General features: G+C 70.5%; 110 protein-coding genes, 2 tRNA genes, 1 pseudogene and 1 riboswitch. Of the genes and pseudogenes, 68 read left to right on the forward strand and 45 right to left on the reverse strand.

The genetic code is table 11. The annotated features are described in order from the left end of the window. Positions 1 to 305: 305 nt before the first annotated feature. From DI269_RS07490 to DI269_RS07520, 9 genes are all read left to right on the forward strand, one after another. A complete protein-coding gene (locus DI269_RS07490; RefSeq protein ID WP_112134478.1) occupies positions 306 to 656 on the forward strand; it encodes a hypothetical protein in 351 nt (116 codons plus the stop codon). A gap of 91 nt (positions 657 to 747) precedes the next feature. Continuing rightward, on the forward strand, positions 748 to 2,874 hold the full coding sequence (locus DI269_RS07495; RefSeq protein ID WP_112134479.1) for a hypothetical protein: 2,127 nt from the start codon (positions 748 to 750) through the stop codon (positions 2,872 to 2,874). A 215-nt stretch (positions 2,875 to 3,089) separates the two neighbouring features. Next, positions 3,090 to 3,299, forward strand: a complete 210-nt coding sequence (locus DI269_RS07500; RefSeq protein WP_157974820.1) for a hypothetical protein — start codon at positions 3,090 to 3,092, stop codon at positions 3,297 to 3,299. Between the two features lie 29 nt (positions 3,300 to 3,328). Continuing rightward, the gene (locus tag DI269_RS26870; RefSeq protein ID WP_157974821.1) at positions 3,329 to 3,556 is read left to right on the forward strand and encodes a hypothetical protein; all 228 of its coding nucleotides are present in this window, start codon (positions 3,329 to 3,331) and stop codon (positions 3,554 to 3,556) included. Positions 3,557 to 3,614: 58 nt separating this feature from the next. Beyond that, a complete protein-coding gene (locus DI269_RS26875) occupies positions 3,615 to 3,851 on the forward strand; it encodes a hypothetical protein (protein WP_157974822.1) in 237 nt (78 codons plus the stop codon). Positions 3,852 to 3,887: 36 nt separating this feature from the next. Continuing rightward, entirely contained in the window at positions 3,888 to 4,334 is a 447-nt protein-coding gene (locus tag DI269_RS07505; protein ID WP_112134480.1) for an NUDIX domain-containing protein, read from the forward strand. Between the two features lie 58 nt (positions 4,335 to 4,392). Next, positions 4,393 to 6,315 (forward strand): YfjI family protein, encoded by a 1,923-nt coding sequence (locus DI269_RS07510; protein ID WP_112134481.1) that lies wholly within the window; start codon positions 4,393 to 4,395, stop codon positions 6,313 to 6,315. A gap of 54 nt (positions 6,316 to 6,369) precedes the next feature. Then, positions 6,370 to 6,594, forward strand: coding sequence for a helix-turn-helix transcriptional regulator (locus tag DI269_RS07515; protein WP_198667237.1), 225 nt, complete (start codon positions 6,370 to 6,372; stop codon positions 6,592 to 6,594). After that, positions 6,594 to 8,087, forward strand: a complete 1,494-nt coding sequence (locus tag DI269_RS07520) for a tyrosine-type recombinase/integrase (protein ID WP_112134483.1) — start codon at positions 6,594 to 6,596, stop codon at positions 8,085 to 8,087. Before DI269_RS07515 ends, DI269_RS07520 begins: the two co-directional genes overlap by 1 nt. Positions 8,088 to 8,203: 116 nt before the next feature. On the opposite strand, the gene DI269_RS07525 is transcribed toward DI269_RS07520, so the two are convergent. Then, positions 8,204 to 8,292 (reverse strand) — tRNA-Ser (locus tag DI269_RS07525). 56 nt (positions 8,293 to 8,348) lie between these two features. Next, positions 8,349 to 9,188 (reverse strand): hypothetical protein, encoded by an 840-nt coding sequence (locus tag DI269_RS07530; protein WP_112134484.1) that lies wholly within the window; start codon positions 9,186 to 9,188, stop codon positions 8,349 to 8,351. A 260-nt stretch (positions 9,189 to 9,448) separates the two neighbouring features. Between DI269_RS07530 and DI269_RS07535 the strand changes: the two genes are divergently transcribed. Both DI269_RS07535 and DI269_RS07540 read left to right on the forward strand, forming a co-directional pair. Continuing rightward, complete coding sequence (locus DI269_RS07535; protein ID WP_112134485.1) at positions 9,449 to 10,225, forward strand: CPBP family intramembrane glutamic endopeptidase; 777 nt, start codon at positions 9,449 to 9,451, stop codon at positions 10,223 to 10,225. A gap of 75 nt (positions 10,226 to 10,300) precedes the next feature. Next, positions 10,301 to 10,391, forward strand: a tRNA-Ser gene (locus tag DI269_RS07540). 1 nt (position 10,392) lies between these two features. Here DI269_RS07540 and DI269_RS07545 read toward each other — a convergent pair. Further along, positions 10,393 to 11,298 (reverse strand): CPBP family intramembrane glutamic endopeptidase, encoded by a 906-nt coding sequence (locus DI269_RS07545; protein WP_112134486.1) that lies wholly within the window; start codon positions 11,296 to 11,298, stop codon positions 10,393 to 10,395. A gap of 183 nt (positions 11,299 to 11,481) precedes the next feature. Here DI269_RS07545 and DI269_RS07550 point away from each other — a divergent pair, with 183 nt between their 5' ends. From DI269_RS07550 to DI269_RS07575, 6 genes are all read left to right on the forward strand, one after another. Continuing rightward, positions 11,482 to 12,465 carry a zinc-binding alcohol dehydrogenase family protein gene (locus DI269_RS07550; protein ID WP_112134487.1) on the forward strand — a complete coding sequence of 328 codons (984 nt, stop codon included), beginning with the start codon at positions 11,482 to 11,484 and terminating at the stop codon, positions 12,463 to 12,465. Positions 12,466 to 12,534: 69 nt separating this feature from the next. Next, a complete protein-coding gene (locus tag DI269_RS07555; protein ID WP_112134488.1) occupies positions 12,535 to 13,275 on the forward strand; it encodes an ABC transporter ATP-binding protein in 741 nt (246 codons plus the stop codon). Further along, positions 13,275 to 15,197, forward strand: coding sequence for an FtsX-like permease family protein (locus tag DI269_RS07560; protein WP_112134489.1), 1,923 nt, complete (start codon positions 13,275 to 13,277; stop codon positions 15,195 to 15,197). The genes DI269_RS07555 and DI269_RS07560 overlap by 1 nt, the downstream gene beginning before the upstream one ends. 44 nt (positions 15,198 to 15,241) lie before the next feature. Further along, complete coding sequence (locus tag DI269_RS07565) at positions 15,242 to 15,583, forward strand: ArsR/SmtB family transcription factor (protein ID WP_112134490.1); 342 nt, start codon at positions 15,242 to 15,244, stop codon at positions 15,581 to 15,583. After that, positions 15,573 to 16,058 (forward strand): SRPBCC family protein, encoded by a 486-nt coding sequence (locus DI269_RS07570; RefSeq protein WP_112134491.1) that lies wholly within the window; start codon positions 15,573 to 15,575, stop codon positions 16,056 to 16,058. The genes DI269_RS07565 and DI269_RS07570 overlap by 11 nt, the downstream gene beginning before the upstream one ends. Further along, positions 16,058 to 16,723 (forward strand): dihydrofolate reductase family protein, encoded by a 666-nt coding sequence (locus tag DI269_RS07575; RefSeq protein WP_112134492.1) that lies wholly within the window; start codon positions 16,058 to 16,060, stop codon positions 16,721 to 16,723. The genes DI269_RS07570 and DI269_RS07575 overlap by 1 nt, the downstream gene beginning before the upstream one ends. Here DI269_RS07575 and DI269_RS07580 read toward each other — a convergent pair. Next, the gene (locus DI269_RS07580; protein ID WP_112134493.1) at positions 16,720 to 17,898 is read right to left on the reverse strand and encodes an FAD-dependent monooxygenase; all 1,179 of its coding nucleotides are present in this window, start codon (positions 17,896 to 17,898) and stop codon (positions 16,720 to 16,722) included. The two genes, DI269_RS07575 and DI269_RS07580, sit on opposite strands and share 4 nt — an antisense overlap. Next, complete coding sequence (locus DI269_RS07585) at positions 17,895 to 18,482, reverse strand: acyl-CoA-like ligand-binding transcription factor (RefSeq protein ID WP_112134494.1); 588 nt, start codon at positions 18,480 to 18,482, stop codon at positions 17,895 to 17,897. The genes DI269_RS07580 and DI269_RS07585 overlap by 4 nt, the downstream gene beginning before the upstream one ends. A 105-nt stretch (positions 18,483 to 18,587) precedes the next feature. Between DI269_RS07585 and DI269_RS07590 the strand changes: the two genes are divergently transcribed. Beyond that, positions 18,588 to 19,211 carry a TetR/AcrR family transcriptional regulator gene (locus DI269_RS07590; protein WP_112134572.1) on the forward strand — a complete coding sequence of 208 codons (624 nt, stop codon included), beginning with the start codon at positions 18,588 to 18,590 and terminating at the stop codon, positions 19,209 to 19,211. Next, positions 19,208 to 20,014, forward strand: coding sequence for an NAD(P)H-binding protein (locus DI269_RS07595; protein WP_112134495.1), 807 nt, complete (start codon positions 19,208 to 19,210; stop codon positions 20,012 to 20,014). Before DI269_RS07590 ends, DI269_RS07595 begins: the two co-directional genes overlap by 4 nt. 3 nt (positions 20,015 to 20,017) lie before the next feature. Here DI269_RS07595 and DI269_RS07600 read toward each other — a convergent pair whose 3' ends face one another. Together DI269_RS07600 and DI269_RS07605 are read right to left on the reverse strand one after the other, a co-directional pair. Next, positions 20,018 to 21,202 carry an RNA polymerase sigma factor gene (locus DI269_RS07600; RefSeq protein WP_112134496.1) on the reverse strand — a complete coding sequence of 395 codons (1,185 nt, stop codon included), beginning with the start codon at positions 21,200 to 21,202 and terminating at the stop codon, positions 20,018 to 20,020. A 4-nt stretch (positions 21,203 to 21,206) separates the two neighbouring features. Next, positions 21,207 to 21,617 carry a YciI family protein gene (locus DI269_RS07605; protein ID WP_112134497.1) on the reverse strand — a complete coding sequence of 137 codons (411 nt, stop codon included), beginning with the start codon at positions 21,615 to 21,617 and terminating at the stop codon, positions 21,207 to 21,209. A 221-nt stretch (positions 21,618 to 21,838) separates the two neighbouring features. Here DI269_RS07605 and DI269_RS07610 point away from each other — a divergent pair, with 221 nt between their 5' ends. Beyond that, entirely contained in the window at positions 21,839 to 22,246 is a 408-nt protein-coding gene (locus DI269_RS07610; protein ID WP_112134498.1) for a hypothetical protein, read from the forward strand. 49 nt (positions 22,247 to 22,295) lie between these two features. On the opposite strand, the gene DI269_RS07615 is transcribed toward DI269_RS07610, so the two are convergent. Further along, on the reverse strand, positions 22,296 to 22,499 hold the full coding sequence (locus tag DI269_RS07615) for a cold-shock protein (protein ID WP_091051883.1): 204 nt from the start codon (positions 22,497 to 22,499) through the stop codon (positions 22,296 to 22,298). Between DI269_RS07615 and DI269_RS07620 the strand changes: the two genes are divergently transcribed. Next, a complete protein-coding gene (locus DI269_RS07620; RefSeq protein WP_112134499.1) occupies positions 22,500 to 22,724 on the forward strand; it encodes a hypothetical protein in 225 nt (74 codons plus the stop codon). 67 nt (positions 22,725 to 22,791) lie between these two features. Here DI269_RS07620 and DI269_RS07625 read toward each other — a convergent pair whose 3' ends face one another. Beyond that, positions 22,792 to 23,166, reverse strand: a complete 375-nt coding sequence (locus DI269_RS07625; protein WP_112134500.1) for a hypothetical protein — start codon at positions 23,164 to 23,166, stop codon at positions 22,792 to 22,794. Between the two features lie 129 nt (positions 23,167 to 23,295). Between DI269_RS07625 and DI269_RS07630 the strand changes: the two genes are divergently transcribed. Genes DI269_RS07630 through DI269_RS07640 form a run of 3 tightly spaced genes read left to right on the forward strand, consistent with a single transcriptional unit; the run spans position 23,296 to position 26,236 of the window. Continuing rightward, positions 23,296 to 24,360 (forward strand): TetR/AcrR family transcriptional regulator, encoded by a 1,065-nt coding sequence (locus tag DI269_RS07630; RefSeq protein WP_112134573.1) that lies wholly within the window; start codon positions 23,296 to 23,298, stop codon positions 24,358 to 24,360. Continuing rightward, on the forward strand, positions 24,357 to 24,941 hold the full coding sequence (locus DI269_RS07635) for a DprA-like winged helix domain-containing protein (RefSeq protein WP_112134501.1): 585 nt from the start codon (positions 24,357 to 24,359) through the stop codon (positions 24,939 to 24,941). The genes DI269_RS07630 and DI269_RS07635 overlap by 4 nt, the downstream gene beginning before the upstream one ends. After that, a complete protein-coding gene (locus tag DI269_RS07640; protein ID WP_198667238.1) occupies positions 24,938 to 26,236 on the forward strand; it encodes a PEP/pyruvate-binding domain-containing protein in 1,299 nt (432 codons plus the stop codon). The genes DI269_RS07635 and DI269_RS07640 overlap by 4 nt, the downstream gene beginning before the upstream one ends. Positions 26,237 to 26,328: 92 nt before the next feature. On the opposite strand, the gene DI269_RS07645 is transcribed toward DI269_RS07640, so the two are convergent. Continuing rightward, positions 26,329 to 26,913 (reverse strand): histidine phosphatase family protein, encoded by a 585-nt coding sequence (locus tag DI269_RS07645; RefSeq protein ID WP_112134575.1) that lies wholly within the window; start codon positions 26,911 to 26,913, stop codon positions 26,329 to 26,331. 411 nt (positions 26,914 to 27,324) lie between these two features. Here DI269_RS07645 and DI269_RS07650 point away from each other — a divergent pair, with 411 nt between their 5' ends. Next, a complete protein-coding gene (locus tag DI269_RS07650; RefSeq protein ID WP_112134502.1) occupies positions 27,325 to 27,732 on the forward strand; it encodes a hypothetical protein in 408 nt (135 codons plus the stop codon). A 102-nt stretch (positions 27,733 to 27,834) separates the two neighbouring features. Here the strand turns inward: DI269_RS07650 and DI269_RS07655 are convergent, their stop codons facing one another. From DI269_RS07655 to DI269_RS07675, 6 genes are all read right to left on the reverse strand, one after another. Then, the gene (locus tag DI269_RS07655) at positions 27,835 to 28,104 is read right to left on the reverse strand and encodes a hypothetical protein (protein WP_198667239.1); all 270 of its coding nucleotides are present in this window, start codon (positions 28,102 to 28,104) and stop codon (positions 27,835 to 27,837) included. Further along, on the reverse strand, positions 28,101 to 29,144 hold the full coding sequence (locus tag DI269_RS07660) for a protein kinase family protein (protein WP_112134504.1): 1,044 nt from the start codon (positions 29,142 to 29,144) through the stop codon (positions 28,101 to 28,103). Before DI269_RS07660 ends, DI269_RS07655 begins: the two co-directional genes overlap by 4 nt. A gap of 11 nt (positions 29,145 to 29,155) precedes the next feature. Then, positions 29,156 to 29,863, reverse strand: a complete 708-nt coding sequence (locus DI269_RS07665; RefSeq protein ID WP_157974823.1) for a hypothetical protein — start codon at positions 29,861 to 29,863, stop codon at positions 29,156 to 29,158. A gap of 14 nt (positions 29,864 to 29,877) precedes the next feature. Continuing rightward, positions 29,878 to 30,192: a type VII secretion target gene (locus DI269_RS26880; protein ID WP_157974824.1), complete on the reverse strand. Its 315-nt coding sequence runs from the start codon at positions 30,190 to 30,192 to the stop codon at positions 29,878 to 29,880. Next, entirely contained in the window at positions 30,189 to 30,578 is a 390-nt protein-coding gene (locus tag DI269_RS26885) for a hypothetical protein (protein WP_157974825.1), read from the reverse strand. The genes DI269_RS26880 and DI269_RS26885 overlap by 4 nt, the downstream gene beginning before the upstream one ends. A gap of 149 nt (positions 30,579 to 30,727) precedes the next feature. Continuing rightward, positions 30,728 to 31,792, reverse strand: a complete 1,065-nt coding sequence (locus tag DI269_RS07675; RefSeq protein ID WP_112134507.1) for an LLM class flavin-dependent oxidoreductase — start codon at positions 31,790 to 31,792, stop codon at positions 30,728 to 30,730. Positions 31,793 to 32,019: 227 nt separating this feature from the next. Here DI269_RS07675 and DI269_RS07680 point away from each other — a divergent pair, with 227 nt between their 5' ends. The 14 genes from DI269_RS07680 (at position 32,020) to DI269_RS07745 (ending at position 47,360) form a co-directional block, all read left to right on the forward strand. Continuing rightward, entirely contained in the window at positions 32,020 to 33,738 is a 1,719-nt protein-coding gene (locus DI269_RS07680; protein WP_112134508.1) for an ABC transporter substrate-binding protein, read from the forward strand. Between the two features lie 54 nt (positions 33,739 to 33,792). Next, positions 33,793 to 34,743 (forward strand): ABC transporter permease, encoded by a 951-nt coding sequence (locus tag DI269_RS07685; protein WP_112134509.1) that lies wholly within the window; start codon positions 33,793 to 33,795, stop codon positions 34,741 to 34,743. 9 nt (positions 34,744 to 34,752) lie between these two features. Continuing rightward, positions 34,753 to 35,592 carry an ABC transporter permease gene (locus tag DI269_RS07690; protein WP_112134510.1) on the forward strand — a complete coding sequence of 280 codons (840 nt, stop codon included), beginning with the start codon at positions 34,753 to 34,755 and terminating at the stop codon, positions 35,590 to 35,592. Next, positions 35,589 to 37,238: a dipeptide ABC transporter ATP-binding protein gene (locus DI269_RS07695; RefSeq protein ID WP_112134511.1), complete on the forward strand. Its 1,650-nt coding sequence runs from the start codon at positions 35,589 to 35,591 to the stop codon at positions 37,236 to 37,238. Before DI269_RS07690 ends, DI269_RS07695 begins: the two co-directional genes overlap by 4 nt. Beyond that, entirely contained in the window at positions 37,231 to 38,487 is a 1,257-nt protein-coding gene (locus tag DI269_RS07700) for an LLM class flavin-dependent oxidoreductase (RefSeq protein WP_112134512.1), read from the forward strand. Before DI269_RS07695 ends, DI269_RS07700 begins: the two co-directional genes overlap by 8 nt. Next, complete coding sequence (locus tag DI269_RS07705) at positions 38,484 to 39,425, forward strand: LLM class flavin-dependent oxidoreductase (RefSeq protein WP_112134513.1); 942 nt, start codon at positions 38,484 to 38,486, stop codon at positions 39,423 to 39,425. Before DI269_RS07700 ends, DI269_RS07705 begins: the two co-directional genes overlap by 4 nt. Positions 39,426 to 39,519: 94 nt before the next feature. Continuing rightward, a complete protein-coding gene (locus DI269_RS07710) occupies positions 39,520 to 40,704 on the forward strand; it encodes an acyl-CoA dehydrogenase family protein (RefSeq protein WP_198667240.1) in 1,185 nt (394 codons plus the stop codon). 22 nt (positions 40,705 to 40,726) lie between these two features. Further along, complete coding sequence (locus DI269_RS07715; RefSeq protein ID WP_112134514.1) at positions 40,727 to 41,752, forward strand: aldo/keto reductase; 1,026 nt, start codon at positions 40,727 to 40,729, stop codon at positions 41,750 to 41,752. Between the two features lie 21 nt (positions 41,753 to 41,773). Next, a complete protein-coding gene (locus DI269_RS07720) occupies positions 41,774 to 42,805 on the forward strand; it encodes an aldo/keto reductase (RefSeq protein WP_112134515.1) in 1,032 nt (343 codons plus the stop codon). Positions 42,806 to 42,807: 2 nt separating this feature from the next. Continuing rightward, positions 42,808 to 43,851 (forward strand): LLM class flavin-dependent oxidoreductase, encoded by a 1,044-nt coding sequence (locus tag DI269_RS07725; RefSeq protein ID WP_112134516.1) that lies wholly within the window; start codon positions 42,808 to 42,810, stop codon positions 43,849 to 43,851. Continuing rightward, complete coding sequence (locus DI269_RS07730) at positions 43,851 to 44,645, forward strand: NADPH-dependent oxidoreductase (protein WP_112134517.1); 795 nt, start codon at positions 43,851 to 43,853, stop codon at positions 44,643 to 44,645. Before DI269_RS07725 ends, DI269_RS07730 begins: the two co-directional genes overlap by 1 nt. A 130-nt stretch (positions 44,646 to 44,775) precedes the next feature. Beyond that, positions 44,776 to 45,978, forward strand: coding sequence for a sulfotransferase family protein (locus tag DI269_RS07735; RefSeq protein ID WP_157974826.1), 1,203 nt, complete (start codon positions 44,776 to 44,778; stop codon positions 45,976 to 45,978). 51 nt (positions 45,979 to 46,029) lie between these two features. Next, positions 46,030 to 46,632: a molybdopterin-dependent oxidoreductase gene (locus tag DI269_RS07740; protein ID WP_112134519.1), complete on the forward strand. Its 603-nt coding sequence runs from the start codon at positions 46,030 to 46,032 to the stop codon at positions 46,630 to 46,632. Positions 46,633 to 46,637: 5 nt separating this feature from the next. Then, on the forward strand, positions 46,638 to 47,360 hold the full coding sequence (locus tag DI269_RS07745; RefSeq protein WP_112134520.1) for a ferredoxin reductase: 723 nt from the start codon (positions 46,638 to 46,640) through the stop codon (positions 47,358 to 47,360). Between the two features lie 15 nt (positions 47,361 to 47,375). Here the strand turns inward: DI269_RS07745 and DI269_RS07750 are convergent, their stop codons facing one another. The 4 genes from DI269_RS07750 to DI269_RS07765 are packed head-to-tail and all read right to left on the reverse strand — an operon-like array spanning position 47,376 to position 49,795. Next, entirely contained in the window at positions 47,376 to 47,909 is a 534-nt protein-coding gene (locus DI269_RS07750; protein WP_112134521.1) for an SMI1/KNR4 family protein, read from the reverse strand. An 8-nt stretch (positions 47,910 to 47,917) separates the two neighbouring features. Beyond that, positions 47,918 to 48,745 carry a DNA/RNA non-specific endonuclease gene (locus DI269_RS07755; RefSeq protein WP_232822668.1) on the reverse strand — a complete coding sequence of 276 codons (828 nt, stop codon included), beginning with the start codon at positions 48,743 to 48,745 and terminating at the stop codon, positions 47,918 to 47,920. Positions 48,746 to 48,750: 5 nt separating this feature from the next. Continuing rightward, positions 48,751 to 49,464: a hypothetical protein gene (locus tag DI269_RS07760; RefSeq protein ID WP_112134523.1), complete on the reverse strand. Its 714-nt coding sequence runs from the start codon at positions 49,462 to 49,464 to the stop codon at positions 48,751 to 48,753. 16 nt (positions 49,465 to 49,480) lie between these two features. Then, a complete protein-coding gene (locus DI269_RS07765; protein ID WP_112134524.1) occupies positions 49,481 to 49,795 on the reverse strand; it encodes a type VII secretion target in 315 nt (104 codons plus the stop codon). 303 nt (positions 49,796 to 50,098) lie between these two features. Here DI269_RS07765 and DI269_RS07770 point away from each other — a divergent pair, with 303 nt between their 5' ends. Further along, on the forward strand, positions 50,099 to 50,965 hold the full coding sequence (locus DI269_RS07770; protein ID WP_112134525.1) for a transglutaminase domain-containing protein: 867 nt from the start codon (positions 50,099 to 50,101) through the stop codon (positions 50,963 to 50,965). A 6-nt stretch (positions 50,966 to 50,971) separates the two neighbouring features. Here the strand turns inward: DI269_RS07770 and DI269_RS07775 are convergent, their stop codons facing one another. From DI269_RS07775 to DI269_RS27680, 3 genes are all read right to left on the reverse strand, one after another. Then, positions 50,972 to 51,202 (reverse strand): DUF4287 domain-containing protein, encoded by a 231-nt coding sequence (locus DI269_RS07775; protein WP_112134526.1) that lies wholly within the window; start codon positions 51,200 to 51,202, stop codon positions 50,972 to 50,974. A gap of 101 nt (positions 51,203 to 51,303) precedes the next feature. Beyond that, positions 51,304 to 51,687 carry an HXXEE domain-containing protein gene (locus DI269_RS07780; RefSeq protein ID WP_112134577.1) on the reverse strand — a complete coding sequence of 128 codons (384 nt, stop codon included), beginning with the start codon at positions 51,685 to 51,687 and terminating at the stop codon, positions 51,304 to 51,306. 124 nt (positions 51,688 to 51,811) lie between these two features. After that, a complete protein-coding gene (locus tag DI269_RS27680) occupies positions 51,812 to 52,141 on the reverse strand; it encodes a hypothetical protein (RefSeq protein WP_198667241.1) in 330 nt (109 codons plus the stop codon). A 267-nt stretch (positions 52,142 to 52,408) separates the two neighbouring features. On the opposite strand from DI269_RS27680, the gene DI269_RS07785 reads away from it, so the two are divergent. After that, on the forward strand, positions 52,409 to 55,117 hold the full coding sequence (locus DI269_RS07785; RefSeq protein WP_198667242.1) for a glycosyltransferase: 2,709 nt from the start codon (positions 52,409 to 52,411) through the stop codon (positions 55,115 to 55,117). Further along, positions 55,114 to 56,607 carry a glycosyltransferase gene (locus tag DI269_RS07790; RefSeq protein WP_112134528.1) on the forward strand — a complete coding sequence of 498 codons (1,494 nt, stop codon included), beginning with the start codon at positions 55,114 to 55,116 and terminating at the stop codon, positions 56,605 to 56,607. Before DI269_RS07785 ends, DI269_RS07790 begins: the two co-directional genes overlap by 4 nt. Here DI269_RS07790 and DI269_RS07795 read toward each other — a convergent pair. Beyond that, positions 56,560 to 57,438 carry an FG-GAP repeat domain-containing protein gene (locus DI269_RS07795; protein ID WP_198667243.1) on the reverse strand — a complete coding sequence of 293 codons (879 nt, stop codon included), beginning with the start codon at positions 57,436 to 57,438 and terminating at the stop codon, positions 56,560 to 56,562. The two genes, DI269_RS07790 and DI269_RS07795, sit on opposite strands and share 48 nt — an antisense overlap. 177 nt (positions 57,439 to 57,615) lie before the next feature. Between DI269_RS07795 and DI269_RS07800 the strand changes: the two genes are divergently transcribed. Both DI269_RS07800 and DI269_RS07805 read left to right on the forward strand, forming a co-directional pair. Further along, positions 57,616 to 58,254 carry a hypothetical protein gene (locus tag DI269_RS07800; protein WP_112134530.1) on the forward strand — a complete coding sequence of 213 codons (639 nt, stop codon included), beginning with the start codon at positions 57,616 to 57,618 and terminating at the stop codon, positions 58,252 to 58,254. Positions 58,255 to 58,273: 19 nt separating this feature from the next. Beyond that, entirely contained in the window at positions 58,274 to 59,659 is a 1,386-nt protein-coding gene (locus tag DI269_RS07805; RefSeq protein WP_157974830.1) for a hypothetical protein, read from the forward strand. Between the two features lie 50 nt (positions 59,660 to 59,709). Here DI269_RS07805 and DI269_RS07810 read toward each other — a convergent pair whose 3' ends face one another. The 7 genes from DI269_RS07810 to DI269_RS07840 form a co-directional block, all read right to left on the reverse strand. After that, positions 59,710 to 60,285, reverse strand: coding sequence for a hypothetical protein (locus tag DI269_RS07810; RefSeq protein WP_157974831.1), 576 nt, complete (start codon positions 60,283 to 60,285; stop codon positions 59,710 to 59,712). 67 nt (positions 60,286 to 60,352) lie between these two features. Then, positions 60,353 to 61,294 carry a hypothetical protein gene (locus tag DI269_RS07815; protein ID WP_112134533.1) on the reverse strand — a complete coding sequence of 314 codons (942 nt, stop codon included), beginning with the start codon at positions 61,292 to 61,294 and terminating at the stop codon, positions 60,353 to 60,355. Between the two features lie 29 nt (positions 61,295 to 61,323). Next, on the reverse strand, positions 61,324 to 61,770 hold the full coding sequence (locus DI269_RS07820; RefSeq protein WP_112134534.1) for a hypothetical protein: 447 nt from the start codon (positions 61,768 to 61,770) through the stop codon (positions 61,324 to 61,326). Positions 61,771 to 61,910: 140 nt separating this feature from the next. Further along, positions 61,911 to 62,807, reverse strand: a complete 897-nt coding sequence (locus tag DI269_RS07825) for a carbohydrate ABC transporter permease (RefSeq protein ID WP_112134535.1) — start codon at positions 62,805 to 62,807, stop codon at positions 61,911 to 61,913. After that, positions 62,807 to 63,784, reverse strand: a complete 978-nt coding sequence (locus tag DI269_RS07830) for an ABC transporter permease (protein WP_112134536.1) — start codon at positions 63,782 to 63,784, stop codon at positions 62,807 to 62,809. The genes DI269_RS07825 and DI269_RS07830 overlap by 1 nt, the downstream gene beginning before the upstream one ends. Further along, positions 63,781 to 65,442 carry a Vmc-like lipoprotein signal peptide domain-containing protein gene (locus tag DI269_RS07835; RefSeq protein WP_112134537.1) on the reverse strand — a complete coding sequence of 554 codons (1,662 nt, stop codon included), beginning with the start codon at positions 65,440 to 65,442 and terminating at the stop codon, positions 63,781 to 63,783. Before DI269_RS07835 ends, DI269_RS07830 begins: the two co-directional genes overlap by 4 nt. Positions 65,443 to 65,585: 143 nt before the next feature. Next, positions 65,586 to 66,593: a hydroxyacid dehydrogenase gene (locus DI269_RS07840; RefSeq protein ID WP_112134538.1), complete on the reverse strand. Its 1,008-nt coding sequence runs from the start codon at positions 66,591 to 66,593 to the stop codon at positions 65,586 to 65,588. A 299-nt stretch (positions 66,594 to 66,892) separates the two neighbouring features. Here DI269_RS07840 and DI269_RS07845 point away from each other — a divergent pair, with 299 nt between their 5' ends. From DI269_RS07845 to DI269_RS07860, 4 genes are all read left to right on the forward strand, one after another. Then, the gene (locus DI269_RS07845; protein ID WP_112134539.1) at positions 66,893 to 71,161 is read left to right on the forward strand and encodes a putative Ig domain-containing protein; all 4,269 of its coding nucleotides are present in this window, start codon (positions 66,893 to 66,895) and stop codon (positions 71,159 to 71,161) included. Between the two features lie 195 nt (positions 71,162 to 71,356). Beyond that, positions 71,357 to 71,764 (forward strand): hypothetical protein, encoded by a 408-nt coding sequence (locus DI269_RS07850; RefSeq protein WP_112134540.1) that lies wholly within the window; start codon positions 71,357 to 71,359, stop codon positions 71,762 to 71,764. A gap of 63 nt (positions 71,765 to 71,827) precedes the next feature. Then, entirely contained in the window at positions 71,828 to 71,965 is a 138-nt protein-coding gene (locus tag DI269_RS27685) for a hypothetical protein (protein WP_198667244.1), read from the forward strand. Between the two features lie 78 nt (positions 71,966 to 72,043). After that, positions 72,044 to 74,005 (forward strand): tetratricopeptide repeat protein, encoded by a 1,962-nt coding sequence (locus tag DI269_RS07860; protein WP_112134541.1) that lies wholly within the window; start codon positions 72,044 to 72,046, stop codon positions 74,003 to 74,005. On the opposite strand, the gene DI269_RS26890 is transcribed toward DI269_RS07860, so the two are convergent. After that, the gene (locus DI269_RS26890; RefSeq protein ID WP_157974832.1) at positions 73,892 to 75,535 is read right to left on the reverse strand and encodes a hypothetical protein; all 1,644 of its coding nucleotides are present in this window, start codon (positions 75,533 to 75,535) and stop codon (positions 73,892 to 73,894) included. The genes DI269_RS07860 and DI269_RS26890 overlap by 114 nt on opposite strands. A 121-nt stretch (positions 75,536 to 75,656) precedes the next feature. On the opposite strand from DI269_RS26890, the gene DI269_RS07865 reads away from it, so the two are divergent. Both DI269_RS07865 and DI269_RS07870 read left to right on the forward strand, forming a co-directional pair. Continuing rightward, positions 75,657 to 76,148: a low temperature requirement protein A gene (locus DI269_RS07865; RefSeq protein ID WP_112134542.1), complete on the forward strand. Its 492-nt coding sequence runs from the start codon at positions 75,657 to 75,659 to the stop codon at positions 76,146 to 76,148. A 4-nt stretch (positions 76,149 to 76,152) separates the two neighbouring features. Continuing rightward, entirely contained in the window at positions 76,153 to 76,452 is a 300-nt protein-coding gene (locus tag DI269_RS07870) for a hypothetical protein (protein ID WP_112134543.1), read from the forward strand. Here the strand turns inward: DI269_RS07870 and DI269_RS07875 are convergent. Beyond that, on the reverse strand, positions 76,412 to 76,879 hold the full coding sequence (locus tag DI269_RS07875; protein WP_112134544.1) for a GNAT family N-acetyltransferase: 468 nt from the start codon (positions 76,877 to 76,879) through the stop codon (positions 76,412 to 76,414). The genes DI269_RS07870 and DI269_RS07875 overlap by 41 nt on opposite strands. Before the next feature lie 66 nt (positions 76,880 to 76,945). Between DI269_RS07875 and DI269_RS07880 the strand changes: the two genes are divergently transcribed. Further along, positions 76,946 to 78,634 (forward strand): metallophosphoesterase family protein, encoded by a 1,689-nt coding sequence (locus tag DI269_RS07880; RefSeq protein WP_112134545.1) that lies wholly within the window; start codon positions 76,946 to 76,948, stop codon positions 78,632 to 78,634. Position 78,635: 1 nt separating this feature from the next. Here DI269_RS07880 and DI269_RS07885 read toward each other — a convergent pair whose 3' ends face one another. Next, positions 78,636 to 80,174 carry a peptide MFS transporter gene (locus tag DI269_RS07885; protein WP_112134546.1) on the reverse strand — a complete coding sequence of 513 codons (1,539 nt, stop codon included), beginning with the start codon at positions 80,172 to 80,174 and terminating at the stop codon, positions 78,636 to 78,638. A 182-nt stretch (positions 80,175 to 80,356) separates the two neighbouring features. Between DI269_RS07885 and DI269_RS07890 the strand changes: the two genes are divergently transcribed. The 7 genes from DI269_RS07890 (at position 80,357) to DI269_RS07920 (ending at position 91,018) form a co-directional block, all read left to right on the forward strand. Next, positions 80,357 to 81,310, forward strand: a complete 954-nt coding sequence (locus tag DI269_RS07890; protein ID WP_112134547.1) for a hypothetical protein — start codon at positions 80,357 to 80,359, stop codon at positions 81,308 to 81,310. A 233-nt stretch (positions 81,311 to 81,543) separates the two neighbouring features. Continuing rightward, positions 81,544 to 83,172 (forward strand): chaperonin GroEL, encoded by a 1,629-nt coding sequence (gene groL, locus DI269_RS07895; protein ID WP_112134548.1) that lies wholly within the window; start codon positions 81,544 to 81,546, stop codon positions 83,170 to 83,172. A gap of 245 nt (positions 83,173 to 83,417) precedes the next feature. Continuing rightward, the gene (locus DI269_RS07900) at positions 83,418 to 85,412 is read left to right on the forward strand and encodes a right-handed parallel beta-helix repeat-containing protein (RefSeq protein WP_157974833.1); all 1,995 of its coding nucleotides are present in this window, start codon (positions 83,418 to 83,420) and stop codon (positions 85,410 to 85,412) included. Between the two features lie 4 nt (positions 85,413 to 85,416). Beyond that, positions 85,417 to 85,617, forward strand: coding sequence for a hypothetical protein (locus DI269_RS07905; protein ID WP_112134550.1), 201 nt, complete (start codon positions 85,417 to 85,419; stop codon positions 85,615 to 85,617). Between the two features lie 470 nt (positions 85,618 to 86,087). Then, the gene (locus DI269_RS07910) at positions 86,088 to 88,382 is read left to right on the forward strand and encodes an AAA family ATPase (protein WP_112134551.1); all 2,295 of its coding nucleotides are present in this window, start codon (positions 86,088 to 86,090) and stop codon (positions 88,380 to 88,382) included. 583 nt (positions 88,383 to 88,965) lie between these two features. Then, positions 88,966 to 89,904, forward strand: a complete 939-nt coding sequence (locus DI269_RS07915; protein WP_112134552.1) for an NAD-dependent epimerase/dehydratase family protein — start codon at positions 88,966 to 88,968, stop codon at positions 89,902 to 89,904. Between the two features lie 103 nt (positions 89,905 to 90,007). Further along, complete coding sequence (locus DI269_RS07920) at positions 90,008 to 91,018, forward strand: glycosyltransferase (protein WP_112134553.1); 1,011 nt, start codon at positions 90,008 to 90,010, stop codon at positions 91,016 to 91,018. Here the strand turns inward: DI269_RS07920 and DI269_RS07925 are convergent. The 7 genes from DI269_RS07925 to DI269_RS07955 form a co-directional block, all read right to left on the reverse strand. After that, positions 91,015 to 92,055, reverse strand: coding sequence for a GNAT family N-acetyltransferase (locus DI269_RS07925; RefSeq protein ID WP_112134554.1), 1,041 nt, complete (start codon positions 92,053 to 92,055; stop codon positions 91,015 to 91,017). The genes DI269_RS07920 and DI269_RS07925 overlap by 4 nt on opposite strands. 378 nt (positions 92,056 to 92,433) lie before the next feature. Next, a complete protein-coding gene (gene thrC, locus DI269_RS07930; protein ID WP_112134555.1) occupies positions 92,434 to 93,696 on the reverse strand; it encodes a threonine synthase in 1,263 nt (420 codons plus the stop codon). A 12-nt stretch (positions 93,697 to 93,708) separates the two neighbouring features. Then, a riboswitch (SAM riboswitch) is annotated at positions 93,709 to 93,815 on the reverse strand. A 65-nt stretch (positions 93,816 to 93,880) separates the two neighbouring features. Then, positions 93,881 to 94,678, reverse strand: coding sequence for a dihydropteroate synthase (gene folP, locus DI269_RS07935; RefSeq protein WP_112134556.1), 798 nt, complete (start codon positions 94,676 to 94,678; stop codon positions 93,881 to 93,883). 92 nt (positions 94,679 to 94,770) lie between these two features. Continuing rightward, positions 94,771 to 95,850: a hypothetical protein gene (locus DI269_RS07940; protein WP_112134557.1), complete on the reverse strand. Its 1,080-nt coding sequence runs from the start codon at positions 95,848 to 95,850 to the stop codon at positions 94,771 to 94,773. A gap of 6 nt (positions 95,851 to 95,856) precedes the next feature. Further along, positions 95,857 to 96,762: an HAD family hydrolase gene (locus DI269_RS07945; RefSeq protein WP_198667246.1), complete on the reverse strand. Its 906-nt coding sequence runs from the start codon at positions 96,760 to 96,762 to the stop codon at positions 95,857 to 95,859. A 237-nt stretch (positions 96,763 to 96,999) separates the two neighbouring features. Next, positions 97,000 to 98,154 carry a DUF5667 domain-containing protein gene (locus DI269_RS07950; RefSeq protein ID WP_112134558.1) on the reverse strand — a complete coding sequence of 385 codons (1,155 nt, stop codon included), beginning with the start codon at positions 98,152 to 98,154 and terminating at the stop codon, positions 97,000 to 97,002. A 307-nt stretch (positions 98,155 to 98,461) separates the two neighbouring features. Further along, positions 98,462 to 99,268, reverse strand: coding sequence for an ECF subfamily RNA polymerase sigma factor, BldN family (locus tag DI269_RS07955; RefSeq protein ID WP_112134559.1), 807 nt, complete (start codon positions 99,266 to 99,268; stop codon positions 98,462 to 98,464). A 387-nt stretch (positions 99,269 to 99,655) separates the two neighbouring features. Here DI269_RS07955 and DI269_RS07960 point away from each other — a divergent pair, with 387 nt between their 5' ends. From DI269_RS07960 to hemB, 6 genes and pseudogenes are all read left to right on the forward strand, one after another. After that, complete coding sequence (locus DI269_RS07960) at positions 99,656 to 99,901, forward strand: glutaredoxin family protein (protein WP_198667247.1); 246 nt, start codon at positions 99,656 to 99,658, stop codon at positions 99,899 to 99,901. Between the two features lie 312 nt (positions 99,902 to 100,213). After that, positions 100,214 to 100,936 (forward strand): redox-sensing transcriptional repressor Rex, encoded by a 723-nt coding sequence (locus DI269_RS07965; RefSeq protein WP_112134561.1) that lies wholly within the window; start codon positions 100,214 to 100,216, stop codon positions 100,934 to 100,936. After that, positions 100,933 to 102,159, forward strand: a pseudogene (locus tag DI269_RS07970) (glutamyl-tRNA reductase); the annotation flags it as partial. The gene DI269_RS07965 and the pseudogene DI269_RS07970, both read left to right, overlap by 4 nt. 199 nt (positions 102,160 to 102,358) lie before the next feature. After that, entirely contained in the window at positions 102,359 to 103,291 is a 933-nt protein-coding gene (hemC, locus tag DI269_RS07975; RefSeq protein ID WP_198667248.1) for a hydroxymethylbilane synthase, read from the forward strand. A 31-nt stretch (positions 103,292 to 103,322) separates the two neighbouring features. After that, the gene (locus DI269_RS07980; protein ID WP_112134563.1) at positions 103,323 to 104,903 is read left to right on the forward strand and encodes a bifunctional uroporphyrinogen-III C-methyltransferase/uroporphyrinogen-III synthase; all 1,581 of its coding nucleotides are present in this window, start codon (positions 103,323 to 103,325) and stop codon (positions 104,901 to 104,903) included. A gap of 29 nt (positions 104,904 to 104,932) precedes the next feature. Continuing rightward, a complete protein-coding gene (hemB, locus tag DI269_RS07985) occupies positions 104,933 to 105,919 on the forward strand; it encodes a porphobilinogen synthase (protein ID WP_198667249.1) in 987 nt (328 codons plus the stop codon). On the opposite strand, the gene DI269_RS07990 is transcribed toward hemB, so the two are convergent. From DI269_RS07990 to DI269_RS08005, 4 genes are all read right to left on the reverse strand, one after another. Continuing rightward, a complete protein-coding gene (locus DI269_RS07990) occupies positions 105,916 to 106,128 on the reverse strand; it encodes a type II toxin-antitoxin system VapB family antitoxin (protein WP_157974834.1) in 213 nt (70 codons plus the stop codon). The two genes, hemB and DI269_RS07990, sit on opposite strands and share 4 nt — an antisense overlap. Beyond that, on the reverse strand, positions 106,121 to 106,516 hold the full coding sequence (locus DI269_RS07995) for a type II toxin-antitoxin system VapC family toxin (RefSeq protein WP_112134566.1): 396 nt from the start codon (positions 106,514 to 106,516) through the stop codon (positions 106,121 to 106,123). Before DI269_RS07995 ends, DI269_RS07990 begins: the two co-directional genes overlap by 8 nt. Continuing rightward, the gene (locus DI269_RS08000) at positions 106,513 to 106,749 is read right to left on the reverse strand and encodes a FitA-like ribbon-helix-helix domain-containing protein (RefSeq protein ID WP_112134567.1); all 237 of its coding nucleotides are present in this window, start codon (positions 106,747 to 106,749) and stop codon (positions 106,513 to 106,515) included. Before DI269_RS08000 ends, DI269_RS07995 begins: the two co-directional genes overlap by 4 nt. 61 nt (positions 106,750 to 106,810) lie before the next feature. After that, positions 106,811 to 107,851 carry a UDP-N-acetylmuramate dehydrogenase gene (locus DI269_RS08005; RefSeq protein WP_112134568.1) on the reverse strand — a complete coding sequence of 347 codons (1,041 nt, stop codon included), beginning with the start codon at positions 107,849 to 107,851 and terminating at the stop codon, positions 106,811 to 106,813. 47 nt (positions 107,852 to 107,898) lie between these two features. Here DI269_RS08005 and DI269_RS08010 point away from each other — a divergent pair, with 47 nt between their 5' ends. The 4 genes from DI269_RS08010 to amrB all read left to right on the forward strand — a co-directional run. Then, the gene (locus tag DI269_RS08010; protein ID WP_112134569.1) at positions 107,899 to 108,645 is read left to right on the forward strand and encodes a hypothetical protein; all 747 of its coding nucleotides are present in this window, start codon (positions 107,899 to 107,901) and stop codon (positions 108,643 to 108,645) included. A 216-nt stretch (positions 108,646 to 108,861) separates the two neighbouring features. Continuing rightward, positions 108,862 to 109,956 (forward strand): ABC transporter ATP-binding protein, encoded by a 1,095-nt coding sequence (locus DI269_RS08015; RefSeq protein ID WP_112134579.1) that lies wholly within the window; start codon positions 108,862 to 108,864, stop codon positions 109,954 to 109,956. Positions 109,957 to 110,067: 111 nt separating this feature from the next. Next, positions 110,068 to 111,198 carry an AmmeMemoRadiSam system radical SAM enzyme gene (amrS, locus tag DI269_RS08020; RefSeq protein WP_112134570.1) on the forward strand — a complete coding sequence of 377 codons (1,131 nt, stop codon included), beginning with the start codon at positions 110,068 to 110,070 and terminating at the stop codon, positions 111,196 to 111,198. A gap of 56 nt (positions 111,199 to 111,254) precedes the next feature. Further along, the coding region (amrB, locus tag DI269_RS08025) for an AmmeMemoRadiSam system protein B (protein WP_112134571.1) at positions 111,255 to 112,001 on the forward strand (747 nt) is incomplete at its 3' end.

Here is a 112,001-nt window from a genome sequence, read left to right on the forward strand (position 1 = left end):
TCGACAAGGGCCGCAACGCTACTGAGGAGCCGGTCGTGCAGACCGCGACCGAGTCCCCGCGCGAGCCGGTGTTCGCCCCCGCCCCTCCGCGGTCGCCCCGCCCAGCGGCGCCGGGACCGATTCTCGACGCCGCTCCCCGCCCCCGGCCCGTCTTCGCGGCCTCGGCGGGACTGGGGACTGCCCCGCGGCCGGCGCCGCGGCCGGGTCCGTCCCTGGGGCCGATCGCCCCGCCGCTGCCGTCGCCGCGACCGATCCCCGCCACCTCTTCGAATGTCCAACCCGCACAACGAGAAAGGCACCACAAGATGAGCCAGTACCACCCTGTCGTCCAAGGCGCGTCCGAGTCGGTCGCGAGTCTGGGCGGCCACCAGTTCCGCAACTACCTCGACATCAAGGGCATGGTCAACGCCACGCCCGGCATGTTCGCGAACTTCGCGTCCTCGTTCAACTCCCTCGCCGACCAGCTGGAGCAGACTCCGGCCGGGGCGGAGACCGCGGCGAACTACCGGTCCATGGCCGCGCAGCTCCAGTCGATGAGCCACGGCGCCGAGACCAACGCCGCCATGTTCGCCGCCCTCCACACCGAGGACGACAAGCGCCTGAACAACCCGCGCCCCAACGAGCACATGGCCGACTACTCCGCCAACCAGGACTGACCCACCGGCCCGGCCGCCGCAGCGGCGGCCGGGCCCCGCCACCCGGCACGGCGAACCCGAACCCCACTACTTCGCAAGGGAGACAACGGCTATGAGCACCACGAACGGCACCGGCAACACCCGTGAATGGGACGTCGCGGCATGGTCCAACCCGGTCACGGGGGTCCTGGTCCTGTACATCGTCGGCATCATCCTCTACGTCGCCGGCCTCCCCTGGAGCCTGGTGCTCGCCATCGGCATCGTCGCCGGTGCCACCCTCACCTGGACCGTGAAGCAAGCCGGATTCCGGCCGCTGGGCGTGGTCTACGCCGCCGCGTGCGCCGCGGTCGCCGCCGCCTGGTCGGCCTACGCCTCGACCGTGCTCACTTTCAACATCCTGGAGATCCACCAGACCCTCACCCACCTGGGCATCCTGGGCGGAGCCTGCCTGCCGCTGGCGATCGTCTACGCCCTGCTCCTGGCGGGGGAGGCCCGCTCGCACCAGGCCCGCTACCTCGCGCAGCAGACCGTGAACGACCGGCGATCGTCCACCGCGGTCGCCGTCGCCAAGGCCGGGATCAAGGCGTGGGTCATGGTCTCCGAGGACGCGGACGCCGACCGCATGGTCGCCGATTTCGAGATCGCCCCCGGCGGCACCACCTTCCGACAGGCCCTGGGCTTGATCGAAGCCCTGGAGATCGCCCTGCGCGCCCCGTTCCGCGGCGCGGTCCGCCTGGAGCAGCCCAAGGGCTACCACGTCGGGCGCGTCCGCCTGACCTGCTCACGACGCTCCATCCTCGCCGACGTCCTCCCCATGCCCCCGGCCCCAGCCGACCCGCGCTCGATCCTCGACCCCCTCGCCGTAGGCCGCTTCGAGGACGGCGAGGTCGCCGCCGAGGTGTACGCCTACCAGACCACGTCCTCGATCGGACAGCGCGACGCCGGCAAGAGCGGCTTGCAGAACGTCATGATCGACAACTACGCCTCCTGCGCCGACTGCCTGATCTGGACCGTCGACTTCAAGGAAGGCTCCGTCGCCCGCCACTGGCTGACCCCGTTCGCCAAGGGCCACAGGCCCACGCCCGTGTTCGACTGGGTGGGGTTCACTCCCGCCGACGTGCTCGCCATGGTGTTCGAGCTCGACCGCATCGCCGGTATCCGCGCGCGCTCCCGCCGCGGCGACAAGATCCGTCCCACCCCGGACCTGCCCGCGATCCGCCTCATGATCGATGAGGTCGCCGACCTCCTTGCCGGGGCCATCAACGACCCCGTCAAGCGCAAAGCCGTTGAGCTGCTGGTCAAGGTCGTGCGCAAGCACCGCTCCGAGGGCCTGGACATCGACATCTTCTCCCAGCGGGCCACCATGTCGTTCCTCGGCGAGCACGCCCGCGACCTGCTCTCCCAGACCACCCACAAGAACATCCTGCGCGTCGACTCACCCACCGAGGTGTTCAACACCCTCTCGATCGCCAACGCCCAGCTCGGCGGCGTCGACCCCTCCGAGTTCGCCGAGCCCGGCTCGCTCATGACCGTCCGCCCCGGCTCACGGCGCGCCGCCCGCCGCACCTACTACCTGCCCACCGAGGACATCCCCGCCCGCGCCGCGCACTACGCCCTGTTCCGGCCCGGCCTTGAGGACGCCGCCGCCGCGGGCGCCTCCCGCGCCTACCGCGACCGCTGGTCGAACCCGCGCATGAGCGCGTTCCTCGACTCCATCCGCGACGACACCGCCTTCACCCTCGACCACACCGACACCGACACCGAAGCGCCGGTGCCGCAGACGGCGCCGGACGCCGCACCGGCGGGCACCGCGGTCGCCGGAACCGGGACCGGGCCCGCGAACGACCTGCTGCGCCTGCGGGCGATCTTCCACACCCGCTTCGGCACCGACGACGGCGAGGCCCGCTACTCGATCGCGTGCGGGAAGGTCGCGCTGCGCGCCATGACCAACCACATCCGGGCCACCGGCAAAGACGCCGCCCCCACCCGCGACCTCCTCGCCGTCCTCGAAGCCACCGACACCGCCTACACCAGCCTCGACCCCCGCGGCCTCGCCGCGCTGTGTGCGCCCTACGGCGTCGAACCCGTCCAACTCGGACGCGCCTGGGACGGCAACCCCCGCGGCTACCGCCTCGCCGACACCGCCGCCGGCCTCGACCGGGAACCCGCCACCGACACCCAACCCACCGACCCGAACACCACCGACCCGGCGCCGCGAGAGGAGGCGCTGACGCGGTAGCAGCACCCGTAGCGGCAGGCGTAGCAGCCGATAGCAGCACGCACCCGCTACCCGCCGCTACCAGCTCCCGCTACCGCCCCCGACCAGGGGCGTAGCAGCAAACCCACCCACAGGCACAGACCCCGGACCCGGGGCCTGGAGCCCCCTGCACCCAAAAACAGGGCCCCGAAGCCATCCGCTACCAGAGCCCACCCGACCCGAGAGGAGACACCGAAATGGACTACTGCGAGACCTGCGGCTGGGTCCCCGACCTGTGCGCCTGCGACGAGTTCTGCGACGTCTGCGGCGAGTACGCCTACTGCTCCCGCACTTGCACCTGCGCCGCGTGCCTCGCGTGCGTCAACTGCCCGAACGAGGCCGACTGGGACGGCACCTGGTGCACGCCGTGCAGCACCGAGGCCCGCCAGTCCTCCGACATCAGCTAGCCGAACTCAACCCGAACGGAGCCACCGACATGGACGAGGACCAGTGCCCCACCTGCGGGGACTACATCGACGACTACGGCCACTGCTCGTGCTGCTGGGTCTGCACCCCCGGCAGCGTCACCCCCACCTGGAACACCATGTGCGGCCCGCACTTCATGGACGCCTCCATCCACTACGGCGAACTCCACGGCGGCTACGAGGAATGCGGTAACTGCCTGTACTGCAACAACCTCGACTTCAGCCAGACCCACGACTAACCGCCACAGCCCGGGCCGCGGCGGCCCGGGACTTCCCCGAAAGGAGAACCGCACCGTGATGGCGTTCTGCCCTGACTGCCAGCTCGCCTACGACCCGTTCGCCGACGAATGCCCCCACTGCACGCCGGCCGTCAACACCTGCGCCCGGTGCCTGACCGACCTCGACCACAACGGCGAGTGCGAGTGCTGCCCCTGGTGCCTCGACCTCACCTACGACGAATGCGACTGCGCGGACGACCTCGCCTACGCCGCATACGAACGCGACCTCCGCGACCCCGAAGACGCCACCTACTAGAAGCCCAAGTTCCCAAACGCCAGAGGAGAACAGCGCATGACCAACCACGACACCGAAGAGCGCAACACGGTCCTGTACGCCGCCGACGTGATCGTCTTCCACGACTCCCAAGTCCTCCTGATCAAGCGCGCGTACGCGCCCTTCGAAGGGCACCGAGCCATCCCCGGTGGGCACGTCGATGCCGATGAGACCAGCCGGGCCGCCGCGGCCCGCGAGCTGACCGAGGAGACCGGACTCACCATCGACCCCGCGCACCTGCGCATGGTCGGCGTCTACGACGACCCCGACCGCGACCCCCGCGGCCGCGTCGTCTCCGTCGCCTACGCCATCGAGCTCACCGAGCTCCAGGCCATCCGGGCCGGAGATGACGCCGCCGACGCCATGTGGGTCGACATCGAGCAGGCCCTCGCCGGACCGCTCGCGTTCGACCACCCCAACATCCTCGGCGACGCTTACTCGCTGCTGATGGACGACCAGCTCTAACCACGCCTGTGCCGGGGCCGCCACGAGCGGCCCCGGCCCCAGACCAGGGAGTGACCACATGGAAGACAAGGAAGCGGTCAAGCGGGCAGAGCAGTCCGTTCTCGGTGCGGCCCTGATCAACAGCGAAACCGTCCCCGGGATCGCCGCGCAGCTCAACGCCGGATCGTTCGAGGTCCCCGCTCACGGGCTCATCTGGGAGGCCATCGCCGACCAGCACGCCGCCGGCAAGCCCATCGACGCCGTGACCATCGCCTCGCGGTTGGCCGACGAGGGAAACCTCAAGAAGATCGGTGGCGGCCCCTACCTCCACGACCTCCTCGACGCCGTCCCCACCGCGGCGAACGCCGGGTACTACGCCAGCATCGTTGCTGAAGCGGCTAAACGCCGCGAGGTCAAGGTGGTCGCCGCCCGTCTGAACCAATTCGCCGAGCTCACCGGCGAGCGACTCGACGCGATCCTCGACCGCTCGCGGACCGCGCTCGACAACATCAGCCCTGGCGGCACCGACTGGCCCGACCCGATCCCCCTCGACAACCACGGCGACCTACCCAGCTTCCCGACCGTGGTCCTTCCCGAGTGGGTTGAGCGCACCGTAGTGGGGGTCGCCGAGGCGACGCAGACCCCGGCCGATCTCGCCGGGGCTATGGCACTCGCCGCCATCTCCACCGCCCTCCAGGGAACGATCAAGGTCAAAGTTCGGCAGGGCTGGACGGAACCGGTCGTGGTGTTCGTGTGCGTGGCTCTCCCGGCCGGTAACCGGAAGTCGAGCGTGTTCGACGCGATGGTCCGCCACCCGCTGGCCGCGGTCGAGAACGACCTCGCCGAGGAGATCCGGCCCCGCATCATCGAAGCCGCGACCGAGGCCGACGTGCTCCACCGCGCCGCGGAAGCCGCCCGCATCGCTGCCGCCAAGTCCGGTGGCGAGGTCGATGCGATGAACAACGCCAAGGCTGCCGCTCTTGCCGCCGAGGAGATCACGGTCCCGGTTGAGCCCCGATTGTTTGCCGACGACGTGACCCCTGAAATCGTCAAGACGCTTATGGCCCGCCACCGCGGCGCCATGGCGGTGCTCTCCGATGAGGGCGGCCTGTTCCAGACCATCGCGGGCCGCTACTCCGGTGTCCCCGACCTCGACGTGTTCCTCAAGGGCCACGCGGGCGGCTCTATCCGCGTTGAGCGCAAGACCTCAGGCTCCGAGCACATCGAGTCGGCCGCTCTCACGATCGGACTCTCACCGCAGCCTCCAGTGCTGCGTGATGCCGCCGCCGTTCCCATGTTCGAGGAACGCGGGTTCTTGGCGCGGTTCCTGTGGGCGATGCCCGCTAGTCGCGTCGGCTCCCGCAACCCCGACCCGGAACCCGTTCCCGAACCGGTCGAGCGCGAATACGCCCGCCGCATCGCCGCCCTCACCCACGCCGCTCACATGACCGGCGAGCCCACCGTTCTCAAACTGACCCCGGCTGCGACCGCTCGCGTCGCGGAGCTGGAGAAGGAACGCGAACCGCGCCTGGCGCCCGGTGGCGAGTGGGCCCCGATCCTGTCTTGGGCTTCCAAGTGGACTGGAGCCGTAGTCCGCATCGCTGCTCTGCTGCACCTCGCCGAACACGGCTACGTCGGCCGGTACGAGCCGATCGAGGCCGACACCATCGACGCCGCCGCGATCATCGGCCACTACTACGCCGAACACGCCCTCGCGGTGTGGGCGTACATGGGCGCGACCGCCGACGCCGCGCCAGCCGGGCTCCTCCTCGACTGGCTCAAGGTGAACGCCGAGCCCGGTATGAAGCTGCGCGACATCTACAGAGGCGTGCGGGGGCGCGTCTGTCTCGGTACCGCCGAGAAGGTCCGCGCTGCTCTCGCTGTCCTCGAAGACCACGGCTACATCCGACAGCTCCCGGCCCCGGCCGGCAAGCCTGGCCGGCCCTCACCCCGATACGACTTCCACCCGAACGTAAAGCGCGGGCCCGGCGGCTCGGCCTAGGAAACTTCGCCGCCGGTCCCGTCCTCCCAAACGCCAGTAAGGAAGGAATCCAGCATGTCACGCGCGACCACATACCCGTCAACCCCACGCCCGCAGGCGTCCGGCCTCATGACCCTCCAGCAGGTCTACGACGAACTGGGCATCGCCAAGTCGACTTGGAACGACTGGAAGAACAAGGGCCGCACCCCGAAGTTCTTCCGGCTCCCCAACAACCAAGTGCGCATCCGCCGCGCCGACTTCGAGCAGTGGCTCGACCAGCTCGCGGAGGTGGACGCCTGATGCCGGATTGGAGCTACAAGGTCACCTTCTGGGAGCACGAAGTCTCCGAGCGGAAGGGCGCCGGCAAGAACAAGAAGGGCAAGACCCATACAGTCCGCTGGACTGTCGGAGGGAAGCGCCACCGCGAACCGCTCCGAAGCAAGGCCGCGGCCGACAAGTTCAAGTCCGACCTCATGACCGCCCACCGCGATGGCGAGCGGTTCGACATCGAAGTGGGCCTGCCCGAGTCGATGCTCAAGGCGGAGTCTGCTCAACAGCGCGGTATGACCTGGTATGAGCTGACGCTCAAGTTCACCGATGTCCACTGGCCGACCATCGGCTTCCGGCAGCGGGAGAGCATTGCCGAGTGCCTGCCTGAGGCCGCACTCGTGCTCCTCGCTACCACCGAGGGCCGCCCGACGGACAAGGAGATTCGCGCGGCGCTGAGGGAATGGGCCTACGGCGACCGCCTACATGGCGACCCGGTGCCCGAGGAACACGAGCAGACGATCGCATGGCTGGAGGAGAACACAGTCGAAGTCACCGCCTTCGATGACGTCGAGACGGGTACCGACCTCGTCTATGAACTCCTCAATCACCTGGAGCGCAAGCAGGACGGAACGAAGGCATCAGCCAACTACGCGCGCCGGAAGCGCACCAACGTCGGCAAGGCGCTCAAGTACGCCGTTGAAAAGCGGGTGCTGAGAACCCATCCGTTCGGCACGGTCTCGCGGAAGGCAGAGCAGAGTGACGACCCGGTCGACCCCGCGATCGTGCCGAACGGTGAGCAGATCGAAAGGCTGCTCACCGCTGTCGGAGAGGCCGCCGAGCTGGGGCGTCGATTGAAGGCGTTCTTCGCGATCATCGCCTACGCCGGCCTTCGCCCTGAGGAGGTGATCGCGTTGCGGAAGAACGACCTTTTGCTGCCCGAAGCCGATGACGCGAACAAGTTCGGGGAGTTCCGATTGCGCAGGGCGGAGTCGTACGGCAAGTCCAAGCGGTACACCGACAACCGCACGCAGAGGCGTGATCGGCGCCGCCTGAAGCACCGCTCGGAGAAGACGATTCGAAGCGTCCCGATCCACCCGCGGTTGGTGGTGAGAATCCGCGAGCACCTCAACCAGTTCGGGTACGGCCCCGACGATCGGCTGTTCATCGGGCCGAAGGGCGCAGTGCCTTCACCCGAAACCTACGGCAGGGTGTGGCGCAAAGCCCGCGTGGCGGCGCTGAGCGAGGACGAGCTCGCCCGCGAGCTCGCCGCCGTGCCGTACAACCTGCGTCACGCGTGCGTCTCCTCCTGGCTGGCCCTCGGCGTTGAGCCGAACCAGGTCGCCGAATGGGCCGGGCACAGCGTCAAGACGCTCCTCGGAACCTACGCCAAGTGCTTGGAGGGCAGCGCCGACCGAGGCAAGCAACGCATCCTCGAAGCCTTCCTCGCGGAAACCGCTGGGGGAGAGGCAAAGCCGCAAGAGGATGAGGAAGAGGCCGGCGGTGAAAATCTGACCGGAATCTGACCGGGCACCCGGCCCCGGTCGTTCCGAGGCGGACCCAACCGGACCGGATCGACAGAACGACGAACGGCCCTTGACCAAGGAATTCCCAGGTCAAGGGCCGTTTTTGCTGCTCTCTGCGGAGAAGGTGGGATTCGAACCCACGGTGGGTTTTGACGCCCACGCCGGTTTTCAAGACCGGTGCACTAGTCCACTATGCGACTTCTCCAGGGCCCCTCAGGGCAAGCGCCAATCTATCAAACGCGGGTTCAGGTGGAGCCGCAGTCAGCAGCGGTCGGTCTGGACGCAGCAGGTCGAGCAGGTGCGCCCGCCCTCGATGGTGAGCGCCAGGCAGCAGGTGCGGCGCCGGTAGAGCAGGCGGCCGGCCTCGTCGGTGGAGACGTCGACCAGGTGCGCGACGTCGAACGCGTCGAGCAGGGTCTTCGCGATGACGTCGTCGGGATCGGGCACGGCCTGCGCCATCGACGCAACCGCGTACGACAGGCCCGAGGCCAGTGAGCCCAGCAGCGTGCGGCGCCCGACCCTCACCCGCGCCAGGAACGCGTCGAGGACCGGCCCGAGGTGGTCCTCGAACATGGTGGCGCGCAAGCGGTCCAGCAGGTCGCCCTCGTTCGCGACGACCTCGACGTCGGGATGGCCCGCGCACGGGTCGTGAGGCAGCGCCAGGAACCGCGGGCGGACCTGCCGCACCGAGAACATGGGGGCTTCGTCGCTCACCGAGAACACCGAGTTCGCGGCGTCCATCACCGGGACGCGGCGGGCGGCGATGTAGCCGAGCACCGCGGGCGCGAGGGTCCAGTAGCAGTAGGTCTTCCACGCCAGCGCCGCGTTCGCGTGGGCGGAGCCGCCCCACAGGGCCGCGGCGGTGGCCATGAGCTCCTCGACACGCTCGCCCGAGACGAGCTCGGCGGCGGCGAACTCGACGGCCGCGGGTGCGGGGTCGCCGAAGAGCCAGGTCCTGAGGCCGGCGATGGGGTGGGGGCTCACGTCGCGCTCGACCCGGGCCGCGACAGCGCGCAGCGCGTGGAGCGGGTGCGGGGCGGTGACCGGGCGGTCGGCGAGTGCGGGCGCGCCCGGAAGGGCCTCCGCAGTCGCGAGCCGCATAGGGTACCCCTCTCAGGTAAGGACTGGCTAACCTTACCTGATGCTGCAAGGGGAGTGTCAATAAACCGACAGACGCGGCGCGGCGACGGAATGTAGGCAGGCGAGGTGCCGCGAATGTGAGCGTCGCCGAGTGGGATGAGTATCACGGCACCTCGCCTTACAGGAAGATCATGCCCCTGACTTGGGGCGATGCGTCGCACACGCAGTGCGATCGGTCCCATGGCAAGGTCCTCTTTCGGGGCTCTGGCACTCTGGTGCGCATGTCGGACACCGAGGCCCCGCCCCTCCTCCACCGCCGCACGATCGGCCGCGAGGTCGTCATCGTGCTCGCCCTCTCCCTCGGCGCGTCGGCGGTCTGGTCGATCGTCAGCATCCTCGGGACCCTCACCGAACCCGGCGGCCTCGCCGACTCCGTCCAGTCGATGAACTCGGCGCGCGCCGAGGCCGAGCGGCCCTGGTACGACCTCGCGCAGCAGCTGGTGAGCCTCACGCTCGCCATGGCCCCGGTCGCCCTCGCCCTGCACCTCCTCAGCCTCGACCGCGGGAACCCGTTCCGCCTCATCGGCCTCGACACCCGCCGGCCCGCCTTCGACCTCCTCGGCGGCGCGGCCCTCGCGGCGTGCATCGGCATCCCCGGCCTCGGCCTCTACTTCACGGCCCGCGCCCTGGGCCTGAACGCGACCATCGCGGCCGCGAACCTGAACGACGTGTGGTGGGCCGTCCCGATCCTGGTCCTCGCCGCCCTCAAGAACGCGATCATCGAGGAAGTGGTGGGCGTCGGCTACCTCGTCACCCGCCTCCAGCAGCTCGCCTGGCGCCCGGTGACGATCATCGCCGCGCACGCCCTCCTGCGCGGCACCTACCACCTCTACCAGGGCTTCGGCGGCTTCATCGGCAACGCGGTCATGGGCGCGGTCTTCGCCCTGTGCTTCCTGAAGTGGAAGCGCACCGGCCCCCTCGTGGTCGCCCACACCCTCCTCGACATCGCCGCCTTCGTCGGATACCTCCTGGTCGCACCCCACGTGAGCTGGCTCTGACCGATCCGAACCCGCTTGGCTCCCCTGGCTGCCGACCGGTATGCTCGGTGCTCGGATATGCCTCACGCGAATCCTGGAGGATTCGCATAGTGGCCTAGTGCGCCCGCCTGCTAAGCGGGTTTCGGGTGATACCCGATCATGGGTTCAAATCCCATATCCTCCGCCACTTATCGCGTGACGGCATATCCGACCTTCGGGGACACCGCCTTCGGGCCGTGTCCCCGAAGTCCGTTCCGCCACCCCAGCCGGCCGCGGGTGGTGATCAGCAGCAGGACCGCAAGGGCCGTGAAGGCCCCGACCTGGGCGATCTCGTAGTGGAGGCTGTTGTCCACACCGGGGAACAGGACCGGCAGCAGGGTCACGTTGAAGAAAGTGTGGGCGATGATCGCGAGGGGCCCGCTGCCGTCGGTGCGGTTGTAGAGCCAGGTGAACGGGAATGCGATCGCGATCGTGAAGCACAGGAACACGACGTAGGCCCGCGCGGTGGCGGCGAGGTCGGCTCCGGCGTGGTTGTAGCCCTCGATGAGGAACAGCGGCAGGTGCCACAGGCCCCACATCACGCCGAGGATGAGCGTGCCGGCGACGGGGCCGAAGCGCTCCTGGAGCCGCGGGGTGGCGAAGTTGCGCCAGCCGGGTTCTTCGCCGAGCGGGCCGCCGACGATGAGGACGAGGACGAATCCGAGCGCCCACGCGGGGAGTTCCTGCGGCACCGGCCCGAAGGCGGCCGCCGCGCCCGGCAGTGGCAGCACGCAGAGCATGAGCAGCGCCGGCAGGCCGAGCATGACCAGGGCGTACCAGCGGAAGCCGACCCGCCAGCGCACGAGGTCGCGCAGCAGCGCCCGGGTCCCGGCCCGGCCGTCGACCGCGGCGGTGACGATGAAGGCCGCCGCGAACGGACCGATGAACGGCGCGGCGAACATCCACGGCACCAACGGAAGTTGCAGCACCAGGATGACGACGAGCTCGTAGGCGAACGACGGCGCGAACGACAGGACGAAGAAGCTCAGCAGCGGCCGCTCGCGGATCAGCCGCACGAGCGGGCCGCGGCGCGGCGGTGACATGGTCGGGACCATTTTTCGGTCTCCTCTCGGGAATGACGGCCCTCAGTTTGCGTTTCAGCGCGCCCCGCCGTGAATCGGTCATCGGAGGGATTGGTGCGGAAGGGGGTCCGTATTTCGGCGGAGAGGGCGACGGGTCCGGTCTTCGGGGACACTGTTCAAGGGCGGTGTCCCGAAACTGACGTTGGAGGAGGGGCGATGGGTCGGACCATGCGTGCGGTGGTGCTTGACGAGCCGGGGCCGGTGGAGAACCTGGTGGTGCGGGAGCTGCCGGTTCCCGAGCCGGGGGACGGGTGGGTGCGGATCAGGGTGAAGGCGTTCGGGCTCAACCGGTCCGAGCTGCACACCCGGTTGGGGCTCGCGGAGGGGGTGACGTTCCCGAGGGTGCTCGGGATCGAGGCGACCGGGGTCGTGGACGCCGATCCGAGCGGGACGTTCGAGCCGGGGCAGCAGGTCGCCACGATGATGGGCGGGATGGGGCGGACGTTCGACGGCGGGTACGCCGAGTACACGTGCGTGCCGGTCGGGCAGGTCATCCCGTTCGAGTCGGGGCTGGACTGGGCGCATCTCGGGGCGGTGCCGGAGATGGTGCAGACCGCGTTCGGGTCGCTGACCACCGGGTTGGATCTGAAGCCGGGGCAGAGCCTGCTCGTCCGGGGCGGTACGTCCTCGGTGGGGATGGCCGCGGCCGTGCTGGCCAAGCGGCTCGGGGAGGTCACGGTTCTTTCGACCACTCGTGATGCCGCGAAGGCCCCGGCTTTGAAGGGCGTCGGCGTGGACCATGTGCTCGTCGACGACGGGGACGTCGCCGCTCAGGTGCGGGACATTCTGCCGGATGGTGTGGACGCGGCCTTGGAGCTGGTCGGCACTCCCACCCTCCCCGATACCCTTCGGGCCGTTCGGGTCCACGGGACCGTCTGCTTCACCGGGATGCTCTCCAACGAGTGGATCGTCAAGGACTTCTACCCGATCGGCTACCTGCCGACCGGGGTCCGCCTCACCGCGTACGCCGGGGCGTCGAAGGACCTGCCCGCCGAGGTGCTCCAGGGCTACCTCGACGACGTCGCCGCCGGGCACGCGGTGATCCCGCTCGACCGCGTCTTCTCGATCGACGAGATCCGGGAGGCCCACGCGCTCATGGAGTCCGGCGGGGCCCGCGGGAAGCTGGTCGTCACGACGTAGGCGGGAGGCTGAGCGTCCGCCGCAAGGACGTGTCAGCGCCGTGTCAGGGCGCGTGGGAATCCTTGCGGCATGAACCACTCCCAACCACCGGCCCCGGTCGAGCTCGCCGGCGTGAGCCGCGTCTACGGGTCGCGCGGGACCGCCGTGCGCGCGCTCGACGACGTCAGCGTCGCGTTCCCGGCCGGGTCCTGGACCGCGGTCATGGGGCCCTCCGGGTCCGGCAAGTCCACGCTGCTGCACTGCGCCGCCGGACTCGAACGGGTCACCGCGGGGAGCGTCAGGATCGGCGGGAACGACATCACCGACGCCTCCGATGCCGAGCTGACCCGCCTGCGCCGCACCGAGATCGGGTTCGCGTTCCAGACCTTCAACCTCATCGGGTCCCTCACCGCCGAGCAGAACGTCGCCATGCCCCTGCGCCTGGCCGGACGCCGCCCCAAGCGCCGCGACGTGCACGAAGTCCTCGACGCCGTCGGCCTCGCCGACCGCCGCAGGCACCGCCCCCGCGAACTCTCCGGCGGCCAGCAGCAACGCGTCGCAATCGCCCGCGCCATGGTCACCAGGCCCGCCGTGCTCTTCGCCGACGAACCCACCGGCGCCCTCGACACCAAGGCCGCCCGCGACGTCCTCAACCTCATGCGCCGCATGGTCGACGAGCGCGGCCAGACCACGATCATGGTCACCCACGACCCCGCCGCCGCAGCCTCGGCCGACCGGGTCGTGTTCCTGCGCGACGGCCGGATCGTCGACGGCGTCGACCGCCCCTCGACCCGCGAGGTCGCCGAGCGCCTCGCCGCCCTGGAGGACTGATGCTCCTCCTCGCCTGGAACACCTTCCGCGACCGCTGGCAGGTCTTCGCCGGGGCCATCCTCACCGTCTGCCTCGGGGTCGCCCTCGTCCAGTCCTCGCTCCTCGCCCTGGTCGCCGCCGCGGCCGCGGCGATCCCCTCCGGGCTCACTCCCGAAGCGGCCCTTGCGCTCCAAGGCGCCTACGACGGGGCGATGACGCTCTTGTCGATGGTCCTCGCGCTGGCGGCGTTCGTCGCCGTCTTCATCGTCGCCTCGACGTTCGGGTTCACCGTGGCCCAGCGCCGCCGCGAACTCGCGCTCCTGCGCCTGACCGGCGCGAGCCGCGGCCAAGTCCGCTCGCTGCTCGTCGGCGAGGCGGTCCTGCTCGGCCTGGTCGGCTCGGCCCTCGGAATCGTGCTGGGGCTGCCGGTGATGCGGGCCCAGGTGTGGCTCCTCGAACGGCTCGACTTCGCGCCGCCCGGATTCGAAGCCCAGTGGCGCCCTTGGGTGGTCGCGGTCTCGCTCGGGACCGGCGTGCTCATCGCGGTCCTCGGCGTCCTGGCGTCCTCGCGCCGCGCCGCGAAGATCCGCCCGCAGGAGGCGCTCCGCGAAGGCGCCGAGGCGTCGCAGGTCATGACGGTCTCGCGCTGGATCCTCGGCCTGCTGTTCATCGCGGGCGGCGCGGTCCTGTTCGCCCTGTTCCCCGGCGGCGACGCGGGGATGCCGGTCTGGTTCATCCAGCTCACGCCGTTCCTCGTGACGGTGCCGCTGGTGGTCGGCTTCAGCGCGCTGGCGCCGCTCATCGTCCCGTTGGCGGCCAAGCTGTTCGGGCTGGCCTTCCGCGGGGTCCTGGGGGAGCTGGCGCTGGCGAACCTGCGCTCGGACGCCCGCCGCAGCGCTTCGACGGCGGCGCCGGTGATGGTCCTGTTCGCGTTCGTCGCGAGCATCGGCGGAACGCTGGCGACCGTGGGGGAGGCCGGGCGTCAAGAGAATCTGAGCACTGTGGACGCCGACTTCTTGGTTGCCGCTGATGAGTCGGCGGCCCCGGAATTGGCCGAAGTAGACGGTGTCGCGGCGGTCTCTGCGGAGACGGAGATCCTGTTCGAGCTGGCGTTCGCCGAGGCCGGTGCGAGCTGGTACGTCGCGGGCCTCGGGACCGTGGTCGACCCCGCCGCTTACATTGCGACCCACGACGTCTCGCCCGTCGCGGGCGACCTCGCCGACCTCACGGGCGCCGCGGTCGCCGTCAGCCCCAGCGAAGGCTACGAGAAGGACTGGAACGTCGGCGACATGCTCCAGATGCGCATCGGCGGACAAGAAGTCGAGGTCCGGGTCGCGGCGCTGCTGCCGCCCACGGTCGCCGGCCCGCACTACCTGCTCTCGCCCGACCTGCTCCCCGCCGGGGCCGGCCCCTCGCAGCACGTCGTGCGCCTCGCCCCCGACGCCGACCGCGACGAGACCGCCGCCCGGCTCGCCGAGTTCGGCGAGGTCACCACGATCGACGCGTGGGTCGACGCCACGGCAGCCGAGGACGAGCGTCTGACCCGCAACATCATGATCGTGCTCCTGGGCATGACCATGCTGTACACGGCCATCGCGATCGTCAACGCCGTCGTCATCGCCGCCTCGAACCGGCGGCGCGAGTTCGCCGCCGCTCGCGTCACCGGGCTCGGCCGCGGGCAAGTGGTCTGGCTGGCGCTCTTGGAATCCCAGGCGGTCGTCGCGATCGGCCTGCTCCTCGGCGCACTCGCCGCGGCCGCCTCGGTCCTCGGCGTGGCGGTCGCTCTCCGCGACCTCGTCGGGCTCACGGTCGTGAGCGTCCAGTGGCCGCTCCTGCTCGGCCTCGCCCTCGGCGCGGCCGTCATCGTCGGTGCGACGAGCCTGGTCACGGCCCTGTCGGCGACGCGCACGCCGCCGATCCGCCTGGTCGCGTCCCGCGAATGACCGGACCCGCTTGACATATGCCGTTATGGGTATATGATCGTGGCATGGCACGAGCCGCGACCACCTCCGACGCGTTCAACGCGATCGCCGAGCCCCAGCGCCGGCGCATCCTCGACCTGCTGCGGGGGCGCGAGCTGGCCGTGTCCGAGCTCGCGAGCGCGCTCGACCTCCCCCAGCCCGGGGTCTCCAAGCACCTGCGGGTGCTGCGGGAGGTCGAGCTGGTCAGCGTCCGCGGCGACGGCAAGCAGCGCCTGTACCGCCTGAACGCCCGCGCCCTGCGACCGGTCCAGGAGTGGGTCGGCGGGTTCGCGGAGTTCTGGGAGGCGAGCTTCGACCGGTTGGACGACTACGTGCAGGAACTCAAGGAGGCGGAAGATGACGACTGAGCGGGGGACGGCGGACCGGGAGATCGTGATCTCGCGGGTCGTCGACGGCCCGAGGGCACTGGTGTTCAAGGCGTTCACCGAGGTCCGGCACCTCTCGCGCTGGTGGGGCCCCGACGGGTTCACCACCACCACGCGGTCCTTCGAGTTCCGCGAGGGCGGCGCCTGGGAGTTCACGATGCACGGCCCCGACGGCACCGACTACCCGAACTGGATCACCTGGCGCGAGATCGCGCCGCCCGAGCGGATCTCCTTGGTGCACGGCGCGTTCGAGGGCGACCCGGAGTCGTTCGAGCAGGTCCTCCTCTTCACAGAGCAGGGCCCGAAGACCGAGCTGGAGATGCGGACCCTGTTCCCCACCAGGGAACTGCGCGACCGCGCCGTCCAGCGCTTCGGCGCGATCGAGGGCGGCAGGCAGACACTGGGCCGACTGGCGGAGTACGTCGGCGGCATGACCGAGAAGGAAGGCGAGAACTGATGGCCGGCAAGGTGTTCTTCAGCGTGACCATGTCCCTCGACGGCTACATCGCACCCGTCGACGACGGCGCCACCGAGGCGATGCTGAACGGGTGGAGCGAGTCCGACGCGCTCAAGCGCTGGATGGCCCGGTGGTCCGACCTCCAGGGGTGGGCCCTCGCGACGCGGTTCATGCGCGAGAGCCTGCACTTCGGCGAGGGCGGCGAGACCGGCCCGGACGACGACTTCCTCAAGGGCGTGTTCGACCGCACCGGCGCCACCGTCATCGGCAAGCGGATGTTCGACGCGGGCGAGCACAGCTGGCCCGAGGACGCGCCCTTCCACTCCTCGGTCTTCGTGGTCACCCATGAGGTCCGCGAGCCGTGGAAGCGTCTGGGCGGCACCACCTTCCACTTCGTGAACGACGGCATCGAGAGCGCGCTCGCCCAGGCCCGCGAGGCCGCGGGCGACCGCGACGTGCGCATCGGCGGCGGCGCCGAGACCATCGTCCAGTTCCTCAACGCCGGGCTCGTCGACGAGTTCCTGATCGCCCTGCGACCGGTCCTGTTCGGCGACGGCGTCAGCCTCTTCGGCGGCGTCGACACCTCGGCGGTCGCGCTGGACCTCGTCTCGTCCGAGGCCACGCCCTCGGTCACCCAGCTGTCCTACCGGGTGCGGCGCCGCTAGTCGAGGTCGATCGCCTCGGCCGCCTTCGACAGCCGCGAGTTGAAGCGGCTGAGGAACCGCAGCAGCGGGCCCGATTTGAGCATCAGGTTCCTGGCCCTGATCGCGAAGGCGCTCGCCGGGACCAGGAAGTCGAGGCCCGGGGCGGCGATGGCCTGGTTCGCGGCGACGTAGGGCCGCATGCGCCGCTCGTACGCCGCGAGGGCGGGCCCGGGGTCGTCATGGGCCGCGAGCTCCTCGGCGAGGACGTAGGCGCCGACGAGGGCGAGGCTGGTGCCCTGGCCGGACATCGGCGAGGGGCAGTAGCCCGCGTCGCCCAGGAGCGTCACGCGCCCTTTCGACCACGCGCCCATGTGGATCTGGGTCACCGAGTCGAAGTAGAAGTCGGGCGCGTCATCGAGGTCGGCGAGGATGCGGTCGGTCTCCCAGCCCATCCCGGCGAACACCTCGCGCAGTCGCCGCCGCTGCGCCGCAGGCGATTCGCGGTCGATCTCGGACTCGGCCGGGGTGCGGTAGAGCAGGAGCACCTTCGCCCCTTCCGCCCTCGGGGTGTGGTAGAGCGTCGAGACGCGGCCGGGCGTGTTGAACAGCCGGGCTTCTCCCTTGAATCCCAAGTGGTTCGGGACCGTCGCGATGCACACGTACGAGTTCAGGAAGCGCCGGTACGGGCGCTCGGGGCCGAAGGCCAGCGAGCGGGTCTTCGAGTGCAGGCCGTCGGCCCCCACCACCAGGTCGAAGGACTCCGACCCGCCCGAATCGAACTCCACGGCCACCCGATCGCCCTGCTGCTCCAGGGACTTGATCGAGTCCCCGTAGCGGTACTCGGCATCGGGGGCCGCCTCGTGGAGGAGTTCGACGAGGTCGCCGCGGAGGATCTCCAGTGAGCGCTCCTCCGGCGCGATCAGGCCGGGCCCGAAGCCCGCGACGGCGCGGCCCTCGGCGTCAACCATCGCGACCCCGGTGATCTCGGTCTTCGCGGCGCGGACGCCGTCGAGGACGCCCATGCGCTCGGCGACGTCGATCGCCTTGCCGCGCAAGTCGATCGTATAGCCGCCGGTCCGGCGCGAAGAGGCCTTCTCGACGACGACGGCGCGGATGCCCCTGCGCTCGAGCCAGTGCGCGAGCGCGGGCCCCGCGATGCTGGCGCCGGAGATGAGGACGTTCTGGACTGATGTCATGACGGGGTCGCTCGCTTTCTGGTGAAGCCGTGTTCCAGGAGGGTGAGGGCCCGGTCCACGAGCTCGAACGGGGGAGTGGAGAATCCGGCGGCGCACCAGTCCCGCATCGCGGCGAGGACGCCGCCCACGAAGGCGTGCACGAAGACCTGCACTTCGAACGCGTCCTCGCCGCCCACGGCGGCCGCGATGGCGCGGGACTTCTCGTAGCCGTGGAGGATCATCGCGGCCTCGATCGCCGGGTACCGGTAGATGAGCGTCACGCGGCGGCGGATCAGGAGGAGGTCGTCCTCGCCGAGGGCGGCGAAGCCCGCGCGCAGCGCCTCGCGGAGCGCCGCGATCGGGTCGTCCCCGCCGAACTCGGCGTTCAGTGCGCCCGGGTCGAGCTCGTCCTCGTCGTCCCAGATGACGAGCATCTCCTTGGAGCCGAAGTACCGGTAGACCGTGCGCGGCGAGACCTCGGCCGCGGCGGCGACCGCCTCGATGGCGACCTCGTCGAAGCCCTGCTCCTCGAACAGGTCGAGGGCCGCGCTCTGGATGCGGTGCATCGCGGCGAGCTTCTTGCGGTGCTGAAGGCCGTGGTCCATGGAACCAGTATAGGCAGTCACTGCCAAATGGCAGTGACTGCCTCTCAATTATCCTGAAAGATAATCCAATCAACCAGACGGATAATTGTGTGGTACGGTTTCGGCGTGGAACCGAAGACGAACCGGCAGCGGGCGCCCGAACCCGCCGAGCGCGTCCGCGATGCGGAGCGCACCAAGGCGAAGCTGCTCGACGCGGCCCTGACCGAGTTCGCCGCCAACGGCTACCGCGGCGCCCGCGTCAGCGCCATCGCCGAGTGCGCCGGCGTCAACAAGCAGCTCATCAGCTACTACTTCGGTGGCAAGGAGGGCCTGTACCGCGCGATCCAGCGCGAGTGGCTCGACCGCGAGCAGGAGCGGGCCGACCTGCCGCCCGATGAGCTCGTGCGCTGGTACCTGCACCAGAACCTCTCCGACCTGCGGGTCGTCAGGCTGGTGCTGTGGGAGGCCCTCGCCGACGACGCGCCCTCGGAGGAGACGCAGGAGGACATCGAGGCCGACCAGGAGCGGATGCGCGAGCGCCGCGACTTCGCCGAGGACCTCGACACGGCCGCGATGCAGCTCGCCCTCATGGGCATGGTCTTCGCGCCCGCGGTCTTCCGCGACACGGCCCGCCGGCTCTTCGGCGTCGACATCGACGACCCCGAGTTCGAAACCCGCTACGGCGACACCCTGTCGCGCATCCTCGCGCGGCTGGCCGCAGCACCCCCAACGGAAGGAAACCACCCATGACCGTCCTGGTCACCGGCGCGCGAGGCACCCTCGCGCGCAACGTCATCGCGCAGCTGATCCTCGCGGGCACCCCCGTCCGCGCCGCCAGCCGCGTCCCCGGCGCCGTCGAGCTGCCGGGCGGGGTCATGCCCGCCCGCGTCGACTTCACCGCGCCCGAGACCCTCGCCCCCGCTTTGGAAGGCGTCGAGAAGGTCTTCCTGTACGCCGCGCACGAGGGCATGGAGCACTTCGTCGAGGCGGCGGAGGCGAGCGGCGTCAAGCACGTCGTCCTGCTGTCCTCGGCGTCGGTCCTGTATCCGCAGACGAAGGAGAACGAGATCTCCCGCCGGCACCGCGCCGCCGAGCTTCCGCTGGAGGCCTCGGGCCTGGCATGGACGTTCGTGCGCCCGGCCATGTTCGCCACCAACTCGCTGTGGTGGGGCGACTCGATCAGGTCCGAAGGCCTGGTGCGCCTGCCGTACCCGGATGCGCCGGTCAATCCGATCCACGAGCGCGACATCGCCGACGTGGCCGTGACCGCGCTGCTCGGGAGCGGCCACGAAGGCCAGAAGTACACCGTGGACGGACCGGGGCACATCACCCAGCGCGAGCAGGTCGCCTTGATCGGCAAGGCGATCGGCCGCGACATCGCGGTCGAGGAGCTGCCGCGCGAGGCCGCCGCGCAGTTCTGGCCGGAGCCGCTGCTCGACATTCTCGCGAACGCTGAAGCCGAGCAGTGGGGCCCCACCGCTGAAGCCGTGACCGGCCGCCCGGCCCGCACGTTCGAGCAGTGGGCCGTCGACCACGCCGCCGACTTCCGCTGAAGTTCAGTCGGAGCGCGCCCGGTTCAGCCTGGCCGCCTGCCTGAGCAGGTGGCCCATCTCGGCCGTGCTGGGCGCGCTCCGCGCCGCGACCGCGTAGAGGCGCGCGGCCTCGGCCGTGTTCCCCGCCCGCTCATGGAGGTACGCGGCGACGGCGTCGCGCCGCGGCAGCTTCGCGTCGAGCCCCTCGACCAGGCGCAGCCCGGCGAGCGGTCCGTCCACGTGCCCGACCGCGACCGCCCGGTTCAGGGCCACAACGGGATTGCCCGGACCGAGCTTCAGCAGCTCGTCGTACCACTCCAGGATCTGCGACCAGTCGGTCTCCTCCGCCGTGGCGGCGTCGTCGTGGAGTGCGGCGATGGCGGCCTGGATCTGGTACTCGCCCAAGCGGTCCCGCACCAGGGCCCCTTGCAGCAGGTCCACGCCTTCGCCGATCATCGCGGTGTCCCAAAGGGACCGGTCCTGGAGCGCCAAAGGCACGAGGTCCCCTGCGGCGTCGGTGCGGGCGGCGCGTCGCGCGTGGTGCAGGAGCATCAGCGCGAGCAGGCCCGCCGCCTCCGCGTCCCCGGGGACCGACGCGGCGAGCTGGCGCGCCAGGCGGATCGCCTCCGCGGCCAGGTCGGCGTCGTCGGCTTTCCGCTCACCCGCGAAGCCGCGCTCGAAAAAGCCCTGGTCGAACATCAGGTAGAGCACCCGCAGCACGGCCCGCACGTCGCCGGGCCGCTCGAAGCGCTCGCCCGCGAGCGTCCGCTTGGCGCGCGAGATCCGTTGCGCCATCGTCGATTCGGGGACCAGGAACGCCCGCGCGATCTGGGCCGTGGTCAGGCCGCCGACCGCGCGCAGCGTCAGCGCGATCGCCGACGCCGGCGACAGCGCCGGATGGCAGCAGCGGCTCAGCAGGAGCAGCGTGTCGTCGGCCTGCCCGGCCGGTCCCGGCGCGGGCTCGCGCGTCACGTGCACCTCGCGCAGCGCCCGGGCCGAGGCCGAGCGCCGCGCGTCCAGGAACCGGCGCCACGCCACCGTGACGAGCCAGCCCTTCGGGTCGTCCGGGGCGTCGCCGTCCCAGCGGCGCACCGCCTCGACGAGGGCGTCCTGGACGGCGTCCTCGGCCGCCGCGAAATCGGCTCCGCGGCCGACGAGGACCCCGAGGACCTGCGGGGTCAGATCCCGCAGCAGGTGTTCGTCGAACATCGAACTATTCGACGACCGGCGCGTGGGTGAGGAACGGCCGGACCTCGATCCACTCGTGGAGCGGCAGGCCGTCCTTGCCGGGCGCCGAGGACAGGTACGCGGCGGCCTCGTAGGCGCGCTCCTTCGAGTCGACGTCGATGATCATCCACCCGGCGATGACGTCCTTGGTCTCGGCGAACGGCCCGTCGGTCACCGGGGCCGCGCCCTCGCCGCCGTAGCGGACGAACTCGCCTTCGAACGCCAGCGCCTGGGCGTCCACGAACTCGCCCCGTTCGCGCAGGTCGTCGGCGACCTTCCCCATGAACGCGATGTGCTCGGAGATCTCCTCCGGAGTCCACTCGTCCATCGCCGCGACCGCGTTCGCGTGCTGCTTGGGGCCGCCGCGGTAGTGCTTGAGCAACAGGTACTTCGCCATGACTGCAATCCTCCGTCTCGGGCGGCATCCCTTGCCGCCGACATCCCGGGGACGGAGCCCGCGCCGGGTTCTCGACATCCCTCGGGAAGTTCTCCGGATTTATTTTGCGCGCGGGGTTACGTCGGAGGTACGAGGCGGGTTTACGCCGCTGCGCGGATGCGGGGGAGCGGGGCGCGCGAACAGCATTGAGGTATCGATCACCTCGCAGAGGAGCCCCTGAAATGAACGTCAAGCAGCAATGGATCCGCCCCGAGTCCGCCGCCCTCGCCGGGATGCTCGCGAGCGCCGCCGGCATCGCCGTCCTGTGGGCCTCGGGCATCGAGTTCCCCGTCTACCCGCCTCCCGGCATCATCCTGCTCGGGACCGGCGCCGTCCTGTTCACCGTGCTGCGGGCCCGCGTCCGCTGGGCGGCCGTCCTGCCGATCGCGCTCGGCCTGTTCATCCAGGCCGGGTTCATGGTCGAGGGGTTCGTGAGCGGCACCGGGTTCGCCAACCTCGCCGGGGACGCCGGGATCGGCCCGATGGTCGGCCAGGCCGTCCAGCAGGTGGGCGCGATCACCGCGATCGTGGGAGGGGCGCTGACGGCGAAGGCCCGCCTGCCGCGCCAGGCGCGGAGGCGGGCCTCCTGAAGTGCGGGGTCGGGACGGCGGCGCTCAGGCGCCGCCGGCCCGGTTCGCTTTAGAGCACGCGGATGTTCGCGGCCTGCGGGCCCTTCTGGCCCTGCTCGACGTCGAACTCGACGTGCTGGTTTTCTTCGAGGTCACGGCGACCAGTTCCCTGGATCGCGGAGAAGTGCGCGAACACGTCCGCGGACCCGTCGTCGGGAGCGATGAAGCCAAAGCCCTTGTCGCCGTTGAACCATTTCACAGTGCCAGTGGCCATGTGTTCCTCCTGTTGTTCGTCGGTCCGCCGCAGCGTTCCGACTTCTTCATCGGGCCGCCGGAGCGGCCCAAATCCCGCGTCGATGAATCCGGCGCGGAAGCCTGGTGTGGGGTGTCGGGGCATGCGGCGACCGGCCGCGGTTGCGATACCGCGTGCCACAGAGTGATCCGTGTCGACTGGACGTCGGACCGCTTGATCGAGAAGATGGTTCGCCTGATTCGTTGAAGGTAAAGAAACGCCGCTCTGCCAACTTGCCGGCGGCGTTGAGAAGCTTGCCCGACCCTACACCAACTCAGCGACGCGTGACCCTGTGCAGGACCTCGCGGCCGCGCTCCGGGAGCTCGGCGGCGGCCGAGATGAGCGAATCGCGGGCCTCCTCCAGTTGCTCAAGTGCCTTGCGGTACCCGTGTGCCTTCGTGCGGCGGTCGTACGCGATCTTGAGTGCGACGACCGCGACGGCGGCGATGCCGGCGGCGGCGACGGCCACGACGATCGGGCGGACCCCGCGCCTCGGCTCGGGCCCCCACTCGTCCTCGTCGAGCAGGTCTTTCCCATGCAGCTCACCGATATCGGCACCTTCGCCCCCCGCGATGTCCGACATGCGGATCGCGTCGGCCTCGGCTCCCGGCTCGGTGAACTCGTCGATCAGATCCTTCTGTCTTGCCATGTTCGCCTCCTCCTAGACCTACCAGTATTCCCCCTCCGGCGACCTGGGAAACCTCGGTTCCGACACTCGGATGATGACGACATCGGGATGATCACGTATCCTGAACCGAACGAGATCGAGGGAGCGAACATGGCGAGGCTCACACGAGTCCAGCAGCAGGCGCGGACCCGCGCGGCGGTTCTGGCCGCGGCGCGGGAGGAGTTCATCGAGCACGGGTACGCCGCCGCGAAGGTCGACCGGATCGCCGAGCGCGCCGAGCTCACCCGCGGCGCGGTCTACTCCAACTTCCCGGGCAAGCGCGCCCTCTACCTGGCCGTCCTCGTCGACATGGTCGGGCACGCCCCCAACGTCGAGGCCACGGCCGCGCCCGCGACCGCCGAGGACGCCCTCGCGCGGTTCGCCCGCGCCTGGCTGGAGCGCCTTCCGCTCGCCGGTGACACCGCCTCGGGCGGCCGCCTCCAGCTCCGCTCCCTCGTCGGCGTCATCGACGACGACCGCGACCGCGCCGCCCTCGCCCAGCTCGCGCGCCTGGAGGCGCTCCTGCTCGCGGTCGGCCTCGAATCCTGCGGACCTGGGCGCCGCGTCCGCACCGCCGAGCTCGCCTTGACCCTCCTGTCCGGCGCCGGCGTCCTCGCCGAGCTCGCCCCCGGCTTCGGCGACCCCTTCGACCGCGCCCGCGCCTGCGGCCACCTCGCGACCCTCGACCTCGACGACGCCTGGGCGCCCCCGCACCTGCCGTTCGTCGCCCCCGCCCAGATCGTCCAGGAACCCCTCGAACCGATCGACGGCCTCACCGACCTCGTTTCCGGGGGACCCGTCGACCCGGCCGCCGACGGCCTCGTCACCGTCCTCGGCATCGAACGCCTCGCCGCCGCCGAGGACGCCGTCCGCTCCGCCGCCCGCGGCGAGCGGGTCACCGTCGTCATCGCCGTGCCCTTCGAGACCGGGGACCTCGTGCGGCTCAAGGTGAGCGACCTCACCTCCTGCCTGCGGGCCGTGTTCCCCGCCGGCACCTGGGCCCGCCTCAAGATCGTCCTTGGCGACCAGCGGCTCGCCACGGTCCTCGGTGTCGCCGACCCCGCCGACGACACCGAATCGGCCCTGCGCGTCCGCAGCGGCACCGTCACCGCCCGCGGGCGCGGCCTCGGCGCCGCCTACGCCGTCGCCCGCTCCGGACGGAAGGCCGCCGCGTGAGCGTCCTCCACGCCATCCGCTGCGGCGGGTACTCCGGCGTCGACCGCATCGCCGCCGCGACGGGACTCGACCCGGCCGCCGTCGAATCCGAACTCATCGACCTCGGGGTCGCCGGCCTCGTCACCCGCATCGAAGGCGGCGTGTGGGGCCTCACCGACGCCGGACGCGCCGCCGACGCCGAGAACACCGCCGCCGAACTCGACGCGGCCGGCGCCCGGCCCGCCGTCGCGGCCGCCTACGAGCGGTTCCTCGTCCTCAACCCCGAACTCCTCGACCTGTGCACCGCCTGGCAGCTGCGGCCCGTCGACGGCGTCGTCCGGGTCAACGACCATGACGACCTCGCCTACGACACCCGCGTCCTCGACCGCTTCGCCGACCTCGACGCCCGCGCCGCCGGCGTCTGCGCCGCACTGGCCGCGGCCCTGCCCCGGTTCGGCCGCTACCCGATCCGCTTGAGCGGGGCGCTGAAGCGCGTCGCCGCCGGGGACCTCGAATACCTCGCCGACGACACCGGCTCGTACCACGCGATCTGGGCCGAACTCCACGAAGACCAGCTCGCGACCCTGGGGATTCCGCGGTGAGCTGGATCAGGACGATCGACGCGGCGACTGTTGAGGGCCCGGAGGTCTTGGGCGCCAAGGCCCACGGGCTCGCGCTCATGCACCGGCTCGGCCTGCCGGTGCCGCCCGCGGTCGTGGTGGTCGTGGAGGCGTGCCGCGAGTACCTGCGCGGCGGGAAGTTTCCCGACGGGCTCCGCGACGAACTCGCCGATGCCGTTGCGGGCCTGGGCGCCCGGCGCGTGTCGGTCCGCTCGGGCGCGGCCGTGTCGATGCCCGGGATGATGGACACGATCCTCGCCCTGGAACCGACTGAGGAGGCGGTGGAGGCCGCCGTCGCGGCCGTCTTCGACTCCTGGAACGCCCCGCGCGCCCGCACCTACCGCGACCTGAACGCCCTCCCGCACGACCTCGGCACCGCGGTCATCGTGCAGGCCATGGTCTTCGGCGACCGCGACGACCGCAGCGGCACCGGCATCGCCTTCAGCCGCGACCCCAACACCGGGGCGCCGGAGCCGTACGGCGACGTCCTGTTCGGACACCAGGGCGAGGACGTCGTCTCCGGCCGGACCAGGACGCTGCCGCTGCAGGCGCTCGCTGAGCGCAAGCCGGGGGTCTGGGACGGCCTGGTGGCTGCGCTGCACCGGATCGAGGACCACTACCGGGACGCCTGCTACACCGAGTTCACCTTCGAGTCCGGCGAGCTGTGGCTGCTCCAGACCCGGCCGGGCCGGTTCACCGGTGCCGCGGCGGTGCGGCTCGCGGTCGACCTCGCAGAGGAGGGCGCGATCACGAGACACGAAGCGCTGCTTCGGGTCTCGCCAGGCCATGTGAAGCTCGCGCGCACGCCCCGGATCGCAGGGGATCACGAGGTGATCGGTCGCGGCATCGGCGCCTGCCCCGGCGTTGCCTCCGGCCGGATCGCGACCACAGTGGAGGAGGCGATCCGGATGGCACCTGACGGGCCGGTGATCCTCATGCGGCCCGAGACCTCGCCCCACGACATGAGCGGCCTCGCGGTGGCCGCGGGAATCGTCACTGAGCGCGGCGGGCCCGCCAGTCACGCGGCCGTCGTCGCACGGGCCATGGGCAAGCCTGCGGTCGTGGGCGTCACCGGTCTCGATGCGGCCCAAGGTGAACTCGTCACCATCGACGGCACCAGCGGCGTCGTCGTGCGCGGCCTCGCCCCGGCCGTTGCGGACGCCGCCGCAGACCACCTGGAGCGCCTGCTCGCCTGGGCCGACGACGCCTCAGGTGACCGCACCCCGCGCGGCGAGGCCGAACGCCTCGCTGCGGCCCGCGAGGCACTCCGCCGCTAGGCCGCACTCGTAGCCCGCTCGCAGGGGAATCGTTGTCTCAGATGGGGACTGTGCGGGACCGCGGCACGCCGCGGTCCCGCACATCAGGTGCCTCAGGGCTTGGGTCCGCCTCCGAACCCGGTCCAGCGCAGCTCGTCCGGGAGATGCCCCATGTCGTTGAACAGGAGCACCCGCGGCGCTCCGCCCGAGGGGAAGTCGATCGCGGTGAGTGCGGTGTTCCCGCTGTTGAGCCCCAGCCACCGCTCGGGCGGCGCGTCCAGCGCATGGCGCAGCATCCACGCCACCTGATAGGCGTGCGTGACCAAGACCTCGTGGACCTCTTCCGTTGCGGGCCTTGCGAATCGATGTGTCAGTGCTTCGGCGAGGCGCGCCCCGGACGCGGCCTCCTCCGCGTCGAAGCCGTCGAAGAACCCGGCCCACTCCGGGAGCATCGGGTCGGGGACGTGCGGCACGTGGTCGATCAGCTCCGCCGACTCCTGCGGCCGGACCCCGAGCCGCTCGCCGATGATCGCCGCCGACGCCGCCGCGCGCGACAGCGACGAGTGGTGGACGGCGTCGATCGGCAAGGCCGCCAACCGGTCCGCTAGCAGGGCCGTCTGCCGCCGCCCGGTGTCGGTCAGCTCCCCGAAGGGGTCCGCCTCGCCGTGCCTCACCAAGTACAGGTGCCTGGTCGCCATGGTGCCGCTCCTCTCGATCGAGATGCTCAATCCATTCAGATGATGTCATCATCTTAAATTGCGGCCTTCGCCCCGTTCCGCGCACCCCGTCCGTCCTGTGTGGGCCTGCGGCGCAACCGATCGCGGGCGGCGGTGTCGCTGTAGTCTTGACGCGTCTTGACGTTCTCTTGACGCATATCAACACGACAGTGCCACAACTGAACGTCATATTGATCGAAGTTGATTGATTATGTGTGAATCGAGTCACTGGGAGTGTCCGTGTGGGAGGTCGCAGGCGTCTATGGGGACAGACCCCTGAACCGTCATGCGGATTACCATTCCCGTTAACCCACAACGCAATAGCATTGGCCAACCATCTCGCGGAGGAGCGGTCACCGCTCCCGAAGGGCCGCGTGAGCACGAGGAGAGCAAGTGAGCGAGACCCCCGATCACCCTGAGCCGGCCGAGGAGTTCGATCTCGCGGCCTTCATGGCGGACTTCGAGAAGCGCATGTCCTCGCTTCGCGCTGAGGCCCAGCCGGTACGGCACCTCGTCGACGCCACCAGCGTCCGGATCGTCTCGGACGGCGGGGAAGTGGCGGTCACGGCGAACATCGCGGGCGCGCTCGTCGACGTCGAGTTCCTCCCGCCGTCGAAGTCGATGGCGCCGATCGAGCAGGCCGCCTTGGTCATCGAGACGTACGAGCAGGCGGCCGAGGCCGCCCGCGACCGCACCCACGACATCGTCGCGGGCTTCGTGGACCAGTCCGCCCGCACGCGCGAGCTCGCGCGCCGACTGGTCGAAGAGGCCCGCGAGAAGCGCACCGACCCCGAGCAATAGCTCTGAAATGCCGAGGCCGCCAGACGCGTTCGCGCCCGGCGGTCTAAGCGGCGCGAGGAGGGACCGGGCGGAGCCGCCGCCCTGGGTCCACCTCCGCAGGCCTCAGGACTCGGGACGGAAGTCGTAGTAGCTCATGTTGCGCGGCTCGACGAGGGCCTCCATGAACAGCTCGGGGTGCTCCGCCGTCACCAGCTTGCCGATCCGCTGCAGCAGAATGCCCTCCGTGAAGTACCCGCGGGCCATCCGCTCGTACTTCTCGTCGAGGACCTCGATCCCGACGCCCGCATCGGTCCAGGCGTACTCCGCGACCTTGCGCATGCCGCCGGGCTGGAGCGCGTAGAACCCGATCTTCCTGGGAATGCCACTCATCACGGATTCGTCTCCCTAATCACGTATTTCGCCCACACCTCGGTGATGCGCCCGGGCCAGGCGGCACCGGTGATCCCGCCGCTCTCCCGGACCTCGTCGAGCCGGTCGATCACGCCGTCGACCGCCGCGTCCTCCAACCCTAGACGGGACAGGTCGTCGCCGAGCTGGTCGGAGTCGACCCTCTCAAGGTCGAGGACGAGGCCCCGGTCGAGGTAGTGGCCGTAGTCGTTGGCGACGAAGTCGGAGCGGATGCCGCGGATCTGACCCCGGTCGAAGGAGTTCTCGTCCAAGGGGAAGGCGAGGCCGTGGTCGATGGGGACGATGCCGCCGTTCTCGTCGGTGAGGTAGTTGCCGGTGTGCCGGTCGCTGTTGCCGATCACGTAGTCGAACACGGCCATGCGCTGCTGCTCCGAGGTCGTGTAGTCCGCGGGGTCGTTGCTCGGGGAGTTCGGCATCGCCATGCGCTGCAACGAGCCCGGGCCGTCCGGCCCGTTCCACATGGTGGTGGAGGGGGTGAGGCCCAGCCCGAGGTGCCGGTCCACGACCGAGGCGGCGACTTCGCGCGCGGCCATCCCCGATGGCGGAATCGTGTCCCACTTGCTCGTTTCCCCGGACGCGGGCTTGTAGAGCCCCTGCGACCCGTCCTCGAAGGTGACGATGTACGCCTCGTTGACGTGCGCGTGCGCGTTCATCGGAGAGATGTCGGTGACCTGGAGGTCCATCGGGTCCGGCCAGGGCTCGGTGTGGTGCGGCACCGACGAATAGTCCGGCGCCGGTTCGGCGCTCTCGGTCGATGTCGTCGACGAATCCGGCGAGGACCGCGGGGCGGAGCCCGCGTTGGAGACGCGGGCGGCCGACAGCCGCTCCCTGGTCGCCCGGGCGTCGTCGGCGTGGCTCCGGCCGGCCAGGGGGCTGCGGGAGCGGGTGCGGCCGGTGGCGCCGGACCCGGAGGCGTCCGGGCCGGAGGGTCCGCTGCGGCGGTGGAGGCCGAAGAGCCCGAAGAGGATCGGGACGAGTGCGACGCGCAGGAGGAGTCGGTTCACGGCGGGGCCCCTCATCCGAACAGGAGTTTGCGGAGGGCGGTCATGGAGTCGATGAGGCCGGTGAGCCAGCCGAAGATCTTGCCTACCCACTCCGTGATCCTCATGATCGCCTTGGGGAGGACCCATGCGAGGCCGATGCCGATGGTGAAGGCGACCTCGGCGGCCCAGGCGATGAGGGAGCCGACGCACTGGGCCACGAACTCGCGCACGAACTCCCGGACCATGGTCACCACCTGCCCGGCTCCTCGGGTGGCGTTGCCGAGCGCCATCGCGGTGCCGCCGATGCACGCGAGGGTCTCGGCGTTCGCGTCCGAGACGCCCCGGTAGGCGTCGGCCGCACTGCCGCTCCAGGCCTGGACCTCGCCGACGATCGACACCATTTGCTCGGACATCGCGAAGCATTCGTTCGCGACGTTGTCCCATGTCATCGCATGGGCCTCAACGAGAGTGGGATTGCCGGCGAGCATGTCGAGGGCGTCCTGGAGCGGCTGGGCGTGCTCGATGAGCCAGCCCACGCCGGCCGCGGCGAGGGTCCCGAGCGGGTCGACGACGGCGCCCACGGTCTCCAGGGCTGCGCCCAGGCCGGCGATGGAGCCGTCGATCCAGGAGCCGGAGCCGATCGCGGTCGCCAGGCCCGTGTAGGACTCGGCGATCCCGGCGCCGGTCATGGCGCCCTCGGTTGGCGGGACGGCACTTTCGGTGGAAACGAGGTCGGTCACGGGGGTCCCTCCGCTCAGAGCAGGTCTTGGATGGCGCGGTACGAGTCGGCGACCGCCTCGTCCACGGCGTCGTAATCGTCCGCGGTGCCGCGCACCGCCTCGGCCAGGAGCTCGAAGTTCTCCTGCGCGATGGCGGTGAGCTCCTTCTGCTCGTTCTGGCGGTCCTCCAGCGTGGGCGGGAGGAACTGGCAGAGGACCCCGTACGCCTGGTCGTCCTGCGCGATCGAGTCGATGGCGCTGAGGACGGCGGCGAAGCGGTCCCGAATCGCGTCGATGCTGGCCGCATGGGTGCGCAGCTCGTCGGTGAGGACGCCGAACTGGTCGCTCACGACTCCTCCGCCTCGGGCTCGGGGAAGCGCATTTTGAGGGAGTCGACCAGGGCCCGGGCGGTGGGGGAGCCGGGTTCGAGGCGCTCCTCGACGGCGGCGCGGGCGTTGTCGATCAGGACCCTGCCCGCGCTCGCGTACGCCTGCATGAACTGGCGCTCGGCGTGGTGCGGCTGCATGCGCTGGAACTCGGGTTTGAACTGGACGCCGGTGACGGCTCCGGAGGAGTCGAGCTTGACGGCGCAGACCCCGTTGGCGTCCCACCCGACCGCGGTGACCGCCTGGACGGCCTCGGAGGCGGCGACGGCGTCGGCGGCCATCTTGTCGGCGCGCTCCTTCCAGTCCGCTATGGCGGACCGGGCGTCCTCAGGGGATTGGATATCGATCATGCTTGTGCCCCTTCCGATTCACTGGAAGTTCAGTGCGTATCCACAAGCTATCAAACGTGATCGGGTACGACTAGATGCGAATATCGTTGTACTGCAAGCGAAACCGCCGGTCGCGTTCGCGACCGGCGGCTTCGGGTGTGTCCAATCAGTCAGTCCTGCAGCAGCGGCAGCAGCTGGTCGCCCTGGCGCTCGATCTCCCGCAGGTACGGGGTGTCGGAGAGGACGAAGTGGGTGATGCCGAGCTCCTGGTACCTGCGCAGGGACTTCGCCACGTCCGCGGGGGAGCCGACGAGCCACGTGGTGCCCGCGCCGCCGCCGCCGAACTTCCCGGGCGTCGTGTACAGGTTGTCGTCGAGGACCTCGCCGCGCTCGGCGAGGTCGAGGAGGCGCTGCTGGCCGACCGCGGTGCGGCGGTGGGCGTCGCGCAGGTACTCCTGGTTGCCGGCGGCCATGGTCGCGACCTTCGCCTCCGCGTCGGCCCAGGCCTCCTCGGTCGTGTCGCGCACGAACGTGGTGATCCGCAGCCCGAATTCGAGCGGCGCGTGCTCGCGGCCGACCTCCTCGCTGAGCTTCTTGAGCCGCTCGATGCGCTCCCGCACGCCGCCCAGGGGCTCGCCCCAGAACAGCTGCACGTCGGCCTCGGCGGCCGCGACCCGTTCGGCCGCTTCGGAAGCGCCGCCGAAGTAGAGCTTCGGATGCCTGCGCTCGCCGTTCACGACGGGCTTGAGCTCCAGGGACGAGTCCTTCACCTGGAAGTGCTCGCCCTCGAACGTCACGGACTCCTCGGTCCAGAGCCGACGCACGACCTGGATGAACTCCTTGGTGCGGGCGTAGCGGTGCGCCTGGTCGCCCTCGCTGTCGCCGTACGCGGCGAGGTTGTCCTGGCCCGAGACGATGTTGACCAGGACCCGGCCGCCGGTGAGGTGGTCGAGGGTGGCCGAGGCGGACGCGAAGTTCGCGGGGCGCCAGTAGCCGGGCCGGATCGCGATGAGGGGCTTGAACGTCGTGGTCCGGGCCGCGAGCGCGGTGGCGACGGTGAACGTGTCCGGGCGTCCCCAGCTGGTGCCGAGGAGCGCGCCGCCCCAGCCGTGGTCTTCGAGGGCCTTCGCGTGGCCCGTCAGCGTGTCCAGGCTGTTGTGGCCCTCGACCGTGTCGTCGCCGCGGTGGCCGGGGCGGGCCTGATTGGGGATGTACCAGAGGAATTCGGCGCTCATGTGTCTCCTTGCGGGGCATGGGGAGCCGGGCCTCGCGCCGAGGCGTCGCGCTGAGTATGGCCTAGCTCACTCTTGATTCTCTATTAATCCTATCGTTAAAGTATAGATTATGCGAACGCTGCTCCTCTACTCCCGGCGCGAGATCGATCTCGTGCACTTCGCCGGTGCGCTGTGTCGGCGCTGATCCCCGATCAGACCCATGCCCATCGCACAGAAGAGACGCAGCAATGTCCGAACTCAGCAAGTCCATCGAAAGCGCCGAGAAGGCGAAACCCAAGTGGCCCTGGGCCGCCGGAGCCGCGGCCCTGGTCCTCATCGCCGGCGTCGCCTGGTTCGGCGCCACCCGCGCCGCAGGTGAGGACGACGCGGGAGCCCAGAGCAGCGAGCCGGTCAGCGGCGGCACGCTCGAATTCGCCCTCATCGACTACCAGCGCAGCCCCGACCCCCAGTGGGGCACGAACTACGCCGAATCGACCATCGGCAACAACATCACCGACAAGCTCACCTGGCAGGACCCCGACACCGGCGAGATCACGCCGTGGCTCGCCGAGTCCTGGGAGTACAACGACGACCTCACCGAGTTCACCTTCCACCTCCGCGACGACGTCACCTTCAGCGACGGCACCCCGTTCGACTCCGAGGTCGTGAAGGCCAACTTCGACCAGTACGTGCACGGCGACGAGGCCCTGGGCATCAACCCCAACGGCGCCCAACTGCTCTCGGGCTACATCGAGACGCTCACCCCCGACCCGTACACCGCCGTCGTCCGCTTCGAGCACCCGCTCGCGAGCTTCCTCCAGGCCAGCTCGTTCACCGCGAACGCCCAGCCCGGGTTCCTCTCCCTCTCCACGCTCGCGCTCAGCGCCGAGGAGCGCACCGACCCGACCAAGATCATCGGCACCGGCCCGTTCGTCTACGAGTCCTGGGAAGAGCAGGTCAAGACCGTCCTGGTCAAGCGCGAGGGCTACGACTGGTCCCCGCCGGCGCTCGGCCACGACGGCGAGGCCTACCTCGACCGGATCGTCTTCAACACCATCCCCGAAGCGAGCGTGCGCACCGGCTCGCTCGTCTCCGGCGAGCTCGACGCGACCCTGGACGTCGGCACCACCGACGAGCAGCCGCTGAAGGACCAGGGCTTCGAGATCATCAGCCGCGGCGTCTCGGGCACCTCGATCTTCTTCAACCTGAACTCATCGTTGTTCCCCACCAACGACATCGCCGTCCGCAAGGCGATCCAGCTGGGCTGGAACCGCGAGGCGATCGAGGACACCGTCCTCACCGACTCCTACTCGATCGCCGACTCGGTCCTGGCGCCCTCGGTGCAGGGCCATGCCGACTACAGCGACTCGGTCCTGCGCTACGACCCCGACGAGGCGAACCGGCTCCTCGACGAGGCCGGCTGGACGGTCGGCGACGACGGCATCCGCGTCAAGGACGGCAAGCGCCTCGAAGTGAAGCTCCTGGGGATCAACAACCTCGTCGTGAACAAACCCGCGTACGAGTCGATCCAGCAGGACCTCAAGGCGATCGGCATCGACCTCCAGCTCACCGTCGTCCCGATCCCCGACTACACCGCCGCGTTCGCGACCGCCGCGACCGACTGGAACGTGGTGGCCGCCAACCGGTCCCGCAACGACCCGGCCGTCCTCAACCTCCTGTACGGGCCGACCCTCGGGAACGCCTCGTACGTCACCGCGGACTCCACGGGCGTCGACGCCGCCGAGGTGACCGAGGTGCTCGGGAAGCTGGAGACCACGCTCGACCCGGCCCTGCGCGACGAGTACGCCAAGGCCGCCCAGGACCTCCTGCTGGAGAAGTACGCCCTGGTCAGCCCGGTCTACAACCCGTCGCAGGTGATCGCGCACGCCGACTACGTGCACGGGATCGTCTTCGACGCCCAGTCCCGCAACCACTTCGTGGACGCCTGGAAGGGCAACGGCAAGTGACGGACCGCGGCGGCCGGTCGCCCGGCCGCCGCGACCGTCCTGAAAGGAGAACCCGTGCTCCGGTACGCCGCATTGAAGACCGGCCGCGCCCTGTTCGTGGTCTGGGCCGCCTTCACCCTGACCTTCGTCCTGCTGTTCGTGCTCCCCGCGAACCCCGAGGACCTCCTGTTCGACCCCACCGAGCTGAACACGATCCCCGAGGAGGTCCGGGAGCAGGTCGCCGCCAACTACGGCTTCGACGAACCCGTTGTGGTGCAGTACTTCCAGCGCCTCGGCCACGCCCTGGCCGGCGACTTCGGCAACTCGGTCCAGTCCGGGAAGCCCGTCACCGAGGCCGTCCTCGGCGTCCTCCCCAGCACCCTGATCCTGTCGGCCGGGGCGCTCGCGCTCGCCGCGCTCATCGCCTACGCGATCGCCCTGACCGCGACCTCGACGCGGCGTCCGTGGCTGCGGAACCTCGTCGAATCGCTGCCGTCGGCCGCCGTCTCGGTGCCGGTGTTCCTGTCCGGCATCCTGCTGCTCCAGGTCTTCGCGTTCCGCCTCGGCTGGTTCCCCGCCTTCGGATCCGACGGCCCCGCGAGCCTGGTGCTGCCGCTCGTGACGCTCGCGATCCCCGTCTCGGGGCCGATCGCGCAGCTCCTGGTGCGCCGCTTCACCGCCGAACTCGAATCGGGGTACGTGACCACGAGCCGTGCCAAGGGCGCCACGCGCGATCAGATCGTCAAGGGCGACGTGTTCCGCAACGCGAGCCTCCCGGCGCTCACCATCACCGGCGTCACCTTCGGCAACCTCATCGCCGGATCGGTGATCACCGAGACCGTGTTCGCCCGCGAGGGCATCGGGCGCTTGACGCAGACCGCGATCAACACGCTCGATGTGCCTCTCGTGCAAGGGATCGTGGTGCTCGTGGCCGCGAGCTTCGCGCTCATCAACCTCGCCGTCGACCTCGTCTACCCGCTGTTGGACCCGCGCCTGCGGGCCACGCTCGCGGCCGCGACGGCTTAGGGGGACGAGATGACCGCAATAGCCGCCCCGCCCGCCGCCCGCCTCGGCGAGCTCGCCCGCCAACCGGTGCTCGTCGCCGCCTGGATCGTCGTGGCCCTGGCCGTCGGCTGGGCCCTGTTCCCGCAGCTGTTCACCTCCTACAGCCCCTACACGGGCGACTCGGGCGCGAGCTTCGCGCCGCCGAGCGCCGATCACTGGTTCGGCACCGACAGGCTCGGCCGCGACCTGTACGCGCGCTGCGTCTACGGCGCCCGCACCACGCTCACCGCGACGCTCCTGGCCGTCGTGATCGCCTTCGGCCTCGGCACGGTCATCGGGCTGGTCGCGGGGTACTTCGGGAAGCTCTGGGACAACGTGATCATGCGGGTCGTGGACGTGTTCCTGTCGATCCCGAGCCTGCTGCTCGCGATGGTCGTGGTCTCCGTCCTCGGCTACTCCGCCAACAACATCGCGCTCGCGGTCGGCATCTCCTCGATCGCCTCGTTCGCGCGGGTCATGCGCTCCGAGGTGCTCGCGGTCGTGAACCAGGACTACGTGAAGGCCGCGTACGGCGCCGGCGTCGGCCGCCTCGCGGTGATGGTCCGGCACGTCGTCCCGAACTCGCTCAGCTCCGTGATCGCCTTGGCGGCCTTGGAGGTCGGCACCGCCGTCCTCGCCGTGGCCTCGCTCGGGTTCCTCGGGTACGGCTCGCCGCCGCCCGAGCCAGAGTGGGGGCTCCTGGTCGCCGAGGGCCGCGACTTCGTCGCCGTCCACCCGTGGATCTCGATCCTGCCGGGCGCGGCGCTCGCGCTCGTCGTGATCGCCGCGCACCGCATCAGCACCTCGCTCAGGAAGGACCCGCGACGATGACCGAGGACCCGCTGCTCCGCATCGACGACCTCACGGTCGAATACAAGTCCGCCAGGCACTGGGCGCCCGCCGTCCGCGGCGCCTCGCTGCGGGTCGAACCGGGCGAGTTCGTCTCGCTCGTCGGCGAATCCGGCTCCGGCAAGACCACGCTGGTCCAGGCCGCGCTCGGACTCCTGCCGCCATCGGCGCGCCAGAGCGCCGGGACCGTCCACTACTCCGATGTGGACGTCACCGGCTGGAGCGACCGGCGCATGGCCCTCGTGCGCGGCAACTACGTCGGCTTCATCCCGCAGGACCCGAACACCTCGCTGAACCCGGTCAAGAAGATCGGGCAGCAGGTCATCGAGGCCGTGCGCTTCAACGAGAAGCAGAAGCGGGACGCGGCGGCGTGGAAGGAGGCCGCCCTGGAGAGCCTGCGCACGGCCGGGCTCGCCGACGCCGAACGCGTCTTTGCCCAGTACCCGCACGAGCTGTCGGGCGGCATGAAGCAGCGCGCGCTCATCGCGATCGCGCTGGCGGGCAAGCCGAAGCTCATCCTCGCCGACGAACCCACGAGCGCCCTCGACGTCACGGTCCAGCAGCGCATCCTCGACCACCTCGCCGGGCTCCGCGTAGACCTCGGCATCGGCATCCTCCTGGTCACGCACGACCTCGGCGTCGCACTCGACCGCTCCGACCGCATCGCGGTCATGCAGGGCGGCGAGATCGTTGAGGAGGGCCCCGTCGCCGAGGTCATCGAGCACGCCGCCGACCCGTACACGCGGCGCCTCCTCGACGCCGCCCCCGCCCGCCACACCGGCCGGCTCGAACCCGCCACCGGCACGCGTGCCGAGGACCAGCCGATCGCCCTGCGCGCGAACGACATCGAGAAGACGTATCGGCTGAGGGGCCGCGGCCGCCGCGAACTGCGCGCCCTCGGCGGCGTCGACCTCGAAGTGCGCCAAGGCACCACGCACGCGATCGTCGGCGAGTCCGGCGCCGGCAAGTCCACCCTCGCGCGCATCCTCGTCGGCTTCGACGCCCCCGACGCCGGCACCGTCCACCTCGGCGACCGCGAACTCACCGGCCTGGGCCACCGGCAGCTGCGCGAGCTGCGCAGCGACCTCCAGTTCGTGTTCCAGAACCCGTTCACCTCCCTCGACCCGCGGTTCACCGTCGAGAAGATCGTCGCCGAACCATTGCGCGCCTTCAAGATCCCCGGCGACCGCCGCTCGCGGGTCGTGCAGCTGCTGGAGGCGGTGGCCCTCGACGAGTCCCACCTCGGCCGCCTGCCCGCCGAGCTCTCCGGCGGCCAGCGCCAGCGCGTCGCCATCGCGCGGGCGCTCGCGCTCAATCCGGAGGTCCTGGTCCTGGACGAGGCGGTGAGCGCCCTCGACGTGTCGGTCCAGGCGCAGATCCTCCAGCTCCTGGTGGACCTCCAGGGGGAGTTCGGGCTCGCGTACGTGTTCGTGACCCACGACCTCGGGGTGGTCCGCCTCATCGCCGACGACGTCACGGTGATGAAGGACGGCGCGGTGGTCGAGTCCGGCCCGGCCGTGAAGGTCTTCGAGGCGCCCGCCCAGGACTACACCCGGGAGCTGCTGGCCGCGGTCCCCGGCGCCCGGCTCGCACCCGCGAACGTCCGATTAGGAGACTGCCGTGTCTGATCATCTGCACCTCAACGTGAACATCCTCAACGCGGGCGTCTTCGGCGGCTCGTGGCGGCTCCCGGGCACCGACGCCCTCGCGAGCTACGGGATCGAGCACTACACGTCGATCGCGAAGAAGGCCGAGGCCGCGAAGCTCGACGCGGTCTTCCTCGCCGACGGCCCGCTCCTGGACCCGTCGATCCGCCACCGCGCCGGCAACAACCTGGAGCCGACCACGGTCCTCGCGCGCATCGCTGCCCAGACCGAGCGCATCGGGCTCATCGGCACGCTCTCCTCCTCCTACAACGACCCCGACGAGCTGGCCCGCCGCCTCGGCGACCTCGATTACGTCGCCGGCGGCCGCTTCGGCTGGAACGTGGTCACCACGGCCGGCCCGGTCGCGGCCCGGAACTTCGGGCGCTCTGGGGAGCCCGAGCACGCGTCCCGCTACGCGCGGGCGGCTGAGTTCACCGAGCACGTGGTGGCCTCGTGGGCCGCCCGGGCCGGCCTCGTCTCGCCCCAGGGCCGCCCGGTGGTGGTCCAGGCGGGCGGGTCGAGCGACGGCCGCAAGCTCGCCTCACGGGTCGCTGAGGTCGTGTTCTCCGCTGACCAGGACCTGGACCACGCGCGGGCGTTCCGGGCGGAGTTGCGCGCTGGTGCGGTTCGGTACGGGCGACGCCCGGAGGACCTGGTGGTCCTGCCGGGGTTGTCGACGGTGATCGGCTCGACCGAGGTGGAGGCCAAGGCCCGCAGGGATCTTCTCGACGACCTGATCCCGGAGGTGTACGGGCGCGGCCGGCTGTCGGGCCAGCTCGGGTTCTCTGTCGACGAGCTGGAGGACGACGAGCCGTTCCCTCTAGATCGGCTGCGGGACCCCGACGTGGTTGGCGGTTCGCAGACGTTCTACGGGATGGTGAAGGGCATCGTGGAGCGCGAGCGCCCGACCCTGCGGCAGCTGCTGCGCAAACTCGGCGGCGGCTTCGGGCACCGGATCGTGACCGGGACGCCCGAGCAGATCGCTGACGACATCGAGCTGTGGTTCCGCGCTGGCGCGGCCGACGGGTTCAACGTGATGCCCGATGTCCTGCCATCGGGCTTCGACGACTTCGCCGACCATGTGGTGCCTGAACTTCAGCGCCGCGGCCTGTTCCGCCGCGAGTACGAAGGAGCCACGCTGCGCGCCCACCTGGGCCTGGGCCTCCCCGCAGCGCCGGAACCCGGCTCGGTCCGGGCCCTGTTCGTCCAGACTTCGGAGGTCGCATCATGAGCACGTTCGTCCAACTGGCTTTCGCGGTCGGCGAGCCCGCCGGGCGCGGTGGGCCAGCGGTGCTGAGCCTGGCCGACGCCCGTGTCGCGGCTGCGCTGGCCGAGCAGACCGGCGTCGCCGCGATCCGGCTGCTCGACCGTGCGGTGGCGGGCCAGGCCCTCGAACCGACGGTCGCCGCCGCGTATCTCGCAGGCGCGCATGGCATCGCGTTCGTCCCCGAGCTGTCGACCACCGGAAACGCACCCTACAACGCGGCCCGCAGACTCCTGTCGATCGACCGCGCCACCGGCGGCCGCCTCGGCGTCGCGCTCCTGCCCGGGGTCGGCGACGAGGTCAGCGACGCGGGGCGTCCGGTCGCAGCCGATTCGGTCGAGCGCTGGCGCGAGTACGCGGGTGTGCTGACGCGGCTGTGGGAGTCGTTCCCGCGCGAGGCGCTGGTGGGGGACCAGGAGGCGGCGCTGTTCGCCGACGACGAGCTCATCCACCCGATCGGCCACGAGGGCGACCTCTACCGGGTCGCGGGGCCGATCGACGGCCCTTCTTCGGTGCAGGGCCGTCCGGTGATCGTCGCCGACCTGGCCGCGACCGGCTGGGCGGCGGTCGCGGCCGCCGCCGACGCGGTCGTGGTCGAACGCGCCGACACCCCGGAAGCCGATGCGGCCCTGGCGGATGCACTGCGGACCGCGGGGCTGCCCCGCTCGGAGACCGCGCTCATCGGCCGAGTGCCGATCACCGACCTCACCGACCCCGCGGGACTCGCCGCCGAACTCCACGCCTGGGCCGAAACCGACCGCCTCGACGGACTGGAGCTGGTCCCCACCGGCGACCTCGAAGCGGTCTCGGCAGTCCTACGGGAGCTGGTCCCGCTCCTCATCGATCCGGCTCCGGCCCCAACCCTGCGCGCCGCCTTCGGTCTGCGCGAGGCGGTGGCGTCATGACCGCCCACCGGCCACAGCCTCCGGGCCGAAGTTTCGGCTCCGCCCCCTCCCCGCGCCTGCGTGCGGGCCGCTTCTACCGGAAGGCGATCGCATCGTGACCTCCGAATACACCGTCGCCGGCATCCGCATTGCAATCTCACCGGTCCTCGACCGGCTCCGCGAGGGCGCCGCCGAGCGCGAGCGTGAGCGCCAGTACGCCTTCGAGGAAGTGAAAGCCCTTGCGGCCGAGCGCATCACCCTCACCGGCATCGCCGAGGCGGACGGCGGCGCTGGCGGGACCGTGCGCGACGTCGCCGACCTGGTCATCGCGATCGCCCGCGCCGACTCCAACGTCGCCCAGGCCCTGCGCTCCAGCTTCCTGACCGCCAACCAGGTCGCCTCCCGCACCGACCTGCCGCACCGCGACGTCATCCTCCGGCGCCTCCTCGACGGACATCTCTTCGCGGGCACCGCGAACGAGCGCTCCGGCGGCGCCAGCGGCTCCGTGCACACCGTGCTCCATCGCGACGGCGAGGACTGGATCGTCGACGGCGAGAAGTACTACTCCACGGGCGGCCTCTACGCGGACTGGTTCACCGGGTCCGCGAAGAGCGAGGATGGGACCGTGTACGGCTTCACCGTCCCGGTCGACCGCGCGGGGGTCGAGCGGCTCGACGACTTCGACGCGGTCGGGCAGCGCCTCACCGCCAGCGGCACCACCCGCCTGAACGCCGTCCGCGTCGGCGCCGACGAGGTCGTCGCCCGGGACAACTCGCGGCTCGACATCCCGTGGCTGGGGGCGTTCGCGCAGCTGTACCTGTCGGCGATCGAGGCGGGGATCGCCGCGGCCGCGCTCGACGACGCGTCCTGGTTCGCCCGCGAGAAGGCCAGGCCCATCAAGCACTCCAGCGCCGATAAGTCCACTGAGGACCCGTATGTGCGGGAGACGGTGGGCCAGATCGCGTCGCGCGCCCACGCCGCGCGCTCGGTGGTGCTCCTGGCCGCCGAGGCGATCGAGGCCACCCGCGGGCTCACCGGCGCCGAGGCCCGCGCGGCCGGCGTCGAAGCGTCCGTCACGGTCGCGCAGACCGGCGTGATCGCGATCGAGTCCGCGCTCAAGGCCGCTGAGCTGGTGTTCGACGTCGCCGGAGGCTCGATCACCAACCGGTCGCTCGGCTTCGACCGGCACTGGCGCAACGCCCGCACCGTCGCCAACCACAATCCGCGCCAGTGGAAGGCCGCCGTGGTCGGCGCCTACCGCATCTCCGGCGAGGAACCGCCCACGACCGGTCTCTTCTGACAACCCCTTCGAAAGGAACGACATGACCCTCGAAGCCACCCGCGTCCTCGGCCGCACCGGCGTCCCGCTCACTCCGCTCACCTTGGGCGCCATGAACTTCGGCGGCGCCCAGGAGGAGGGCGAGAGCATCCGCATCATCCACGCCGCCCTCGACGCCGGGATCAACGCGGTCGACACCGCCGACGTGTACACCCAAGGCCGCTCGGAGGAGGTCGTCGGCAAGGCGATCAAGGACCGCCGCGACGACCTGTTCCTGGCCACCAAGTTCCACGGCCAGATCGGCGACAACCCGCTGCACAAGGGCAACTCGCGCCGCTGGATCCGCCAGGCCGTCGAGCACTCCCTGCGCCGCCTCGGCACCGACCACATCGACCTGTACCAGGCCCACCGGCCCGACCCGGCCACCGACCTCCTCGAAACCCTCCAGGCCCTCAACGACCTGATCCGCGAAGGGAAGATCCGCTACTACGGCACCTCGGTCTTCCCCGCGCACCAGCAGGTCGAGGCCCACTGGCTGGCCGAGAAGCACGGCCTGGTCGCCCCGCACACCGAGCAGCTGCCGTACTCGCTGCTCATCCGCTCGGTCGAGCGCGAGGTCTTCCCCGTGGTCGAGAAGTACGGGGTCGGCGTCATCTCCTACGGCCCGCTCGCCGCGGGCTGGCTCTCGGGCAAGTACCGCCTCGGCGGCGCGCAGCCCGAGTCGGCGCGGTCCGGGCTCATCCCGGGCCGGTTCGACATCGAGGCCCCGCAGAACGAGCGCAAGCTCGCCGCCGCCGACGCGCTGGCCGTCCTCGCGGAGGAGAGCGGCCTGACCCTGGTCGACCTCGCGATCGCGTTCGCGCTCAACCACCCCGCGATCTCCAGCGTCATCATCGGCCCGCGCACCCAGGAGCACCTCGACGCCTACCTCAAGGCCGTCGACGTGCAGCTCAGCGACGAAATCCTGGACCGGATCGACGAGATCGTCGCCCCCGGCACGCACTTCCTCGAACGCGACACCGGCCGGGACACGCCGTCCCTCCAGCCGTCCGCCCTCCGCCGCAAGTAATCCCAGAAAGGCACTGCACACATGTCATACGGCGCTTTCGAAACCGCCTACGCCGCCGCCGAGGACCGCTACGAGCGCCTCGCCTACCGGCGCGCGGGCCGCACCGGCCTCGACCTGCCCGCGCTCTCGCTCGGTCTGTGGCAGAAGTTCGGCCGCGACTACGCGTTCGAGACGCAGCGCGAGATCATCCTGCACGCCTTCGACCTCGGCATCACGCACTTCGACAACGCCGACCGCTACGGGCCGCCGCACCGCGCCGCCCAGCAGGTCTACGGCCGCGTCCTCACCGAGGACCTCGCCCGCTACCGCGACGAGATCGTCCTCTCCACCAAGGCCGGGAATGCCATCAGCCCCAGCCCGTACCACAAGGGAGGCTCCCGCAAGTCGCTGCTGAACTCCCTGGAGCACAGCCTCCGCGACCTCGGCACCGACTACGTGGACGTGTTCTACCACCACCGGCCGGACCCGACCACGCCCCTCGAAGAGACCACCGGGGCCCTCGCCGACGCCGTCCGCCAGGGCAAGGCCCTGTACGTCGGCGTCTCCAACTACGCCCCTGAGCAGGCCCACGAGGCCGCCGAACTCCTTCGCGCCCACGGCGTTCAGCTCCTGGTCCACCAGCCGCGCTACTCGATCTTCGACCGCAGCCCCGAACTCAACGGCCTGCTCGACACCGCCGCCGCCGACGGCTTCGGCCTCGTCGTCTACTCCCCGCTCGCTCAGGGACTCCTCACCGACAAGTACCTTGTGGACATCCCCGCCGGGGCGCGCGCCGAGAACAGCAACTTCCTCAAACCGGACGTCATCGACGCGGTCTACCGCGAAAGGGCCGCCGCCCTCAACGAGCTCGCGAAGGAGCGCGGCCAGTCGCTCGCGCAGCTCGCGCTCCAGTGGGTCCTGCGCCGCCCCGAGGTCACTTCCGCGCTCATCGGCGCCAGCTCCACCTGGCAGCTCGACCACAACGTCAAGGCCCTCGACTTCCCGCCGCTCACCGACGACGAGCTCAAGGTGATCGACGAGCACGGCGTCCACGGCACCGGACTGAACCTCTAGCCATGGGCGGGAACACGAACGGCGCCCGGCGCCTGCGACTCGGCTTCCTCCTCCACCTCGACGGCGACCAGGAGCCCGCCCGGGCCTACCGCGACGCGATCGAGCTGTTCCAGGCGGCCGAGGAGCTCGGGTACGACTCCGGCTGGGTCATCCAGCGGCACTTCCGCCAGGGCAACGAGCACGTCTCCGCGCCCCTGGTCGTGCTCGCCGCGATCGCCCAGCACACCAAGCGGATCCGGCTCGGCACCGGCGTCCTCGTGCTCCCGCTCGAAGACCCCCTCCGCGTCGCCGAGGACGCGGCCACATTGGACGCACTGTCGGGCGGCCGGCTCGAACTCGGCGTCGGCTCCGGGCCCTTCCCCGGCGCCTGGGAGGCCTTCGGCCGCGACATCGACGAGCGCCACCGCCTCTTCGACGCCGCCGTCAAGCACCTCCACGACGTCCTCGACGGCAAGGCGCTCAACGGACTCGGCGAAGTCCTCCACCCGCCCGGGATCGGCGTGCGCCGGCGCCTGTGGCAGGCCACCACCAGCGACCCGTCCCTGGCACTCGCGGCGGCGGCCGACGCCGCGAAGGCCGGGGACGGGCTCCAGCTCTCCCGCGCCACCGCCTGGCGCGGCGGCACCCTCCTCGAAGCCCAAGAGCACCAGGCGAACACGATCGACGCCTACCGGGCCGCCTGGTCCTCGCCCGAACCGCCGCGCGTCCAGGTCTCCCGCGCCGTCTACCCGCATCCCGACCGCGAGCAGGCGGTCCGCCTCGTCACGCCCGGCGTGCGCCGCTGGCAGCAGTGGTTCGCCGCGAAACGCGACGTCGCCGACCTCTCGGTCGACCAGTACCTCAAAGGCGACCGGACCCTCCTCGGCCCCGCCGAGGACCTCGCGGCCGAACTCGCCGCCGACCCCGCCCTCGAACACATCACCGACCTCCTCGTCTCCTTCGTCCCCGGCGCGCCCGACCTCGACGAGCACCTGCGCCTCCTCACCGACACCGCCCGCGACCTCGCCCCGCGCCTCGGCTGGCGCCCCGCTGAACAGGAGCACTGATGTCCGTCACCGCCCGCTACGGCGATTCCGAAGCAGAGCTCAAGGCCGTCAACGACATCGTCCGCGTCCAGCTCGCGCACCGCTCCGTGCGCAAGTTCGGGCCCCGCGGCGTCACCGACGAGGAGCTGACCACCCTCGTCGCCGCCGCCCAGTCGGCGCCGACCTCCTCGAACCTCCAGCCCTGGAGCGTCATCGCCGTCCGTGACCCCGAACGCAAGGCCCGCCTCGCCCACCTCTCCGGGCAGCAGGACTTCATCGCGCAGGCGCCCCTGTTCCTCGTCTGGATCGCCGACCTCGGCCGCGCCCGCCGCCTCGCGGCCCGCCGCGGCACCTCGGTCGACGCCGCCGACTACCTGGAGACCACGCTCATCGGCTTCATCGACACCGCGCTTGCGGCCCAGAACGCGGTGACGGCCGCCGAGTCCCTCGGCCTCGGCTCGGTCTTCGTGGGCGCCATCCGCAACCGCACCGAGGAGGTCGCCGCGGAGCTGAAGCTCCCGCCGCACACCGTGGCCGCCTTCGGCCTCGCCGTCGGCGAACCCGACCCGACCGAGGCCGCCGACGTCAAGCCGCGCCTCCCGCAGGCCGCGGTGCTCCACCGCGAGCAGTACACCGAGGCCGCCGACGACCACATCGACGTCTACGACGAGCGCCTCACCGCCTACAACGCCCGCTTCGGCCTGGCCGGGAACTGGACCGACCGCGTCCTCGCCCGCCTCAAGGGCCCCGAGTCGATGGGCGGGCGCCACAGGCTCCGCGCGATTCTCGACTCCCTCGGGTTCCCTTCGCGCTGAAGGAGAGAGGCCGTTCTCGCACCGGGGTGAGAGCGGCCTCAGTGGAGTCTCGCCCTTGATCGACTTCGCCGGCCGTGCGAGGATGCGCAAGCGAGACCCCTGTTTCCCCCTCCCCGGAAGGACCCGTCCCGTGCGACGCGTATCCCGCCTGGTCGTCCCCGTCAACGCCGCCATGCAGTCCTCGATGCGGCGCCAGACCGCCGACGTCGACGGCTTCTTCGACCGAATGGTCCGCCAGGCCGAGGCCGCCTCCGGCGGCACCGCCCGAGGGGACGAGGAGTTCCTGGAGGGCTACCGCTACCTCCTGCGCCAGGTCGCCAAGGTCCGCACCATGTCCCCGCTCGGCTGGGCCGGCTTCTCCGCGGACCTCAAGGGCCGCATGACCAACCGCTTCCGCGTCCGCCGCCTCGTCACCGAGAACCCCGAGATCCTCGACGAGCCCATCGAGCGCCCCATCGTCGTCACCGGCATGCCCCGCACCGCGACCACCCTCGCGCACAAGGTCCTCGCCTACCCCGAGGGCAACCGGGCCCCGCTCATGTGGGAGCTCCAGGCCACCGACCGGTTCGACATCGACCCGAAGGTCCGCAAGCGCCGCATCAACGTCGCCCGCGCCTCGGCCCGCTTCGGGCACTTCTTCTCACCGGTGCTCCCCGACATCCACGCCATGGAGCCCGAGTCCCCCGAAGAGTGCGTCTTCGCACTTCCCCACGGCCGCAACCAGCTCGTGACCTTCCGGATGCCCGGCTACCGCAACTGGCTCGACGAGCACGACTTCCTGCCCGACTACGAGTACTACCGCCAGGTGCTCCAGGTCCTCCAGTTCGGCGCGCCGAAGCGCCGCTGGGTCCTCAAGTCCCCGTACCACCTCGAACACCTCGGCGTCCTCATGAAGGTCTTCCCCGACGCCCAGATCGTGTGGACCCACCGCGACCCGAACACCGTCATGGGCTCCTGGTGCTCGCTCATGGAGACCGGCGTGGCCATCTGCAACCGCGAGTACGACCCGCACCAGATCGGCCAGGACTGGCTCGACATGCTCTCCCGCGTGGTCGAAATCGGTCGCGACGTGCGCACCACGCTCGCCCGCGACCGCGTCGTCGACGTCTCCTACCACCAGCTCACCGCGAACCCCTACGACGAGCTCCCCGGCATCTTCAAGCGCCTCGGCATGGACTTCACTCCCCGCGACGAGCAGAACCTCCACGACGTCCTCGCCCGCCCCGGCATGAAGCGCGGCCACGAGTACAGCCTTGCCCACTACGGCCTCGACCCCGACATGATCGACAAGGCCTTCGGCGACTACACCCGCATGGTCCACGCCATGCGGTGAACCCGGTGACGCCGCCCCCGCCGCGACCTAGGATTGCGGCGGGAGGCGGCCATGACCGAACTGACACCTGGCTTCACAGGGCGCCGGCGCGCGGCGAACGACCGCGTGCCGCCCGGCCAGTACCTGACCGACGACTTCCCGGTGCTCAGCGCCGGGCCGACGCCTTCGGTCAAGACCGACGCGTGGACGTTCACCGTCACGACCGAGACCGGCGAGCGCCGGGTCTGGAACTGGGGCGAGTTCGCGGCGCTCCCGCACGAGACCCCGACCGTGGACATTCACTGCGTGACGAGATGGTCAAAACTAGACACGACTTGGCGAGGAGTCAACGCCGACATCCTCCTGTCCGACCTCAAGACCGAAGCGACTTACGCGGTGATCCACTCCTTCGACGGCTATACGACGAACCTCCCGCTGCAGGACATCCGCAACGGGCAGGCCTGGGTCGCAACGGGATACGAGGGCAAGCCGCTCCACGCCGAGCACGGCGGGCCGGCGCGCTTCCTCGTCCCGCACCTCTACTTCTGGAAGTCCGCCAAGTGGGTCTCGGGCATCACCCTCCACACCGAGGACCGGCCCGGCTTCTGGGAGCGCGGCGGGTATCACGACTACGGTGACCCGTGGCTCGAACAGCGCTACCAGGCGGGGTTCTGAGCGGTATGGCAACCGGAAACTGGCAGAAGGCCCGCCTGGTCGAGCGCCGCGAGGAGACCGCCACGGCCGTCACCCTCGTCTTCGAACCCGACGACTGGCCCGGCCACCTCGCCGGCCAGCACGCCGACATCCGCCTCACCGCCGCCGACGGCTACACGGCGTCCCGCTCCTACTCGATGGCCGCCCCCGCCCGGAACGGCCTGGTCGAGTTCACTATCCAGCGGGTCAACGACGGCGAAGTCTCCACCTACCTCTGCGACGACCTCCCCATCGGCGCCTACGCCGAGGTGAAAGGCCCGGTCGGAGGCTGGTTCATATGGCGCGAGCAGGAAACTCACCCCGTACTCCTGATAGCAGGAGGCTCCGGGATAGTCCCGCTACAGGCGATGATCCGCCAACGCCGCGAGGCCGCTTCCCGAGCACCATTCCGCCTGATCTACTCGGTCCGCACCCCGGCTGACGTCATCTACGCAGACGAACTGACCCACCCCCGCATCGCTGATGGCGGCCTCGAAACGGCGATCCTCTACACCCGCAAGGCCCCCGAATCCTCCCGCCGCCCACCCGCCCGAATCGGCCTCGCCGACCTCAACACCCACGGCTGGCCCCCGGACTTCCAACCCACCTGCTTCGTGTGCGGCCCAAACGGCTTCGTAGAAACCGCCGCCAAAGCCCTGATAGCCCTCGGCCACGACTCCCACCGAATCAAGACCGAACGCTTCGGCTGAATTGCCTTGGAGCCGTTACGTGAAGGGCGTGAAGGCGATCTGGTCGCCTTCGTCGAACAGTGGGAGGAGCGAGCTCGCCAGGTCCCGCCGGAAGTAGGAGAGCAGGACTTCCACGCTCGACTGCTCGAAGAACTCCCATTTGCGCCCCTCGCCGGTATAGGCGGCGACCTGCCATTGCGCGGGGAGTGTGCCCGCTTCGGCGATCCAGAAGAGGTGGACCGCGTCCTCGGTCTCGCCCCAGTGGATCACGGTCACGTCGCGGCCCTGGAGCGGAGGCGGGACGTTCTCGGGATGGAGCGCCCATTTGGACTTGAACTCCTCGTCCCAGTAGAGACCGTCGTTTCGGAGGCTGACCGGAGTCCGTTCGTCCGGTCCGAAGACGTACAGGTAGTAGTTGAACATTCCGGCACCGAAATTGTCGATGAGCTCCGTGTAGTCCGGAGGCACGGCGAATCCCAATGCGGATTGAATGGACTGCCAATCGGTCTGGGGCGCCGCCGGCTGCATGCCGGTCAACTGGGCGAGCTCGCTGAGTCGTTCGCTTACCATGCTGGCTCCTAGGTCCAGTTGACACTGTCGCCGTCGAACGGAGTATAGCCCGGCTCCTGCTTGGGATCGGCGACGTTCGGAACGGTATGGGTGATGCTGACCGGCGGCTCCTGGCCGTCGACCGTCTCGGCCTTGAGGTGGAGTGCGGTGGGCACCTTGCTGTCTCCGGAGTATTCGAGCTCGACCGTGTACTGGACCTCGCGTCCGGATCCGCCGTTCTCGGGCGACTTGACGGCGTCGGCGACGGCGTTCTCGAAGTCCTTCATGGCGGGGTCGTTGGCGTTCCGGTGGAGGGTCACGAAGTTCTCGTAGTCCTTCCACCGGTCGTCCGGCAGCGTTCCCTTGTTGTCGACGGTGGCGCGGTCCTGGTCCTGGAGGTCGATGTGGTTGGTCCCGCCGAGTTGCGCCCCGAGAATGTGCCCGCGGTTCATTCCGACTTGGCCGACTTCCTTTCCGGGAGGAATGCCGTTGAAGCCGTAGTGGCCCATCTTCTGCGTCTTGGACTGGACCGAGGTGAATTCGCCGTCCTTCAACGTCACCGTCATCTCGGTCACGCGACCCTGGTCGTCCCTCGTGTATTTCGGGTTGTACTTCGGATCCGCGTTCTTGGTCGGCTCGGTCGGCTTGTCGGAGCGCTTCCGCGGCCGCTTCGGCGGCCCTTCGCCGCCCGTCGGCTTGGCCTTGCCCTTTGCACCGGTCGCTCTGGCCTTGTCGGAGTCGCCCTTGTTGCTCGTGCCGTCGAGTTTGGTGCGGCCGACCCGTTTCTTGCGCTGGTGAAGGCCGAGCAGCCCGATCAGCACGGGGACGAGTGCGGTCTGGAGGATGAAGCGGCGCATGGTGGTCACCCGAAGAGGAGGTCGCGGAGGGCGGAGATGGAGTCGATGAGGCCGGTGATCCAGCCGAAGATCTTGCCGACCCATTCGGTGATCCTGATGACGGCCTTGGGGATGACCCACGCCGCGCCGATGCCGACGGTGAACGCGACTTCGGCGGCCCAGGCGATGAGGGAGCCGATGCACTCGGCCACGAAGTCGCGCACGAACTCGCGGACCATGGTCACCAGCTGCCCGGCGCCGCGCGTCGCGGTCGCCATCGAGAGCGTCGTGCCGCCGATGCAGCCGAGGAAGTCCGCGTTGATGTCGCCCATCTCGCGGTAGGCATCGGCGGCCTCGCCGTCCCACGATTCCACGTCGGCATCGATGTACGCGGCCATCTGCTCGGATATCGCAAAGCACTCGTTGGCGATGTTGTCCCACGTCATCGCATGGGCCTCAACGAGGGTCGGATTCCCGGCAAGCATGTCGAGGGCCTCCTGCAGGGGTTCGACGTGCTCGATGAGCCACCCCACCCCCGCGGAGGCGAGCGTCCCGATCGGGTCGATGACCGCGCCGACGGTCTCCAGGGCGACGCCCAGACCGGCGACGGACGCGTCGATCCAGGACCCGGAGTCGATGGCCATCGCCAGGCCCGCATACGACTCGACGATGCCGGCGCCGGCGAATCCGGCGCCCGGCTGCGGCGGGACGTCGCTCTCTGTGGCTACGAGGTCGTTCATGGGTTCCCGCCCCGCCTCACAGCTCGCCTTGGAGCTGCGCGTACTCCTCGGCCGTCGCCTCGTCCACCGCCTCGTAGGCCCCGGCAGTCTCGCGCAGCGCCTGAGCGAGGAGTTCGAGGTTCTCCTGCGCCATCTCGACGAGCCCCTTCTGGTCGGACTGGCGCTCGGCGAGGATCGGGGGCAGGAACTGGCAGATGATGCCGTAGGCCTCGTCGTCCTGCTCCACTGAGTCCATTGCGGACATTACAGCGCCGAAACGCTCTCGGAGTGCGTCGATATGGAAGGCGTGCGTGACGAGGTCATCGGTCACGACGTCGAAGTGATCGCCCATGTCGGATCCATTCCGATTGGAGGCCAACGGATACCGTCGGCTCTTAGTCGGTTACATCTCCGGACTATAGGTGTCATTCGGTCGCAACGGGGTTCACGTGCGTAACGCATGAGAACCAATGGGCAGCAATGACATCGATGTGACGAAATTGACGGCAAACGACTGCCTCGCCTCCACGGCTGCCGACACTTCGGCACCGACCCCACCGCATCACGGCCGAACTCCTCGGCCGACCAGGCAAATGTTGAAATTTGGCCCAAAATTTCGCTAGTCTCCGTTCCACCTTCAGAACGGAGCCCCCGCATGACCGCACCGGACGAACTCGCCTACTACGCCGAACCCGGCCCGCTCACCGGCGGCGGCCCGGAGCTGACGACCCTCCCCGCCGAGGTCCCGGCTCTCCTGACAGCGATCCAAGGACTCCTGACCCACGAACCCGGCCACCCGGACCGCCCCACCGGCCACCTCCGCAGCACCACTGAAATCCTCGCCCACCTCGAACCCACCGGCCCGCTCACCCAAGCGCGCCAACCGGACCAGCGCCTCATCGGCTGCTGCCGCCACTTCACGCTGCTCCCGGTCGCGGCCCTTCGCGCTCACGGCATCCCCGCCCGCGCCCGCTGCGGCTTCGCCGCCTACTTCCAACCCGGCTGGCACATCGACCACTGGGTGGTCGAATACTGGAACGCCGAATCCGAACGCTGGCACCTGGCAGACGCCCAACTCGACCCCGCCCTCAGCACCCGCCTCGGCATCGACTTCGACCCGGCCAACGTCCCCAGAACGGAATTCTCCGTCGCCGGAGACACCTGGCTCCGCTCCCGCGCAGGCGAACTCGACCCCGCCCACTGCGGCTTCCCCGGCGACGACACCCACGGCCTCTGGTGGATCGCAGGAAACCTCATCCGCGACACCGCCGCCCTCACCAAGATGGAGCTCCTCCCGTGGGACATCTGGGGAGGCATGCCCTCCCCCTCCGACCCCATCACCGAAGACCTCGCCACCCTCCTTGACGAACTCGCGGCAATCACCACAAACCCCGAAACCGCTGCCGAGGCCAGAACCCACTACCTCGAACCAGCCCTCCAAGTCCCCGCCGAGGTCTACAACTTCATCCGCGAAGCCCGGGAACCGGTCATCACCGAGGCATCTCGGGCGATCCGACGCTAGCCGCGCTCAGGCCGCCCCGGGGTACTCGGGCCACTTTCCCGGGTTCAGCTGATACGCGACGAGCGCATTGGCATGGCCGTGCCCCAACCCATGCTCGGCCTTGAGCCAGTCCACCAGCGGCTTGTGCCCGCTGACACCGCTGTTCTCGATCTCCTTGAGCCACTCGCCGATCGTGCGCCCGTAGGTCTTCTCGATCGAAGGAAAGTAAGCGGTCGGTCCCTTTGCCTGCTCGGCCATGACGCATCTCCTCTTGATGTCTCGCCCCTGGGGCTCCAGTGGCATCCGTATAGACGAGGCGACTCCTGAGAATTCATCGCCTACGACCGGTGTCTCCTCGCCTAGTTGACCCCCGGACGCTGTTTGCGGAATTTGAGGAGCCAGAGGAGGTCTATCGGGAGGTTGAGGAGGACGGCCGTGACTACGCCGGGGGCGTAGCCGCCGTTGAGGATTGCTGCGGGGATGTGGGGGATTGCGACGTTGATGAGCATGACCGTGGCCAGGAGGGTCACGGGCCAGGTCTTGTTGATGCGGATCGCGAAGAGGATCAGGGCGAGGCCGATGAGGGTTACGACGGCGGTCGCGATCTGGAAGGCGGCGGCGGAGGGCCAGGGGATGGGGAGGTCGGGCGGGAGGTCGTTGAAGAAGGCGGGGGCGGTCAGGGCCTCTTCGAGGTTGTGCACCGCGAACGCCCCGAACACCGCCCACGCCCACCGCTTTTGCATGGGTCCAAGATTAGCGAGCGGAGCGCAAGGGCCCGGCGAAGTCGGAGGCGCCTGGCCCCTCGACACACCGTGCGGTTGTGACCTGATCGGGGGAAATAGCCGTATCGTCCGGCGGGTGACCAGTTCAATCGACCGGTTGGTCGAGCGTGCGCTCGGGACGGCAGGTGCCGTCAGTGTCGCGGGTATTCACGAGTGGGGGCAATTCCACAACTCGCGATTGGCCCGGCATGTGCTCGCGCGGCTTGCGTGTCCGGATGATCCGGATGCGTGTTTCCGGTTGGGGGACAAGGGGCTGGAACGCGCTGCACTGAATCTGGAGGCCGTCTGCGCGCTCGGGGCGACCGTCGGGCTCAAAGCGCGGTCTGCGGAGGAGCGTGCGACGGCGCTTCGGCTGTTCGATCTGGCCGAGCGGCGGCTCGGGGGACGGATGCCTGCCGAGTACCAGGAGCTGCATGTCCTGACGACGTATCTCAGCGGGCGGCGCGGGCGGGTCAAGTCGCTCTTGCGGACCTACTCGGGACTATCGGGCCACTTCGCCGGGGCGTTGCATTGCCAGGACGCCCATCCGAGCAGTGGTGGGAACACTGAGGCGTTCTTGCAGCGGCTCAAGGTGTTCGCCCGTTGGCCCGAGCTCATCCTTGACGGCGGGGAGCTCTCTATCGACCGCCTCCGGACCACCGCGGTTGCCGCCATTGAGGATGGTCCGCTCGTTTCTGTGGTCATGACCTGCTTCGAACCCGACGAGAAGCTGCTGTCCGCGGTCAGGTCGGTCGTCGCGCAGTCATGGCAGCAATGGGAGCTGCTGCTCGTCGACGACGGCTCCGGCCCGGAGTACCAGGACGTGCTGCTGGAGGCCGCCGGGCTCGACCCGCGGGTCAGGCTCATGATCCAGCCCGAGAACGCCGGGACCTACCAGGCCCGCAACCGCGCCATGGCGCTCGCCGAAGGCCAGTTCATCACCGGCCTCGATTCCGACGACTGGGCCCACCCGCGCCGCCTCGAACTCCAGGTGCAGCCGCTGATCGACCGCTCCGAACTGGTCATGGTGGAATCGCTCAGCATCGCCGTCCACAGTGACCTGTCGCTCGTCATCGACCCCCAGACCGCGGTCGTCGCCGCGAGGTCGACGCCGATCATGGTCCGCGCCCGCGCCGTGCTCCAGCGCGTCGGGTTCTACGACGAGGTCCGGCGCACCGCCGACTCCGAATACCGCTTCCGCATCAGGACTGCGTTCGGCAAGCGGCGGACCATGCGCCTGCGGGAACGCCCCCTGACGCTCGTCCGCCACGCCGACGACACCCTGTCGGCCGGCGAGGTCTCGCGGCACTGGATGTCCGCCAGCCGGTTCGCCTACCACTCCGGGTTCACCAGGTGGCACCGGAAAATCGCCAAGGACGAGGCCTCGCCCCACCTGGCGTCGATGGCCCGGCCCCGCCCCTTCCCCATCGCCGCCGACATCACCCGGAGCAAGGGCCAGAGCCTCGCGATCACCTACGACCGCATCTACGCCGCCGACTGGAGCGTCCTCGACAAGCGCCGCCGCCGCATGCTCGACGACGCCGCCCGCCGGGCCGCCCGCGGCGGTGCGGTCGGCCTCTTCCACTGCCCCGACTGGGAACGCGTCGACGGCGACCGGGCCCTGGTCCACGAGTCGGTCCTGGAGGCGGCCGCCGAGCACGGTCTCGACTTCGTCGACCTCGACGAGCGGCACACCTCGCCCGTGGCCGTGCCGACTGCCGCCTACGCCGAACTCCTCCGCTTCGAGCACCCCGGACTCGACGCCGGCCGTGTGCACGTCCAGTCCGCCGAGCCCGCGCCTGACGTCCCGCCGCTCCCCGCGGTCGAGCTTGGACCGGGACCGAACCGCAAGCGGCGCTTGCTTAAAGCGTTCAGGTCGGTGCCCCGCGGGCTTCGCAGGTCCGTCCGGCGGCCGCTGCGCGTTGCGGCTGCGGTCGTCGTTCTGGTTGCGATTGCCTTGGCCGCCACCGGCATCGTGCCGCCCTTGGCCGCGGCTGCGGGCGTTCTGTGCCTGCTCGCGGCGGCCGTCCACTGCAGGCTCCGGTATGCGCTCGACCGCGAGCGCGTGAACGCCGTGACTCCGAAGCCTGCCAAGCCCGTCCGCACCGGCCGCTTCCCGGAATCGAAGCGCCTCATGCTGGAGCAGTGGGAGACCCGGCTCCGCAACGGCTGGTCCGTCTCGGCCGGAGCCGTCCTGACCGAGATCGCCGAGTCCGACTCGGGCCACCACGAAAGCCGGGTGCGGGCCCTCGCGGCCCTGTGCGCCCACCGGGCCGACCGCGCCCGGCGGACGCCGAGGAAGCTCGACCTCGACATCGTCATCGTGTCCACATTGAACCTCCGTGGCGGCACGTCCTCCGCCAATGCGGCCGAGATCCTCGCCTACCGGTCCGCCGGGCTCACCGTCGGGCTCGTGCACCATCCCGTGAAGGACCGCGCCATGGGCCGGCCCGTCGACCCGCGGTTGCAGGACTTGATCGACGGCGAGCGCGTCGTCCGGATCGAGCCCGGGGACGCCGTCCGCTGCGACCTCGCGATCGTGCGGTTCCCGGTGGCGCTGGCCGAGCTCATGGAGGATCTGCCGCGGATCGAGGCGGCGCGGACCGTGCTGCTGGTGAACCAGACCCCGTTCGAGGAGTACGGCCTCGCGGGCGGGTACGGGACCGCTTGGAGCGTCCGCGACGTGCACCGCAACGTCACCGACTGGCTCGGCCCCCACACCTGGTACCCGATCGGTCCGACCGTGCGGGATGTCCTTCATGGACATCATGCCGAAGAGATCAAGGGCATCGACCTCGCCGACGAGCTCTGGTACGAGACCATCGACGCCGCGGACTGGACGCCCGCCGAGCCGCGGGTCCGCGCCGAGGGCGAGCCGTTCCGGATCGGGCGCCACAGCCGCGACCACGTCACGAAGTTCCCCAATATGGCCGGGCGGTTCCGCGCCGCCTACCCGGACGCCGAGGACGTCGAGGTGCACCTGCTCGGCGGACTCGGGGCAGTCCAGCGCCTCCTCGGGGCGGTTCCGCCGCGGTGGACCGCGCACGAGTTCGGGTCGATGTCCGCAGTGGACTTCCTTGCGAGCGTCGACGCCTACTCCTACTTCATCGACGAGAACCTGGTGGAGGCCTTCGGAAGGGCGCCGCTCGAAGCCATGGCCGCGGGCGTGCCGTGCATCCTGCCACCGGGCTTCGCCGAGCTGTTCGGCGACGGCGCCCTGTACTGCGAACCTGACGGCGTCGCGGCCCTGGTGCGGCGTCTCGCCGACGACCCCGCCTTCCGCGCCGAGCGCGCCGCCGCCGGTCTGCGCACCGTCCAGGAGCGGTTCTCCTCGGAGGCGCTGCTGCGCAGGGTCAGCGGACTCGGCGCTGTCATCCCCAGTGGACAATTGAGCCTTGGAGGCGTCCGATGATCGCCCAGATCGCGACGGCCGCCGCCGCCCTGGCCTTCCTCGTCCTCGCCGGGCTCGCCTGCCGCGCCGCGGTCCGGATCAGGCACCTGCGCAAGGACACTGAAGCCCGGCAGGCCACGGCCCTGCTGCTCCACCGGCTCGCCCGCCGCCCCACAAACGGCACTGCCGACGCACAGCGGTTGCGCCGCATCGAGGAAGCCCTCGCCGGAGGCTTCCCCGACTCTGCGGTCGAAGCGGCCCGGACAGTCGCCTCCACCGGCTCCATCCCCGTTGCCGAGCGGCTCTCACTGCTGCGCAAGGTCGCCCGCTGGCAGGACGCAGACGAGCAGGCCCCCGCGCGGATCGGCCGCGTGCAGTTCGACATCGTCGTCGTCTCCCACTTCGGCCTCCCCGGCGGCACCACCTCCGCGAACGAGGCCGAGATCAAGATCTGGCACGAGCAGGGCCTCACGGTCGGCCTGCTCCACCACCCCGTCTACGACTGGGGCCCGAACGCGCCGGTCCACCCGCGCATCCGGGCGCTCGTCGACGCGGGCGCAGCGCGCCTCATCGGCGATGAAGCCGAGGTCGAGTGCGGGCTCGCGCTCGTGCGCCTGCCGATCGTCATGATGCGGCCGCTCGAACGGCGCCCCGCGATCCGGGCCGGGCGCACTGCGGTCCTGGTCAACCAGACGCCGTTCAAGTACTACGGCGAGACCGGGCCGCGCGAGGCCGCCTGGGACGTCGCCACCGTCGCCCGCAACGTCGAGGAGTGGCTCGGCCGCCCCGTCTGGTACGCGGGCGGGCCGTGCGTCCTCGCGGCGCTGCGCGAGCACCACGCCGAGGAGACCGTCGGCCTTGACCTCGCCGATGAGCCGTGGAACGAGGTCATCGCGGTCGACGACTGGCGCCTTCCCGGCCGCCGCGAGCCCGACTGCCGCGTCCGCATCGGCCGCCACTCCCGCGACCACGAGTTGAAATGGCCCCGGGACCCCGAGGTCCTGCTCGCCTGCCACCCCGACCGGGACCCGTTCGAGATCCACGTCCTCGGCGGCGCCGACATACCGGCTCGGACCCTCGACGGGCTGCCCGCCAACTGGACCGTCCACGAGTTCAACGCCGTCGGCGTCCGGGAGTTCCTCGCGGGGATCGACGTCTTCGCGTACTTCATCGCCGACGACGGCCTTGAGGCGTTCGGGCGCGCGCCGCTCGAAGCGATGGCCGCCGGGGTGCCCGTGATCATGGACCCGCGGTTCGCCCCCACGTTCGGGCCCGCGGCCCTCTACTGCGAACCGGGCGAGGTCGCCGCCGTCGCCGAGCGCCTCGCCGCCGACCCCGCCGCGTACGCCGCCCAGCGGTCGGCCGCCTGGGACCACCTCGAACGGCACTTCTCCGCGCGGGCGCTCATGGAACGCGTGTCACGCTGCGCCCCTTCGGCACAGCCGCGGCAGCGGACCGCGCCGTCAAGCGATCGTCATCGTGTTCCAGCCGGAGTCGATGACCGGGGATGACCCGTAGCCGCCGAGCCCGTCGCCCTTGAACAGGTAGAGCAGGTTCGCGGCGGGCTCGCGGCCGAGCCAGTCCGCGTGGCCGTCGCCGTCGAAGTCACCGACCGCGGCCGCCGACTCCATGACGTCCCAGCCGCAGTCGAACAGCACCCGCGGTGCGAACCCCGAGGTCGCGGGCCCAGCATAGAAGTACATGCACTCGTCGGCGGTGCTCACGCCGACGACATCGGCCAGGCCGTCCTCGTTCATGTCCCCGACCGCGGTCAGCTCCCGCACCTGGTCGAAGCCCGACCCGATGGCCGACTGGACACCGTGCGAACCCGTCCCGGTGCCCGGGTACAGCCAGAGGGTCCCCGTCCCGGCCTCGGAGGCGATGAAGTCGGTCTTGCCGTCGCCGGTGTAGTCGTGCCCGGAGACGATGGCGCTCATGGCGTTCCAGCCGCGGCCGATCCGCACGGCGGCGTCGAAGCCGCTCCCGTTGCCCGGGTAGAAGTACAGGGCGCCCGTGGACGCCACCCGGCCGAGGAGGTCGGCGTGGCCGTCCCCGTCGAGGTCACCGGCGGTCTCGATGAGGTTCATGCCGTTCCAGTTCTGGCCGACCTGGGAGCGGGGGAGGAAGCCGCCCGCGCCGTCGCCGGGCCACAGCTCCAGGGCCCCGGTCTGGTCCCGGCGCGCGATCACGTCGTCGAAGCCGTCCCCGTCGTAGTCGTAGTTCCCGGCGGTCGTCTGCTCGGCCGTCTGCGCCTGGGCCGCAACCGGGACGGTGAGGAACGCGATTGCCGCGGCCAGCGCGGCGGCGAGGCGCAACGCCCGGGCGAAGCAGCTGTCAGCCATGATTCCTCCGCGGCAGTGGCCGAGTACACGGAACGTGATCGTCCACATTCAATGATAGTCGCGGGCGCGTTCCAGCGGATTCCCGCTAAAGGGGGGAAAATCCGCGAAATCGGGTTACGCTCCGGTGCGTGCTCGTGCGAGCCCGCGCCTCAAGCCGCCGAACGGGAAAGGAGCGCCATGGCATTCGCCTTCCTGCGCCGGCACCGACTCGCCCTCCTCGCCGCCGTCGCGCCGCTCGCGGCCCTGCTCGTCGTCACCGCGCCCGCGCTCGTCCAGGGCGCCGAGGAACAGACCGACGACAACCCGAACTTCCGCCGCGTCGCCCTCACCAGCCCCGGCGCGACCCTCGACATCCTCGGCCAGCCCGAACCGCTCGGCACCGGCGCCTTCGCCGGCGAGGTCGACCTCGCCCGCCAGCCCGGAGAGGAGGCCATGACCACCGCGAACCTCGTGCTCGCGATGTCCGGCGAACCGAGCACCTCCTTCGGCGACGTCGCCGTCACCATCCGCCACGACAGCCTCGCCGACTACCGGTACAACCCCGACACGCCCTCGATCGTCTTCAGCACCGGCCTCGAATTCGAGGCCGAGCGGGCCCCGACCATCGGCGTCCGCGGCCAGCACGTCTTCCTCTACACCGGCGCGCTCCGGCTGCTGCCGACCGAGACCGTCGAACCGACCGTGTTCCCGCCCGAAGGCCAGACCTTCCGGCTCCCGAGCCCCGTCCTGCTCTGGGAAGGCGCGCAAGGCGTCACGAGTTCCGAGCCCATCGGCATGCTGACCGCCTTCGAAGTCACCGTCACCCATCCCGCCTAGCTCCGAAGGGACCGCAGCCATGAGCACGACGCCGCGCCGACGCCTGGCGGTGGTCGCCTCCGGCGTCCTGACCGCGCTCATCGCCGGCATCCCCTCCTTCGCCGAAGAGGCACCCGCCGGCCCCGTGCTCGAATTCGCCGCCGCCACGTGCAGCGCCGCAGGCGAACTGGAGGTCGAGTTCACGCTGACCGGACCGGTCGATGCGGCCTCCACCGTGACCGCCGTCGGCGTCCAGGTCGCCTCCCAACCGGAACCGCTCCCCGCAGCCGCGCTGGCGGGCACCCTCCGGCCCGGCGCCGAACTGCCCGATGCGGGCGCGCTGTCGGGCGCGGCGATCGTGCCGCCGCGCGGCGGGCCCGTCGTGTTCACGGCCGAACTCGCCTCTCCCGCAGGCGAATCGACCGAGCTGCGGACCGAGACCGTCCTGGAGCCCTGCGAGCCGGTCGTCCCGAACGAGGAGCTCGAAGTCCCCGGCCGGGTCTGGGGGCCCTACGGCGGCAAGCGGACCATCCCGACGCACGTCTCGCCGACCGGCGGCCAGACGACGCACCCGAGCGTCGTGCGCATCCCCGGCGGCTGGAACGGCTTCGAGTACTGGATGGCGCACACGCCTTATCCCGGAAGCAACTCCGGCTACGAGGACCCGAACATCGTGGCCTCCCACGACGGCGTCACCTGGGTCGTCCCGCCCGGCCTGACCAACCCCATCGACGACCAGCCGGGCCTGCCCGGGCCGTACAACTCCGACACCGACCTGACGATGGGCCCGGGGAACACGATGTACGTGTTCTGGCGGGTCGTGATCCCCGACGCGACGCAGGAGCGCATCAAATACGCGAGCTCGACCGACGGCGTCCACTGGTCGGCCCCGGGCGAGGCCTTCCGGAACTCGATGAGCGTGCGCCGGCCGCTGTCCCCGGCGTTCCTGTACGAGGACGGCCGATGGACCATGTGGACGGTCAACATCACCCGCTCCCCCAACCGGATCGAGTACGCCGTCGGCGGCGCCACCCCGACGCGCGCCCTCTGGGGCCCGCCGGTCGCCGTCGAGGTCGGCACCATGCAGAAGGACAAGGAGCCCTGGCACCTGTCGATGACCAAGGACGGCGACGAGTACATCGGCCTCCTCAACGACACCGTCATCGGCTCCACCGGCCGCGACGGCGACCTCCTCTTCCTCGCCGGGGAGACGCCGACCGCGTTCCTCAACTCCGCCAAGTCGACCGTGCCGCGCACCAAGCCCTTCCAGCACGACCACCTGTACCGCGCCACCATGCTCGTCGGCACCGAGTACGGCAAGCCCGGCTACCGCATGTGGTACTCGGCCCGCATGGCCCTCAACCCGGACGTGTGGAACGTCCAGGACACCTTCCTCCACGGAGCCGACGTCCACGGCGCGCCCTGACCGAAGCCGAAGGGGCCGAGCGCATTCGTGTTCGGCCCCTTCGGCCTGCGTCAGTCCCGGAAGGCCGACCGCACCAGCGCTCCGAGCTCCACGGTCAAGTCCTCGACGGACACGCCGCCCGGCCCGAAGTGCTTGTCATCGAACCCGTTCCCGCCCGGGATGTCTCGACTTTCGATCGTCAACCGCAGGTTGCTCTCCGACGCGATGCACTCGTACCGCGAGGTGTCGAGGTCGGTGTCCACCTGGCGGCAGAGGCCGTGCTCCCAGCCGTCGAGCTTCTCGGCATCCGCATACCAGTCCTCCGAGCCGAGTCCCAGGCCCTCCTCGATCGACGGGTCGAATTCGCCGTAGGCGCGATCGCCGTCGACGTCGATCGTCACGGACAGCCGCTGCCCGCCGCCGCCCTCGGCGCGCCAGGTCCATTCGCACTCGTATCGAAGCGAGGACCCCTGGTCGGCGAGTTCGGGCCGAGCTTCCCCGGCCCCTTCCCATTCGAGCAATTCGGAGGCGGTGCTCCCGCCGCCGAAACACGATTCGAACCAGGCAGCAGGCACGGCGGGGTCGTATTCGAGGCGCAGGCGCATCAGCCACGGCATCAGGGCGACGGCGAAAGCGAGGACTGCCACGACGATCGCCGCGATCACCTTGCGCCGCCTCGACCAGGGCGCCCACTTCCCTTTGGGGGCAGCGGGACTAGAAGCTGGATTCATGGTGGAAGGATTCCGTGTCCACGTCTCCCGCACCAGGAGGTGCGGGAATCTCGATCTGGCGCATGGTCCATTCGCTGCGAAGTGCGTCGATCGCGTCGTAGATCTCCTGGTCGGCGGTGTTGACGGCCTCCTCGACCTCGACCAGGTTGGCGTCGAGCGCGTCGATGAACTCCTCCAGGCTCTTCGCCGACATCTCCTTCTCGACCTGCTGGATGCTGTACACGCCCGAGGCCAGGGCCCCGGCGCCCCCTCCGATCGCCGATGCCAGTGCCGCCGCGCCCGCGGCGGCCGCCAGGCCGAATCCCATGGTGGCGAGGCCGATCACCGTGACTCCCACCGCCACGGTCAGCGCCGACTGGGCCGCCCAGTACCCCTCGATGAGGCTCTGCGCGAGCTCGATCGCGCCCTTCATCTGGCTGCGGAGGGCCCCGCCCGCGGCCGTCACCATCTCGTCGAGGGACATGCACGCGTTGATAGCCGAGGCGAGGAGCTCGGCTTGACGGGCCTGCGCCGGGGCGTATCCCGAGAAGTACTCCTCGAACGCCTCGGCGGCGTCTCCATACCAGTTCCCGATCTTGCCCAGTATGTTTCCGGGTGCGCCTTCTAGGTCGACCAGGTCCACGGCGATCGCTTCAAGCGTCCCCTGAGCGGAGCGGAAGGGCTCAGGGGCGATGCCGACGATGCGCCTGCACCGGTCGGGGAGGTTGCCGAGGAAGTCCAGGCCCCCGTCGGGGTACTGCTCGTCGACCTGGCGGAGCGCTCCCTCGTAGTAGATCGGGAAGCTCGGGCCGCCGGTCAGCGACGCGGCTGCGGTGATTACATTCCATTCGACCACGGCGACTTCGAGGGCCAGCAGCTCCCTGATCTTGGGGGCCAGGTCGGAGAGGTCGCTCTCCAGCTGGTCGAGCGTGTATCGGTCTGCCACGGTGTGCGGGCTCCTTCTGAATGCGGAGTTCAGTCCTTCGGGACGGGTTGACTGCGGCCCTCGGACTCCGGGTACACCGGGTCGCGGGGCGGCGGAGGCGTCTGGCCGGTGGGGAAGTCCTCGGACCGGTAGGAGTCGAAGTCGGTGCGGGTCGCATCGTCGGTGTCGGCGTAGTTCTCCGTGACGTCGATCAGCGTGGCTGCGGCGGACTCGATGTTCTCGCTGCTCCGCGCGAACGCGTACTGCACATCGTCCCGGAGGGAGACCAGCGCCGAACCGGAGCGGAGCGCGCTCTGGCCGCGTGCGACCGTGCCGGCGACCGGCGCGGGGTTCAGGTTGCAGGAGCCGGTCTCGTCGACCTGCGAGGAGAATCCGCTGTACAGCGATGCGAGGGGACGCAGGTCGTTCTGGGCCACTTCGTAGAGCTCGTAGAGGTCGGCGGCGAACTGGCCGCCTTCGCCGGGGGAGTCGGGCATGCGGAGGCTCCTGGGGTCACAGGGGAATAACGCGTCATTGCGGGGTTACACGAGGCTACCGTGGATTTGTCGGGGATGCGGTACTTGGTTCCGGCATGGCGAAGGGGCCGAACGCGATCGCGTTCGGCCCCTTCGGCGGTTCAGCCCTTGATGGCCCCCGTCAGCACGCCAGAAGTGAAGTAGCGCTGGAGGAACGGGTAGACCACCAGGATGGGGAGCGTCGCGAGGACGATGACCGCCATCTGGAGGGTGACGCCGGGCGGGGGCGGGGCGTCGCCTGCGAGGGTGGCGCCGGGGATCTGGACTCCGGCGAGGACGTACTGCTGGAGGACGACCTGGATGGGCCATTTCTCGGAGTCGTTGATGTAGAGGAGGGCGTTGAAGTAGGTGTTCCAGTAGCCGACCGCGTAGAACAGGCCCATGACGGCGAGTACGGGTTTGGACAGGGGGAGGACGATCTGGAGGAAGATCCGCCATTCGCCCGCGCCGTCGATCCGGGCCGCTTCGATGAGTTCTTCGGGGAGTCCTTGGAAGAAGTTCCTGATGACGATCATGTTGAAGGCGGAGATGAGGCCGGGGACGATCAGGGACCAGGTGGAGTCGAGGAGGCCGAGGTATTTGATGAGCATGAAGTTCGGGATGATGCCCGCGCTGAAGAACATCGTCGCGAGGATCATGACGAGGACGATCTTGGCGCCGGGGACTTGGCGGGTGCGGACCAGGCCCCACGCGAGCATCGAGGTCGCGGCGAGGGACAGGAGCGTGCCGGTGACGGTGATGAACAGGGAGTTCTGGAGGCCCTGGGTGACGGTGCCGCCGTTGAAGATCGCCCGGTAGGCGTCCAGGGAGAACTCGGTGGGGAAGACGACGCCGGCCCGCGCCTGGGACGGGGACGCGAAGCTCATCGCGATCACGTACACCAGCGGGTAGAGCATGGTGATCACGATCAGGGTGATGACCAGGGCCTTCACCCCGCGGATCCAGAGCGAGGGCGGGTTCATCCACGGCGGGACGCCCTTGGAGACTGCTGCGGTCATCAGAAGATCCCTTCTCCGCCGAGGCGTTTGGCGAGGCGGTTGGCCGAGAGGACGAGGATCGTGCCGATGACGCCCTTGAGCAGGCCTGCCGCCGTCGCGATGCCCCACTGGCCGCCGAGGACGCCGCGGAAGTACACGAACGTGTCGAGGACTTCGGCCGCTTCGGCGCCGACCATGGGCTGCTGGAGCAGGAGCTGCTCGAAGCCGACGGTGAGGATCGAGCCGATGTTGAGGATGAGCAGGAGCGTCGCGACCGGGACGAGGGCCGGGAGTGTGATGTGCCAGGTCCGCTGCCAGCCGGAGGCGCCGTCGATCGCGGCGGCTTCGTAGCGCTCGGAGGGGATGCCGGCGATGGCGGCGAAGAAGATGATGGTGCCCCAGCCGCAGTCCTTCCAGATGCCTTGCAGGACCACGAGGATCTTGAAGGTGTCGGCGTTCGTCATCGCGTCGAACCCGGTCATCCCCCAGCCGTCGAGGATGCCGGCGACGAGGCCGCCGCCGCCGAGGACCTGCTGCCACACGGAGATGACGATGACCCAGGACAGGAAGTACGGCAGGTAGACGACCGTCTGGATCATCCGCCTGACGCGGTCGGAGAGCAGCGAGTTGAGCAGGAGTGCGAGGGCGATCGGGGCGGGGAAGGCGAAGGCCAGTTGCAGCACCGCGATGATGAGCGTGTTGCGAAGGGCCATGAGGACTTCGGGGTCGGCCCAGATGGCCGTGAAGTTCGCGAAGCCCACCCACGGGGAGCCCTCGATGCCGCGGAACGGGGTGTACTCCTGGAACGCGACCACGTTGCCGAGCATCGGCACGTACGCGAACACCAGGAAGAACAGGAAGCCGGGGACGATGAACGTGTACGCCCAGCGTTCGCGCCAGATCCGCTGGCGCAGTGAGGCTTTCCGCTTCACGGGTAGGGAAGGCCCCGGGGCCCGCTCGGTGCGGGTCCCGGGGTCTGCGGCGGTCTGCGCGGTCACTCGCCGGCGTCCTTGAGGGCCTGGGTGTACTCGTCCTTGACCTGCGTGCCGCCCTGCGACTTGTAGTTGTCCACGAAGGACTGGAGGTCGTCGACGCTCTCGCGGCCGGTGACGACGCCGCGTTCGAAGTCGTCCCAGAGGGTCTGGAGCTGGGCGCCCTTGGCGACGAACGTGTCGGAGGCGCCTTCCAGGCCCGTGAGCGGGCGGTCGATCGAGTTCTGCGCCATGGACTCCAGGACCTGCGAGAAGGACTCCGCCCACGGGGCCTGGTTCGGGTGGCCGCGGTAGGAGTTGTCGCCCGAGACGACCGCGACGTACTGGACGCCCAGCTCGGTGGCGTGCTCCCCGGTGGAGACCGGGATGCCGTTCTCGTCGAAGTTGTAGTGGCGGCCCTCGATGCCGCTGCCGATGAACAGGGCCTCCTCGGAACCGTATGGCGCCGAGAGGTAGTCGAGGACGTTGAGGATCTCGGTGAGCCGGTCCTCGTCCTCGGCCGCGGCGGCCGAGATGCAGGTGGAGCGGCCGTAGGGGATGTTGCGGACGACGAGCTGCTGGGAGCCGTCGAAGCCGGGCAGGTTGAAGTAGTCGAAGGTCGCGCCGGGCAGGTCGCGCTCCTTGAGCACCAGGCCGTCCGGGCTGGTGAACATGCCGCCGACGGCCTCCCAGGTGAAGGCCGCGCCGGAGACGATGTCGGCCGGGTTGGTGGTCATCGCGACCGGGTCGAACACGCCCTCGGACCAGGCCTGCGCGAGCCAGGTGAGCATCTCCTTGTAGTTCTCGGTCTCGGTGGCGTGCACCAGGTCGCCGTCGTCGTTGAGCTGCCAGTCGGGGCCGACCTTGAACAGGCGGCGCCACATGATCGGCTCGTACTTGTTCATGCCGTAGACCTTCTGGCCGCCGGGGCCGGTGCCGAGCGCCGTCACTTCTTTGAGGACGGTGAGCAGCTGGTCGGCGTCGGTCGGGGCGAGGCCGACGCTGGTCTGGCCGACGAGGTCGGTGCGCACGACCGGCAGGTTCGTGAGGGCCCAGACGACCGAGGGGATCTGGTAGATGCGGCCGTCCTTGAGGCTGGCCTTCCAGATCTCCTCGCGGCGCGCGGCCAGGTTGGGCCACTTGAGGATGTTGTCGCCCGAGAGGGTCTCGGAGAGGTCGGCGAAGGCGCCGTCGCGGATGCCCTGGAGGTTGACCGCGCTCTGGTCGTTGACGAACACGAGGTCGGGGACCTCGCCGGAGGCGAGCATGGTCGCGAACTTCTGGTCGAAGGTCGGCTGCGGCACGAACTGCGGCTCGAAGCTGACGCCGAGGCGCTCGTTGAGCTCGGCCCAGTACTGGTTGCCGTCGTCGAGGGGCATCGACGGGTCGCCCCAGGTGAGCTGGAAGGTCGTGACGGTGCCGCCGGAGCCGGGCTCGCGGTCCACGGACTTGAAGAAGGTCTTCACCGGCTCGGTGTAGACGTTCTCCATTCCCGGTGTCTCGCTGGTGAAGTACGGCTGCACGTCGAGTTCGGGCGCGGCCTGGAACGTGGGGATGTCGTAGTCGCCGCCCGCGGCGCCGCCGACGCGGTTGTCGGAGCAGCCGGCGGCGGTGGTCCCGACGGTGGCGGCCGCGGCCGCGGCGCCGACGGCGCCGAGGAGCTTGCGGCGTGAGAATTCGACCATGAGGGGCCTCCTTTGATCAACGGTGAACATATGAGGGATGTTGCTGGTCATGCGGTAGAGAACGGTATCATTGAATATTGGAATCAGTCAATGATCACTGCTCTCGTACTGGATGTTTAAGAGAGATAACGGTTTCTAAACGGTCATGCCTGTCTCCACAGGGTCGACGGGTCGACCCGGTGGGCCAGGTCCTCGCCCCGCGCCCAGCGCTCGGCCTCCTCGACCATGAACAGCCCCATGCGGGACAGCTCGTTGCCGTGGGAGCCGGCGACGTGCGGGGTGACGAACGCGTTCGGCAGGTCGTAGAGCGGGGACTCGGCCGGGAGCGGCTCGGGGTGGGTCACGTCGATGACCGCCGACAGGCGCCCGGCCGCGACCTCGGCGGTGAGCGCGTCGGTGTCGACCAGGCGTCCGCGGGCGGTGTTGACCACGACGGTGCCGTCCTTCATGGCGGCCAGGCGGTCCGCGCTGATCAGGCCCGCGGTCTCGGCGAGGTCGGGGGCGTGGACGCTGACGATGTCGCAGCGGCCCACGAGCGAGTCGAGGTCGACCAGCTCCGCCCCGAGCGCGGCGGCCTCGTCCTCGTCCAGGTAGGGGTCGGCCACGAGCACTTCGAAGTCGAAGGGCCGCAGGAGTTCGATGACGCGGCGCCCGATCTTGGAGGCGCCGACGACGCCGACGGTGCGGCCGAAGTTGCCGACCTCGGGGTGGACGTAGCCGAGCTCGAAGGACCGCTGCGCCCGGAACTCTTCGCGGAGCCCGAAGATCCCCTTGCCCGCCATGAGGATCGAGGCGAGCGTGTACTCGGCCACGGGCAGCGCGTTCGCGCCCGAGGAGGACGAGACCGCGAGCCCCCGCGCCCAGCCCTCCTCGCCGATGATCGACTTCACGGTCCCGGCCGCGTGCAGCACCGCCTTGAGCCGCGGCGCCTTCGCGAGCGCCTCCGCGTCGAGCCGCGGTGTGCCCCAGCTGGAGACGAGCACCTCGGCCTCGGCGAACACCGGCTGGACGGCCGGGTCGGTGAAGTCCTGGGCGATCAGGCCGGGGTCGAGGTCGAGCGCGTCGCACAGGCGCCGCAGCAGCGGGTCGGGGAAGAGGAGGGGGAGGAACTCGGGGCTCATGGCGAGCAGTGCCCTCGGTCGGTCTGCCACACGGGGTCCTTCGATCGGCCGGATAGATATCGGTTTCTAGATTAGGGACGACTTCACGTCTTGTCGAGCCTCCCGCATCGACGAATCCGCATGACCCGGCGTAGTCGTTCCGTAGTTAGAGCACAACTTGGCTGGTGGCAAACCTGTTCGACGAACATAACGATTCGGTAACCGCGTCGTCGGCTCCTCCTGGAAGGTCCGGATCATGCAGAGAACGTTATCTGTCTCGGTCTTGATTCGGCCGTGCGCAAGCGCTATCGTCCGCATAGAAAGATGCCGATATCCGGAAGGACTGTGCAGTGGAACGACGTGCGACGAGGCATGTCCCTCACCGAAAGCGCCTGAGCCTCACGGCCATCGGCGCGGCCCTGGCCACCGGCCTCGGCCTGGTCGCGCTGCCGGCGCAGGTCCAGGCCGCCGACTACGACGACCTGCTCACCGACCACGTCGTCGCCATCCACGAGACGGTCTCCGACGCCGGGTTCGTCCACCCGGGCGTGGGCCTGACCGCCGACGACCTGCGCAACGCCCAGGAGATGGCCCGCGCCGGCCAGGAGCCGTGGGCCTCCTACTTCGAGGCCATGACCGCGACCTCCTTCGCGTCCACGACCTACCGCGCCTCGAACTCGAAGTCCGCCGCCGAGCCGGACGTCCCGCTCGACCCCACCTTCACGCAGGTGGGCCTGCGCTACCGCGAGACCAACGACTCCTTCGGGGCGCTCACGCAGGCCCTCATGTGGACGATCACCGGCGACGAGGTCTACCGGCGCAACGCGATCCAGGCCCTGCGCACCTGGGGCGGCATGGACCCCACGAGGTACGCGTACTTCCCCGACGCGCACATCCACACCGGGCACCCGCTCTACCAGTTCCTCATGGCCGCCGAGATCATCCGCGCCACCGAACCGGTCGAGGACGACACCCCCGGCACCTACGACGGCTACGACGTCGTCTGGTCCGCCGAGGACGACGAGGACCTGCTCACCAACTTCGCGGACCCCGTCGTGGAGACGTTCCTGTTCTCCAACGAGCGCTGGATGAACCAGCACAACTTCGGCCTGTTCGGGCGCATCGCGACCGCGATCTACGCCGACGACGCCGAGGGCTACGCCACGGGCGTCGAGTGGTTCACCGTGAACTCCGGCGACACCGCCTACGACAACGGCGCCCTCGCGCCGCTCCTGCCGTACATCGAGGCCGACGACCCGGCCAACCCGTACGGCCACGGCTTCGTCCAGATGCAGGAGATGGGCCGAGACCAGGCGCACGGCGAGTGCAACATCGACAACTTCGCCGGCCTCGCCCGCATGCTCGAAGTCCAGGGCACCAGGGTCGACCCGACCGCCGGGACCGTCTCCGACGCCTCGGATGCGGTGTCCGCCTACGACTTCCTCGACCAGCGGCTCCTCGACGGCGCGAACGTCTTCTTCGGCTTCATGCTCGGCGCCTCCACGCCGTGGATCGACACGACCGGCGAGGGCAACACCATCTCCCAGGCCTACCGCGGCCGGATGTTCAACGCCGTCAACGAGTTGTACTACGAGTACGCGCTCGAACGCGGCGTCGACGTCGCGGCCGAGGCGCCGTACCTCGACGAGCTCTCGGACCGCATGACCGGCCCGTACTACTGGTACGGCACCGGAGTCGCGAACTTCTGGGCCCCCGGCGACAAGAACCCCGAGTACTGGGTGGCCTTCCCCGAGGAGCTCGCCGGGACCGAGCCGGCCGCGCTCCCCGAGACGCCGCAGCTGTCCTTCGCCGACGCCGGGCTCACCCTCGACGAGGGCACCGAACTCGTGACCGAGGACGGCGCGACCTTCGCGCGCGCCTCGCTCTCCGAAGACGGCACCACCAGCGTCGTCTCGCGCATGATGTACGGCGCGAACGCCCGCATCGGCCTGAAGTTCCGCAGCGACGGCCCCGCCGACCTCGACGTCCTCTACAAGGAGGAGGCCACCGGCCTCAACCCCGACGAGGCCGCGACGAGAACCCTCGCGTCGCTGGAACTCCCCGACACCGGCGGCGAATGGCGGTACATCACGTACCCGGCGGGCGGCCAGAACGTCAACTTCTTCCGCCTCACCGGAGACGACGGCACGACGGTCGACCTCGACAGCGTGACCCTCTCGGGCGCCACCGACCTCACCGCCCCGGTCTTCGACTCCACTGAGGACGCCTACTACCTGACGGCGCGCGACGAGTCCGTGATCGACCTGTCCGCCACCGATACCGAAGGGACCGTGACGTACTCGGCCGACGGACTGCCGCGCGGCGCCGAGTTCGACACCGCCACCGGCATCCTCACCTGGGAGCCCGCCAAGCGCGACAACCGCCGCTACGACGTCCAGATCACCGCCGACGACGGCGAGTCCGTCACCGCGCGCACGATCGAACTCGTGGTGTCCCCCAACCGGAAGGGCACCGTGGCGGCCGCCGTCAAGGACGGCGTCGACCGCCGCGCGGTCTACACGACGGTGACGCACGAGCCGTTCGAAGCGGCCCACGACGCGGCGAAGGACGCCGCCCGCGACGGCACCCAGGCCGAGTTCGAGGCCGCCCTCGCGACCCTCCGGGACGCGATCGACGCCCTCGAACTGCTCAACCCCGAGCTCGCCGACGACACCTTCGACTACTCGAAGGCCGTGACCCCCAACGGGATCAGCGCGGGCGCGGTGACCGCACTCGCCGACGGCGACAACACCACCTCCACCGGCGACCTGCGGACGGGCTCGTTCACGCTCGACTTCGGGACGCAGTACCGGATCTCGGCCGAGGCGTTCGCGTTCCAGGCCCGCTCGCTGTTCCCCAACCGCTCGCAGGGCACCAACGTGTACGGCTCGAACGACGGCGTCTCGTGGGACCTCCTCACCGAGCACGCGACGACCGAGATGAGCCGCACCGAGACGATCGACGTCGTCGCCGAGCACGCCGGCGAGGCGTACCGGTACCTGAAGCTCCAGCTCGACGCGCCCGGAATCCCGACCGACCCCGCCTACCCGGGCATCTGGTCGATCGGCGAGTTCCGCATCGACGGCGAGCGCAGCGAGGTCGCCGGCACCGTCACGACCGCCTCGGTGACCTCGCCGGACGCCTTGGCGGGCAGGGTGACCGCGGGCGACACCGTGAACGTCGCGTTCGCCAGCCCGACCGCGATCACCGACGTCGCCGTCTCCATCGGCGGCCAGGCCCTCGACGCCGCCTCCGAGGACGGCCTGAACTGGACCGCCACCGGCGTCCTCGCCGACCTCGACGGCGGCGGCCGCCTCGACCTCGCCATCGACCACACCACAGTGGACGGCGACGAGGCTTCCACGGTGCACGGCTCCACCGACGGCACCGCGCTCTACGGCTCCGACGAGGGGAACCTCGTGGACCTCGCCGCCGCCCAGGTCGTCAACGCCTCGGGCGCACCCGACGCGACGAAGGCCGCCCAGTCGGCGCTCATGCTCGACGGCAACGCCGCGACGTTCAGCGACGTGGCCGCCGTCGACGGCAAGTTCCACGTGGTCTGGGACTTCGGCGACGGCGCGAAGCTCGAACTCGACCGGGCCGACTTCCTCGCCCGCCAGGACAACAACGGCATGATCCGCATGGCCGGCCTCGTCCTCGAAGGCTCGAACGACCTCCAGGCCTGGACGACCCTGACCGACCCGACCGTGAAGACCCTGTCCTGGCAGAACCTCGACGCCGATGCGGCGGACGGCTACCGCTACCTGCGGGTGTCGAACGGCGCGCTCATCGACATCGCCGAGCTGCGGATCTTCGGCTCGCTCGAACTCGACCTGGACACGATCCTCGCGCGCGCCGAGGCGATCGACCCGGACGCGCACTCGCGCGCCTCGGTCATCCTCTTCGAGCGCGAGATCGACGCCGTCAAGGCGCTCGCCGAGCAGGAGGGCGCCGACGAGACCGCGCTCGCGCGGCGGCTCCTGGACGCGTGGGCGCTGCTCGAAGCCCCGGCGACCTCCCAGGCCGCCGCGGTCGAGCAGGCCTGGGTGACCGCGAGCTCGGCGTCCTGGGACAACACGAAGGACGCCGCCGCCAACGGCTGGTCGATGTTCGACGGCGACACCGCCACGTTCACCGACACCAAGACCGCGAGCGGCTGGGTCCAGGTCCTGCCCGAGGACGCGGCCTTCACCGTCGAGACCGTCCGCTTCCACCCGCGCTCGACCCACGTCTCCCGCGCGGTCGGCGTCCAGTTCCAGGGCTCCAACGACGGCGGCGCGACCTGGACGACCTTCGCCACGGTCACCACCGCGGCCGGGGGCTGGAACGAGATCGACCTCGCGGCGGCCGTCGAGTACGGGGCGCTGCGCGTGAACGCGCCCAGCGGCAACACCAACCTCGCCGAAGTCCAGTTCGTGGTCGCCGTCCCCGACCGCACCGGCCTGGACCTCCTCCTCGAAGAGACCGCCGCCCTGACCGAAGCCGACTGGACCGCCGAGACCTGGGCCGCGCTCACCGCCGCCCGCGAGGGCGCCCAGTCGGTGCTCGCCACGCAAGCGGAAGTGGACACCGCGGCCGACACCCTCGCCGACGCTGTGAACGGCCTCGAACAGGCATAACCGGTCGTCGAACACAGGGGCCCCGGCCAGGGATTTCCGGCCGGGGCCCTGCACTTTTCGGTCATCAGCGCCATGTCAGCGCGCTGTCAGCCACAGTGGGGATAGTTGCGGCATGAACGAGGGCCGCGGCTCCGGCGAACCAGGACGCCGGCCGCGCTCTCCCACCGCCACCACAATCCGCGCAAGGAGCCGAAGATGACCGTCGAACTCACCGCCCAGGACAAGTCCACCATCCGCACCGCCGCCTTCGGCGCCGTCACCCTCATGTCCTACGCGGGCATCGCGGGCTCGGCCCACAAGGTCGCCACCGGCGGCAGCCTCGCCCTCGCGGCCGCCACCGGCGCGGTCGGCCACGTCCTCGCCGAGAAGAAGCGCGACTTCAAGCTCCAGGCGAAGTCCTCCGCCGCCCTCGCCGACCAGGTCCTCCCCGCCCTCACCGAATCGGTGAAGCTCCTCCAGGAGCAGGACCCCTCCGAGGCCGACAACTTCCGCCGCACGATCACCGTCGCCATCGACGCCGCCAACCGCGCCCACAAGGGCGAACCCAGCCCCACCATGGCCGAGATGACCCGCAAGATCACCGAGGCCCTGGACGCCGCCTGACCGACCCGCCGCCGAAGGCCCCGAACGCGTTCGCGCCGGGGCCTTCCGGCCTAGCTTGGGCCGATGACCGGCACGCGACTCTCACTGACCTCGATCACCGTCACCGCGCCCGACCTGCGGGCGCTCGCCGACTTCCAGCCCCAGGAAGACGTGCGGGTCCTCTTCGACCCGGCCGGCCACCCGCTCTGCCTCTTTCTTTGAGCCGCCGCGAACTCGGGAGACCGCGGGGAGGGGCCCGCTGTGCGAACATGGTCTCGACGCCGATCCCCGGGAGCCGTGATGACCGCTGAGCCGAACGAGTTCTCGAACCGGTTCGACCACTCCGTGATCCAGCAGCTCATCCAGGCCGGCGTGATCAACATGGCCGCGCCCGTGCCCGAGCGGCCCCAGGAGCGGCCGCCGCGGCCGCTGCACTGGGTCGACCGGGTGGACGACCTGGACCGCATCGGCACCCACCTCACCTCGGGTGACCGTGCCGCGGTCGTGGTGACCGGACCGGCCGGGATCGGGAAGTCCTCGCTCGCGGCGATGCTCGCCGAGCACCTGGAAAGCCGCTTTCCTGACGGCCAGCTCTACATCGACCTGGGCGGCGACGACCCCAAGAGCGCCATGCGCTCCGTGCTGTCCCGCCTCGGCGTGCCGAAGGACTTCATCCAGGACTCGTTCGCCGGCATGGTCAGCCAGTACCGGACCGCCACAAAGGACAAAGTGATCCTCGTCGTGGTCGACGAGGCGCCCGACCGCGAGACCGGCCTCCAGTTCGCCCCGGCCTCGGCCGGCGCCGGATTCCTGCTCATCGGCTACACGTGGCCCGCGGACATCGACGTCGTCCACCACGAGATGGACGCCCTCCCCTCCCAGCACAGCATCGACCTGCTCATCAAGATCTGCCCCGAACTCAGCCGGGCCGAGGCCGCCCGCTACATCGCCCGATTCGCCTGGAGCCCTGGCAAAGTCAGGGCCCTCGCCGGGTTCGTTCGGACGCGCGAACGCGCCGAGGAGGCGCAGCCAACCGAGCTGCGCGCCATCGCCGACTACTCCGCGGCGGAACTCCTCACCGCGACCGGCCAGATGCTCAGCCCCTCCGCCGCGTGGCTGTACGGACTCCTCCTCCGCATCCCCGGCGACGGCGTCGACGCCGGTGCGATCAGTGTTCTCGGCACTGAAGGGGTGTTCGCCGAACTGGTCGACGCCCAGCTCGCGACCCAGACGCAGCCAGGTCGCTGGCGCATCGAGGGACGACCGGTCGCCGACGGCCTCCCCATCGAATACCGGCACGTGATGCCCGCGCTCGTCGCCTGGTTCCGCACCCGGGCCCAGCACGCCGATGCCGAGGTGATGGGCGGGCGCATGCGCCTGGTCGACCTCGACCCCTCGTTCGCCTCCCAGCTGACCGCATCGGCGGCCGACCCGTTCGCCAAGCATGAAGGCCTGCCCTGGCTCAACGCCAACCGGCGGACCCTCACCGGCCTGGTCCGGATCGCGGCCCTCGCCGGTTGGAGCAGAGAAGCCTGCGCGATCGCCGAAGCGCTCTGGGCGCTGTTCACCAACGTGCCCCTACCCGAGGAGGCCGTCGCCTGCTACCGCACCGCGGTCGATGCGGCAGACGGTCCGATCGCCAAGGCCCGCATGCTCATCTGCCTCGGCCGCAGGCTCGTCGACCTCCACTCGTACGACGAGTCCGAGGCCGCGCTGAGGGCCGCGGTCGCACTGGCCGAGACCGTCGGCGGCGAGTCCGGGCCGACCCTGGCCTGCTCCGCCTTCGAACAGCTCGGCTGGCTCTACTACGTGCAAGAGCGTTGGGCGGAAGCCGAAACCGTGTACCGGCAGGCGCTCGCCATCGCCGAAGAGCTCAACCGAGCCCGCTCGCAAGCGCTGCTGCACAAGCTCATCGGCTTCGTCTACCGCGACCAGGGCCGCGGTGCCGAAGCGCGGACCGAGTTCGCGCTGGCGCTTCCCGAGTTCGAGGGCCGCAAGGACGAGCGGAACACGGCCGTGGTCGGATTCGAGCTCGCCGCGCTCGCGATCGCCGAAGGCGAGCAGACCGAAGTCGAGAAGGCCGACAACGCGATCGGCGTGATGCGCAGGCGCGGACTGGAGCGCGATGCCGCCAACGCCCTGGAGCGGCTAGGCGGTCTCCTCGACGGCGACGATCGTCGGCTGCGGCTCGAAATCGCGCTGGAGATCTTCGATCGCTTCAGCGAGCTTGACGCCGAACGGGTCCGAGGACTGCTGGGCTAGCAGGTCGTACACGCGCGACGGCAGCAGATCGAGCTGCCCCGGCGTCGCCTCGACCAGGAGGCGCGGACCGTTCCTGACCGCGATCAGCGCGGAGGCCCGCTCGCCGTCGCGCCGTTCGATTCGCACGCTCGCGACGCGGCAGATCGGATATGCGCTGAGCACGGCTTCGGCCGCGGGTCGAGCCTGCTCCGACGCGACCGAAACGCGATGGCGCAGAAGCACATTCGCCGCCGACCTCAGTCGGTCGTCCTCGTTCGCCACATCTGCGACCAGGTGGCCCGTGCGCTGGCCGTCCTGCGGGTTCGGCACCGAGACCGGGAAGCGGTCCCGGTCCGTGCACCGCCAAGAGGTCGTCGGCGCGTGCTCGGGAACGACCGCGGGGACCGGGACCAGCTGCGGCGCAGGCATAGACGGGGAGGCGAGGCCGAGGAGCCGGTAGGCGGCGGCGTGGATGCGGGCGGCCGGGCCCGGGTCGGGTTCTGCGAGGGCGTCGGCGAAGTCGAATTCGAGCGGGCCCTGATCGATGGCCCGGCGGATCTGAGGTGCGGCGGGCGCGGCGCTGTCGAATCGCGGGGCGGCCCGGCCGAAGCGGGCGAGGGGGAGTTCGGGCGGCATATTGGCGAAACCGAAGGCGGCCAACAGGGTCGGCACACCGAGAGCCGCGCCGTAGAACGTGACCGAGCCGTGGTCGCCGATGAGGCAGTCGGCGGCGGCGAGCACGGCGCGCCAGCCTTCGTCGGGCGGGATCATGATGAGGCCGTTGACGAGGTACGGCCGCAGCAGGCCGGTCGGGCTCGGGCCGCCGCCGAGGCTTTCGTTGGGGTGGGGGATGTAGGCGACGGCGAACTCGTCCATGGGCAGCTCGGCGAACAGGCGCTCGGGGAGGGTCTGGTCCCGGCGGGCCAGCGCGGTGAGGTCCCAGGAGGAGGAGAGGACCACGAGGCGGCGGCCGGGGGCGATGCCGAGGGCGGCGCGGTAGCAGTCGCGGAGGGCGGTGCCGGCGCGGAGGCGTTCGAAGCAGACGTCGCCGCAGACTTCGGCGTGCGGGAGGGCGTCGGGGCAGTCGACGGCGAGGCGGCGCAGCGCCGCCGGGCCGGGGAGGGCGAGGAGGTCGGGGGTCTGGCCGTGCGGGCCGCGGATCTGCTCGGGCGAGAGGCCGGAGACGCCGCTGAGCTCGGGCCGGAGGCGGTTGTGGCCGGCGCCGTGGGGGAGGGAGATGACGGGCGCGCCCGCCTCGTAGAGGCAGGGGTCGGGGCTGGAGGTGATGACCAGGTCCGGGCGCATGGCGGGGACGGCGGCCCAGGGGAGGAGCTCGATCCCGTTCCGGGCGGCGAAGTCGGGCGCGCCGGAGGCGAAGCGGGAGCCGGGGATGAGGGTGTAAGCGAGGCGGAGGCGGTCGTCGCCGGAGAAGAGCGGTTCGACGTCGTAGCGCAGTCGCGCGAGCGCCTGTGACGTCCGCCCGGCGACCGCGATCAGTCGGTGAGCCGGTCGCCGGTCGCCGGTCGCCGGTCGCCGGTCGCTATCGATCATCCTATTGCCAACCGGCCCTCTAACTCCTGAACGCGACGGCGTGTCGCGTCATCATGTTAACCGGCAGTTCGTGATCCGTCAGTTCGAACACGCCGAGTGGCGACCGCGATAGCATCGGCTGATGGCGGCGGGTGCGATTGCGGCGAGCGGGGCCTCAGCGGGGTTCACGCTGCCCGCGGTCTGCGCCGCCGCGATCGGGATCGCCACGGTCGCGGTCCTGTGGCGGCTGTACCTCCTTGCGACCCAATCCGAGACGGAGAACTCCACCGGCGGCGTCGCGAAGGCGCTCATGGTCGCCGGGGCCGCGATCGCCGCCGTCGGGTGCGTGCTCGTCTTCGCCGACCCGTTCGCGACCGCCGGGGCCGCCGCGATCGCGACCGTCCTCGGGGGACCCGCGGTCTCCCTCGTCGGCGACATCGCGGCCGGCCGGGCCGCCACCGGGAAGACGCCCGCCTCCAGGGCCGTCGCCATCGCCGCGCTCGCGATCGTCGCTCTCATCGGGTTCGTGCTGCCCGCGCTGGTGCTCGCCGCGCTCGCGTTCGCGGTCCTGCTGCTCCTCGCACTGGCCGCCTCGGGCTGGTTCCGGTTCCCGTCGCTGAGCGTGCGGGACTGAGGCCGTGCGCGCCCTCGTCCTCGCCGTCCTGCTCCTAGCGACGCTCGCCTACGGGATCGCCGCGAACGTCGGAGCCGGTGCGCCCCAAGGGTTCGCCGAGACCGACTGCTTCCACGTCGACGCCACGGGCGACATCGGCCCCTGCGAGGACGCCCCCGAGCCCGCGCCGACCGCCGCCGTGACCGCCGCGAACTGGGCCTGGTGGGGCCCGGCCGCCGCGCCCGTCGCGCTCGGGGCGCTCGTGCTGTGGGTGTGGCTGCGGATCAGCCGCGCCAGCGCATCGCGGGCTCCGAGGAGACCTTGAAGCCGATCTGCTCGTACAGGCCCTGGCCCTGCTCGGACGCGAGCAGTTCGACCACGTCCACGCCGCACTCCGCGAACCACGCCATCAGCGCGTCCATGCACGCGCGGCTGTAGCCGCGGCGGCGCCACTCGGCGTCGGTGACCACGTTGAACACCCAGCCGTACCGGCCGGTCAGGTTGTGCGGGCCCGGCAGCCGCTCGCTGATCACCCCGACCGCGCAGGCCGCGAGGCGCCCCGAGCCGTCGGGAGCGTCGATCACGATCGCGCACATGGTCGGCTCGTCCGCGAACAGGCGCCGCTTGAGGATCTCGGCCGTCGGGGCCTTCCACGCCGGGTCGCTCATGTCTACCCACGGCGCGAGCATGATCTCTCGCAGCCGCACGAGCTCGTCAATGTCGCCGGGTCCGGCGAGACGGGTGTCGGTCATGGCGCGAGTGTATGCCGGGCCCGAAACGGCCGCCGCGGGTTCCGTTGGCGCCCAAACCGTGCCATCATGGGCTCTATGTCCCGCCGCCCCAAGGACCTCACGCCCGAGCAGCTCCGCTTCGTCCCGCAGAAGCCCGTGCGCTGGCTGTCGCCGCGCACGCTCCTCGACACGAGCATGCGCTTCGGCCTGGCCCGCGTGTTCGGCGGCTACGTCGACAAGCGCGAGATCATAGGTGGCCGCGAGCAGCCGGTCTACGACCACTCGGGCGCCGAGGAGCTGTGGATCGACTACGTCGCGGACATCGGCGACGGCTTCAACGCGACCTACTCGATCGCGTACCTCATGGCCCAGGACGAGCTGGAGGTCGGCGGCGAGCGCCTGCCGCGCGGCTCGGTGCTCGTCATGGGCGGGGACGAGGTGTACCCGGCGGGGGACTGGGTCGAGTACGAGCAGCGGATGAAGGGCCCGTACCAGGCCGCGAACCCGGGGAGTCCGGTGGCGCTGTACGCGATCCCGGGGAACCACGACTGGTTCGACGGCCTGACCGCGTTCGCGCGCCAGTTCACCGAGGGCCGCACGATCGGCGGGTACCGGACGTTCCAGAAGCGGTCGTACTTCGCTTTGAACCTGCCGCACCGGTGGTGGCTGTTCGCGCTCGACGCGCAGTTCGACACGCACCTGGACCAGAACCAGATCGAGTACTTCCGCCGCGCCGCCCAGCAGTTGCAGCCCGGCGACCAGGTGATCCTGTGCGTGGCGCAGCCGTCGTGGCTGTGGACGGCCGACGACCCGCGCTCGTTCGACCGGATCGACCACTTCATCCGGGACGTGATCGCCGCGCGGGGCGCGCGCGTGCCGCTGATCCTCACCGGCGACCGCCACCACTACGCCCACTACTCCGAAGTGGACGGTGTGCGGCACCTGGTGGGCGCGGGCGGCGGAGGCGCGTACCTGTCGCCGACGCACACGCTGCCCGAGGAGCTGACCGCGCCGAGGCGCTCGGTGCCCGAACCCGATGCGCCCGAACGGGAGTACCGGCTCGCGCAGACGTACCCGTCGAAGGCGAAGTCGCTGAGCTACTCGTTCGGGATCTTCGGGCGCCTGCCGTGGCTGAACAAGGGGTTCGTGGCGCTCATGGCCGTGGTCTCCCTGATCGGGACGGTCTCGATCCTCGAAGGCACCGGCACCACGGTCGCGGCCGCGGCGGTGCTCATCGCCGCCGGGGTCGCGTTCGCGCACCCCGGCCAGGGCCGGCGCACGAGCCGGCACTACCTCCTCGGCGGGCTCCACGGCCTCGCGCAGGCGGTGCTGGCCTGGGGCGGGGCGCAGGTCATCAAGCAGTTCGACGACGTCTCGTTCTGGACCTACCTGATCTACCTGCCGCTCGCGGGGCTGGCCGGGACCTGGCTGGTCGGCCTCTACCTCGTGGTGGCGAACCGGTTGGGCGTCAACGCGAACGAGCTGTTCGCGGGCATGTCGGTGATCGACCAGAAGTGCTTCCTGCGCATCCGCGTGGACAAGGACGGCGCCACGGTCTATCCGGTCGGCCTCGACCGGGTCGGCCGCCATTGGGAGGCCGATCCCGAAGGGTCCGAGACGAGTTCGTGGATCAAACCGGTGGTGCCGCTGTCGCCGCGGCTCATCGAGCCGGGCTTCGGGGCCTCCCACCCGGTGCCCGCCGAGGAGCTCGTGCCCCGGCAGCATCCAGTGCGGCGCTTGGTGTCCCAGGCGTCCACCTGGTTCACCGGCCGCTGACCTACTGCGCGCGCGGCTCCGGCGGCGTCTCCAGGACCGCGTCGGGGCCGTGCCCGCCCTGGCCCATGAGCCGGTGCAGGGCCGGGCTGAACAGCGCCAGCACGATCGCGGTGAGGATCGCGAGCCCGGCGAGGATGTAGAAGAACGCCTGCTCGCCGACCTTCGGCACCAGGAACGCGTACGCCTGGCCGCCCAGCGGCGTGCCCACGGCCGGGCCGAGGAACCACACGCCCATCAACTGGCCCTTCAGGTTCGCGGGCGCCAGCTGCGTCGTCACCGACAGCCCGACCGGCGAGACGCACAGCTCGCCCCACGTCAGCAGCAGGTACACCACGACCATCCACCCCAGCGCCACCAGGACGCCACCGTCGGCGCGCCCTTGGAGCCAGCCGAGGAACACCCACGACAGGCCCGTCAGGCCCACGCCGAGCGCGAACTTGTACGCCGTCCCGAACTGCGCGCCGGCCTTGAGCCAGATCGCGCCGAAGATCGGCGAGAAGATCAGGATGAAGATCGAGTTGAGGTTCTGCACCCCGCCCGCGGGCAGGTGGAAGCCCCACGAGTCGAGGTCCACGGAGTTCGAGGCGAACGCGGTGAGGATCGAGCCCATCTGGAGGTACAGCATCCAGAACACGACCGACGCGATGAACAGGCCCACGTAGGCGCGCAGGCCGGCCTTCTCGGCGGCCGTGACGTCCTTGGCCTCGCCGAAGATGTAGATGAAGTACCAGACCGCGGCCGCGATCGACAGGATCGTGACCACGGTCGGGACCGTCGAGAGCGTGAGCGTCCCCGTCGCGGCCCAGACGGCGATCGCCACCGCCGCGATGACCAGCGCGATGACGACGATCCGCACGACCTTGCCGCGCTCGGCGTCTTCGAGCGGCCGCGAGGGCCCGATGCCGGTGCCCGTCAGGCGCGACCAGCCCCGCACGTACCACAGCAGGCCCAGCGCCATCCCGACCGCGGCCGCGCCGAAGCCCAGGTGCCACCGGTCGTCCCCGGCCAGGTACGGCGTCACGAGGATGCCGAGGAACCCGCCGAGGTTGATGCCCATGTAGAACACGGAGAACCCGGCGTCGCGCCGCGCGTCCGAGTCCCCGTCGTACAGGCGCCCCACCATCACCGAGATGTTCGGCTTCAGCAGGCCCGAGCCGAGCACCACCAGGAACAGGCCGAAGAACACCAGGCCCGGCCCGCTCACGGGGATCGCCATCGAGATGTGGCCGCACATGATGATCACGCCGCCGATGAGCACCGCGCGCCGCGCGCCCAGCACCCGGTCGGCGAGCCACCCGCCCGGCAGCGACGTCAGGTACACCGCGCCCGAGTACAGCGACGCGATCGGCACCGCGACCGTGTCGGTCAGCCCGAGGCCGTTGTGGAGCACGCTCGCGGTGAGGAACGTGAGCAGGATGCCCTGGAGCCCGTAGAAGCTGAACCGCTCCCACATCTCCGTCCCGAACAGGACGGCGAGGCCGCGGGGATGCCCGAAGAAGGTCTTCTCCCGACCGGCTGCGGGGTATTCGCGATGGGACATCTCCGGCCTCCCGTTTTCCTCGGCTGCGCTTGCCGGTACCCGGCGCGGCGTGCGCCGACACCTGCCGACGCTAACCGCTTCCCGTACCCGGGGCGGGCGAATCGGACAACCAGGCGTCCCCGAACGGATGCGCTGCGGTCATTTGTCTGATATGCACGGTTGGTTGGTCTACGATCCGCCCTATGAGCGACGATCCTTACTGGAACTCCGGGCAGACCGAGGAGCCCTCGGGGCGCTTCTCCGGCGGCGACCCCCTCGTGACCGACACCTTCGAAGGCTGGTGGCACGCCTCCTTCGACGTCGTCCAGCGCTCCTGGCGCACCGTCGGCCTCATCCTGCTCATCGGCGTGGTCCTGCCCCGCTGGATCCTCGGCGCCTACAACAACAACGTGCGCGCCCCCGAGAAGGACATCGTCGTCACCGACTGGGGGACCTTCGTCCGCGAGTACTCCCCGGGCGCGCTCGCCGGGTTCATCGGCCTCGTCCTCACCCTCGCCGTCCTCTACGTCTCCGGCTCGGCCGTCCTCGGCGCCGTCCGCACCGCCGCCGCCGAAGCCGCTGGGGGCTTCCTCAGCCTCGGCGAGGCGTTCTCCTTCGGGTTCAAGCGCGGCGGCAGGTTCTTCCTGTGGCTCCTGCTCGCCTGGGTCACCATCGCCGTCGGCCTCGTCCTGTGCGTCCTGCCCGGCCTGTGGGCGATCTTCGCGCTCAGCCTCATGGCCCCCGCCGCCGTCTTCGAGGCCCGCCGCAGCCCCTACGCCCGCTCGATCCAGCTCACGCACTCCGCGTTCTGGCCCGCGCTCGGACGCCTGTGCATCGTCGTCCTCGTCGCCATCGCCGCGAACCTCATCATCGCCCTCGTCGGCCTCCTGCTCGCCGGCCTGTGGCACGCGATCTTCGCCGGCTGGCTCGCCGCCGTCCTCACCATCGTCACCGAGGCCGTCATGGCGCTCCTGCTCCTGGCCCCGATGATCTGGATCCTCTCCGCCGCCCTGTGCACCTACGCCTGGCTGCGGGGCCGCGCCGAATCCGTCTCGGCCACCTCCCTCTCGGCCGAGGCCTCCGGCGCCGCCGCGCCCGGCGGCTACACCGGCCCCGGCGAACCCGGCCACCCGGGAGCACCCTCGCCGACACCGTGAATCCACAGCCGTATCGAAGGACGCCGGGGCGACGCCCCGGCGTCCGCGCTTTTCACCACGAGTTTCGTCCCCCGGATTGGCACTCTCAAGGCCAGAGTGCTATACCTGGTTCTGGCACTCGCCGCTGGGGAGTGCTAAGAACGCGATGAGGTGGTCGGGTCTGAGGGCCCACCGTCGCGGGTACGCCGCCTCACCGTCGACCACGAACGTTATCCGAAAGGAAGCCATAAGCCATGGCGAAGATGATCGCATTCGACGAGGAGGCTCGCCGCGGGCTCGAGCGGGGCATGAACACCCTCGCGGAGGCCGTCAAGGTGACCCTCGGCCCGAAGGGCCGCAACGTCGTGCTGGACAAGAAGTGGGGCGCCCCCACGATCACCAACGACGGCGTGTCCGTCGCCAAGGAGATCGAACTCGAAGACCCGTACGAGCGCATCGGCGCCGAACTGGTCAAGGAGGTCGCCAAGAAGACCGACGACGTCGCCGGCGACGGCACCACCACCGCCACCGTGCTCGCGCAGGCCCTCGTCAAGGAAGGCCTCCGCGCCGTCGCGGCGGGCGCCAACCCGATCGCCATCAAGAAGGGGATCGAGAAGGCCGTCGCGGCCGTCGTCGAGCACCTCCAGTCCACCTCCACCGAGGTCGAGACCGAGGAGCAGATCGCCAACACCGCGTCCATCTCCGCGGGCGACGCCACCGTCGGCGCCATCATCGCCGAGGCGATGGAGAAGGTCGGCAAGGAAGGCGTCATCACCGTCGAGGAGTCGAACACCTTCGGCCTCGACCTGGAGCTCACCGAGGGCATGCGCTTCGACAAGGGCTACCTGTCCGGTTACTTCGTGACCGACCAGGACCGCATGGAGGCCGTGCTCGAAGAGCCGTACATCCTCATCGCGAACCAGAAGATCTCCGCGATCAAGGACCTCCTCCCGACCCTCGAGAAGGTCACCCAGACCTCCAAGCCGCTCCTCATCATCGCCGAGGACGTCGACGGCGAGGCCCTCCCGACCCTCGTGGTCAACCGCATCCGCGGCATCTTCAAGTCGGCCGCCGTCAAGGCCCCCGGCTTTGGCGACCGCCGCAAGGCCATGCTCGGCGACATCGCCATCCTCACCGGCGGCCAGGTCATCTCGGAAGAGGTCGGCCTCAAGCTCGAGAACGCCGACATCTCCCTGCTCGGCCAGGCCCGCAAGGTCGTCATCACCAAGGACGACACCATCATCGTCGACGGCGGCGGCGACGAGGACGCGATCCAGGGCCGGATCAACCAGATCCGCGCCGAGATCGAGAACTCCGACTCCGACTACGACCGCGAGAAGCTCCAGGAGCGCCTCGCCCGCCTGGCCGGCGGCGTCGCCGTCATCAAGGTCGGCGCGGCCACCGAGGTCGAGCTCAAGGAGCGCAAGCATCGCGTCGAAGACGCCGTGCGCAACGCCAAGGCCGCGGTCGAAGAGGGCATCCTCGCCGGCGGCGGCACCGCGCTGGCCCAGGCCGGCGCGATCGCGTTCGACAAGATCGAGGCCGAGGGCGACGAGGCCACCGGTGTGGAGATCGTCCGCCGCTCGCTCGGCGCGCCGCTCCGCGCCATCGCCGAGAACGCCGGCCTCGAAGGCGGCGTCGTGGTGGAGAAGGTCCGCGGCCTGCCCGTGGGCCACGGCCTGAACGCGGCCACCGGTGAGTACGGCGACATGCTGGCCGCCGGCATCCCCGACCCGACCAAGGTCACCCGCTCGGCGCTCCAGAACGCCGCGTCGATCGCCGCCCTGTTCCTCACCACCGAGGCCGTCGTCGCCGACGCCCCGGAGAAGGAAGGCGCCGGCGCCGCCGGCGGCGGCATGGGCGACATGGGCGGCATGATGTAAGCAGCCCTTCGGGACTGCTCACTCAGGCCGACTGAGTACTGCGAGGGAGGACCGCTCACTGTAAAGTGAGTGGTTCTCCCTTTCTCTGTACTGGCTGCCAGTGCAGACGGCGCAGCCGCTGCGCAAGCGGCATACCGCCCCAACCACGGGCGGTATGCCGCGACGCGGGTGCGTGTCCGAATTGTTGGCGCCCAAGCCGATTCACGCCTCTTCACACCGTGTGCGACGAGAGCTACCCTGTCATCGTGCCCCCACACCCGTCGCCCCACCCAGCCGACTCGCTGCGCTCGTCTTCCCCCAAACCGGAGCGGCTCCGCCGCACTGGGCGTTCGGTACCCCTGCGGCCCCGCTCGGACCACCGGCTCGCCGCGCTCGCGTTCATGACCGGCATCCTCGCCGTGCTCGTCTTCACCTGCTACGTCGGCGGCACCGCCACCGAAGGCCGCATCGCCGAGCCCGACCCCTTCCCGGCCCTCCCCGAGGCCGAGCCTCCCGTGTTCCGCGAGGACGGCGACCTCCTCCTCGTCTGCACCGCCGACGCCGAGGACTTCACCGAACGCAACGAGGGCGTCAACTACAACGAGCGCATCGGCAACGAACGCCTCCAAGAGGACTGCCTCGCCGACGGCTACCGCGACCTCCCCGCCGCCATCGCCGCCGCCGCGCCCGGGATGCGCATCCAGGTCCTCCCCGGCCACTACACCGTCGACACCGCGATCATCGTCGAGACCACCGACCTCCAGATCGAAGGCCTCGGCGACACCCCCGACGACGTCCAGATCTCCACGCGCTTCGCCGCCGACACCGTCCTCACCGCCCACGCCGCCTCCGGCCTCTACCTCAAGGGCATCGCCTTCGGCCAGGCCCGCGACGCCGCCCTGCGCCTCACCGCCGTCGAGAGCGCCGCCCTCGTCGAAGTCGGTGCCTTCCAGAGCGACGGCGCCGGCCTCCACATCGCCGACTCCTCCGGCATCGCCCTCACCGACTGCCGCGCCGAAGCCGCCGACACCGCCGGCATCCTCATCGAGAACTCCAACGCCGACGTCACCGGCTGCGAAGCCACCGGCAACTCCGCCGGCCTGGAGATCCGCGGCACCGCCACCACCGCCACCGCAACCGCGAACCGCCTGCACGACAACACCACCGGACTCGTCATCGCCGAAACCGGCCCCACCGCCGAGGTCACCGCCTCCGAGAACGTCCTGTACGGCAACAACACCGACAACTACCGGCACCTCGGCACCGCCGCCTGCACCGACCCCGCGGCGCGCGACTGGGCCGACGGCGTCCTGTGCCCCGACCGCACCTACCCCTCCGGCGTCGGCATCCTCGTCGCCGACGGCACCGCCACCACCGTCACCGCCAACCGCATCTGGAACCAGCAGACCGCCGCGATCGCCGCCTGGGGCACCCCCGGCCAGGACCCCGGCCTCGGCGGCGACCGCAACACATTCAGCGACAACGTCTTCGGCGAACGCGAAGACGGCGCCCGCCACCGCAACCGCCTCGACCTGTGGTGGGACGGCACCGGCGTCGGCAACTGCTTCGACGAGCCCGGCACCTACCGCACCACCCCGCACGTCCTGCCGCCCTGCGGCACCGACACCGCCCGCGTCGCCGGCGACCCCCTCCGCTCCCTGAAGGTATGGGAATGCGGCCTCCAGGGCACCGACGACCTGTCCGCGACCTGCGACTGGCTCGGCGCCCAGTTCACCGACCGCCTCGAATTCCAGGCCGCCGTCGCCTTCGCCGCGGTCCTGCTGTTCCTCGCCGGCGCCGGCTGGCTCGGCGCCGCCCGCTCCCCGAACCCGCCCCGCGCGGGCGCGATGACCTTCTCCGCCATAGCGACCGGCTGCGGCGCCCTCCTCTTCGTCCTCGCCGTCTGGTCCGGCCGCGCCGACTACGAGGCCCTCGCGATCGTCCTGTGGGGCTTCGGATGGCTCCTCGCCGGGCGCTCCTGGTTCCGCTCCGGCGTGCGCTTCCTCGGCGGCTTCACGGTGATCATCGGCGCCCTCACCGTCCTCGACGCGATCGACCGCGGCATCGTCACCCTCGCCCCCATGCCCGTCTCCCCTGCCTGGCTGTGGATCGCCCTCCTGCCCTTGTGGACCCTCTTCGCCCTCGGCGCGGCCTTCGGCCCCCGCCGCGAACCCCCCGAACCCGTGCACGTCGAACGCACTCCGGTCACCGCCCCGGCCAACGACCGCTGGGACTGGTTAGGAAAAAATCGCGTACTGTAGCCCCATGACTTGGACCTGGAAGCTCGAAGACGCCGACGGCAACGCCATCGAAACCCCCGACAGCGACCTGGGCAGCCAGGGCGACGCCGAGTCGTGGCTGGGCGAACGCTGGCGCGAATTCGCCGACCAGGGCGCCTCGACAGCAGTCCTCCTGGAAGACGGCAAGACCATCTACCGCATGCCCCTCACCCCCGCCGAGGAGTAAACAGAGCGGCCCGCCCGCGCCGACCCGGCTCGGGGCCCGTTCCGCGACTGCCGAACCCCGCGAGTAGCGCCGGCCGTGCACCGCAGGCCCTGCTCTGCCTCCGCCGGACCCCGTAAGTAGGGCGGCCGTGCACTCCGGGCCCTACTCCGCCTCCGCCACACCCGAGCGACGGCAGACGTCCGGACACCGGCCCGCCCTCGCGGACTGTCGCACCCCGCTGGCACTCTTGCAGCCGGGGGCGACTACGAACCGACACCCCCGACCTCGGGGGAGGGCAAGGCGACCGCCGCCACCGTGACCGGCCGCCGCCCGAACCCGAGACCGGCCGCCGCTGCGCGCCGATACCCCGTCTTGTCGCACCCCGCAGGCACTCTTGCAGCCGGGGGCGGCCGCGGACCGACACCCCCGACCTCGGGGGCCGGAGAGGCGAGCGTCGCCGGTCCGCGCCTGGCCGTAATAGGCTGGGCTGCGTGACCACAGCCGGCACCCTCACATTGACCGCCACCCGCGCCCGCGCCGCACTCGACGCGCGGCGCGGCATCGTCCGCCTCCACCCCGAGGCCCTCACCGCACTGGGGCTGCGCCCCGGCGACCCGGTCGGGATCACGGGGCGGCGCGCGACCGCCGCGATCGCCCTCGAAGCCGACCGGTACGCGTCCCGCCGCGCGCTCTACGCCGACGACCTCACCCTCGGCAACATCGGCGCCCGCGACGGCGACCCGGTACGGCTCGCCCCGATCGCCCTGGCGGCCGCCGACCGGGTGGTCCTGTCCGGCCCGGCCTCCGCGGTCGCCGTGGTCGACCCGGACACGCTGCGCCTGGCCCTGCTGTCGAAGGTCGTCTGCGAAGGCGACGACGTGTCGCTCCTGCCCATCGAACTCGGCTCCTCCGCCCGCGAGGCCGTCACCGCCACCCGCCGGACCCTGAACAACACCCTCGGCATGGGCTGGACCACCATGGTGCTCAACGTGGTCGAGTCCGAGCCGGCCAGCGGCGCCATGATCACCTCCGACACCCGCGTCGAGTGGCTGAACGAGGTCCGCACCGCCGTCGACCTCCCCTCCGACCTGCCGCTGCCCGCCGGGCGCACCCCCGGCACCCGCATGCCGGCCACCTACGGCGGCACCGCCAGCGCCGCCCGCCCGCGCGCCGAGGCGCGCGCTCCGCTCGCCGATTCCCGTGCGCCCGAAGCGGTCCCGGGCGTCGCCACGATCCCCTACGACGAGCTCGCGGGCGCGAAGATCCCCGCTGAGGAGCTGCGCGAGCTGCTCGACCTCGGGTTCAACCACCGCGAGGTCCTCAAGGTCGTCGGCACCGACATGGCGCTGGGCGTGCTCGTCTCGGGCCCGTCGGGCGCGGGGAAGGCCACGATCGTCCGCTCGGTCGCCGAGGCGGTCGGCGCGGGCGTCAGCGAGGTGTCCGGCTCCGATCTGGCGGCCCTGGAGGCGAACGCCGCGGCCGACCGGCTCCGCTCGGCCGTCGCCGCGCTCACCGTCCCCGGGGTGCTGCTGGTCCGCGGGGTCGAGCACCTGGCCCCGGCCGGGCGGCGGACCCCGTTGGGCACCATGTTCTCCCGCCTCGTCGAGGAGGTCCTCGCCGAGCCGGGCGAGCACGCCGTGGTGTGCACGACCACGAGCGTCGAGGACGTCGACGCAAGTCTGCGCCCGCGCTTGGAGCACGAGGTCGTCGTCCCGATGCCCGACGGCGAGGCCCGCCGCGACCTGCTCGTGTACTTCACCCGCTCGATGAAGGTCGCCGAGGACGTGAAGCTGGAGTCGGTCGCGCACCGCGCCCCTGGCTACGTCGCCTCGGACCTGGCCGTCATGGTCCGCGAGGCCGGCGTGCGGGCCGCCTTGCGCGCCAAGGAGGGCGGGGCCACCGCGCTCCAGAACTCCGACTTCGACGGCGCCCTGGAGTCGGTGCGCCCCACCAGCCTCGCCGGGGACTCGGTCGAGCTCGGCGGGCTCACGCTCGCCGACGTCGGCGGCATGGAGCCCCTGAAGCAGACCCTCACCGAGACCGTGCTGTGGCCGCTCACCTACCCGGACGCGTTCACCCGCTTGGGGATCGAGGCCCCGCGCGGCATTCTCCTGTACGGGCCCCCGGGCTGCGGGAAGACGTACATCGTGCGCGCGGTCGCGGGGGAGGGACACGCGAACGTCATGAGCGTCAAGGGTTCCGAGCTGCTGAACAAGTGGGTCGGCGAGTCGGAGAAGAACGTGCGCGAGCTGTTCCGCCGCGCCCGCCAGGCCAGCCCGACCCTGATGTTCTTCGACGAGCTCGACGCGCTGGCCCCCGTGCGCGGGGCCGGCACCGACGGCGGCACGGCCGACCGGGTGGTCGCGGCCCTGCTGACCGAGCTCGACGGGGCCGAGGCCCTGCGCGACGTCGTGGTCGTGGGGGCGACGAACCGGCCCGACATGATCGACCCGGCCCTGCTGCGCCCGGGCCGCCTGGAGCGCCTCGTCTACGTGCCCCCGCCCGACGCGCGGGGCCGGGCGGACATCCTGCGCTCCAACGCGAAGAACGTGCCCTTCGCCGAGGACGTCGACCTCGACGCGGTCGCCGACGAGCTGTGGCTGTACTCGGCCGCCGACTGCGCCGCGCTCGTGCGGGAGGCCGCGCTGACGGCGATGCGGGAGTCCCTCGACGCGAGCATCGTCACGGCCGCCCACGTCGAGCAGGCGATGGAGCGGGTCCGGCCCAGCCTGGACCCCGAGCAGCTCGAATACCTGGAGAACTACGCGAGCAACCGCGAGGGCTGACCCGGCCGCGGCCCGTCGCGGTGCCCGGGTAGGCGGGTTCGGCGACCGGGCCGCATGTTGCGGTGGTCCGTGTCGGGCGGTGCTGCAATGGCGGGTTCATATGGTCGGGCCAGCCGGTCGCGGTGGCCTGCGTCTGCCTGTCGGCTGTGCCGTCCGGCCCGTGTCGGGCGGGTCGGTGCGGTCCGGGTGGGTGTTGGTTGTTGCGGGCGGCCGGCCTCGTCAGGTCGGCCGCCCGCGTGCTCCGCGCGGAGCGGGTGGTATCGGCGGGGACCCGGTGCGCGGGTGGCTTCCCGTGCTCGGGCCTCGGTATGGCGACGTTCGCGAAATCCCCTCTGTCGCCGCCATCCCGCCGATAGCGGATGACGTTTTTGCTATCTACTACAACAGGTAGGGGTCCCAAGTGTCGAATGCGAAGAATCTACTTGTGGATAACTCTGTGGATGGGTTTGCGGGCGGGCTTGCGGATGGGGTTCGGTGCTCTTAAACGTGAGCGGTGCTCTTGCTTTTTTGATCGGAGTGTGAGATCGTTGTTCTTAAGAGAGAGCACTGCTCTCTTTCGAGGGCACTGAGAGAGGGAACTCCCATGACCGACCACGTCATCCTCGGCAAAGGCCAGATCGGCTCCACCGTCGCCGCGATCCTCGCCGAGCGCGGCGAGCGCGTGCGGGTCCTCAGCCGTTCCGGCGGTGCGGACCTGCCCGGGATCGAGCACGTCAAGGTCGACGCCCGTGACGCCGCCGCGCTCACCGCGGCGACCAAGGGCGCCGACGTCATCTACAACTGCGCCAACCCCGCCGGCTACCACCGGTGGGCCGAGGAGTGGCCGCCCATGTTCGCCGCGATCCTCGCCGCCGCCAAGGCCCACGGCGCGGGACTGGTCAACACCGGCAACCTCTACGGCTACGGCCCGGTCACCGAGCCGATGACCGAGCGCACCCCGCTCCGCTCCCCCGGCCACAAGGGCCAGATCCGCATCAGGATGTGGAACGACGCCATGGCACTCCACGAGAGCGGCGACCTCCGCTTCACCGAGGCCCGCGGCTCCGACTACTTCGGCCCCGGCGCCCTCGCCGACGCCATGGTCGGCGAGCGGATCGTTCGCCCCGTCCTCGAAGGCAAGGGCGTCAGCGTCCTCGGCGACCCCGACGCGCCCCACTCCTTCACGTACATCCCCGACGTCGCCCGCGCCCTCATCCGCCTCGGCGGCGACGACCGCGCCTGGGGCCGCGCCTGGCACGTACCCACCGCGCCCGCCGCCTCCCAGCGCGAGCTGATCCGGGCCATGGCCCGCCTCGCCGGCCGCGGCCCCGTCCGGATCTCCCGGATGCCGTGGTGGTTCCTCATCAACGTCGTCGGCCTCGTTCAGCCCGCGATGAAGGGCATGGCCGAGACCCGCCACCAGTGGGACGGGCCCTACCTCATGGAGTCCTCCGACTTCACCGACACGTTCGGCGACGAGGCGACCGGCACCGAGGCCGCCATCGCCGAGACCCTCGACTGGTGGCGCGCCCGCCTGGCGTGACGACAGGAGTTGGCGCACAGTTCACCCGGGCGCCGGCAACCGTCCACATGCTCGGAGCGTTCTCCCCTCAGAGCCACGCCCGCGCCCACAGGAGAGTGAGCCCATGCGCCCGAACCCCGTCGCCGCCCTCAAGCGCCGCCTGCGCGCCGCCGCCCCCAGGTCCGCCGACTTCCTGCACGTCATCGCCACCCGCCACGGGATCGGCGTCTTCGACGAGCAGTGGTTCGCCTACCGGCAGCTGATGATGGAGCACCTGACGCTCGCCTCCCTCGACGCCCAGGAGGACCGCGACTTCACCTGGGTCGTCGCGGTCGACCGGGACATGCCCCCGCAGGCGCGCAAGCGCCTCGACGCCCTCGCCGAGGGCCGCCCCTACCTGCGCATCGCCGAGACCGAGCTCAAGCGCGACTTCGTCCCCGACCTCGCCGCCTGGACCCGCTCAGAGGCGAAGGCGCGCAAGAAGGGCTGGGTCCTCACCACCCGCCTCGACGATGACGACGCGATCCACCGCGGCCTGGTGGCCCGCCTCCACCAGGAGGCCGCGGCCTACCTCGCCGCGGGCGACAAGGCGCCCGCGATCTTCTCGCCCGTCCTGGGCTGCAACTGGGTCCCGCAGCAGGCCGCCGGGCACCGCGCCTACCACCACAGCCCCTCGATCGGCCTGAGCCTCCTCGAACACGCCGGGGACCCGGGCACGGTGTACCGCAACAACCACCGCACCCTCGCGCAGGTCCTCGCGCCCTGGAACTACAACGTGCGCCACCTCGACGGCGAGACCCCGTGGTGGCTGTACGCCCACACCGGCCTGTCCCACATGCAGAGCGAGGGCAGCGACCGCATGGACAAGGTCACCGGCCACCGCCGCGCCTTCAAACTGGACGCGGCGCGACTGGCCCCGTTCGGCATCACCGCCGCCGGGGCCAGGATCATCCGCGAGACCCCCGAGCCGCAGGTGAGCGAGAGCCTCTTCGAGCTCAACCGCCGCGGCCTCGACCTGGAGGACGAGATCCACGGCCTGCGCGAGGCCGCCCGCGGCGGCGACGAGGCCGCGCGCGGGCGCATCGCCGAGCTCCACGCCGAGCGCCGCCGCATCCACGAGCGGCTGATCCGCTAGGCGAGCCTGTTCTGGCCGAGCTTCTTCTGGAACACCGTCTCGTGGCCCGCGAGCCGGTACCCGACGGCCTCGTTGATGGCGATCATCTGCGAGTTCGACTCCGCGTTCCCCGTCCACACGTAGCGCATCCACGGCCGCATCGACTGGAGCCGCCGCTGGTTGGCGATCTTGAGGATCGTGCCGAGCCGGTGCCCGCGGAAGCGCGGGTCGACGATCGTGTTGCCCTGCCAGCAGTGCCGCTCCTCGGCGCCGTGGACCTGGATCTCGGTGAACCCGGCGACGTCGCCGCTCTCCTTGTGCACCACGACCGCCTGGATGTTCAGCTGGCCGCGCTGGCGCCGCTGGCGCTCCCACAGGCGCACCGTGTCGGCGGTGATCCGCCCCTCCTGGAGGTCCCAGTCGCCCAGCGGCATGTCGGTGTACATGCGCGCGTGCAGGTACGCCATGCCGTCGATGACCCGCTCGGGCGGGACGCCGTGGAACGCGATGAGCTCGAACCCCTCGGCCTTCGCCCAGCACTCGTCCCACAGCCGGTCCTCGGCGTCCTCGTCGACCGTGGCGAGCTCGCACACGCGCACGGCCGCTTCCAGGGAGCGCTCGTAGCCGTTGTCGATCAGGAACGGCCCGCCGTCGCCGCGGACGTCGGGGGACTCCTCGTGCGGGACGGCGAGCCAGGTGGAGACCACGGTGCGCCCGTCCTCGGCCGCGCGGTCCTCGGCGTGGCGCAGCAGGGCCGAGCCGATGCCGTGGCGGCGCGAGCCGGGCCGGACGCCGGCCTCGAAGCCCGCGAGGTGGGTGTTGTCGCGGTCGCCGAGGTGCAGGTTGAGGTAGCCGAGGACCTCGCCGTCGCAGACGGCGGCCCACTTCTCGCGGCGGACGTCGGGGTCGGGGACGACCAGCGCGGCGAGGGCGCCGAGCGGGTGCCACGGGCTCAGGCCCTGGAAGTCGTGCTCCTGCACGGACTCCTGCGCTTCGAGCCAGGACTGGACGAGCGGGCGGTCGGAGGGGTCCACCCGGACGATGTCGAAATGCGTCATGGCCCGAGCCTGGCAGAGGTCCCCGGGCGCGGGCAAGCGGATAGCGTTTGCGACGCCGAGAAGGTTTGGGGGAGCGGCGTTCCGGTTATTCACAGAACGGGGACGCGATGGTCGGGAGACCGCAGTTCCTGACACCGGCTGGCGCTGCTCGACACGTTCTAGCCCCAGGACTCGCAGTCAACCGGGTGAGTGGCGACAGGACGTCTGCGGCCTCCCGCAAGAAGAATTCTTGCTCATTCAGTGAATACGGTCAAGACCCGAACTTCTCTTCTTTTTGTCGGGTACCCGACACTCCACTTCACATCGGTCACTGAGAGTGATAATTTCAGGAGTTCGGAAAGCGTTTGACTCGCCCGGATTCCGAACCCCTCACTCCACTTAAGATTGCAGGAGTCCGGCTTCTTTCGCCGCCTTCAGCGACGGCTTCACCGTATGCGTCGGCCCCACCAGGGACGACACGGCGTCCAAAGTCTTCAGGCCCTCACCGGTGTTGTAAATGACCGTCTCCGCCTCCGGGTCGAGCCGCCCCGCTTCCAAGAGCTTACGGAGCGTAGCGACCACGACGCCGCCGGCCGTCTCAGCGAACACTCCCGTCGTCGCAGCGAGGAGCTTCACGCCGTCGCGGATCTCGTCGTCGGAGACCTTCGCCATCCCGCCGCCCGTCGAGCGGCACGCCTCGATCGCGTACGGCCCGGCCGCCGGGTCGCCGATGTTCAGGCTCTTCGCGATCCCGGTGGGCTTGACCGGGGTGATCACGTCGGTCCCGGCGTCGAACGCGTCGGCGATCGGGCTGCACCCGGCCGACTGCGCGCCGAAGACCCGCACCTTCCCCGGCTCGGTCAGGCCGATCTCCGCGGCCTCCTCGAACGCCTTGTGGATCTTGGTGAGCAGCTCGCCCGAGGCCATCGGGACCACGACCTGCTCCGGCAGCCGCCAGCCGAGCTGCTCGGCCACCTCGTACCCGAGGGTCTTCGAGCCCTCGGCGTAGTACGGGCGGATGTTCACGTTGACGAACGCCGTCGACTCGAACTCGTCGGTCTCGGTCAGCTCCGAGCACAGCCGGTTCACGTCGTCGTACGAGCCCTCGACGGCCACGAGCGTGCCGCCGTAGATCGCCGACTGCACGATCTTGCCCGGCTCCAGGTCGGAGGGAATGAACACGATCGACGGCACCCCGGCGCGGGCGGCGTGCGCCGCGACCGAGTTCGCCAGGTTCCCGGTGGACGCGCACGCGAACCGCTCGAACCCGAGCTTCACGGCCGCCGACACCGCGGTCGAGACGACCCGGTCCTTGAACGAGTGGGTCGGGTTCGCGGAGTCGTCCTTGACCCACAGCTTCCTCATGCCGAGGGCCTTGGCCAGGTGCTTCGCGTCGATGAGCGGGGTCAGGCCGGGGTTGAGGCTCACCCGGTCCTCGGGGTGGACGCCGACGGGCAGCAGCGGGGCGTACCGCCAGATGTTCTGCGGGCCGGCCTCGATCTGCTCCCGCGTCACCTTCGCGAGCTCGTCGAGGTCGTAGTCGACTTCGAGGGGCCCGAAACACTGCCAACAGGCGTGCTGGGCGACCAGGTCGTAGGTGGCGTTGCAGTTGCGGCAGACCAGGCCCTTGGCGGGGCTGTCGGCGAACAGGGCATTGGACATGCGGAAGCCTCTTCCTCATCTTTCCCGCTCGCGGCGGGCCGGATTTGGCACCTGCCGACCGAAGTCGGTGGTTGCCGCAGCGTCGCAGGGCCGGACCCCTCAGCTGCTCTGGATGAAGTACGAGCCGAATGCTACGGGCGTGTTGCGCCGATCGGCAACCGCAGTTCCAGTTTCCGAGACGGGTTCATCGCTGAGCGTTCGTCGCCAGCCACACCGCGCGCGCGTCGGCGGTCCCGGCCACGTCGTGGACCCGCACGCCCCACGCGCCCGCCTCGAACGCCAGCACCGATGTCGCCAGCGTCGCCGCCTCCCGCTGCCCCACCGGGCGCGGCTTCCCGCTCTCGTCGCCCAGCAGCCGCCCCAGGTACGTCTTGCGCGAGGATCCGAACAGCACCGGGTACCCCAGCGCCACGAACTCGTCCAGGTGCGCCGACAGCCGCCAGTTGTGCTCCGCGGACTTCGCGAACCCCAGCCCCGGGTCCAGGATCAGGTTCTCGCGGTCCACGCCGTTGTCCAGCGCGGCCTCCACCCGGTCCTCCAGCTCGGCCTTCACGTCGGCCACCACGTTCTCGTACCGGGCCAGCAGCTGCATGTCCGCCGAGTGCCCCCGCCAGTGCATGAGCACCCACCGCACGCCCGTGTCCGCCACGACCCGCGCCATGTCCGGGTCCGCCAGGCCGCCCGAGACGTCGTTGACGATCGTCGCGCCCGCCTCGATCGCCGCCGCCGCCACGGCCGCCCGCGTCGTGTCGATCGACACCGTCAGGCCCCGCTCGGCAAGCGCCGCAACGACATCGACCACACGGGACGTCTCGGTCACCGCGTCGACCCGCTCGGCTCCCGGCCGCGTGGACTCCCCGCCGACGTCGATGACGTCCGCGCCGTCGGCGCCCATCTGCTCGCCGTGCGCGACCGCGTCGCCGAAGTCGAGGTAGCGTCCGCCGTCGGAGAACGAGTCGGGGGTGATGTTGAGGATCCCCATGATCTGCGGGCGGGCCGGGGCCGCTCCCGGGACGCTGTGCGGTGTGGTCACGGCATCGACGTTACCCGCGCCGGGCGCGCGAACGCTTCGCATTAAGCCAGGTCCGTGAGGTCGAGCACGTGCCACACCAGGAGTTCGCCGGTCCCAGTGGACCACCACAGGCACCTCGCATCGGCGCCCGTCTTTCCCGCACTGGACGCGACCAGGTACGCCTCGCCCGCTTGGAGGTCGAACAGCGTCACCTCCGCCGCGTCGCCCGCGGCGGCCCGGTGCTCCACGAGCGGCTCGAACCGGTCGATCAGTCCCACATCGGGGGACACCGCGGACGTGAAGCCCTCGGCCACCGTCACCCGGTCGGTCCCGTCTGGACGGATGAGGTCCACCCGCGCGCCGTCCTCGGCGTTCACGATGAGCCGGCACCACGTCGCCGAGCACAGCGTCAGCTCCTCCGAACCGGAGAAGACCTTCACGCCCGCACCGGTGTCGGTGCGCACCAGCTGCGCCCCGCCGAGCGAGTCGGACCCGGCGCTGGCCAGCCACGGCCACGCCGCCGCCTGCCACGCGCCCAGGTGCCCGGTCACCTCGACCTCGCCGCCGCCGACGGGGATCGACCGGTGCTCGGTCACCAGCGCCCCGCCGCGGGCGGTCGAGAGCCAGTGCAGCCCTTCGGCCGCGAACTGGAGGTCGTACGCCGACCCCGAGGCGATCACGTCCCCGGTGTCGGCCGTCAGCAGCGCGGCCTCGCCCGGCCGCCCGTCCTCGCCGCGCGGGGCCGTCCACAGTTGCGAGACGACCCGGCCCTGCTCGTCGGGGACCGAGGAGATCCACGCCAGCGTCGTGTCGGTGGCCGCGGCCGCGATGACGCCCGGGACCCCGCCCGGTTCGGCGACCGCGGTCAGTACCGCGTCCCCGTTCTCGTCGAGTTCGACGTACAGGAGGCTCCCGGCCTCGTCGGTGCCGAGCGCCGAATCCGCGTCGAGGACGTGCAGGGGCGTCCACGCCCGGCCGTCGACGACACCCGGCCAGTCGACCGGTTCGGCGTCCCACGTCTCCCACACCGTCGGCGCCGCCACCGGGACCTCGGCCTCGGGCCGGTCGGGGGACGGCCACGCGAGCCAGGCCAGGGCGAGCACCGCCGTCCCGGCCAGGGTGAGCCGCTGCGCGGTGTCCAACGGCGGTCAGTCGCGTTCGCGGGACTTGTACAGGTAGAGCAGGCCCGCGCCCACGCCCGCGGCGGTCGCCGCGGGCAGCGCGAGCTTCGCGGCGCGGCGCCCGCGCCGGTAGTCCAGGACCGGCCAGCCGTGGTGGCGGGCCTGGCGGGCCAGGCGCGTGTCCGGGTTGACGGCGATGGCGCGGCCGACCTTCCGCAGCATCGGCAGGTCGTTCGCCGAGTCGGAGTACGCGGTGCACTGCTCCAGTTCGAGGCCCCGCTCGGCCGCGAGCTGGGCGATCCCCTCGGCCTTCGCGGGCCCGTGCATGAGGTCGCCGACGAGGCGGCCGGTGTAGCAGCCGTTCTCTATCTCGGCGATCGTCCCGAGCGCGCCGGTCAATCCGAGGCGCGAGGCGAGGACCCCGGCGAGCTCGACGGGGCTGGCGGTCACCAGCCACACCTCCTGACCGGTCTCCAGGTGGCGCTCGGCCAGCCGGCGGACCGGGGCGAGGATGCGCGGGGAGATGTCGCGGTCGACGACCTCCTCGCACAGGGAGCGCATCTCGTTCACCGGGAACCCGGCGACGAGTTCGAGCGCGGACGACTTGATCTGCGAGATGTGCCCGTGGTGCTCGACGCCCTGGAACTTGAACCGGGCCTGCTTCCAAGCGAAGCCGAGGATGTCGCGCCCGGACAGGACGCCGTGGCGGGCCAGCGCCCGCGCCAGGTAGTACGTGGAGGCGCCGTGCATGAGGGTGTTGTCGACGTCGAAGAACGCCGCGGAGGGGATGTGGGCGAGCTCGTCCTCGCCGGGGGCGGCGGGCTCGACGACGACGGAGTGGGCGTTTGACTGCGTGCGAGCGACGCCGCCGCCCCGCACGGCTGCCGGGCGGGGTGTGGCGGAGGCGCTGGAGGAAGCCTCGATCTCAGACACCCTAAAAGCCTACAAGCCCAAGGCAGACGCCCTGTAACGCGAGGACGCGAGCCCGGTGAATTTCCAGTGTGGCCTTGGTTATGTACGACCCCGGTCGGGTATGGACGGGATCGCGTTCCGAGGCCGCCGCTGGGGGGAAACGCCGTGTTCACCCCGTGTGCGAGGGGCCGGGTCGCCTGACGGCTCCCCGGCCCCGCTCCGCACCTTGCACCTCGGCCGCACTAGTGCGGCCGGTGATCAATCGAACAGGTCCGAGATGATCCCGGTCAGTTCGCCGAGGACGTCGTCCTCTGTTTCGGCCCCCGTGGTCTCCCCGTCCGCGGCGGGGCTGCTGGCCCCACCGGTGGTCGGGTCGGACGCCGGGGTGCCCTGGTCGTCGGCCTCGCCGCCGGTGGCGGCGTCCGCGTCGGTACCGGACCCGGTCTGCTCGCCGCTGCCGGGGTCGCCGCCCGCCTCCTCCCCGGTGCCCGAGCCTGCGCTCGGGTCCGCGGGGCTGGTGGCGTCGACGGCGTTCTGCGCGCACGCGCCCGGGATCGGGCCGAGCTCGTCGGCGTCGCCGCCGGCCTCGGTGCAGTCGAGGGCGCCGCGCAGGTCCACCGACCGCTGCGCCGCGGCCTCCAGCACGGACACGAGTTCCTCGCCCGCGTCCTGGGCCTCGCCGTCGAGCCCGCTCACCAGGTCGTCGAGCACCCAGCGGTGCTCGTTGGCGAACAGGTCGAGGTAGTCCAGGGGCGCGGGGTCGTCGCTGGACACCGCGACCTCGCCGAGGAGCGCGCTCGCGCTCTTCAGCTCCGAGGCCGCGTCTTCGAGCGCGTTGGCGGCCGCCTCGTCGTCGTCGGCGACGAGCGACGCCTCCTGGATGCGCGTGCGCGCGAACTCCAGGTACAGCTGCGCGCGGCCGAGGTCGTTGCCCGCCAGGGCGAGCTGCGCCCGCTCGGTGGAGCGCTTGACGTTGTAGAGCGTCTCGCCGGGCAGCGCGTCGCCGGAGGCCGCGGAGACCCCGGAGATGGCAACGGTGCCGGTGAGCAGCGCCGCGACGATCGCGAGACGCCGGCCGCCGCGGGGGCGGCGCGGGAACATCTCGTCGAGGACGGGCGCCCGCTTCGTCTCGGGGACGGCCGCGCTGGCGCGGTGCCTGGCGGTGACGCCGATGCCTTCTTCGGTGGCGACCGCCATGAGCCTTCTGCGGGTGGCGTCCTGCCAGTCCCGCGAGGGCCTGCTCGCGTTGAAGAGCTGGTCGCCCAGCCCGCCGAGCCGCTCGGTGACGCCGACGAGTTCGGCGAATGCTTCTGCTGACGCACCCGATGCGTCCGCGCTGCGGCGCGAGTGAGGGAGGGTGGGACCGTCGGAGTCAAGCAGCCGCGCGAATTCCTCCGCGCGACGGCGCTCCATAGGGTTCAATGTCACCGGGCACACCCCCTCTCACTGCATGGATCCTGCTCCTGTACTGAGAACAACGCACGAGTAGCCCCTGAGGTTACGGTTCGCCGCGAACCTTGCGTTTCGGACCACATCGTCCTCGTCACGGAAGGGCCTCGCGGCGGTATCGGGCCGGTAAAGGGCCCTGACCTGGCAGTTCCAGTCCGCCGTGAGGAGGCGGACCGTCGATTACGGGTTGGGGGGCCGGAGCCCTCGGGAACGGGTGGTGTCGGGTTCCGGACACGGGCCCGGACGGGGATTGCGGGGATCGGACGGCCTCTCAGCCTCGGAAGCCGTCGGGCAGCAGCCGGGCGAGCGTGCGCACGGCCCGGTACTGGAGCGCCTTGACCGCGCCCTCGTTCTTCTGCATGGCGCGGGCCGTCTCGGCGACGGTGAACCCCTGGAGGAACCGCAGCACGATGCATTCCTGCTGGTCGGGGTTGAGCTTCTTGACCGCCGTGAGGAGCGTCGCGTTCGTCAGCTTCTCCAGTGCGGCGGTCTCGGGGGAGGTCGACGGGTCGTGGTCCTTCTCGTCCGCGCCGAGCACGTCGGGCTTGACGATCTCCAGCCGGTAGCGGCCGGACTTGAAGTGGTCGACGACGAGGTTCCGCGCGATGGTCACCAGCCACGCGCCGAACGCCCTGCCCTGCCAGCTGAAGCTGGAGATCCGCCGCAGCGCGCGCAGGAACGTCTCGGACGCGAGGTCCTCGGCGAGCTGCGCGTTGTTCACGCGGAAGTAGATGTACCGGTAGACCGTGTCGCTGTACCGGTCGTAGATCTCGCCGAAGGCGCCCGGGTCGCCGTCCTGGGCGCGCGCGACGAGGTCGGCGACCTCGTCGCCGTCGACCTGGTCTTCGTGCTGCTGGTCGGCGCCGCGCTGCTCGGCGGTGCCTCCCGCCGTGCCGCCGGCGCCCGGACCGGTGCCGCGTCCGGGCCGCACCTGGTGCTGCTCGGCCGTACCGGTGTCCAGGCTCAGGACCGTCCACACGGCCTGCTTGAGGCGCTCGAAGGTCGGGCCGGGGAGCCTCGTCAGGGCGTCGGCGATCGAACCGGAGCGGAAGATGGGGGCGATGTCTGCTGTGAGCACTGCCGAGTCGTGGCTTGCCACAGCCAGGGTCGGTGCAATACCGGGCACTAGTGGCCTCCTCGTGTGAGGGGTCGTCGGGCCGAGTCGAGCGAACGGGTCCCGCAGGGACTGACCCGCCTGAGTCTAGAAATCAGCGGGGCCTTCGACGCGTATTTGCGATCGGCGTGTCGCGCTCGGTGACGGGTTCGGACGGGTTGATGTCGGCGCGCGCCCGGTGCGCCGGCGTACCCTTCGTTGCGGGGGCGGAATCCCACCATTACCTCCCCAAACGTTCGGTGGTCCGCGGCCGCGGACCTGTTGTGCCTCAATAGTGAGCGAGGAATGACGGAGGGTGTCGCACAAGCTGTGCGATCCCGTCCGCCTTTTCATTTCGACGGAGGGAGCAGGGTGAACAGGCTGACGCTGCTGACTACAAGGGAGTGCCATCTCTGCATCGCGGCGCGCGAGGCGCTCGATCGGGTGAGCGCCGAGACCGGCGAATCCTGGTCCGAGGTCGACGTCGCCGACGACGCCGCGTTGGCGCGCGACTACGGCGACCGGCTCCCCGTGCTCCTCCTCGACGGGCGCGAGCACGGCTACTGGGACGTGGACGTCCCGCGCCTGCTCAAGGACCTGAAGACGCCGCCCGCGTGAGGCGACACTCCGAGAAATCCCCGAAATACCGTCCCAGATCGGTCTTTTAGGGCAAAATTCTGGCAGACGGCGGCTCGCCGGGACGTTCGCAATTCGGTACAGCCGGGCTTCGCCCGGTGTTACGGGGGTGTACCGCGCAGCGCCCGCGAGCCGCCGAGTCCCGTTCACCCCGCAGTCGCCGCCGCGACACCCCGCCCCACCTGAGAACGCGCCGCGTTAGCGCCGCCTGTGCGACCTCCCGCCCCGGACGAGTCCTAAGCTGAGTGGCGCGCCGGTGAACGACGGCGCGGGATCGGACCTGGAGCTCTGGCATTGACGACCACCGGTGAAGGCACTGACCAGCGGGCCGCCGGCGCCCCGCCGGCCACCGCCGCCGACCTCCCGGCGGCCGTGGTCAGGCGCCTGCCCGAGTACCTCCGCGCCCTGGGCACCCTCTCCGAGGCCGGCGTCGACACCGTCTCCTCCGAGACGCTCGCGGCCGCCACGGGCGTCAACTCCGCGATGCTCCGCAAGGACCTCTCCCAGCTCGGCGCCTCCGGGATGCGCGGCGTCGGCTACAGCGTCGCCAACCTCGCCACCCACATCGCCGGTGTGCTCGGACTCACCAAGGACTCCCGCGTCGCCATCATCGGCCTCGGCCACCTGGGCCAGGCCCTGGCCAGGTACCCCGGCTTCTCCGAGCGCGGCTTCGACATCGTTGGCCTCTTCGACGCCGACCCGGGCATCATAGGGAAGGCGCTGGACGGCCTCCTGGTGCGCGACGTGGCGCTCCTCGCCCGGGCCGTCCGTGACGAAGGCATCAACATAGGGGTCATCGCCACACCCGGCGCGGCCGCCCAACACGTGGCCGACCTCCTCGTAGATGCTGGTGTCACAAGCATTCTCAACTTCGCGCCGTGCGTGCTCGCCGTTCCGCAGGGAGTGGCGGTCCGCAAGGTGGACCTGGCCGTCGAGCTCCAGATCCTCTCGTTCCACGAGCACCACAAGACGCTCGCGGACGGCCCAGGTCAACAAGAGACGGGAACGGTGAAGTGAACCTCCTGGTTGTCGGCATCTCGCACCGCAGCGCAGCGGTCGAGACCCTGGAACGGCTCGCGGTCGGGCCCGAGGCCGCCGCCGAACTCGCGCGCGCGCTCCTGCGCGGCGGCGAGGTCCGCGAGGCCGTCGTCCTCTCCACCTGCAACCGGGTCGAGGTCTACGCCGTCGCCGGCAGCTTCCACGGCGGGCTCGCCGCCGTCGTCGACGAGCTCCACCGCATCTGGGGCCTCACCGAGATCCAGGCCGACCTCGACTTCGCCTCCTGCGGGTACGTGCGCCACGGCGCCGACGCCGTCGCCCACGCCTTCCGCGTCGCCGCCGGACTCGACTCCATGGTCGCCGGCGAACCGCAGATCCTCGGCCAGCTCCGCGACGCCTACGACACCGCGCGCGAGGCCGACCAGGTCGGCCGCCACCTCCACGAGCTCTTCCAGCAGGCCCTGCGCGTCGGGAAGCGCATCCACGCCGAGACCGACGTCGACGCCGCCGCGCCCTCCATCGTCACCGCCGCCCTCGACCTCGCCGAGCGCGCGCTCGCCGGGCACGGCTTCCAGAACGGCCTCACCGAGACCCGCGCCGCCGTCGTCGGCGCCGGGTCCATGGGCTCCCTCGCCACCGCGACCCTCGCCCGCGCCGGCGTCAGGTCCCTGGCCGTCGCCAACCGCGACCGCGCCAAGGCCGAGCGCCTCGCCGCCGTCTGGGACGCCGAGGCCGCCGACTACGACGACCTCGCCTCCCTCGCCGCGGGCGCCGACCTCCTCGTGTGCGCCACCGCCTCCCCCGAGCCGGTGCTCCTCGAATCGCACCTCGCGGGCCGCACCCGCCCGCTCGTCGTCTGCGACCTCGCCCTCCCCAAGGACGTCGCCGAGGCGGTCGCGCTCCTGCCGGGCGTCACCGTCGTCGACATCGCCCAGATCCAGAAGGCCGACGCCGCCGGGGCCGCCGCCGACACCCTCGCCGAGGTCGAGCGCCTGCTCGCCGAGGAGATCGAGGCCTACAGCGAGAGCCTGCGCGCCGACGCCGTCACCCCCACCGTCGCGGCCCTGCGGTCCGCGGCCGCCGACATCGTCGACGCCGAGCTCGCCCGCGTGGCCCGCCGCGGCGACTTCACCGACGACCAGCGCGCCGAGGTCGCCCGCACCGTCCACCGCGTCGTGCAGCGGCTCCTCCACGAGCCCACCGTGCGCGTCCGCGAGCTCGCCGGCCAGCCCGGCGCGCCCGACTACGCCCGCGCACTGCGCGACCTCTTCGCCCTCGACGCGGCGGTCCTCACCGCCGCCGAAGGCGACCGCCTCGCCGAGGCCCTGAAGATCAGCCCCGCGACGGCCCCCGTGGCCGACGCGCTCGGGCAGGTCCCCTCCGCCCCGTCCGAATTAGGAACGACCGCGAATTCGCGGTACCGAGAAGGGAACGAAGCCCGTGATCCGAGTCGGGACCAGGGGATCGAAGCTCGCGCTCGCGCAGAGCGGCATGATCGCGGACGCGATCAGTCGCCTGACGGGGGAGCAGGTCGAACTCGTGGAGATCAAGACCACAGGGGACGGGACCACCGTCCCGGTCGCCGAGCTCGGGGTCGGCGTCTTCGTCAACCAGCTCCGCGAAGCGCTCGACCGCGAGGAGATCGACATCGCGGTCCACTCGTACAAGGACCTCCCCACCGCCCAGCCCGGGCACCTCGTCATCGGCGTCCCGCCGCGCGAGGACCCGCGCGACGTCCTCGTCGCCTCCGGCGGCCGCACCCTCTCCGACCTGGGGCCGGGCGCCCGCATCGGCACCGGGTCGCCCCGGCGCATCGCGCAGCTGAACGCCCTGGGGCGCGGCTTCGAGTGCGTGCCGATCCGCGGCAACGTCGACACCCGCATCGGCCGGGTCGGCAAGGACCTCGACGGGGTGATCCTCGCCGCCGCCGGCCTCAAGCGGGTCGGCCGCCAGGCGGAGGTGACGGAATACCTGGACCCCTTGGTGATGCTTCCCGCTCCGGCACAAGGGGCATTGGCGGTCGAATGCCGCAAAGCCGACATGACATCTGCGCTGATCTCAAGTAAGCTCAACGACCGGTACTCGCAGGCCGCCGTCGCCGCCGAACGCGCACTTCTGCAACGACTCGAAGCCGGGTGCAGCGCTCCCGTCGCCGCACTCGCCGACGTCGCCGAAGGGGCCGATCCCGGGGAAGTCGACCTGTATCTGCGCGGAGCCGTCGGCTCCGTGGACGGCTCCGTCATCGAACGGCTCTCGACCACGGCCACGCTCGCCGACGCGGGCGGCGAGGAGCTGGCCGAGCAGGCCGCGGCCGCGGGCAGGGCCCTCGCCGAGGACCTGCTCGAAGCGGGTGCCGACCAGCTATTGAAGTAGACGCAAAGCTCAGACGATTGATGGAGAGAACATGACCAGTGCCCGTAAGCCGGTGGGCCGCGTGCGTTTCGTCGGGACCGGCCCAGGCGATCCGGGACTGCTGACCAAGCGCGCCCTCGACGCGATCCGCGAGGCCGACCGCGTCTACTACGACCGGTCGCTCCCGCAGTCGCTCATCGAGGCGGCCAAGGAGATCAACGGCGACGACGCGAAGCTCAAGCTCATCGAGTCCTCCCCGTCCGACCAGGGCAAGCTCATGGCCGCCGCCGCGCGCGAAGGCGAGAACATCGTCCGCCTCATCGTCGGCGACGCCTACCCGAACCGCCTGGCGCGCGCCGAGATCCGCGCCGCCTCCGCCGAGCAGGCCCGCTTCGAGGTCATCCCCGGCATGAGCCACGCGCAGGCCGTCGCGGTCTACGCGGGCATGCCCCCCGGGGAGATCCGCACCGTCATCGAGATCGACGACATCGCCTCGGTCGAGCCGCTCGTCATCGCCGACGCGATCAAGCGCGGCTCCCTCACCGTCACCGCCGACGTCTCCGACCTCTCCTCTCTCCGCGACATCCTCCTCTCCGGCGGCGTCTCCGGCGAGACCGCCGTGGCCGTCACCGGAGACGCGACCGGGGAGACCGAGTACACGACCACCTCCTCCGTCGACACGTTCGTGGAGGCCGCGCTCGGCTACGCCGGGCAGGTCGTCCTCACCATCGGCCCCGGCGTCGACGACCGCCACGAGCTCGCCTGGTGGGAGGGCCGCCCGCTGTACGGCTGGAAGGTCCTCATCCCGCGCACCAAGGAGCAGGCCGGCGTCATGTCCGAGCGCCTGCGCGCCTACGGCGCCATCCCGTGCGAGGTCCCCACGATCGCCGTCGAGCCCCCGCGCACGCCCGCCCAGATGGAGCGGGCCATCAAGGGCCTCGTCGACGGCCGCTACGCGTGGATCGTCTTCACCAGCCAGAACTCCGTGAAGGCCATCTGGGAGAAGTTCAAGGAGCACGGCCTCGACGCCCGCGCCTTCGGCGGCCTGCGCATCGCCTGCATCGGCGAGGCCACCGCGAACGCGGTGCGCGAGTTCGGCATCGAGCCCGAGCTCCTCCCGAACGGGCAGCAGTCCTCGGAGGGCCTCCTGGAGGTCTTCCCGCCGCACGACCCGATCCTCGACATGGTCGGCCGCGTGCTCCTGCCCCGCGCCGACATCGCCACCGAGACGCTCGTCCAGGGCCTGTCCGAGCGCGGCTGGGAGGTCGACGACGTCACCGCCTACCGCACCGTGCGCGCCTCGCCGCCCGCCGCGGACATCCGCGACGCCATCAAGTCCGGCGGCTTCGACGCGGTCCTGTTCACCTCGTCCTCGACCGTCCGCAACCTCGTCGGCATCGCCGGCAAGCCGCACCAGCGCACCGTCGTCGCGTGCATCGGCCCGGCCACCTCGGACACCGCGACCGAGTTCGGCCTCCGCGTGGACGCCAAGCCCGAGAACGCCTCGGTGCCCGACCTGATCGAGGCGCTCGCCGAGTACGCCACGGAGCTCAAGCAGCGCCTGGCCGAGGGCCCGATCAAGACCCGCCGCGGCCAGAAGGTCCAGGGCCCGACCGCCCTGAGGTTCCGCTAAAGCATTACGTGAGAAGGGAAGTGGCCGCAGTGCCGAGCAGCTCCGAATACCCCGTCATCCGCCCCCGGAGGCTGCGCCGCACTGCGGCCCTTCGCCGTCTGGTCGCCGAGACCCGCGTGCACACCAACGACCTCGTGCTCCCGTTCTTCGTCAAGGAGGACCTGCGCGAGCCGGTCGAGATCCCGTCGATGCCGGGCGTCTTCCAGCACACCGTCGACTCCGCCCGCAAGCTCGCCGTCGAGGCCGCCCGCGCCGGGCTCGGCGGGCTCATGCCCTTCGCCGTCCCGGCCGTGCGCGACGCCGTCGGCTCCGCCGCGACCGACCCCGACGGCATCCTCAACCGCACCACGCGCGCTATTCGCGAGGAGATCGGCGACGACCTCGTGATCATCCCCGACCTGTGCCTCGACGAGTTCACCGACCACGGCCACTGCGGCGTCCTGCGCCCCGACGGCTCGGTCGACAACGACGCCACCCTCGACCGCTACGCCGAGATGGGCCTGGCCCTCGCCGAATCCGGCGCCGACCTCCTCGGCGCCTCCGGCATGATGGACGGCCAGGTCGGCTTCGTCCGCGCGGCCCTCGACGACGCCGGCCGCACCGACACCGGCGTGCTCGCCTACGCCGCCAAGTACACCAGCGCCTTCTACGGGCCCTTCCGCCAAGCCGTCGAATCCCAGCTCCAGGGCGACCGCCGCACCTACCAGCAGGACACCGCGAACGCCACCGAAGCGCTCCTGGAGATCGACCTCGACATCGAGCAGGGCGCCGACATCGTCATGGTCAAGCCCGCCCTCCCCTACCTCGACATCGTCCGCGCCGCCGCCGAACGCTCCCCCGTCCCCGTCGCCGCCTACCACATCTCAGGCGAATACGCCCAACTCGTGGCCGCCGCCGAACGAGGCTGGATCGACAAGGACGCTGCGATCCTGGAGTCCCTGACGAGCATCAAGCGCGCCGGGGCGAGGATCATCGCGACGTACACGGCCCTCGACGCGGCGGCGATGCTCCGCTAGAGGCCTGGTTTCCCGGCGGCATCGACGGCGATCCGGAGGGCCCGGTTGATGGCCTCGGTCCGGGTATCTACTTCGAGCACTCGCATGGCCTGCTGCAGCAGGCCCTCGTCGACCGACTTGTTGAGGTCAACCATCAGGTCGAAGTCGAACAGGCCCTCGGCGGCCATGCGCTGGAGTTCCTTCAGCGCTTTGCGGGCTCGCTCACTCACGGAGGTTCCTGACCTCGCAGCGGATGCCGGGGGTATTGGCGAACTTCTTGTCCAGCGTGACCAGGGGAACTTCCAGGTATTCCGCGAGGGCGGCGAACGCCGCATCGTAGGGCCACATGTTGTTACGAAGCTCCCAGACCCGGCGCATCAGCGGCGCATGATCGAACCGGCGAAGGTTTATGCGGTCGAGCAGGTCGATCGCGCTGAGGGCGATGTCTTCTGAGAGTTTGCCGCCGAGGACCATGCCGCGGAACACAGAGGCGCATTCGAGATCTACCGCGTAGGGTGCGGCAACTGGGTTTCCTGATACGGCTTCTCGGACCCGCAGTCCGGTTTCGTCGCGAACCAGTAGGAACTCGGCCATCGCCGAGGTGTCGAGGACGATCACTGGCGAGCCTGCCGCATCTCCTCGATCGCATTGAGAACGTCGTCGGTGGTCACGTTGGCCCGAGCGGCTAGCCGGTCCGCTTCGCGCGCGGCTTGCTCGATACTGAGCGCGTACGCCTCGCGCTCAAGTACATCGCGCACATACGCCTGGAGCGACTGCCGCTTGGCGGCGGCACTGACTCGGAGGATGGCCAGTGCATCTTCCGACATGTCACGAACACTGAGTGTAGTCATGAATGCATTATAGCAAATATGAATGTGAAATGCATTCAATACTTGGAGGGCTCATGATGCGTCAGAGCGCTGCGTTTACCATGACTGGCTCGGGGTGGAGGCGGACGCCGAATTTTTCCTCTACCGTGTCGGCGACTTCGGTTGCGAGGGCGAGGAGTTCGGCAGTCGTCGCGCCGCCGCGGTTGGTCAGGGCGAGGGTGTGCTTGGTCGAGAGACTGACGTTCCCGTGACCGTAGCCCTTTTCGAAACCCGCGGCTCCGATGAGCCAGGCCGCCGAGACCTTGATCTGGCCGTCGTTCGTCTTCCAATGGGGCGGTTCGCCTCCGGCGCGGGCGGCGATGTCGTGGAAGACCGCGGGGCCGACGATCGGATTGGTGAAGAAGGAACCCGCGCTCCAGGTGTCGTGGTCGGCCTCGTCGAGGACCATGCCCTTGCCGTGGCGCAGCTCGATGACCGCGTCGCGGGCGTCGGCGAGGGGCACGCGGTCGCCGACGTCGGCGCCGAGGCGCTTCGCGAGTTCGGCGTAGGCGATCGGCTGCGACAGGCCGGACCGCTCCAGCTCGAAGTCCACACTGAGCACCAGGTACCGGTCGGAATGCTTGAACATGCTGTGGCGGTAGGCGAATCCGCATTCGGCAGGGGTCCAGTCGCGGAGCTCGTCCCGCTCGCGGTCCCAGACCCGCACGGCCGCGATGCGCTGCGCGACCTCCTGGCCGTAGGCGCCCACGTTCTGGATCGGGGTCGCGCCCGCCGAACCCGGGATGCCGCTCAGGCACTCCACGCCCGAGAACCCGTTCGCCACGGTCCACGCGACGAACTCGTCCCAGACCTGGCCGGCCTGCACGCGCACTGTTCCCAGGTCCTCGATGCCCCCGCCCCGCAGGACCACGACCGTCCCGTCGAAGCCCTCGTCGCCGATCACGACATTGCTGCCCCCGGCGAGGACCAGCGTCGAGCCCTTCGCCGCGCGGAGGGCCTCGACCGCCTCCTCTGAGGAAGCGGCTTCGACGAGCTCGCGGGCCGGACCGCCCAAGCGCAGGGTCGTGTACTCGCTGAGCAGGTTCCGAGGAGTCCCGCTTGCCGTTGGACTGGCGTGTGTCACGCCCGAAAGCCTAAACTTTTCGCAGGCTACGAGGAACGGCGGTCACCATGGCTAAGCTGCGCATCACCGACTACCTCGCGGAACTGAAGACGGAGGCCGCGGGCCTGCGCTCGGTCTGCGAACCCGAGGTGCTCGACCGCGTCGCGCCGTCGCGCCCCGACACCACGGTCTCCGGCATCCTCCTCGAACTCGCCAGGCTCTACCGCTGGACCGTGGACGCCCTGTACACCGCGCCCGCCGAAGACCGCGACGTCCCCGAGCCGCCGCCCGTGACCGCCTCCGGCCGGGCCGTCCTCGACGCCTACGACCAGGCGCTCGCCGGCGTCCTCGAAGCGGTCGAGGCGCGCGGGCCCGAGTCGCCGGCGTGGACGTGGGCGCCGGTGGAGTGGCGGGCCGAGTTCTGGCACCGGCGCGTCGCCGTCGCCACCGGCCTGGCCAGATGGGACCTCCAGATGGCCGTCGGCGCCACCGCCCCCGTGCCGGTCGCGCTCGCCGCCGAGGCCGTGACCGAGGCGTTCGAGGCCTTCATCCCCGTCGGCGCGCGCCGCGGCGCGCATCCGGACGCGAACGGGCTCGTGCAGCTGTTCGCGCAGGACGCTGACACCACTTGGTTCGTGCGCCTGAGGGAAGGCCGGGTCGCCCTCCTGGACCAGCCGGACGCGCGCACCGAGCTCCAGGCCCGCGCGGCGGGGTCGGCGTCGGACATCGCGCTGGCGCTGTGGGGGCGGCTGCCGTTCGGGATCTGCGACGTCGTGGGGGACGAGTCCCTGCTCCAGGCCCTGCGGGTCGAGTAACGGTTCGGTAAAGGCCCCGCGGAAACCGGACAAACGTTCGGGGGCCACTTGGCAAAGGCTTCCCCGCGAGGCTAGGCTCACACTGCGCTCCGTGGTGCTCGCACCGCGCGGCGCGCGTCCCAGCGCGGGGACCCCCATGGTGCTCCCGGGCTGCGACGGACAACCGCCTTTTACCACGGATCGTCTGGCACGTGCCTGCCAGTGAAAGGGAACATCATGGCGACAGTGACGTACGCGGGCGCCACCCGCATCTACCCCGGGACCGAGAAGCCCGCGGTGGACAAGCTGAACATCGAGATCAACGACGGCGAGTTCCTCGTCCTCGTCGGCCCCTCCGGTTGCGGCAAGTCCACCTCCCTGCGGATGCTCGCCGGCCTCGAAGAGGTCGACGAGGGCTCGATCTTCATCAACGACACCGACGTGTCGAACCTCCCCCCGAAGTCCCGCGACATCGCGATGGTCTTCCAGAACTACGCGCTCTACCCGCACATGTCCGTCTTCGACAACATGGCGTTCGCGCTCAAGCTGCGCCGCATGCCGAAGGCCGAGATCAAGCAGCGGGTGGAGGACGCCGCCAAGCTCCTCGACCTCTCCGACTACCTCGGCCGCAAGCCGAAGGCCCTGTCGGGCGGCCAGCGCCAGCGCGTCGCCATGGGCCGCGCGATCGTGCGCGAGCCCCAGGTGTTCCTCATGGACGAGCCGCTGTCGAACCTCGACGCGAAGCTCCGCGTCCAGACCCGTTCGCAGATCGCCTCGCTCCAGAAGCGCCTGGGCATCACCACCGTCTACGTCACCCACGACCAGGTCGAGGCGCTGACGATGGGCCACCGCATCGCGGTCATGAAGGACGGCCTGCTTCAGCAGTGCGACACTCCTCGTACGCTGTACGACAAGCCGAAGAACATCTTCGTCGCGGGCTTCATCGGCTCCCCGGCGATGAACATCAAGACCGTGTCCCTGACCGAGGCAGGCGGCCTGTTCGGCGACGTGACCCTCCCGCTCTCGCGCGAGGTCCGCGACGCCGCGACCCAGGACGGCGGCGACCAGCAGGTCACCATCGGCATCCGCCCCGAGCACTGCAAGCTCGGCACGGAGGGCTCCGGCGGCATCCCGATCGAGGTCGACCTCGTCGAGGAGCTGGGCTCGGAGGCCTACGTCTACGGGCACGCCGCCTACAACGGCTCGTCGGAGCGCTTCGTCGTCCGCACCGAGTCCGCGAAGGTCCCGCGCCTGGCCGAGACCGTGTACGTCGTGCCCGAGCCGGGCCACGAGCACGTGTTCCACCCCGTGACCGGCGAGCGCCTCAACTAGTCCGGGCGAACGTCCGAACCGGTTCTGAACGAACGGGGCCGCGCATTGGCTGCGCGGCCCTTTTCGCTGCCCGTAACGCGAAGGCAACTGTGCGAGAGCTACGGTTGTCGTATGGCCGCCCTCACCCCCATCAGGCCGCGAGTGGAAGGCGCCGACGAGTTCACCGTCGGCACCCGGTTCCACCGCGCCCTGGACGACGGGCGGATCGAGTGCACGGTCTGCCCGCGGGCCTGCCGCCTGCGCGAGGGCCAGCGGGGGCTCTGCTTCGTGCGGGCCCGCCAAGGGGACCAGATCGTCCTCACCTCCTACGGCCGCTCCTCCGGGTTCTGCGTCGACCCCGTGGAGAAGAAGCCGCTCAACCACTTCCTGCCCGGCACGCCGGTGCTCTCGTTCGGGACGGCCGGGTGCAACCTCGCGTGCCGGTTCTGCCAGAACTGGGACATCTCCAAGTCGCGTGAGATCGACACCCTCTCCTCGCAAGCGGATGCCGTGACGCTCGCCGCCACCGCGAAGCGGCTGGGCTGCAAGTCGATCGCGTTCACCTACAATGACCCGACGGTGTTCCTGGAGTACGCGACCGACTGCGCCGACGCCGCCCGCGACGCGGGCCTGAGAGCAGTCGCGGTGTCCGCCGGGTACATCAACGCCCCGGCCCGCCGGGAGCTGTACTCCCATATGGACGCCGCGAACATCGACCTGAAGGCGTTCACCGAGGAGTTCTACAAGAAGGTCGCGTTCGCTTCACTGAGGACGGTCCTCGACACACTCGAATACCTGGTGCACGAGACCGACGTGTGGACCGAGATCACGACGCTGCTGATCCCGGGGCACAACGACTCGGACGCGGAGATCGCGGCCGAGGCGGAGTGGATCGCCGAGCATCTGGGTCCTGAAGTGCCCCTGCACTTCACGGCCTTCCACCCGGACTTCAAGATGCGGGACGTGCCGCCCACTCCCCCGTCGACCCTGACCCGGGCGCGGCGCATCGCGCTCGATGCGGGCCTCAGGTTCGTGTACACGGGGAACGTGCACGACCCGGAAGGGCAGACGACGACCTGCTCTTGTGGCGAAGCCCTCATCGTGCGTGATTGGTACCGGATTGACCGGTATGCAGTGTCGGATAGCGGACAGTGCGTACGTTGCGGCGCGCGCGTTCCCGGAGTTTTCGAGGGACCGGCGGGAGACTGGGGTCCCAGGCGGCAACCGATCCGCATCGCCGCACCGTCAGTCAGACAGCCATAACCCACCACCATCACCGGCAGCCAGTCCAGCATCAACCCACCACCGGAAGACCAGCGATGCCTTCGACGAAATCCGAAACCGTGCGGCCCCCGGCCGTCGCCGGCCGCTTCTACCCGGCCGACCCGGTCCGGCTGCGCCGCGACGTCCAGCGCCTCATCGACGAGGTCGGCCCCGTGAGCGAACCGCTCGCGGCAGCCTACATCGCGCCCCACGCCGGATACCGCTACTCCGGGCCCGTCGCGGCCCAGGTGTACGCGCGGCTCGCCGCCCACCGCGGCCGCGTCAAGCGGGTCGTCCTGGTCGGGCCCTCCCACCACCACCCGCTCCGCGGCCACGCCGCGGCGCCCTACACCGGCTGGGAGACCCCGCTCGGGCTGGTCCGCGCCGCCCCCACGAACGTGGTCGGCTCCTCGAGGCTCCCGCACGAGGCCGAGCACTCCCTTGAGGTGCAGCTGCCGTTTCTCCAGGTCGCCCTCGGCGACGACATCGAGGTCACGCCGGTCGCCTGCGGGATGAGCCAGACCCCGGACACGGCGCGGATGATCGCGGCCCTGCTGGAGGAGGCCGGGGAGGACGCGGTCCTGATCTGCTCGACCGACCTGTCGCACTACCACGACCAGGCCACCGCCGAGAAGATCGACGCCGCCACCGCCGAGGCGATCAAGAGCCTGCGGCCGCGCGAGATCGCCCCGCAGCACGCGTGCGGCGTCCACGCGCTCCGCGGCACCGTCGCCTGGGCCGACGCGACCGGCCGGCGCCCGCGCGAACTCGCGCGCGCCACCTCGGCCGACACCGCCGGGACC

This window comes from Glycomyces dulcitolivorans (genome assembly GCF_003265355.1).
GTDB lineage: Bacteria > Actinomycetota > Actinomycetes > Mycobacteriales > Micromonosporaceae > Glycomyces > Glycomyces dulcitolivorans.

Coding starts and splice junctions, on each gene's coding strand:
- DI269_RS07490 (WP_112134478.1), top strand. CDS start 306: ATGAGCCAGTACCACCCTGTCGTCCAAGGCGCGTCCGAGTCGGTCGCG.
- DI269_RS07495 (WP_112134479.1), top strand. CDS start 748: ATGAGCACCACGAACGGCACCGGCAACACCCGTGAATGGGACGTCGCG.
- DI269_RS07500 (WP_157974820.1), top strand. CDS start 3,090: ATGGACTACTGCGAGACCTGCGGCTGGGTCCCCGACCTGTGCGCCTGC.
- DI269_RS26870 (WP_157974821.1), top strand. CDS start 3,329: ATGGACGAGGACCAGTGCCCCACCTGCGGGGACTACATCGACGACTAC.
- DI269_RS26875 (WP_157974822.1), top strand. CDS start 3,615: ATGGCGTTCTGCCCTGACTGCCAGCTCGCCTACGACCCGTTCGCCGAC.
- DI269_RS07505 (WP_112134480.1), top strand. CDS start 3,888: ATGACCAACCACGACACCGAAGAGCGCAACACGGTCCTGTACGCCGCC.
- DI269_RS07510 (WP_112134481.1), top strand. CDS start 4,393: ATGGAAGACAAGGAAGCGGTCAAGCGGGCAGAGCAGTCCGTTCTCGGT.
- DI269_RS07515 (WP_198667237.1), top strand. CDS start 6,370: ATGTCACGCGCGACCACATACCCGTCAACCCCACGCCCGCAGGCGTCC.
- DI269_RS07520 (WP_112134483.1), top strand. CDS start 6,594: ATGCCGGATTGGAGCTACAAGGTCACCTTCTGGGAGCACGAAGTCTCC.
- DI269_RS07530 (WP_112134484.1), bottom strand. CDS start 9,188: ATGCGGCTCGCGACTGCGGAGGCCCTTCCGGGCGCGCCCGCACTCGCC.
- DI269_RS07535 (WP_112134485.1), top strand. CDS start 9,449: ATGTCGGACACCGAGGCCCCGCCCCTCCTCCACCGCCGCACGATCGGC.
- DI269_RS07545 (WP_112134486.1), bottom strand. CDS start 11,298: ATGGTCCCGACCATGTCACCGCCGCGCCGCGGCCCGCTCGTGCGGCTG.
- DI269_RS07550 (WP_112134487.1), top strand. CDS start 11,482: ATGGGTCGGACCATGCGTGCGGTGGTGCTTGACGAGCCGGGGCCGGTG.
- DI269_RS07555 (WP_112134488.1), top strand. CDS start 12,535: ATGAACCACTCCCAACCACCGGCCCCGGTCGAGCTCGCCGGCGTGAGC.
- DI269_RS07560 (WP_112134489.1), top strand. CDS start 13,275: ATGCTCCTCCTCGCCTGGAACACCTTCCGCGACCGCTGGCAGGTCTTC.
- DI269_RS07565 (WP_112134490.1), top strand. CDS start 15,242: ATGGCACGAGCCGCGACCACCTCCGACGCGTTCAACGCGATCGCCGAG.
- DI269_RS07570 (WP_112134491.1), top strand. CDS start 15,573: ATGACGACTGAGCGGGGGACGGCGGACCGGGAGATCGTGATCTCGCGG.
- DI269_RS07575 (WP_112134492.1), top strand. CDS start 16,058: ATGGCCGGCAAGGTGTTCTTCAGCGTGACCATGTCCCTCGACGGCTAC.
- DI269_RS07580 (WP_112134493.1), bottom strand. CDS start 17,898: ATGACATCAGTCCAGAACGTCCTCATCTCCGGCGCCAGCATCGCGGGG.
- DI269_RS07585 (WP_112134494.1), bottom strand. CDS start 18,482: ATGGACCACGGCCTTCAGCACCGCAAGAAGCTCGCCGCGATGCACCGC.
- DI269_RS07595 (WP_112134495.1), top strand. CDS start 19,208: ATGACCGTCCTGGTCACCGGCGCGCGAGGCACCCTCGCGCGCAACGTC.
- DI269_RS07600 (WP_112134496.1), bottom strand. CDS start 21,202: ATGTTCGACGAACACCTGCTGCGGGATCTGACCCCGCAGGTCCTCGGG.
- DI269_RS07605 (WP_112134497.1), bottom strand. CDS start 21,617: ATGGCGAAGTACCTGTTGCTCAAGCACTACCGCGGCGGCCCCAAGCAG.
- DI269_RS07610 (WP_112134498.1), top strand. CDS start 21,839: ATGAACGTCAAGCAGCAATGGATCCGCCCCGAGTCCGCCGCCCTCGCC.
- DI269_RS07615 (WP_091051883.1), bottom strand. CDS start 22,499: ATGGCCACTGGCACTGTGAAATGGTTCAACGGCGACAAGGGCTTTGGC.
- DI269_RS07625 (WP_112134500.1), bottom strand. CDS start 23,166: ATGGCAAGACAGAAGGATCTGATCGACGAGTTCACCGAGCCGGGAGCC.
- DI269_RS07630 (WP_112134573.1), top strand. CDS start 23,296: ATGGCGAGGCTCACACGAGTCCAGCAGCAGGCGCGGACCCGCGCGGCG.
- DI269_RS07645 (WP_112134575.1), bottom strand. CDS start 26,913: ATGGCGACCAGGCACCTGTACTTGGTGAGGCACGGCGAGGCGGACCCC.
- DI269_RS26885 (WP_157974825.1), bottom strand. CDS start 30,578: ATGATCGATATCCAATCCCCTGAGGACGCCCGGTCCGCCATAGCGGAC.
- DI269_RS07675 (WP_112134507.1), bottom strand. CDS start 31,792: ATGAGCGCCGAATTCCTCTGGTACATCCCCAATCAGGCCCGCCCCGGC.
- DI269_RS07680 (WP_112134508.1), top strand. CDS start 32,020: ATGTCCGAACTCAGCAAGTCCATCGAAAGCGCCGAGAAGGCGAAACCC.
- DI269_RS07690 (WP_112134510.1), top strand. CDS start 34,753: ATGACCGCAATAGCCGCCCCGCCCGCCGCCCGCCTCGGCGAGCTCGCC.
- DI269_RS07695 (WP_112134511.1), top strand. CDS start 35,589: ATGACCGAGGACCCGCTGCTCCGCATCGACGACCTCACGGTCGAATAC.
- DI269_RS07705 (WP_112134513.1), top strand. CDS start 38,484: ATGAGCACGTTCGTCCAACTGGCTTTCGCGGTCGGCGAGCCCGCCGGG.
- DI269_RS07715 (WP_112134514.1), top strand. CDS start 40,727: ATGACCCTCGAAGCCACCCGCGTCCTCGGCCGCACCGGCGTCCCGCTC.
- DI269_RS07720 (WP_112134515.1), top strand. CDS start 41,774: ATGTCATACGGCGCTTTCGAAACCGCCTACGCCGCCGCCGAGGACCGC.
- DI269_RS07725 (WP_112134516.1), top strand. CDS start 42,808: ATGGGCGGGAACACGAACGGCGCCCGGCGCCTGCGACTCGGCTTCCTC.
- DI269_RS07730 (WP_112134517.1), top strand. CDS start 43,851: ATGTCCGTCACCGCCCGCTACGGCGATTCCGAAGCAGAGCTCAAGGCC.
- DI269_RS07740 (WP_112134519.1), top strand. CDS start 46,030: ATGACCGAACTGACACCTGGCTTCACAGGGCGCCGGCGCGCGGCGAAC.
- DI269_RS07745 (WP_112134520.1), top strand. CDS start 46,638: ATGGCAACCGGAAACTGGCAGAAGGCCCGCCTGGTCGAGCGCCGCGAG.
- DI269_RS07750 (WP_112134521.1), bottom strand. CDS start 47,909: ATGGTAAGCGAACGACTCAGCGAGCTCGCCCAGTTGACCGGCATGCAG.
- DI269_RS07755 (WP_232822668.1), bottom strand. CDS start 48,745: ATGCGCCGCTTCATCCTCCAGACCGCACTCGTCCCCGTGCTGATCGGG.
- DI269_RS07760 (WP_112134523.1), bottom strand. CDS start 49,464: ATGAACGACCTCGTAGCCACAGAGAGCGACGTCCCGCCGCAGCCGGGC.
- DI269_RS07765 (WP_112134524.1), bottom strand. CDS start 49,795: ATGGGCGATCACTTCGACGTCGTGACCGATGACCTCGTCACGCACGCC.
- DI269_RS07770 (WP_112134525.1), top strand. CDS start 50,099: ATGACCGCACCGGACGAACTCGCCTACTACGCCGAACCCGGCCCGCTC.
- DI269_RS07775 (WP_112134526.1), bottom strand. CDS start 51,202: ATGGCCGAGCAGGCAAAGGGACCGACCGCTTACTTTCCTTCGATCGAG.
- DI269_RS07780 (WP_112134577.1), bottom strand. CDS start 51,687: ATGCAAAAGCGGTGGGCGTGGGCGGTGTTCGGGGCGTTCGCGGTGCAC.
- DI269_RS27680 (WP_198667241.1), bottom strand. CDS start 52,141: ATGCAGCTCCTGGTACTCGGCAGGCATCCGTCCCCCGAGCCGCCGCTC.
- DI269_RS07785 (WP_198667242.1), top strand. CDS start 52,409: ATGACCTGCTTCGAACCCGACGAGAAGCTGCTGTCCGCGGTCAGGTCG.
- DI269_RS07790 (WP_112134528.1), top strand. CDS start 55,114: ATGATCGCCCAGATCGCGACGGCCGCCGCCGCCCTGGCCTTCCTCGTC.
- DI269_RS07795 (WP_198667243.1), bottom strand. CDS start 57,438: ATGGCTGACAGCTGCTTCGCCCGGGCGTTGCGCCTCGCCGCCGCGCTG.
- DI269_RS07800 (WP_112134530.1), top strand. CDS start 57,616: ATGGCATTCGCCTTCCTGCGCCGGCACCGACTCGCCCTCCTCGCCGCC.
- DI269_RS07805 (WP_157974830.1), top strand. CDS start 58,274: ATGAGCACGACGCCGCGCCGACGCCTGGCGGTGGTCGCCTCCGGCGTC.
- DI269_RS07820 (WP_112134534.1), bottom strand. CDS start 61,770: ATGCCCGACTCCCCCGGCGAAGGCGGCCAGTTCGCCGCCGACCTCTAC.
- DI269_RS07825 (WP_112134535.1), bottom strand. CDS start 62,807: ATGACCGCAGCAGTCTCCAAGGGCGTCCCGCCGTGGATGAACCCGCCC.
- DI269_RS07835 (WP_112134537.1), bottom strand. CDS start 65,442: ATGGTCGAATTCTCACGCCGCAAGCTCCTCGGCGCCGTCGGCGCCGCG.
- DI269_RS07850 (WP_112134540.1), top strand. CDS start 71,357: ATGACCGTCGAACTCACCGCCCAGGACAAGTCCACCATCCGCACCGCC.
- DI269_RS27685 (WP_198667244.1), top strand. CDS start 71,828: ATGACCGGCACGCGACTCTCACTGACCTCGATCACCGTCACCGCGCCC.
- DI269_RS07860 (WP_112134541.1), top strand. CDS start 72,044: ATGACCGCTGAGCCGAACGAGTTCTCGAACCGGTTCGACCACTCCGTG.
- DI269_RS26890 (WP_157974832.1), bottom strand. CDS start 75,535: ATGATCGATAGCGACCGGCGACCGGCGACCGGCGACCGGCGACCGGCT.
- DI269_RS07865 (WP_112134542.1), top strand. CDS start 75,657: ATGGCGGCGGGTGCGATTGCGGCGAGCGGGGCCTCAGCGGGGTTCACG.
- DI269_RS07875 (WP_112134544.1), bottom strand. CDS start 76,879: ATGACCGACACCCGTCTCGCCGGACCCGGCGACATTGACGAGCTCGTG.
- DI269_RS07880 (WP_112134545.1), top strand. CDS start 76,946: ATGGGCTCTATGTCCCGCCGCCCCAAGGACCTCACGCCCGAGCAGCTC.
- DI269_RS07885 (WP_112134546.1), bottom strand. CDS start 80,174: ATGTCCCATCGCGAATACCCCGCAGCCGGTCGGGAGAAGACCTTCTTC.
- DI269_RS07890 (WP_112134547.1), top strand. CDS start 80,357: ATGAGCGACGATCCTTACTGGAACTCCGGGCAGACCGAGGAGCCCTCG.
- groL (WP_112134548.1), top strand. CDS start 81,544: ATGGCGAAGATGATCGCATTCGACGAGGAGGCTCGCCGCGGGCTCGAG.
- DI269_RS07905 (WP_112134550.1), top strand. CDS start 85,417: ATGACTTGGACCTGGAAGCTCGAAGACGCCGACGGCAACGCCATCGAA.
- DI269_RS07915 (WP_112134552.1), top strand. CDS start 88,966: ATGACCGACCACGTCATCCTCGGCAAAGGCCAGATCGGCTCCACCGTC.
- DI269_RS07920 (WP_112134553.1), top strand. CDS start 90,008: ATGCGCCCGAACCCCGTCGCCGCCCTCAAGCGCCGCCTGCGCGCCGCC.
- DI269_RS07925 (WP_112134554.1), bottom strand. CDS start 92,055: ATGACGCATTTCGACATCGTCCGGGTGGACCCCTCCGACCGCCCGCTC.
- thrC (WP_112134555.1), bottom strand. CDS start 93,696: ATGTCCAATGCCCTGTTCGCCGACAGCCCCGCCAAGGGCCTGGTCTGC.
- folP (WP_112134556.1), bottom strand. CDS start 94,678: ATGGGGATCCTCAACATCACCCCCGACTCGTTCTCCGACGGCGGACGC.
- DI269_RS07950 (WP_112134558.1), bottom strand. CDS start 98,154: ATGGAGCGCCGTCGCGCGGAGGAATTCGCGCGGCTGCTTGACTCCGAC.
- DI269_RS07980 (WP_112134563.1), top strand. CDS start 103,323: ATGACCAGTGCCCGTAAGCCGGTGGGCCGCGTGCGTTTCGTCGGGACC.
- DI269_RS08000 (WP_112134567.1), bottom strand. CDS start 106,749: ATGACTACACTCAGTGTTCGTGACATGTCGGAAGATGCACTGGCCATC.
- DI269_RS08010 (WP_112134569.1), top strand. CDS start 107,899: ATGGCTAAGCTGCGCATCACCGACTACCTCGCGGAACTGAAGACGGAG.
- DI269_RS08015 (WP_112134579.1), top strand. CDS start 108,862: ATGGCGACAGTGACGTACGCGGGCGCCACCCGCATCTACCCCGGGACC.
- amrS (WP_112134570.1), top strand. CDS start 110,068: ATGGCCGCCCTCACCCCCATCAGGCCGCGAGTGGAAGGCGCCGACGAG.